This is a genomic window from Brevibacillus sp. FSL L8-0520 (assembly GCF_037963895.1).
GTDB lineage: Bacteria > Bacillota > Bacilli > Brevibacillales > Brevibacillaceae > Brevibacillus > Brevibacillus borstelensis.
This window is the reverse complement of record NZ_CP150171.1, coordinates 3779223-3894565: the sequence shown is the minus strand read 5'-3', so window position 1 is coordinate 3894565 and position 115343 is coordinate 3779223. Positions and strand designations below refer to the sequence as shown.

102 protein-coding genes and 1 riboswitch (2 of these 103 cut by a window edge) are annotated in these 115343 nt (G+C 53.4%); of the genes, 70 read left to right on the top strand and 32 right to left on the bottom strand.

Annotated features, from left to right (window positions below; all coding sequences use genetic code 11):
• The 11 genes from NSQ24_RS19440 to NSQ24_RS19390 all read left to right on the top strand — a co-directional run.
• Positions 1 to 684, top strand: partial view of a sensor histidine kinase gene (locus NSQ24_RS19440; protein WP_003389035.1) — the final stretch only. Its footprint begins 1041 nt before the window's first position; only the last 684 of its 1725 coding nucleotides appear in the window; its start codon lies off the left edge, out of view; the stop codon is at positions 682 to 684.
• Positions 659 to 1441, top strand: coding sequence for a LytTR family DNA-binding domain-containing protein (locus tag NSQ24_RS19435; protein WP_024983859.1), 783 nt, complete (start codon positions 659 to 661; stop codon positions 1439 to 1441). Before NSQ24_RS19440 ends, NSQ24_RS19435 begins: the two co-directional genes overlap by 26 nt.
• A gap of 482 nt (positions 1442 to 1923) precedes the next feature.
• Complete coding sequence (locus tag NSQ24_RS19430) at positions 1924 to 4017, top strand: carbon starvation CstA family protein (protein WP_003389037.1); 2094 nt, start codon at positions 1924 to 1926, stop codon at positions 4015 to 4017.
• The gene (locus NSQ24_RS19425) at positions 4014 to 4226 is read left to right on the top strand and encodes a YbdD/YjiX family protein (RefSeq protein ID WP_003389039.1); all 213 of its coding nucleotides are present in this window, start codon (positions 4014 to 4016) and stop codon (positions 4224 to 4226) included. Before NSQ24_RS19430 ends, NSQ24_RS19425 begins: the two co-directional genes overlap by 4 nt.
• 214 nt (positions 4227 to 4440) lie before the next feature.
• Positions 4441 to 5259: an inositol monophosphatase family protein gene (locus tag NSQ24_RS19420; RefSeq protein ID WP_339166412.1), complete on the top strand. Its 819-nt coding sequence runs from the start codon at positions 4441 to 4443 to the stop codon at positions 5257 to 5259.
• A 142-nt stretch (positions 5260 to 5401) separates the two neighbouring features.
• On the top strand, positions 5402 to 6847 hold the full coding sequence (locus tag NSQ24_RS19415) for an IS1182 family transposase (RefSeq protein WP_024985259.1): 1446 nt from the start codon (positions 5402 to 5404) through the stop codon (positions 6845 to 6847).
• Positions 6848 to 6951: 104 nt separating this feature from the next.
• Complete coding sequence (locus tag NSQ24_RS19410) at positions 6952 to 8505, top strand: spore germination protein (protein ID WP_339166410.1); 1554 nt, start codon at positions 6952 to 6954, stop codon at positions 8503 to 8505.
• Between the two features lie 48 nt (positions 8506 to 8553).
• Entirely contained in the window at positions 8554 to 9693 is a 1140-nt protein-coding gene (locus NSQ24_RS19405; RefSeq protein WP_024983863.1) for a Ger(x)C family spore germination protein, read from the top strand.
• 27 nt (positions 9694 to 9720) lie between these two features.
• On the top strand, positions 9721 to 9960 hold the full coding sequence (locus tag NSQ24_RS19400) for a hypothetical protein (protein ID WP_227278493.1): 240 nt from the start codon (positions 9721 to 9723) through the stop codon (positions 9958 to 9960).
• Positions 9961 to 9965: 5 nt separating this feature from the next.
• Positions 9966 to 11105 carry an endospore germination permease gene (locus NSQ24_RS19395; protein WP_157211826.1) on the top strand — a complete coding sequence of 380 codons (1140 nt, stop codon included), beginning with the start codon at positions 9966 to 9968 and terminating at the stop codon, positions 11103 to 11105.
• A 309-nt stretch (positions 11106 to 11414) separates the two neighbouring features.
• A complete protein-coding gene (locus NSQ24_RS19390; protein ID WP_339166409.1) occupies positions 11415 to 12788 on the top strand; it encodes a peptide MFS transporter in 1374 nt (457 codons plus the stop codon).
• Positions 12789 to 12850: 62 nt separating this feature from the next.
• Here the strand turns inward: NSQ24_RS19390 and NSQ24_RS19385 are convergent, their stop codons facing one another.
• From NSQ24_RS19385 to NSQ24_RS19365, 5 genes are all read right to left on the bottom strand, one after another.
• Entirely contained in the window at positions 12851 to 13564 is a 714-nt protein-coding gene (locus NSQ24_RS19385; RefSeq protein ID WP_003389047.1) for a GDSL-type esterase/lipase family protein, read from the bottom strand.
• 713 nt (positions 13565 to 14277) lie between these two features.
• Complete coding sequence (locus NSQ24_RS19380) at positions 14278 to 15015, bottom strand: amino acid ABC transporter ATP-binding protein (protein ID WP_039071254.1); 738 nt, start codon at positions 15013 to 15015, stop codon at positions 14278 to 14280.
• A gap of 14 nt (positions 15016 to 15029) precedes the next feature.
• Positions 15030 to 15728 (bottom strand): amino acid ABC transporter permease, encoded by a 699-nt coding sequence (locus NSQ24_RS19375; protein WP_003389050.1) that lies wholly within the window; start codon positions 15726 to 15728, stop codon positions 15030 to 15032.
• Positions 15715 to 16563, bottom strand: coding sequence for an amino acid ABC transporter substrate-binding protein (locus NSQ24_RS19370; protein ID WP_172920258.1), 849 nt, complete (start codon positions 16561 to 16563; stop codon positions 15715 to 15717). The genes NSQ24_RS19375 and NSQ24_RS19370 overlap by 14 nt, the downstream gene beginning before the upstream one ends.
• Positions 16564 to 16761: 198 nt before the next feature.
• Positions 16762 to 17595, bottom strand: coding sequence for a transporter substrate-binding domain-containing protein (locus NSQ24_RS19365; RefSeq protein ID WP_339166406.1), 834 nt, complete (start codon positions 17593 to 17595; stop codon positions 16762 to 16764).
• A 353-nt stretch (positions 17596 to 17948) separates the two neighbouring features.
• On the opposite strand from NSQ24_RS19365, the gene NSQ24_RS19360 reads away from it, so the two are divergent.
• The 6 genes from NSQ24_RS19360 to NSQ24_RS19335 all read left to right on the top strand — a co-directional run bounded on the left by NSQ24_RS19360 (position 17949) and on the right by NSQ24_RS19335 (position 24055).
• Positions 17949 to 18596, top strand: coding sequence for a queuosine precursor transporter (locus NSQ24_RS19360; RefSeq protein WP_024983868.1), 648 nt, complete (start codon positions 17949 to 17951; stop codon positions 18594 to 18596).
• A 79-nt stretch (positions 18597 to 18675) separates the two neighbouring features.
• Complete coding sequence (gene queF / locus NSQ24_RS19355) at positions 18676 to 19107, top strand: preQ(1) synthase (protein WP_003389056.1); 432 nt, start codon at positions 18676 to 18678, stop codon at positions 19105 to 19107.
• Between the two features lie 108 nt (positions 19108 to 19215).
• Positions 19216 to 19617: a hypothetical protein gene (locus NSQ24_RS19350; protein WP_003389057.1), complete on the top strand. Its 402-nt coding sequence runs from the start codon at positions 19216 to 19218 to the stop codon at positions 19615 to 19617.
• Between the two features lie 18 nt (positions 19618 to 19635).
• Positions 19636 to 20574: an AEC family transporter gene (locus NSQ24_RS19345; RefSeq protein ID WP_003389058.1), complete on the top strand. Its 939-nt coding sequence runs from the start codon at positions 19636 to 19638 to the stop codon at positions 20572 to 20574.
• A gap of 104 nt (positions 20575 to 20678) precedes the next feature.
• Positions 20679 to 21494, top strand: coding sequence for a stalk domain-containing protein (locus tag NSQ24_RS19340; RefSeq protein WP_172920257.1), 816 nt, complete (start codon positions 20679 to 20681; stop codon positions 21492 to 21494).
• A gap of 485 nt (positions 21495 to 21979) precedes the next feature.
• Complete coding sequence (locus NSQ24_RS19335; RefSeq protein ID WP_243014053.1) at positions 21980 to 24055, top strand: ABC-F family ATP-binding cassette domain-containing protein; 2076 nt, start codon at positions 21980 to 21982, stop codon at positions 24053 to 24055.
• A 244-nt stretch (positions 24056 to 24299) separates the two neighbouring features.
• Here the strand turns inward: NSQ24_RS19335 and NSQ24_RS19330 are convergent, their stop codons facing one another.
• Positions 24300 to 25466, bottom strand: coding sequence for a tetracycline resistance MFS efflux pump (locus NSQ24_RS19330; protein ID WP_003389061.1), 1167 nt, complete (start codon positions 25464 to 25466; stop codon positions 24300 to 24302).
• Positions 25467 to 25629: 163 nt separating this feature from the next.
• Here NSQ24_RS19330 and NSQ24_RS19325 point away from each other — a divergent pair, with 163 nt between their 5' ends.
• The 6 genes from NSQ24_RS19325 (at position 25630) to NSQ24_RS19300 (ending at position 29889) form a co-directional block, all read left to right on the top strand.
• The gene (locus NSQ24_RS19325) at positions 25630 to 26031 is read left to right on the top strand and encodes a hypothetical protein (RefSeq protein WP_311068141.1); all 402 of its coding nucleotides are present in this window, start codon (positions 25630 to 25632) and stop codon (positions 26029 to 26031) included.
• Positions 26022 to 26225 carry a YqgQ family protein gene (locus NSQ24_RS19320; RefSeq protein ID WP_024983872.1) on the top strand — a complete coding sequence of 68 codons (204 nt, stop codon included), beginning with the start codon at positions 26022 to 26024 and terminating at the stop codon, positions 26223 to 26225. Before NSQ24_RS19325 ends, NSQ24_RS19320 begins: the two co-directional genes overlap by 10 nt.
• 225 nt (positions 26226 to 26450) lie before the next feature.
• Positions 26451 to 27059 (top strand): phospholipid methyltransferase, encoded by a 609-nt coding sequence (locus NSQ24_RS19315; protein ID WP_081924435.1) that lies wholly within the window; start codon positions 26451 to 26453, stop codon positions 27057 to 27059.
• Between the two features lie 3 nt (positions 27060 to 27062).
• Positions 27063 to 27680 carry a DedA family protein gene (locus NSQ24_RS19310; RefSeq protein ID WP_243014054.1) on the top strand — a complete coding sequence of 206 codons (618 nt, stop codon included), beginning with the start codon at positions 27063 to 27065 and terminating at the stop codon, positions 27678 to 27680.
• 15 nt (positions 27681 to 27695) lie between these two features.
• Positions 27696 to 28397, top strand: coding sequence for a response regulator transcription factor (locus NSQ24_RS19305; protein WP_003389068.1), 702 nt, complete (start codon positions 27696 to 27698; stop codon positions 28395 to 28397).
• Positions 28381 to 29889, top strand: a complete 1509-nt coding sequence (locus NSQ24_RS19300) for a HAMP domain-containing sensor histidine kinase (protein ID WP_003389069.1) — start codon at positions 28381 to 28383, stop codon at positions 29887 to 29889. The genes NSQ24_RS19305 and NSQ24_RS19300 overlap by 17 nt, the downstream gene beginning before the upstream one ends.
• Positions 29890 to 29902: 13 nt before the next feature.
• On the opposite strand, the gene NSQ24_RS19295 is transcribed toward NSQ24_RS19300, so the two are convergent.
• Positions 29903 to 30340 (bottom strand): NUDIX domain-containing protein, encoded by a 438-nt coding sequence (locus NSQ24_RS19295; protein ID WP_003389070.1) that lies wholly within the window; start codon positions 30338 to 30340, stop codon positions 29903 to 29905.
• A 16-nt stretch (positions 30341 to 30356) separates the two neighbouring features.
• Complete coding sequence (locus NSQ24_RS19290) at positions 30357 to 30518, bottom strand: hypothetical protein (RefSeq protein WP_003389071.1); 162 nt, start codon at positions 30516 to 30518, stop codon at positions 30357 to 30359.
• 173 nt (positions 30519 to 30691) lie between these two features.
• Between NSQ24_RS19290 and tkt the strand changes: the two genes are divergently transcribed.
• The 4 genes from tkt to ltrA all read left to right on the top strand — a co-directional run bounded on the left by tkt (position 30692) and on the right by ltrA (position 38187).
• Entirely contained in the window at positions 30692 to 32698 is a 2007-nt protein-coding gene (gene tkt, locus NSQ24_RS19285; protein ID WP_003389072.1) for a transketolase, read from the top strand.
• Between the two features lie 613 nt (positions 32699 to 33311).
• Positions 33312 to 35837 (top strand): PBP1A family penicillin-binding protein, encoded by a 2526-nt coding sequence (locus NSQ24_RS19280; protein ID WP_171506728.1) that lies wholly within the window; start codon positions 33312 to 33314, stop codon positions 35835 to 35837.
• A gap of 100 nt (positions 35838 to 35937) precedes the next feature.
• Entirely contained in the window at positions 35938 to 36282 is a 345-nt protein-coding gene (locus tag NSQ24_RS19275) for a hypothetical protein (RefSeq protein ID WP_003389074.1), read from the top strand.
• Between the two features lie 606 nt (positions 36283 to 36888).
• Positions 36889 to 38187: a group II intron reverse transcriptase/maturase gene (gene ltrA / locus NSQ24_RS19270; RefSeq protein ID WP_024985477.1), complete on the top strand. Its 1299-nt coding sequence runs from the start codon at positions 36889 to 36891 to the stop codon at positions 38185 to 38187.
• Between the two features lie 273 nt (positions 38188 to 38460).
• Here ltrA and NSQ24_RS19265 read toward each other — a convergent pair whose 3' ends face one another.
• Positions 38461 to 39873 (bottom strand): L,D-transpeptidase family protein, encoded by a 1413-nt coding sequence (locus NSQ24_RS19265; protein ID WP_339166405.1) that lies wholly within the window; start codon positions 39871 to 39873, stop codon positions 38461 to 38463.
• Positions 39874 to 39936: 63 nt separating this feature from the next.
• On the opposite strand from NSQ24_RS19265, the gene NSQ24_RS19260 reads away from it, so the two are divergent.
• Entirely contained in the window at positions 39937 to 40665 is a 729-nt protein-coding gene (locus tag NSQ24_RS19260; RefSeq protein ID WP_003389078.1) for an AAA family ATPase, read from the top strand.
• A gap of 20 nt (positions 40666 to 40685) precedes the next feature.
• On the opposite strand, the gene NSQ24_RS19255 is transcribed toward NSQ24_RS19260, so the two are convergent.
• The 3 genes from NSQ24_RS19255 to trmB form a co-directional block, all read right to left on the bottom strand.
• Positions 40686 to 41561, bottom strand: coding sequence for a YwqG family protein (locus NSQ24_RS19255; RefSeq protein WP_031933143.1), 876 nt, complete (start codon positions 41559 to 41561; stop codon positions 40686 to 40688).
• Positions 41562 to 41638: 77 nt separating this feature from the next.
• Complete coding sequence (locus NSQ24_RS19250; RefSeq protein ID WP_003389080.1) at positions 41639 to 41833, bottom strand: hypothetical protein; 195 nt, start codon at positions 41831 to 41833, stop codon at positions 41639 to 41641.
• Between the two features lie 138 nt (positions 41834 to 41971).
• On the bottom strand, positions 41972 to 42613 hold the full coding sequence (gene trmB, locus NSQ24_RS19245) for a tRNA (guanosine(46)-N7)-methyltransferase TrmB (RefSeq protein WP_003389081.1): 642 nt from the start codon (positions 42611 to 42613) through the stop codon (positions 41972 to 41974).
• A gap of 411 nt (positions 42614 to 43024) precedes the next feature.
• On the opposite strand from trmB, the gene NSQ24_RS19240 reads away from it, so the two are divergent.
• The 10 genes from NSQ24_RS19240 to NSQ24_RS19195 all read left to right on the top strand — a co-directional run bounded on the left by NSQ24_RS19240 (position 43025) and on the right by NSQ24_RS19195 (position 53823).
• Positions 43025 to 43525 carry a C40 family peptidase gene (locus tag NSQ24_RS19240; protein WP_003389082.1) on the top strand — a complete coding sequence of 167 codons (501 nt, stop codon included), beginning with the start codon at positions 43025 to 43027 and terminating at the stop codon, positions 43523 to 43525.
• Positions 43526 to 43782: 257 nt separating this feature from the next.
• A complete protein-coding gene (locus tag NSQ24_RS19235) occupies positions 43783 to 44622 on the top strand; it encodes a MurR/RpiR family transcriptional regulator (RefSeq protein WP_003389084.1) in 840 nt (279 codons plus the stop codon).
• A gap of 90 nt (positions 44623 to 44712) precedes the next feature.
• Positions 44713 to 46236, top strand: a complete 1524-nt coding sequence (locus NSQ24_RS19230) for an ABC transporter substrate-binding protein (protein WP_052259732.1) — start codon at positions 44713 to 44715, stop codon at positions 46234 to 46236.
• Between the two features lie 48 nt (positions 46237 to 46284).
• Entirely contained in the window at positions 46285 to 47199 is a 915-nt protein-coding gene (locus tag NSQ24_RS19225; protein WP_003389088.1) for an ABC transporter permease, read from the top strand.
• Positions 47200 to 47213: 14 nt separating this feature from the next.
• On the top strand, positions 47214 to 48128 hold the full coding sequence (locus NSQ24_RS19220) for an ABC transporter permease (protein WP_171506725.1): 915 nt from the start codon (positions 47214 to 47216) through the stop codon (positions 48126 to 48128).
• A 37-nt stretch (positions 48129 to 48165) separates the two neighbouring features.
• The gene (gene menC / locus NSQ24_RS19215) at positions 48166 to 49281 is read left to right on the top strand and encodes an o-succinylbenzoate synthase (protein WP_339166403.1); all 1116 of its coding nucleotides are present in this window, start codon (positions 48166 to 48168) and stop codon (positions 49279 to 49281) included.
• Between the two features lie 5 nt (positions 49282 to 49286).
• Complete coding sequence (locus NSQ24_RS19210; RefSeq protein WP_003389091.1) at positions 49287 to 50435, top strand: M20 peptidase aminoacylase family protein; 1149 nt, start codon at positions 49287 to 49289, stop codon at positions 50433 to 50435.
• 2 nt (positions 50436 to 50437) lie between these two features.
• On the top strand, positions 50438 to 51442 hold the full coding sequence (locus NSQ24_RS19205) for an ABC transporter ATP-binding protein (protein WP_003389092.1): 1005 nt from the start codon (positions 50438 to 50440) through the stop codon (positions 51440 to 51442).
• Entirely contained in the window at positions 51414 to 52385 is a 972-nt protein-coding gene (locus NSQ24_RS19200) for a dipeptide ABC transporter ATP-binding protein (protein ID WP_024982894.1), read from the top strand. The genes NSQ24_RS19205 and NSQ24_RS19200 overlap by 29 nt, the downstream gene beginning before the upstream one ends.
• A 1060-nt stretch (positions 52386 to 53445) precedes the next feature.
• The gene (locus NSQ24_RS19195; protein ID WP_339166401.1) at positions 53446 to 53823 is read left to right on the top strand and encodes a MaoC family dehydratase N-terminal domain-containing protein; all 378 of its coding nucleotides are present in this window, start codon (positions 53446 to 53448) and stop codon (positions 53821 to 53823) included.
• A gap of 126 nt (positions 53824 to 53949) precedes the next feature.
• Here NSQ24_RS19195 and ilvD read toward each other — a convergent pair whose 3' ends face one another.
• On the bottom strand, positions 53950 to 55626 hold the full coding sequence (gene ilvD / locus NSQ24_RS19190) for a dihydroxy-acid dehydratase (protein WP_003389098.1): 1677 nt from the start codon (positions 55624 to 55626) through the stop codon (positions 53950 to 53952).
• A 228-nt stretch (positions 55627 to 55854) separates the two neighbouring features.
• Here ilvD and NSQ24_RS19185 point away from each other — a divergent pair, with 228 nt between their 5' ends.
• Positions 55855 to 56331, top strand: a complete 477-nt coding sequence (locus NSQ24_RS19185; RefSeq protein ID WP_003389099.1) for a PaaI family thioesterase — start codon at positions 55855 to 55857, stop codon at positions 56329 to 56331.
• A gap of 96 nt (positions 56332 to 56427) precedes the next feature.
• On the opposite strand, the gene NSQ24_RS19180 is transcribed toward NSQ24_RS19185, so the two are convergent.
• Entirely contained in the window at positions 56428 to 56805 is a 378-nt protein-coding gene (locus tag NSQ24_RS19180; protein ID WP_003389100.1) for a hypothetical protein, read from the bottom strand.
• A gap of 159 nt (positions 56806 to 56964) precedes the next feature.
• On the opposite strand from NSQ24_RS19180, the gene NSQ24_RS19175 reads away from it, so the two are divergent.
• Together NSQ24_RS19175 and NSQ24_RS19170 are read left to right on the top strand one after the other, a co-directional pair.
• Positions 56965 to 57741 (top strand): inositol monophosphatase, encoded by a 777-nt coding sequence (locus tag NSQ24_RS19175; RefSeq protein WP_311068144.1) that lies wholly within the window; start codon positions 56965 to 56967, stop codon positions 57739 to 57741.
• Positions 57742 to 57834: 93 nt separating this feature from the next.
• Positions 57835 to 58599 carry an ion transporter gene (locus NSQ24_RS19170; protein WP_339166400.1) on the top strand — a complete coding sequence of 255 codons (765 nt, stop codon included), beginning with the start codon at positions 57835 to 57837 and terminating at the stop codon, positions 58597 to 58599.
• A gap of 109 nt (positions 58600 to 58708) precedes the next feature.
• On the opposite strand, the gene NSQ24_RS19165 is transcribed toward NSQ24_RS19170, so the two are convergent.
• Positions 58709 to 59944 carry a hypothetical protein gene (locus NSQ24_RS19165; protein WP_339166398.1) on the bottom strand — a complete coding sequence of 412 codons (1236 nt, stop codon included), beginning with the start codon at positions 59942 to 59944 and terminating at the stop codon, positions 58709 to 58711.
• A 181-nt stretch (positions 59945 to 60125) separates the two neighbouring features.
• Between NSQ24_RS19165 and NSQ24_RS19160 the strand changes: the two genes are divergently transcribed.
• From NSQ24_RS19160 to NSQ24_RS19100, 13 genes are all read left to right on the top strand, one after another.
• Entirely contained in the window at positions 60126 to 63245 is a 3120-nt protein-coding gene (locus NSQ24_RS19160) for a DNA translocase FtsK (RefSeq protein ID WP_339166396.1), read from the top strand.
• A 133-nt stretch (positions 63246 to 63378) separates the two neighbouring features.
• Positions 63379 to 63774 (top strand): hypothetical protein, encoded by a 396-nt coding sequence (locus NSQ24_RS19155; RefSeq protein WP_003389106.1) that lies wholly within the window; start codon positions 63379 to 63381, stop codon positions 63772 to 63774.
• Between the two features lie 815 nt (positions 63775 to 64589).
• On the top strand, positions 64590 to 65987 hold the full coding sequence (locus NSQ24_RS19150; RefSeq protein WP_339166395.1) for an aspartate kinase: 1398 nt from the start codon (positions 64590 to 64592) through the stop codon (positions 65985 to 65987).
• A gap of 656 nt (positions 65988 to 66643) precedes the next feature.
• Positions 66644 to 67903, top strand: coding sequence for a diaminopropionate ammonia-lyase (gene dpaL / locus NSQ24_RS19145; RefSeq protein ID WP_172920713.1), 1260 nt, complete (start codon positions 66644 to 66646; stop codon positions 67901 to 67903).
• 33 nt (positions 67904 to 67936) lie between these two features.
• Positions 67937 to 69421, top strand: coding sequence for a sigma 54-interacting transcriptional regulator (locus NSQ24_RS19140; RefSeq protein WP_003389112.1), 1485 nt, complete (start codon positions 67937 to 67939; stop codon positions 69419 to 69421).
• A 77-nt stretch (positions 69422 to 69498) separates the two neighbouring features.
• Complete coding sequence (gene lepB / locus NSQ24_RS19135; RefSeq protein ID WP_085974956.1) at positions 69499 to 70065, top strand: signal peptidase I; 567 nt, start codon at positions 69499 to 69501, stop codon at positions 70063 to 70065.
• Between the two features lie 121 nt (positions 70066 to 70186).
• On the top strand, positions 70187 to 71686 hold the full coding sequence (locus tag NSQ24_RS19130) for a helix-turn-helix domain-containing protein (protein WP_024982885.1): 1500 nt from the start codon (positions 70187 to 70189) through the stop codon (positions 71684 to 71686).
• A gap of 153 nt (positions 71687 to 71839) precedes the next feature.
• On the top strand, positions 71840 to 73510 hold the full coding sequence (hutU, locus tag NSQ24_RS19125) for a urocanate hydratase (RefSeq protein WP_024982884.1): 1671 nt from the start codon (positions 71840 to 71842) through the stop codon (positions 73508 to 73510).
• 5 nt (positions 73511 to 73515) lie between these two features.
• Entirely contained in the window at positions 73516 to 74793 is a 1278-nt protein-coding gene (hutI, locus tag NSQ24_RS19120; protein WP_171506892.1) for an imidazolonepropionase, read from the top strand.
• A gap of 156 nt (positions 74794 to 74949) precedes the next feature.
• Complete coding sequence (locus NSQ24_RS19115) at positions 74950 to 76296, top strand: YjiH family protein (RefSeq protein ID WP_031933134.1); 1347 nt, start codon at positions 74950 to 74952, stop codon at positions 76294 to 76296.
• Between the two features lie 203 nt (positions 76297 to 76499).
• The gene (locus NSQ24_RS19110) at positions 76500 to 77477 is read left to right on the top strand and encodes a glycerophosphodiester phosphodiesterase family protein (protein ID WP_339166390.1); all 978 of its coding nucleotides are present in this window, start codon (positions 76500 to 76502) and stop codon (positions 77475 to 77477) included.
• 246 nt (positions 77478 to 77723) lie between these two features.
• Positions 77724 to 78287, top strand: coding sequence for a glycerol-3-phosphate responsive antiterminator (locus NSQ24_RS19105; protein WP_003389120.1), 564 nt, complete (start codon positions 77724 to 77726; stop codon positions 78285 to 78287).
• Between the two features lie 285 nt (positions 78288 to 78572).
• The gene (locus NSQ24_RS19100; RefSeq protein WP_243014250.1) at positions 78573 to 80237 is read left to right on the top strand and encodes a glycerol-3-phosphate dehydrogenase/oxidase; all 1665 of its coding nucleotides are present in this window, start codon (positions 78573 to 78575) and stop codon (positions 80235 to 80237) included.
• A 146-nt stretch (positions 80238 to 80383) separates the two neighbouring features.
• On the opposite strand, the gene NSQ24_RS19095 is transcribed toward NSQ24_RS19100, so the two are convergent.
• Positions 80384 to 81349: a DMT family transporter gene (locus tag NSQ24_RS19095; RefSeq protein ID WP_339166387.1), complete on the bottom strand. Its 966-nt coding sequence runs from the start codon at positions 81347 to 81349 to the stop codon at positions 80384 to 80386.
• 168 nt (positions 81350 to 81517) lie between these two features.
• Here NSQ24_RS19095 and NSQ24_RS19090 point away from each other — a divergent pair, with 168 nt between their 5' ends.
• Positions 81518 to 82381 carry a LysR family transcriptional regulator gene (locus NSQ24_RS19090; protein WP_251247271.1) on the top strand — a complete coding sequence of 288 codons (864 nt, stop codon included), beginning with the start codon at positions 81518 to 81520 and terminating at the stop codon, positions 82379 to 82381.
• Positions 82382 to 82737: 356 nt separating this feature from the next.
• Entirely contained in the window at positions 82738 to 83565 is an 828-nt protein-coding gene (locus tag NSQ24_RS19085; protein WP_003389125.1) for an aldo/keto reductase, read from the top strand.
• Between the two features lie 110 nt (positions 83566 to 83675).
• Here NSQ24_RS19085 and NSQ24_RS19080 read toward each other — a convergent pair whose 3' ends face one another.
• Positions 83676 to 84407 carry a YheC/YheD family protein gene (locus NSQ24_RS19080; RefSeq protein WP_031933130.1) on the bottom strand — a complete coding sequence of 244 codons (732 nt, stop codon included), beginning with the start codon at positions 84405 to 84407 and terminating at the stop codon, positions 83676 to 83678.
• 280 nt (positions 84408 to 84687) lie between these two features.
• Between NSQ24_RS19080 and NSQ24_RS19075 the strand changes: the two genes are divergently transcribed.
• Positions 84688 to 85431 carry an IclR family transcriptional regulator gene (locus tag NSQ24_RS19075; RefSeq protein ID WP_003389127.1) on the top strand — a complete coding sequence of 248 codons (744 nt, stop codon included), beginning with the start codon at positions 84688 to 84690 and terminating at the stop codon, positions 85429 to 85431.
• A gap of 34 nt (positions 85432 to 85465) precedes the next feature.
• Here NSQ24_RS19075 and NSQ24_RS19070 read toward each other — a convergent pair whose 3' ends face one another.
• Positions 85466 to 86614, bottom strand: a complete 1149-nt coding sequence (locus NSQ24_RS19070) for a glycosyltransferase family 1 protein (RefSeq protein WP_003389128.1) — start codon at positions 86612 to 86614, stop codon at positions 85466 to 85468.
• A 185-nt stretch (positions 86615 to 86799) separates the two neighbouring features.
• On the opposite strand from NSQ24_RS19070, the gene NSQ24_RS19065 reads away from it, so the two are divergent.
• Positions 86800 to 87432: a TetR/AcrR family transcriptional regulator gene (locus tag NSQ24_RS19065; protein ID WP_003389129.1), complete on the top strand. Its 633-nt coding sequence runs from the start codon at positions 86800 to 86802 to the stop codon at positions 87430 to 87432.
• A 9-nt stretch (positions 87433 to 87441) separates the two neighbouring features.
• The gene (locus NSQ24_RS19060; RefSeq protein ID WP_122957920.1) at positions 87442 to 87945 is read left to right on the top strand and encodes a DUF4188 domain-containing protein; all 504 of its coding nucleotides are present in this window, start codon (positions 87442 to 87444) and stop codon (positions 87943 to 87945) included.
• 146 nt (positions 87946 to 88091) lie between these two features.
• On the opposite strand, the gene NSQ24_RS19055 is transcribed toward NSQ24_RS19060, so the two are convergent.
• From NSQ24_RS19055 to acnA, 4 genes are all read right to left on the bottom strand, one after another.
• Complete coding sequence (locus NSQ24_RS19055; protein WP_228006791.1) at positions 88092 to 89003, bottom strand: methyl-accepting chemotaxis protein; 912 nt, start codon at positions 89001 to 89003, stop codon at positions 88092 to 88094.
• Positions 89004 to 89299: 296 nt separating this feature from the next.
• Positions 89300 to 92641 carry a DEAD/DEAH box helicase gene (locus NSQ24_RS19050; RefSeq protein ID WP_243014247.1) on the bottom strand — a complete coding sequence of 1114 codons (3342 nt, stop codon included), beginning with the start codon at positions 92639 to 92641 and terminating at the stop codon, positions 89300 to 89302.
• A 134-nt stretch (positions 92642 to 92775) separates the two neighbouring features.
• Positions 92776 to 93105 carry a DUF3892 domain-containing protein gene (locus tag NSQ24_RS19045; RefSeq protein WP_003389134.1) on the bottom strand — a complete coding sequence of 110 codons (330 nt, stop codon included), beginning with the start codon at positions 93103 to 93105 and terminating at the stop codon, positions 92776 to 92778.
• A gap of 495 nt (positions 93106 to 93600) precedes the next feature.
• Positions 93601 to 96330: an aconitate hydratase AcnA gene (gene acnA, locus NSQ24_RS19040; protein WP_003389136.1), complete on the bottom strand. Its 2730-nt coding sequence runs from the start codon at positions 96328 to 96330 to the stop codon at positions 93601 to 93603.
• A gap of 359 nt (positions 96331 to 96689) precedes the next feature.
• Between acnA and NSQ24_RS19035 the strand changes: the two genes are divergently transcribed.
• The 3 genes from NSQ24_RS19035 to NSQ24_RS19025 are packed head-to-tail and all read left to right on the top strand — an operon-like array spanning position 96690 to position 100202.
• Complete coding sequence (locus tag NSQ24_RS19035) at positions 96690 to 98453, top strand: ABC transporter ATP-binding protein (RefSeq protein WP_339166383.1); 1764 nt, start codon at positions 96690 to 96692, stop codon at positions 98451 to 98453.
• Positions 98454 to 98457: 4 nt separating this feature from the next.
• On the top strand, positions 98458 to 99132 hold the full coding sequence (locus NSQ24_RS19030) for a response regulator transcription factor (RefSeq protein WP_339166382.1): 675 nt from the start codon (positions 98458 to 98460) through the stop codon (positions 99130 to 99132).
• Positions 99129 to 100202, top strand: a complete 1074-nt coding sequence (locus NSQ24_RS19025; protein ID WP_339166380.1) for a HAMP domain-containing sensor histidine kinase — start codon at positions 99129 to 99131, stop codon at positions 100200 to 100202. The genes NSQ24_RS19030 and NSQ24_RS19025 overlap by 4 nt, the downstream gene beginning before the upstream one ends.
• 35 nt (positions 100203 to 100237) lie before the next feature.
• Here the strand turns inward: NSQ24_RS19025 and NSQ24_RS19020 are convergent, their stop codons facing one another.
• Positions 100238 to 101263 carry a ThiF family adenylyltransferase gene (locus NSQ24_RS19020; protein ID WP_172920708.1) on the bottom strand — a complete coding sequence of 342 codons (1026 nt, stop codon included), beginning with the start codon at positions 101261 to 101263 and terminating at the stop codon, positions 100238 to 100240.
• Positions 101264 to 101269: 6 nt separating this feature from the next.
• Positions 101270 to 101977 carry a molybdopterin converting factor subunit 1 gene (moaD, locus tag NSQ24_RS19015; protein WP_003389141.1) on the bottom strand — a complete coding sequence of 236 codons (708 nt, stop codon included), beginning with the start codon at positions 101975 to 101977 and terminating at the stop codon, positions 101270 to 101272.
• A 202-nt stretch (positions 101978 to 102179) separates the two neighbouring features.
• Here moaD and moaC point away from each other — a divergent pair, with 202 nt between their 5' ends.
• From moaC to NSQ24_RS19000, 3 genes are all read left to right on the top strand, one after another.
• Positions 102180 to 102662, top strand: coding sequence for a cyclic pyranopterin monophosphate synthase MoaC (moaC, locus tag NSQ24_RS19010; RefSeq protein ID WP_003389143.1), 483 nt, complete (start codon positions 102180 to 102182; stop codon positions 102660 to 102662).
• A gap of 7 nt (positions 102663 to 102669) precedes the next feature.
• Positions 102670 to 104010, top strand: a complete 1341-nt coding sequence (locus tag NSQ24_RS19005) for an MFS transporter (protein WP_003389145.1) — start codon at positions 102670 to 102672, stop codon at positions 104008 to 104010.
• Positions 104011 to 104303: 293 nt separating this feature from the next.
• A riboswitch (SAM riboswitch) is annotated at positions 104304 to 104416 on the top strand.
• 105 nt (positions 104417 to 104521) lie between these two features.
• Positions 104522 to 105697 carry a pyridoxal phosphate-dependent aminotransferase gene (locus NSQ24_RS19000; RefSeq protein WP_003389147.1) on the top strand — a complete coding sequence of 392 codons (1176 nt, stop codon included), beginning with the start codon at positions 104522 to 104524 and terminating at the stop codon, positions 105695 to 105697.
• Between the two features lie 444 nt (positions 105698 to 106141).
• Here NSQ24_RS19000 and NSQ24_RS18995 read toward each other — a convergent pair whose 3' ends face one another.
• Positions 106142 to 106411, bottom strand: coding sequence for a hypothetical protein (locus NSQ24_RS18995; protein WP_327970299.1), 270 nt, complete (start codon positions 106409 to 106411; stop codon positions 106142 to 106144).
• Positions 106412 to 106576: 165 nt separating this feature from the next.
• Here NSQ24_RS18995 and NSQ24_RS18990 point away from each other — a divergent pair, with 165 nt between their 5' ends.
• The gene (locus NSQ24_RS18990; RefSeq protein WP_003389151.1) at positions 106577 to 107776 is read left to right on the top strand and encodes a PLP-dependent aminotransferase family protein; all 1200 of its coding nucleotides are present in this window, start codon (positions 106577 to 106579) and stop codon (positions 107774 to 107776) included.
• 86 nt (positions 107777 to 107862) lie between these two features.
• On the opposite strand, the gene NSQ24_RS18985 is transcribed toward NSQ24_RS18990, so the two are convergent.
• Both NSQ24_RS18985 and NSQ24_RS18980 read right to left on the bottom strand, forming a co-directional pair.
• The gene (locus tag NSQ24_RS18985) at positions 107863 to 108711 is read right to left on the bottom strand and encodes a family 1 encapsulin nanocompartment shell protein (RefSeq protein WP_003389152.1); all 849 of its coding nucleotides are present in this window, start codon (positions 108709 to 108711) and stop codon (positions 107863 to 107865) included.
• Positions 108712 to 108764: 53 nt separating this feature from the next.
• The gene (locus NSQ24_RS18980) at positions 108765 to 109358 is read right to left on the bottom strand and encodes an IMEF encapsulin system ferritin-like cargo protein (RefSeq protein ID WP_194247035.1); all 594 of its coding nucleotides are present in this window, start codon (positions 109356 to 109358) and stop codon (positions 108765 to 108767) included.
• Between the two features lie 251 nt (positions 109359 to 109609).
• On the opposite strand from NSQ24_RS18980, the gene NSQ24_RS18975 reads away from it, so the two are divergent.
• Both NSQ24_RS18975 and NSQ24_RS18970 read left to right on the top strand, forming a co-directional pair.
• On the top strand, positions 109610 to 109891 hold the full coding sequence (locus NSQ24_RS18975) for a DUF2325 domain-containing protein (protein WP_339166376.1): 282 nt from the start codon (positions 109610 to 109612) through the stop codon (positions 109889 to 109891).
• Between the two features lie 63 nt (positions 109892 to 109954).
• Positions 109955 to 110101, top strand: coding sequence for a hypothetical protein (locus NSQ24_RS18970; protein WP_003389155.1), 147 nt, complete (start codon positions 109955 to 109957; stop codon positions 110099 to 110101).
• 80 nt (positions 110102 to 110181) lie between these two features.
• Here NSQ24_RS18970 and NSQ24_RS18965 read toward each other — a convergent pair whose 3' ends face one another.
• The 3 genes from NSQ24_RS18965 to NSQ24_RS18955 all read right to left on the bottom strand — a co-directional run bounded on the left by NSQ24_RS18965 (position 110182) and on the right by NSQ24_RS18955 (position 112399).
• Positions 110182 to 110541, bottom strand: coding sequence for a trypsin-like peptidase domain-containing protein (locus tag NSQ24_RS18965; RefSeq protein WP_269320786.1), 360 nt, complete (start codon positions 110539 to 110541; stop codon positions 110182 to 110184).
• Positions 110478 to 111926 (bottom strand): recombinase family protein, encoded by a 1449-nt coding sequence (locus NSQ24_RS18960; protein WP_171506898.1) that lies wholly within the window; start codon positions 111924 to 111926, stop codon positions 110478 to 110480. Before NSQ24_RS18960 ends, NSQ24_RS18965 begins: the two co-directional genes overlap by 64 nt.
• 152 nt (positions 111927 to 112078) lie before the next feature.
• Positions 112079 to 112399, bottom strand: coding sequence for a helix-turn-helix domain-containing protein (locus tag NSQ24_RS18955; protein ID WP_024982871.1), 321 nt, complete (start codon positions 112397 to 112399; stop codon positions 112079 to 112081).
• Between the two features lie 231 nt (positions 112400 to 112630).
• Here NSQ24_RS18955 and NSQ24_RS18950 point away from each other — a divergent pair, with 231 nt between their 5' ends.
• The gene (locus NSQ24_RS18950; RefSeq protein WP_339168063.1) at positions 112631 to 113776 is read left to right on the top strand and encodes a YheC/YheD family protein; all 1146 of its coding nucleotides are present in this window, start codon (positions 112631 to 112633) and stop codon (positions 113774 to 113776) included.
• On the opposite strand, the gene NSQ24_RS18945 is transcribed toward NSQ24_RS18950, so the two are convergent.
• On the bottom strand, positions 113686 to 114258 hold the full coding sequence (locus NSQ24_RS18945) for a trypsin-like peptidase domain-containing protein (protein ID WP_339166375.1): 573 nt from the start codon (positions 114256 to 114258) through the stop codon (positions 113686 to 113688). The two genes, NSQ24_RS18950 and NSQ24_RS18945, sit on opposite strands and share 91 nt — an antisense overlap.
• A gap of 276 nt (positions 114259 to 114534) precedes the next feature.
• Between NSQ24_RS18945 and NSQ24_RS18940 the strand changes: the two genes are divergently transcribed.
• A complete protein-coding gene (locus NSQ24_RS18940; RefSeq protein WP_003389161.1) occupies positions 114535 to 115071 on the top strand; it encodes a PadR family transcriptional regulator in 537 nt (178 codons plus the stop codon).
• A gap of 97 nt (positions 115072 to 115168) precedes the next feature.
• On the opposite strand, the gene NSQ24_RS18935 is transcribed toward NSQ24_RS18940, so the two are convergent.
• Positions 115169 to 115343: the 3' end of an aminopeptidase gene (locus tag NSQ24_RS18935; protein ID WP_003389162.1), read on the bottom strand. It continues 938 nt past the right edge of the window; 175 of the gene's 1113 nt are visible here — the last part of the coding sequence; its start codon lies beyond the right edge, outside the window; its stop codon occupies positions 115169 to 115171.

Below are 115343 nucleotides of genomic sequence, written 5' to 3'. Positions count from 1 at the left end.
GAGCTGGCCGATCTGGAAAAGCAGGCCCGTCTTTTGGCGGATGCCGAGATCAAGGCGCTGCATGCGCAAATCAATCCGCACTTTTTGTTCAACGCGCTCAATACGATTGTTTCCTTCATCCGCTTTCGCCCCGAGCAGGCGCGGGAGCTGCTCATTCATTTGGGAGAATATTTCCGCAAGAATTTGCACGACAGCGGTGGTTTTGTGACGCTGGCGGAGGAGCTGGAGCACATCGAGGCTTACCTCGCGATCGAGCGGGCCCGCTTCGGCGAAAAGCTGAAAGTGGAATATGAAATCGAGCCGGGCGTAGACCGCTATGTCGTTCCCGGGCTCGTCCTCCAGCCGCTCGTGGAAAACGCGATCAAGCACGGACTGTTGCCGAAGCGCGAGGGAGGCGTCGTCAAAATCAGCGCCCGCTTGAAGGACAAGCAGGTATTGGAGCTGAAGGTTGCGGACAATGGTGTGGGCATGGAAAAGGACCCGTTTGTCCCGCCCCCTCCGGCCCAGGACGGAAAACGCCGGCTGTCCGGCATCGGGCTGTCCAATGTAAGGAGCCGTCTGCAGGCCATCTACGGCCAGCCGTACGGGATCGTGATCGACAGCAAAAAGGGGCTGGGAACGACTTGTCTCATAGAATTGCCTTTAGGAGTGAAAGTTCATGCTGAAAGTGTTCATCGTGGATGATGAAGCCCCGGCAAGGGCAGAGCTTCGCTATCTCCTGGAACAATTTTCGGATGTAGCCGTCATTGGAGAAGCAGAGAGCGGGGAAGAGGCGCTCGAGCTTATTCCCGACGCGGAGCCGGATGCCGTCTTTCTCGATATTCACCTGCACGATCGCGACGGCGTCGATGTAGGGCAGGATTTGCTCGAATTGATGGTGCAGCCGCCCGTCATTATTTTTGCCAGCGCCTATGAGATCCACGCGGTCCGGGCTTTTGAGACGGAAGCGGTGGATTACATCGTCAAGCCGTTCAGCGAGCATCGATTGGAGAAAACGATCAACCGTGTCCGAAAGCTTCGTCCGCTGCCGGGAAGCGAAGCGGCCCAGCAGCCGTATCTGGAAATGCAACTGCAAAGCTTGCTCCAGACCGTACTTCAAGATCAGCAGCCGCGCCGGATACCGGTGGAGCGCAACGGGAAGATCATGCTGATCGATCCCAACGATATCGTCTACGCTACGGTGGACGGCCGATACGCGAGCATACATACGGAAGAGGAGCAGTACGCCACATCCTTTACCCTGCAAGAGCTGGAGAGCAGGCTGTCGCCCAAACAATTTTTCCGGACGCACCGGGCGTTCATCGCCAATCTGTACCGCACTGCAGAGCTGGTTCCCTGGTTCAAGGGAGCGCTCTATCTGGTCATGCAGGACGCTCAGCGGACGGAAGTCCCGGTAAGCCGCAATGTCGTGAAGGAGTTGAAAAAACGGCTGGGATTTTAGTTCCAACTTACTTTTTTTACTTTGACAAAAAAGCATGTATCCGGGAATATGGCTTTTGCTGCGGCAGCGGCCACTTGCCCGGATACATGCTTTTATCCTTTTATTGACATGGATTCCGTTATCTTTCTACATCATCTGGAAAGCCCAAAATAAGGCGGACAATGCCAATAATCCCGCCAGCCAGGTGAAGCTTTTCCGTGTCCACCAAAATAGCCAAATAGCCCCGATGCCTGCGATGATCAACAGAAAAGGCTCATTGCCCTTTTGCCACCAGGAAATCAGCAGAGTGGGAACAAGTCCAAACAGTGTAGAAAAGACGCTTTCATGAGCCGTTTCGTTTCAACCCTGCATTTTCTCCTTTCGTGCTCGATTTTTTACTGTTCAGACAATTTTTGTTTTTTTGATGTACAACCGTGTGATAGGGTAGGTTGAGGTCTTATTCCTCATGTTCCTATTCATCATTTTACAAGGGGGAGAAAGGAATGAAAAAATGGCTTCTCTCAGTCCTGATCTGGGGCGGGGTTGCTGCGCTGGGGGCAGTTGCCTTCGGCTTTCTGGCCCTGTCACGCGGTGAATCCGTCAACTCGTTCTGGCTGCTGACAGCTGCGATCTGTTCGTACGCTGTCGCGTATCGCTTCTACAGCAGGTTCATCGCCCGGAAGATCATGGGACTCGATGACAATCGGGCTACACCTGCAGAAGTGAATAATGACGGGAAGGACTTTGTTCCGACCAACAAATGGGTCTTGTTCGGGCATCACTTCGCGGCCATCGCCGGTGCCGGGCCGCTCGTCGGACCGACATTGGCCGCGCAAATGGGCTACCTGCCGGGGACGATCTGGATTATCGTCGGGGTCGTCATCGGCGGAGCGGTACAGGACTTTATCATCCTGTTCGGCTCGATGCGGCGCAATGGAAAGTCGCTTGGCCAGATTGCCAAGGAAGAGATCGGTCCTTTTGGCGGGGCGCTTGCCCTGATCGGGATCGTAGCAATCATGGTGATTTTGATTGCCGTATTGGCCATGGTCGTTGTCAATGCGCTGGCTGAATCGCCATGGGCGACATTTACCATCTTTATGACGCTGCCGATTGCCATTCTGATGGGGCTGTACATGCGGTACATTCGCCCCGGGCGAGTCATGGAAGGCTCGCTGATCGGACTTGTGCTTCTGTTCCTGTCTCTGTGGTGGGGACAGGCGGTCGCTGAATCTCCTACCTGGGGACCTGCGTTTACCTTTAGCAAGGTTCAGCTCGCCTGGATGATTATCGCTTACGGGTTCGTCGCGTCTGTCCTGCCTGTCTGGCTGCTGCTGGCGCCTCGCGATTACTTAAGCTCGTTTTTGAAGGTCGGAACGATTGCCGTTCTCGCTGTAGGGATCGTGCTGACGCTGCCGCCGCTGGAGATGCCGGCTCTGACGAAATTTATCGACGGAACCGGTCCTGTCTTTGCCGGAAACCTGTTCCCGTTCCTGTTTATTACCATCGCCTGCGGAGCCGTCTCCGGTTTCCATGCGCTCGTCTCTTCCGGTACAACTCCGAAGATGATTGCCAAGGAATCGCATGCGCCGATGATCGGCTACGGCGGGATGCTGATGGAATCTGCTGTCGCGATTATGGCGATGATTGCGGCTTGCGTACTGACACCTGGTGTCTACTTCGCCATTAACTCGCCGGCTGCGGTAATTGGGGTGGATGCGGTCGCCGCCGCACAGACGATTTCGAGCTGGGGCTTTACGATCACTCCCGATGTGATTACGACACTCGCACAGGACATCAACGAAAAAACGATTTTGTCCCGAACGGGCGGAGCTCCTTCGCTGGCCATCGGGATGGCGACCATTTTCTCTACGGTGTTGGGTGGAAAGGCTTTAATGGCGTTCTGGTATCACTTTGCGATCTTGTTTGAAGCCGTTTTCATTTTGACGACAATCGATGCTGGTACGCGTGTCGGACGCTTCATGGTTCAGGACATGCTGGGCAATATTTTCCCGAAAATGAAGCAGGTAGACTGGCTGCCGGGGAACCTGATCGGCTCCGCCGTCATCACGGCAGGCTGGGGATACTTCCTCTACCAAGGGGTTGTCGATCCGCTGGGCGGAATTTATACCCTGTGGCCGCTGTTCGGTATCGCCAACCAGATGCTGGCTGCAATCGCCTTCGTTGTCGGTACGACGCTCATTATCAAAATGGGCAAGGCGCGGTACGCCTGGGTCACCTTGCTGCCGATGGTTTGGCTGACGTCAGCTACACTGACCGCTGCATGGCAAAAGCTGTTCCACGCCGATCCGAAGATCAGCTTCCTGGCTCACGCAGATGCATTCCAAAAGGCGCTTGATGCCGGAACGCTTCCTGCGGGTGTCAAGACAGTGGAGGCAGCCCAGAAGATGATCCTGAATGACCAGATTGACGCTGCCGTCTGCGCGATTTTCATGGCGATCATCATCGGGATTATTGCCGACGGGATACGGCTGTGGATCAGCATTTTGCGCGGAAAGAAATTCGAGCTTCACGAATCCCCGTACATTCAATCCAAAGGGGACAATTACTACGACGGCAAAGGACATTCCATCGCATGAGAAAAAGGTGGAGAACGATCAAAAAGTCCCTTCGTCAGATCAGCTCGATCATCAAGACCATCTTCGGCATGCCGGACTACGATCGTTATCTGCAGCATTGGTACCAGACCCACGCCAAACCTGGGTACTTTCCGATGACGGAAAGAGAGTACTATATTTACGCGCTGCGTGAGCGCTATGAAAAAGGCGGAGTGACCCGCTGCTGTTAGCTGCTGTCGCTCATCACTGCCGGTAGCGGTTGCTTGCCAGCGCTGTTCCTTACTTACAGATGTTCCCTGCAGCATCCTGCAAGACCAGACGGGAGGCCAATCAACAGGCCTCCTATGACTTTTTGCCGGGCTTTCATCAGGTGGACAGCAGGGTGTATCAGCAGGGAAAGTATGGTACACTAGAGGCAAAGTCAAGATGTGGGTGGCGATACGTGTGCATGCAACAACCTTGGAGGCACTCAAGGACCTCGCTCTGGATTGTGCCAGAAGCGCGGGAGAACTCAGTCTCAGACGAATGAAGCAGCCTTTTACTGTCGAATATAAAACATCCGCTTCAGATCTTGTCACAGCTGTGGACAAGGAAGTGGAGAAGCATGTTATCGATGCGATTCTGCGCCAGTATCCCGAGCATGGCATACTGGGCGAGGAGCGAACGTTTACGGGAGATCCCGGCGAGTATGACACTTTATGGGTCATCGATCCGATTGATGGAACGACCAATTTTGTTCATCAGCAGATCAACTTTGCTGTTTCCATTGCCGTTTATCACAAAGGGGAGGGATTGATCGGCGTCGTCTATGATCCATCCCGGGATGAGATGTTTCACGCAGTAAAGGGGCAAGGCGCTTATTTGAATGGCCAAAGACTGCGTCTGGAAAAGACCGTTTCCTTGGAGGAAGCTTTGCTTTGTACCAGCGTTTTCTGGAACAAACAAGCGGAACAAATGGGGATTGACCTGATCGTGAAAAAATTGGCCGGCAAGGTGCGAGGCATGCGTCTGCTGGGCAGCGCTGCCCTGGAAATGGCGTACGTGGCGGCAGGACGACTCGACGGGTATGTCAGCCTCTCGCTGAACGCCTGGGATTTTGGAGCGGGGAGAATTCTGGTAGAAGAAGCAGGAGGCAAGGTGACCACAATGGACGGGAAGCCGTTGCCGTTTGATCGGAAAAGCAGCGTCATGGCTTGCAACACGACGTTTTACGAAGAACTACAGCACTACATCCAATCGGAGCAGGACGCCGATCCTTCCTGATTCCATCATACTGCTCATAAAAACTGCCTGTCGGGCAGCTTCAGCCTGTAGACAAAGTTCCGTAAGGAACAGGGTCTGCAGGCTTTTTTGTTGAATATAGAACATGTTACGTTTTCAAAAGTTATTTTTTAGAGGTGGCATTATGCTTAATAAGCAAGAGGCCGAAGGGCGTTATCAGATATCTGCATTCTCGCTAGATGAGTTGGTGCCAGAAGATCATCTCGTAAGAAAAATTGAAAATGCAATCGACTTTTCGTTCATCTATGACTTGGTGGAAAGCCTCTACTGTCATGACAATGGCAGACCCAGTGTTGACCCTGTAGTCTTAGTTAAAATTGCTTTCATCCAATATATTTTTGGAATTCGTTCCATGCGACAAACGATTAAAGAGATCGAAACCAATGTTGCCTATCGGTGGTTTATTGGCTATGATTTCAGTCAGCCCATTCCCCATTTCACGACCCTAGGCAAGAACTATGTTCGCCGTTTTCGGGATACTCAACTCTTCGAGTCGATCTTCCTTCGAATATTGGAGGAGGCGGTTCATCATGGATTCGTGAAGCCTGATGTGCTTTTCATTGATGCTACGCATGTAAAAGCCAGTGCGAATAAGCATAAATACGTGAAAGAAATCGTTGAAGAACAAGCGAAGAAATATCAAGAGCTGCTGGACGAAGAAATCAATCAGGATCGTATTGCACATGGAAAGAAGCCCCTTGAAAAAAAGACAGAAACTTCGAAGAAGGAGGTGAAAGTCAGCACAACTGACCCGGATTGCGGATTGTTTGTAAAAGGGGAAAAGGAACGTGTATTTGCTTATAGTTTTCATACAGCATGTGATCGAAATGGATTTGTGCTTGGTGCCAAGGTAACGCCAGGCAATGTGCATGACAGTCAGGTTTTTGAGGATGTTTTGAATCAAGTGCGAAAGACGTTTGCACAGCCTCAAGCTGTGGCAGTGGACTCGGGATACAAGACGCCTTACATCAGTAAAACACTCCTTGATGACCAGATTCGCCCCGTTATGCCCTACACAAGACCACGCACCAAAGAAGGTTTTTTTAAAAAGCACGAATATGTGTATGATGAATATTTCGACTGCTACATCTGCCCGAACGAGCAAATCTTAACATATGAGACAACAAACAAGGATGGGTACCGTATCTATCGATCAAATTCTCAAGTTTGCCGAAGTTGTCCGTTCTTGAAACAATGCACGGAAAGTAAAGACTACACAAAGAGAGTGAGTCGCCACATCTGGGCTGATTACCTCGAAGAGGTAGACCACCTCCGGCATACCGAGGAAAACAAACAAATCTATAGCAAACGGAAAGAAACGATTGAACGTGTATTCGCTGATATGAAGGAAAAGCATGGCATGCGTTGGACGACCTTACGAGGACTGGAGAAGGTCACGATGCAGGCGATGCTTGTTTTCGCTGCCATGAACTTGAAAAAAATGGCGACCTGGCTATGGAAATCAGGTCGCCAAAAGGTGAACGATCAAAACACCTTCGGTATTTTCATCAAATTATTAAACAAACTCCCTCTGCTGTTCGTTCAGCGAGGGAGTTTGTCTGCAACCTGAAACTGCCTGTCGGGCAGTTTTTTTATTTTGCCTCCGTACCATTGGAGAAGCGGTTATAAAAGGTAGGGGGAAAGTCAACAATGGAGGAAAAAAGGAGATGCCGCATGATTTTCTCGAGATCATGGAAAAAGCGGAAGCTCCGCTCAGGGGGGCACTTGTCTTCCCTGTCTTTTCAGCCCGGCTCAGACGAGAGGGGACTGACGCCGCTGTCTTTCGAGCTGGAAAGCAATTTGCACATTCTCCGAAACATTTTCGCCGATTGCACGGATGTTCTTTTTCATGATTTTTGGATAAGTGGAAGCCGGAGAGCCATCCTGATCTACATCAATGGCACCGCCAATCAGGAGGAACTCAATCAACAGGTGCTGACCCCCTTGCTGGAGGGGCGGAGGAGATCGGCCGGGTCCCCTTTGTTTCACGGGATCATCCCCGTAGCCTCCGGAAGCGAGATCGGGACTATCGAGGAGACCGTCAGACACGTCATGGACGGCAATCCTGTCATTTTGACGGATGGAGAAAACACTGCGACCTCGGTCGGATTAACCAAGTGGGAGACGCGCTCAGTCGAGGAGCCTATCGCCGAATCTGTCGTTCGCGGACCAAGAGAAGGCTTCGTGGAAACCGTAGAAATCAACACCTCGCTTTTGCGGAAAAGATTGCGCACTCCGCTTTTGAAGATGAAGTCCTACAAATTGGGGAGCATCTCCCATACCGAAGTGGTAATCGCCTACCTTCAGGGAGTCGCGGAGAAAGCGCTGGTCGATGAGGTGGAAAAACGTTTGCGCAGCATACGGATCGACGGGGTATTGGACAGCGGAGATTTGGAGGAGCTGCTGCAGGACAACCCGTATTCTCCTTTTCCGCAGCTTCTGTCGACCGAGAGGCCGGATATTGCCTGCTCTCAATTATTGGAGGGCAGAGTCGTCATCCTCGTCGAGGGCTCGCCGATCGCCGTGGTGGCTCCGACGACCTTTTACTCCTTTCTGCAATCTCCCGAGGATTATTACGAGCGCTATTTCTTTGGCACCGTGATCAGGTGGCTGCGCTATCTGTTCTTGTTTATTGCGCTGCTTGGCCCCTCCTTTTATGTGGCAATCGTTTCTTTTCATCAGGAAATGATTCCGACGGCGCTGCTTTTGACGATGGCCAACTCCCGGGAGCTTGTTCCATTCCCTGCGTTGTTGGAAGCGCTTTTGATGGAGATCACCTTTGAAGCGTTGCGGGAAGCGGGTGTCCGCCTGCCCAAGCAGGTCGGGGCGGCGGTCAGCATCGTAGGTGCCCTCGTTATCGGGCAAGCGGCGATTGAAGCAGGGCTCGTCTCTTCGCCGATGGTCATGGTTGTCGCAATCACTGGCATCGCGTCTTTTATCATTCCTCATTACACGCTTGGAGTGGCGATCAGAATTCTGCGTTTTCCGATCATGCTGCTCTCCGGCATTTTTGGCATTATGGGGCTGATGCTGGGACTGCTGATGCTGCTCACGCATCTGTTTACCCTGCGATCCTTTGGCGTCCCGTATTTAAGCCCGCTTGCGCCGTTAAACCTGCAGGAGCTGTCCGACGTGATGGCGAGAGTGCCTCTCTGGATGACGGATGCGTCGGTGGATGAGCACAGGGGCAAGAATACAGGCCGCGATCAAGAGCCCGATACTACCTAGCAGGTAGGCAGAAGGAGCGGCGAAGACGAGGATGAAAAAGGCTGTCGGATGAAGGAGGAGCGGCAAGGAGTGAAGGTGTACCGGTTGCTTGGAGTCGTTCTTCTGCTGCTTGGCTTGACCGGTTGTTGGGATCGCAAAGAAATTAATGACATCGCGATTATTACTGCAGCGGGTGTCGACCTGACCGAAGACAAAAAGGTAGAGCTATCGGTCCAGCTCTATGTCAATCACGCGGGCAGACAGCAGGAAGAGGCCGACCAAACCGTCGTGCAATCAGCGACAGGCATCACTCTGGCCGACGCGGTAGAAAGTCTGCAGGACACGCTTTCCGCACAAGTTTTTTGGGGCCATACGGAGGTGTTTATCTTTGGCAGGGACATCGCAAGAACGGGAATTGAAGGCCATGTCGATTATTTTTTTCGGCAGCCGGGTCCTCGCGGGCTTGCCTATTTGTTCGTGAGCAGAGGCAAGGCCAAAGATATTTTGAAGCAAAAGCCGCCGCTTGAGAGAAGCAGCTCCAAGTCGCTCGAAGAGATCGCCAAGGCCCAAAAAGGTGAAGGCGTGACCTTAAAAGAGCTGGCCCAGATGATGGAGAATCCGGCAAAAGTATCGATCATTCCCCTGGTGGCAACATTGCCGGAGCAAGATGGCGGGCCAGTTCCCTACATCTACGGAATGGGCGTGCTGAAAAAAGGGAAGTGGGCGGGGCAAATGGACGAGAGGGAAGCGCAAGGGGTGCTGTGGCTTCGAAACAGGATCAAATTTGTCATGATCACCATTCCGATCGAAAAGCATAAGGGATATGTTTCTCTGAAGATGGTCAGGGGCAGGGCAGTTCTCAGCCCGCAGGTCAAAAACAGCAAGTGGTCCATGCAGGTCAAACTGCACGCCGAATACGATGTCAGACAAAATACGACGAATCTGAATATGACCATACCGGCAGATGTCTCCATCGTAGAGTCCTACGCCGCCGCATATACTCGGTCGGTCATAAAAGCTTCCCTGAACAAAGCACAGAATGTCCTGCATGCGGACGTGTTCGATTTTTCCGGCGTCTTTCATCGAAAGTACCCGCAGGAATGGAAAAAAGCCGTAGCAGATTGGGAACGCACCTTCTCCGAGATCGAGGTGGACATTCAGTCGACAGCCGAAGTGCTGCGACCCGGGGTGTCCAATCCCCATCAATAAAAAAGGGGCTGGGGCATATTGAAGTGGGTGGGTGTAGCCGCGCTGACCGTTTTGGCACTCGTGCTTGCATGGTACGAGCTTCCGCGGTTGACGGCAGAAATGAAGCGGGAACGAACCGTATTTTTGGTCATCACAGTGACAGGATGGGGGCTGGGAAGCTTGCTGATTTTTTTTCCGGAAATGCCAGGACTGACCCAGCTCGTGGATTTCCTTTACAGACCGCTTTATCCCTTGATCGGGAAAGGGTCCGGTAACGCAGGGGAGTAATGGACATGCTGGATCGAGGCAAAATTTCTGTTCTGCAAATGTGCCTGTCGATGTATTTGATGGTCGGGGCTACGGCCATTCTTATCATTCCGGCGATTACAGCGAAGGAAGCAAAGCAAGACATGTGGATTTCTCCCTTTTGGGGGTCGCTGTCCGGTTTTTTGGCTGTATGGCTGGCTTGGTCGCTTTACAGGTTGACCCCCGGCAAATCGATCATTCAAACCGGAGAGGCGGTTCTGGGACCCCGTTTGGGAAAGGCAGCTGCTCTTCTGTACATTCTTTTTTTGGTGCACGGAGCAGGCCTGATTGTCCGTGAATACGGCGAATTTATCGTCGGTACGATCTTGCTGAAAACGCCGATTGTGGTCGTGATGGGCAGCATCGTGCTCACGGCAGCATTCGCAGTGCGCTCCGGGATCGAGGTGTTGGGGCGCTTTTCTCTCTTGCTCGGTCCGCTCTTTGGTCTCTTTTTGATCGGGATTGTTTTGCTGCTCATTCCGCGGTATGAGCCGACTCATATGCTTCCCGTTATGGAGAACGGGCTTAGACCTTCCCTGGCTGGTGCCGTAACGCCGTTAACCTGGTTTATGGAATTTCTCTTTATTTCCTTTCTCTTTCCGCATCTGCGTGCAGAGGAAACGCATAAAGCGTTGAGAGCGGGGATGTGGGCCGTTGCATTGATGCTGGTCACGATGGTCATCGCGAATCTGTCCGCTCTGTTTCTGTTTGGAGAAATAACCGGAAGGATGTTTTTTCCGGTCTTCAATGCATCCCACTATATCAGCATGGCAGAATTTTTGGAGCATCTCGATGCCATGGTAATGGCGCTGTGGGTCATGGGCGGTTTTTTTCAAATCTCGATGTGGTACTATGTGACCGTTATCAGTGTGGCTCAATGCTTTCACCTTTCGGATTACCGGCCGATCGTCTATTCCGTCGGCATTCTGATCATCGTGTTCAGCTTGTGGCTTGCTCCGGGATTCGCTGATCTGATCAATCTGTTTACCACCTCTGAGCCGTTTTACTCGGCGACCATGCAGATTTTGCTTCCTGCTCTGACCTTGATCATTGGGCTGATCAAGCGGCGGAGAAGGCCACTTTCAGCAGAAGCCGAAAAAGTGGTGAACCGAAAGGGAAATGGCTAAAGCGATGTGTCACGGGAATACAACGACGGGGGACTTTCCGATCCAGGAAAAGATCTGCGTCGTTTTCCTGATGTCAGGAAATCGGGCCACTCCCTTTCTGGCCTGTATAATCCTCCACTTTTTAACAAATAGTAAACAAAGAGATGGAGTACAGCATAAAAAATAACTAGGAATGACAAGGTTGACATATCATTATTCTATATAAATTTAACAATTATAAAAAGTAGTTAATATTTTTAATAAAAGTATATTCGAGAAAACTGTGATATGATTCATACGATAGTTGTCTGACATCTGGGAGGGACATCAATGGACGCAACTGTGAACTCACAGCAAGGGAAACAAAAACATCCTCCAGGATTGTATTTGTTGTTCTTTACGGAGCTTTGGGAACGCTTTAGCTATTACGGCATGCGCGCCCTGTTAACCCTGTATTTGACCACAGCGCTGATCAGCGGCGGACTAGGCTTTGAAAAGGGCTTGGCGTTGAGCATCTACGGCTTGTTTACCGGTGCCGTTTACTTTACGCCGATCATCGGCGGGTATTTGTCGGACCGGTATCTCGGCAGAAGACTGGCGATTACCATGGGCGGTATTACCATGGCAGTGGGGAACTTTCTTCTGTTCGCCGTACAGAGCACAACTGGATTGTATCTGGGCCTTGTTCTCCTGATTATTGGAAACGGTTTCTTCAAGCCGAATATCTCTACGCTGGTCGGTGAGCTTTACCCCGAAAATGACAAGCGCAGGGATGCCGCGTTTACGATTTTCTACATGGGGATCAACGTGGGAGCGCTCTTCGCACCGCTGATCTGCGGCTATTTGGCGGAGGAGCACTTCAAGACCGCGCTGGACGGTGTGGAAATGTACGGCTTCAAGTACGGGTTTTTGGCTGCCGCCATCGGGATGGTGATCGGTCAGATCGCTTTCAACCTGCTTGGCAACCGCTACCTGGGGGATATCGGCAAACAGCCGCTCGGAAAGAGTGAAGCTCCGGGGCAGCAGGAAGCCGCCAATCGGCCGCTCACCAAGAAGGAGAAGCAAAGAACCGCCGTCATCGTCATTTTGGCCTGTTTTGTCGTCTTTTTCTGGGCAGGATTTGAACAGGCGGGGAGCTCTTTGACACTGTACACAGACCTGTTTGTCGATCGTACCATTGGCGGCTGGGAGGTTCCGACCTCTTGGTTTCAATCCTTGAATCCGTTGTTTATTGTGCTTTTGGCACCCGTTATCTCCATGCTGTGGGTGAAGCTGGCCAACAGCAAGCGAGGCGACTTGAATATTCCTACGAAGATGGGACTGGGAATGATCCTGCTCGGTCTCGGGTACATGATTTTGCTGCTGGCTGTCATGCAGACCGGAAGCGACGAAAACAACATCCTGACAAAGTCAAATATTATGATTATTGTGTTGACCTACCTCATGCATACGCTCGGTGAGCTGTTCCTGTCTCCTGTCGGGCTGTCGATGGTCAGCAAGATCGCTCCGGTCAAACTCGCCTCGCTGTTGATGGGCGTATGGCTGGCAAGCTCCGGAGTGGCAAACATCCTGGCCGGCCAATTGGCCGCTTTTACACAGTCGCTCGGATACTTTGAAGTGTTTGATATCATCGGTTTGATGGCGATTGTACTGGGGCTGGTGCTCCTGCTCGTATCGCGCAAGCTGGTACGGATGATGGAATAACCTCATACAGAAGAAAGGACAGCTCGGGAGGCGGGCTGTCCTTTTTTGCTGTCTTCTTGTCCTTATCCGATTTCGATCCCGTGTGCGGCCAGCGTCTCCCGCAGGGCCCGGGCCATCAGGTCGTATCCGAGCACATGAGGATGGAGGCCGTCATCGGCGAGCTCCTCCCGCAAAGTGAGACCGTCTTCGTCAGTCATGTGCCGGTGGTAGTCCACAAAGATGATGTTTTCAGCGCGTGCGTATTCCTGCAAGGCTTTATTGATGCTGGCGACCAGCTCGTTTCGCAAGCTGTTTTTGGCGTAGCGCTCCATCCGGGTCGGAAGCAGGGAACAGAGAATCGGAGCAATCCCGTTTTCTCTGGCTTGCGTCAACATGGCAGCCAGATCGTCGACGATTTCTTGCTGTATGTGCTCCGGCTGCTTGCGGTCCTCTGGCAGCCACTCGTCCAGGGCCCACGTGTTATTGATGCCGAGAAGGATGATCGCGTAAGCAGGGCGGAGCTGCACCACATCAGCGGCAAACCTACGCAGGGCAAAAGCGGTCGTATCTCCGCCGATTCCCCGGTTGACTATGACACGGCCCGCACCGCCGAAATAGGTGTCGACGTCCCACCAGTGCGTAATCGAGTCCCCGAAAAAGACAAAATCAATTTTCCTTTGGTGATGCAGCAAGGCCTCATTGTGGAAATCAAATTCGTTGCGGCGTCTGTCGGCCGCAGCCTCGATGCCAAACAAGCCGGGCTTGAGCAAAGCTGGTCTGTTTTCTTTCACGTTCATTCTTTCCCTCCGATCCGAGACTAACGGGAGCTTCCGCAAGCTGTCCCCAGTTGCAACCGCACCTTCGCTATTTGAAAACGACAGATGGTGAGTAATGGCTTCAAGTCACGCACTTCCCTATCCTATCATGAGGTTCTGCCCTGTTTTGGCTTTTCCTGCTTGTGGTGCCCATAGGTCAGGGCAGCAAAAAAGCGGGCTTCCGGGGAAGCGCCGCATGTGGTCAGAAAAAGACCGCCCGTTGAAAGGGGGTCAACGGACGGCAATGGAGGACGATATGTCCATCGTAGGGTCTGACACCTCCCATCATAGGTTTTTCATGTTAAGAACAAATAGAGAAACGATAAAGGCTTTGTTAATTTTTTGGAAAGGGGAGGTCTGGAGCCTTTTTTGGCCTGATTTTTTGTCTTGTAGACGAGCATCCATACGAACAGGGAGACTCTCTCATATTCTGTGAAAAGGAGCGGCGTCGCCATTTCTGACGCCTGCTTCAGACAATCACAGAGGAGGCCATGCAAATGAGCGGAGGTTTTCACAATAACAATTTCATCTGGATCATCCTGATCATTGTTTTGATCTTCGCGTTCCTGGACGACTAATTTGTAAAAAAGAAAGAAGACCCTGCTTTCCAAGGAAGCGAGTCTTCTTTCTTTTACATAGACGATGCGGGAAAGCTATCACAAGATAACAGAAATCAATAGCTTGCACGCAGCGAATTATTTTTTCAAATGCTGGAGGAACTGGCGAGTCCGCTCTTCTTTCGGGCTCGCAAACAATTGCTCCGGCGCACCGCGCTCGACGATCACGCCCTGGTCCATAAAGATGACTTCATCTGCCACTTCGCGCGCAAATGCCATCTCATGCGTGACGACCACCATGGTCATCCCTTCGACAGCCAGCTCCTTCATGACCTTTAGCACTTCGCCGACCAGTTCGGGGTCGAGCGCGGAGGTAGGCTCGTCAAACAGCATTACTTTCGGGTCCATGGCGAGAGCGCGGGCGATCCCGACACGCTGCTGCTGGCCGCCGGATAGCTGAGCAGGGTAGTGGTCGAGCTTGTCAGCCAGTCCTACCTTGGACAGCAGCTGCGCCGCCTTGCCTCTTGCGGTCTCCGGTTTTTCTCCTTTTACGGTGACGGGGCCTTCCATGACATTTTGCAGCGCCGTCATGTGCGGGAACAAATTGTAGCTTTGGAAGACCATCCCGGTCTGCTTGCGCAGCTTCGGGATATCCGATTTTGCGACTTTGCGGGAAAAGTCAAGCTGGACATCGCCGATTTGCACGCTGCCCTCGGTCGGGATCTCCAGAGCGTTCAGGCAGCGGAGCAGCGTCGTTTTGCCGGAACCGGACGGCCCGATGATGACGACGACCTTTCCTTTCTCTACCGTCAGCGAGATGCCCTTGAGGACGTGCAGATCGTGAAATCGTTTATGAATGTTGCTGATAGTTATCATGCGTATGCTCCCCTCTAGGCGACGTAGCGGTCAAGCCTGTGCTCGATGCGATCCTGGATCGCCGAGAGTACCAGACAGATCAGCCAGTAGATCAGTGCCGCTTCTGAGTAGACCAGGAGCGGTTCATACGTAGCCGCTGCGATCTCCTGCGCTTTGCGAAACATCTCGGGAACGAGGATAGCCGCAGCGAGCGACGTATCCTTTACCAAGCTGATGTACGAGTTGGACAGAGGCGGGACAGACACGCGCGCCGCCTGCGGCAGGATAATGCGCACCAGCGCTTGCCGATACGTCATGCCGAGTGAATAGCCGGCTTCCCACTGTCCCTTTGGTATGGACAGGATCGCGGCCCGGACCACTTCCGAAGCGTAGGCGCCGACATTGAGAGAGAAGCCGATCACCGCTGATGGGAACGAATCGATCGTAACGCCGATGCTGGGCAGACCGAAAAAGATGATGAACAGTTGCACCAGCAACGGCGTTCCGCGAATGATCGAAACGTACGTGCGGGCGACGCCCACCAGCACTTTGTTGCCGGAAATTCGGGCCAGCGCCGTCAGGATGGCGATGACCAGCCCGATGGCGAACGAAATCAGGGAGAGGGACAGGGAGTACGTCAGAGCGCCTTTCAGAAGCGGCCAAAAGGAGCTCTGCGCAATCTCTACCCATCTGTCAAAGCGTTCCGGGTTGCCAAACAGGTTACTTAGAAACATCTGCACCAAACCATTTCTCGGAGATTTGTTGGAACGTACCGTCTTTCGTCATATCGTCAAGCGCTTTGTTGACCGCCTCTACGAGCTCGGTGCTGCCTTTGCGGAACAGAAAACCGTTTTTCGCCCCGTCCGGATGCTTGGCAATAATCTTGATCGGGGTATCCGGCTTTTGCTTCAGAAAATCGAGCAGGGACAAGCCGTCATTGATCGTGACGTCGACACGCTTGGAGACAAGTAGGTCGATCGCTTGGTTGAAGCCCTCCACAGCGACGATCTCTGCGCCGTTTTGCTTGGCGATGTCTGTCAGATTGCTGGTCAAGGTTTGCGCTGCTTTCAATCCTTTGATGCTGTCAAAGCCAGTGACGGTGTTGTTGTCCTTATGTGTCACCAGTACAGCAGTCGACACGGTGTAGGGGTTGGAAAAATCGTATTTCTCCTGACGATCCGGGCGGATGCCGACCTGGTTGGCGACGAGGTCAAACCGCTTGGAGTCGAGGCCGGCGAACATGGCATCCCACTGTGTTTCCTGGAAGACCGGTTCCACCCCGAGACGTTTGGCCACTTCGCTGATCACTTCTACGTCAAAACCGGTCAGCTTGCCGGATTGGTCGTGGAAAGTAAAGGGGGCATACGTCCCTTCCGTACCAATCACCAGTTTCCCTTCGGCTTTTACTTTATCCAACAGGTTTTGTTCTGCCTTTTGCTCGGAAGGGGCCTGTGCAGGAGCAGGGGCCGGAGCGGCGTTATTCGTTGTCGAAGCAGTGCCGGACGAGCCGCATCCCACGATGCCAAACATAAGAGAGGAGATGAGTGCGGAAAACAATAATTTTTTCATAAATAATCCCCCACTAAACCGATGTGATTTGTTTAGAACATACTAAAAGTCTTTGCCTGTTTTGTCAATAAAGAAATCAGCTCTAAAGGGCTGCGAAAAAGCGTCGGCTGTCAATCGGTTCCATCATGCAGAAGAAAAGTGGCAGATCTCTTCTCCGACGGGAAAAGAGACCGTGCCACCTGGTCAAGGGCAATGAGCTTACATGGAAATGTCCTCGCCAAACCATTTTTCCGAAATCTGCTTCAGCGTGCCATCCTTATGCATGGCATCCAGCGCTTTGTTGATCTCCTCGATCAGTTCGTTGCTGGTGCCTTTGCGGAACATGAAGCCGCAATTGAGGCCTTCTTCTTTGACTTTGACGATTTTGATCGGGGTATCCGGCTTTTGCTTCAGGAAGTCGAGAACAGACAGGTTGTCGTTCAGCACCACATCGACGCGTCTGCTTGCGATCAGCTCGATGGCGTTGTTGAAGTTGTCCACCGCGACGATTTCGGCGCCCAGCTCGCGAGCCATGTCGGCGTAGTTGCTTGTCATCGATTGCCCGGCTTTGAGGCCTTTGATGTCAGGAAAATCCTTTACCGTCTCGTTGTCTTTATGAGCGACGAGCACAGCGCGGGAAACGGAATACGGGGAAGAAAAGTCGTATTTCTCCTGACGGTCGGGACGAATGCCGACCTCATTGGCGATCAGGTCAAACCGCTTGGAATCGAGTCCCGCAAACATGGCATCCCATTGCGTCTCCTGGAAGACCGGTTCTACACCAAGGCGCTTCGCTACTTCCGTAGCCACGTCGATGTCATAGCCGGTCAGCTTGCCGGACTGGTCGTGGAAGGTAAAGGGAGCATAGGTGCCTTCTGTGCCGATCACCAGTTTGCCCTCGGCTTTTACTTTTTCCAACAGATTTTGAGGAGCAGCCGCCGATTGGTCAGGAGCTGCGGATTGATTTGGGTTTGCAGGCGCTGTAGAGTTGCCGCATCCAGCAATTCCGAGCAGTAAAGTCGAAATTAATGCTGTGAAAACAAGTTTTTTCATCGTGAATCCCCCACTAAGTTGATATGATTTTATGGATTCATACTAAAAGCCTTTCTTCTATTTGTCAATGAAAAGAGTGCGAGGGAGAAGAAAAGCACGGACAAGGTGAAAAGGAACAGAAACTCCCTCTTCTAAAAAGGATGTCCATTTGATATCCTGTTATAAGTCTACGAGACGCGAGAGTTCGGAATCCCCACCTCTCGTAAAACAAAACTAGGGGAGAGCAGTCGATTGCCTAAGGTCTGTTCTTATGGAAGCCGCTCTCCTGCATTTCGCGTGGAGGCGGCTTTTTTGCGTAGGTGAGCAGGATCGAGGCGGGCTGATTGCTCTTCGCTTTAGGAGGAACTGATCCGATGAATTTTCCACCGGAAGAGAAGCGTTTTCTCTACCTGACAGCGACGTTCATGACGTTGCTGGTTGTTGCCAACATCGTTTCGGCAAAGGTCATTGACCTGTGGGGCGTGATTTTGCCAGCCGCGGTTATTGGGTATCCGCTGACGTATCTGTTGACAGACGCGATCAGCGAGCTGTACGGGGAGGCACGGGCGCGCCAGGTCGTCTACGCAGGCTTTTGGGCCAACGCTCTGATGCTCCTCTTTGTCCAGGCGACGATTCTTCTGCCTCCTGCCGGCTTTTGGCCGCTCCAGGAGTCGTACGAATCCGTCATGGCTTCCTCCGCGCGCGTAGTCATTGCCAGCATGCTGTCCTATTTTGCCGCGCAAATGGCTGACGTCAAGGTCTTTCATTTCATTAAGCGGCGAACGGGGGAGAAGCATTTCTGGCTGCGCAAAAACGTATCGACTGCAATCAGTCAGTTGCTCGACACATCGATCTTTATTGTCATCGCTTTTTACGGGACGATGCCGACAGATGCCTTGCTGCAGATGATCATGTTTCAGTATTTGGTGAAAACGATGATTGCCGTCGTGGATACGCCGTTGTCCTATCTGGTCGTCAAAGGAGCGAGAAGGCAGCGAGCTGTCTCTGGCTTGGCCGGTTGAAGCGGGGAAAAGGCACAAGGAGCTTCCCGATCACGCAACAAAGCTTCCCGATCACACACAATAAAAATGGAAAGGACCGATGAAGGAAATGGCAACAGTGGAGCACAATCACAGCAAGTACAACAGCATTCGTTTTGATACACAGGATGAATCGGCGATTCTGGTCGACATTCTCGAGACGATTCCGTACGAATATGTGGGAAAGCGTACCGAAATCATGATGCCTACGAATGAATTTACATCTGTTTGTCCGTGGTCGGGTCTGCCAGACTTCGCAGACCTGAAAATTTATCTCGTGCCAAATGAAAAGCTGATTGAGATGAAGTCGCTGAAGTACTATTTGACCTCGTACCGCAATGTCGGAATATATCAGGAGCATGCGACGAACCGGATATTAAACGATCTGGTGGCGTGCTGCGATCCGCTGTACATGCGCATCGTCGCCGTCTGGAATGCGCGCGGCGGCCTTGGAACCGAAGTGGTAGTTGAGTATGTGAAGGAAGAAGCGTAAAATAAGGACGAGTATCATTGCCCCCGTTCGTTTTGCACGGGGGTACTGTTATATATGAACATCACTTTGTCGTCATTATTTTTGTCGCAAATAAAGGAGAAGAACAGCATGCTAAACGATTGGCGGATGTATACGGATGCGAGCGGCCAGGACCAGAATCACATGGGCTGGCATGAAGTATTGAAGGAAATCGCCCAGTTGAACGGTACGTCGAGGACGCTGGTCCATGCCGCATACGGCGATCATGTCGACCTGGTGGTAGCCGGCGGTAATCAGGGCCAAATTCTGGTCCAGTGGAAAGAGCATGAGCCTGAGGCGCGCCATTACGTTTTGACCGCCGACAAGCCGGCCGGAACGATGAGCACCTTGACGATCGAAGGGGCGGATGTTTCTTTTCCGGCTTCCTGGTGTATCGAATTGGAACAGGCCATACCTGTATTGGGCGATCTTTTGCGTACCTGCGAAAAAGGAGAGCCGTCGGGACTGACCTGGATATCGGTGGAGATGTAGCAAGGGAGGCACTCATATATGGAAATATCGCTGCTGCTCCAATCGATTCTGCTGATGGCGGTGATCATTGCGATTGGAAGTGTGATCGGATATCGTCAACCGCTGACGGGGGAATCCCGTCAGCTCATCATCACGATTATCGTCAACGTGGCTATGCCGTGCATCATTTTGGACGGGGTGTTCCAGACGCCGATCGACAGCCAGACGATGACGCAAATTGTTATCATTTTTGGTATTTCCGTACTATTGAATTGTCTCGGCATCCTGCTCGGTTGGCTGGGGGCGCGGACCTTGCCTTTGCCGGAAAAGAAACGGCGCGAGATGGCGATTCTCTCCGGATTGGGGAATACGGGCTTTATCGGACTCCCGCTCTGCGCGGCGCTGTTCGGGCCAAAAGGCGCGCTTTTGGCAGCCGTATTTGATGCGGGGGTGGACGTCGTGATGTGGACCGTAGCGGTAATGATGCTCCAGGAAAAAGGGGCCTTTAGTCTGAAAGGCTTGAAGGCGATGGTCAATATTCCGATGATCGCCATCGTTCTCGGACTGGGAGCGGCCATGGCGGGATTCATGCCTCCGGAGCCGGTCAAGCATCTGGTCGGCACGCTGGCAAAGCTGGCTTCTCCGCTTGCGATGATGTACATAGGGATGCTGCTGCCGCTGCTGCTCAGGAAAAAGCCCCATTTCTCACTCCCGGTTCTGGGCATGCCGCTGACCTTCAAGCTGATCGTCTTTCCGCTGTCCGCTGCTTTGCTGCTGTCCGTTCTCCATTTGGATGGGGAGATTACCCGTGTCGCGATCATCCAGGTAGCGATGCCGACGCTGACGATGGCATCGATCCTGTTCGCGCGATACGCGGCAGATGAAGAGATGGGGGCGATGACGACGGTTTTTTCGACCCTGCTGGCCCTCGTTTCCATCCCTGCTGTCATCATGGTGGGTAATTTTTTCTTGCGATAACGGGCACTCTCCTTCATGAAGATTGTTTTGATTGATTGTGAAACGTTTCATGGCGATACACAGTCAAACAAGGTAAACCGGCTGTATTAATGGAGGAATTGAACATGAGAGGAAAACGTGCAATCGCTTGTTTGATCGGGCTTCAACTTTTGATGGCAGTACCTGTGGGCGCTGCGGGGAATGCATCCGGCAACGCAGCCGCCAGTCCGGCAAGCAACACACAAATTTCCGTAAACGGGCAGGCTTTGCAGTTGAAGCAGCCAGCCATCATCATCGACGGCCGTACGTATTTGGCGATTGAAGACATGGCGGGCATCCTGCAAGCAAAGTGGCAAGCCAGCAACAATCAAAAAGAGGTCGCTGTCACTCTGCCTGACGGAAAGACTATCTCCTTTCAGATAAACACGAAGCGGGTCGCTGTCGACAACAAGTGGTCGGAGATCGACCAGGGCGCGATTCTCCACAACAAGCAAATGTATGTGCCGCTCAGATGGATGACGGAGAAAAGCGGGTACGAGTTGAAATGGAATCCCCAAACGAGGACGGTGGAAATCGTGGCGCCAGTGGGAAATGAAGAGTTCAAGCAAGTGGACCTCGCTTCGCTGAGCGAGGACGAAAAAGCGTTTGTCCAGCAGGTAAAAGGGACGCAGGGCGTGCATCAAAAGGGTGATTTGTACGTGATCGCCCGCGGTCAGGCGCCCAACCCCGGTTACGGCATCGAAATCGTGAATACGGAAATGAGCTGGGAGCAGCTGAAGGTGTACGTGAAGCTGACCAAGCCGGAGCCGGGCCGGATGTATGCGCAAGTGATTTCGTATCCGTTTATCGTGGCCAAGGTTAAGCTGCCGCCGTATACAACGCTGCTCGTGCTGGATGCCAATACGAAAAAGCCGTTGTTTGAAGGGGCGCAAGGGATGTAATCCGGAATTCGGTCAAGCAATGGGTGTCAGAGCAGGCGATTGCCCCACACGGGATCAGCCGGCCTGGCCCTCTTTTTTGAAGCGAAAGCCGACAGGTTTGCCGTATTCAATTTAAGCGGCTGCCCAGTTGTCTTTCCAAAAAGAGTCGTGTATAGTGAAAATATTGGAAAATGCTCATCCTCAGGAAGGAGGTGCAGGTACGTGTTTGGAACCGTTCAAGCTTGGTTTGTTGTGGAAACCAGCAGTATGACACATGATTTTTTGCTCCAAGGGGGAAGTCTGCCCTTTTTTGGTCATACAACCGAACGGAACAAAACAGGCGTACCCTGCATCGATACTTGCAACCGCAGGTGACAAGGCGAACTGAATCATAGTTCGTCAACCACCTTATCTTCTACACGCAACCGATGCCGCAGGTTTATGCCTGCGGCTTTTTGCTGTTTTCATTTACATTTCAAGTGAGCCGACCTGAGGAGGAAAAAATCATGATCGTCGTTTCTGCACAGAACATTCATAAAGGCTATGGAGCAAACCCCGTACTGGAAGGGGTAACGCTGGAGATCAAAGCAGGAGAGCGGGTCGGCTTCGTCGGCCCCAATGGAGCGGGAAAAACTACGCTGTTCAAGCTGTTGGCCGGATTGGAGCAGCAGGATCAAGGAGAGCTGTTTAGGGCAAAGGGAAGTGTCTGGGCCTATTTGCCGCAAAACCCGCAGTACCCGGAAAATTGGACGGCACAGGACGTGATCGCCAGCGCTTTTGCGGATGGTCTCCGCTTGCAGCAGGAGATCCGGGAGCTGGAGCGGCAGATGAGCCTCGTGACCGCAGAGGACCGCGATCTGGAGCGGCTGATCCATCGCTATCAGCAGAAGCAGGAAGCTTTTGAGCAGTTGGGCGGATATACGTGGGAGGTCCGCATGGCGCAGGTGATCGAAGGCTTGGGCATCGAAGAGTGGCTGCTGTCAACGCCGTTCGTACAGTTGAGCGGCGGAGAGAAAACGAAGGTCGGCCTTGCCAAGCTGTTGTGCGAGAGAAGCGATGTGCTGCTTCTCGATGAGCCGACCAACCATTTGGACGTAGACGCCATGGAGTGGCTGGAGGGCTTTCTCAAAGACTACGCAGGGACAGTCCTGTTGATCTCCCATGACCGTTTTTTCCTCGACGCCGTCGTCACGTCGATTTACCATGTGGACGGGGGCGAGGTGGAGCATTATCTGGGCAATTACAGCTATTTTGTCACGGAAAGGGAAGAGCGGCTGCTCCGCCAGTTCGAGGCTTACCAGGAGCAGCAGAAAAAGATCAAGAAAATGCAGGAGACGATCAAGCGCTTGAAGGAGTGGGGAAATCGTTCTAATCCGCCGAATGAAGCGTTTCACCGCCGCGCCAAAAGCATGGAAAAAGCGCTGGCAAGGCTGGAGCGGATCGAACGTCCGCGGATGGAAGCAGAGCGGATGGGACTGTCCTTTCAAAAGACGGACCGCAGCGGCCAGGATGTCCTAATCGCTTCCGGACTGTGCAAGTCATACGGGGAGAAATGCTTGATGAATGGGGCCGATCTGCTGCTCCGATACGGTGAAAGAAAAGCTCTGCTTGGCCCTAATGGCTGCGGGAAATCGACGTTTATCAAAATGCTGCTCGGGGAGGTAGCCCCCGACAGCGGCACAGTCAAAGTGGGAGCCAGCGTCAAGGTCGGATACCTTTCACAGCAAGCGCTGGAAGGCGATCAAAAGCAGAGAGTGATCGACGTTTTCCGGGAAACAGCAGCCGTCTCCGAAGCGGAGGCGCGCCACCGTCTTGCCCGCTTTCTCTTTTACGGCGAGCATGTGTTTAAACGAATCGGCCAATTGAGCGGCGGAGAGCGCATGAGACTGCGCCTTGCCCAGCTTGTGCACCAGGAGATCAACCTGCTCATTCTCGATGAACCGACCAACCATCTGGACATCGAGGCGCGCGAAACGCTGGAGGAAGCGCTGGCTGACTTCCGCGGGTCCTTGTTCATCGTCTCGCATGACCGCTACTTTTTGCAGAAAATGGTAAACGGTGTTTTCTGGATCGAGGAAGGCAGGCTCATGCACTATGAAGGCACGTTCCAGGAGGCGGTCGAAAAGAGAAAGCTGGAGAAAGAAAAAGAAAAAGAGCGAGAAAGAGGCTCTTCGAGACAGGGCCGTCCAGGAGCGTCGGCGATAAAGGCGAATGAAGAAGCGAAGCCTGGCTTGGGCCAAACACCAGGAGCAGGAGCCAAAACCGAGAAGCAAGACACGTCCGCGATCGCTACCGAAACACGTCCGCTTCCAAATGAAAATACGATGCCCGAAACACCACCCTCTATGGCAATTCAGCAGCCATCGCCGCAGTCTTCTCCCAAGCGAATCAATACGTATAAGCTGGCGGAGCTGGAGCGGCGGATCGAGACTCTGGAAGCAAGACGGGATGAATTCTTGCAGCTTTTGTCGCAAGGCTCCGATGACTATACGCAATTGATGGAGTGGCAGTCCGAGCTGGAAGCAGTGGAGGCAGAAAGAGAACGGCTGTATCTGGAATGGCTGGAGATGCAGGAAGGCTGACTCCCTGATTCGGAAGAGAAGGGGCTTGTGAGTTCCCAGGTACGGAATCCATTTGGTTCCGTACCTTTTGCAACCTTTTGCCATACGTGCTGTAAGAGAGATTTGGAGAGGGGGAATGCATGTGTGGTATTCGCTTGACTTACATCCTCTTCAATTATGCTCACAAACAATAAAAAGCAAAGCACATTCCCGAAAAGGACGGCTTTGCTTTTTATTGTTTTGTAACTAATGAAATTCAGCCTGATCACGCTTCTGCCCGCTCCGGCAACCGGTGGTACCTTGTCCGGAACAACACCAGCATGATGACCATCAGCACCCCTCCGATGATGAACGGCCCGCTGGCAAACCATCCGTAGACGGCGCCGCCGGCGAGCGGACCGAGGATGCGGCCGAGACTGTCCATCGAGCTGATCGCGCCGCTCGTTACGCCCTGGCCCTGTGAGGTGCGCTGTGTAATCATGGCAGTTCCGGTCGCCCGAATCATGCCTTGTCCGGCTCCGAACAGCGACAGTGTCAAAGCCAGTGTCCAGAAGCTGGCGGCGAGCGGAATCGTGAAGAAACCGATGCCGTACAAGGCAAGCCCGATCGTCAGGACGAGCGGCTCGCCCAGCCGCTTCACCAGTCTCCCGATCAGTCCGCCCTGGACAAACGCGGAGATGATCCCCATGACGAGAAACATGTACCCGAGGTCCTTCGAGGTAAATCCGTACAGGTGATTGATGTAGAGGGCAAAGGTGGTCTCCAGGCCGGAAAAGGCAAAGGAGACGACAAACATGATGCCGTACATCAGCGACAGGGGACCGAACAGGACGGAGAAGACATTTCCCTTTTTTTCGCGTGTTTGCCCTGTCCGCTTTTCCTTTGGCAAGCTTTCCGGGAGCGCGAATAAGATGATAAGGAACGTCAAAAAAGCCACACCGCCCGAAGCAAAAAACGGAACGGAGAAACCATACGGACTGAGGAATCCGCCGATCGCCGGACCGAATACAAAGCTCAGTCCGATTCCGGCGCCAATCACCCCCATGCCTTTGGCGCGTTCATCGGAGGGAAAGACATCGGCCACCATCGCGGTTACGGTCGGCAATGCGGCAGCCGAGACGATGCCTCCAAGAATCCGGTATGCAAGCATTTCTGTATAGGTATCCGCTATCCCGAACAGGATAAACGTGATGGAAAAGCCAAACAGGCCAAACGAGATCAGAGGCTTTCGTCCGATGCGGTCCGAAAGCGCCCCCCAGATGGGAGCAAACAGCAACTGCATGACGTTGTAGCTGGCGAACAAGATTCCGATTTGCAGGGAAGAAGCGCCAATGTTTTCGGCAAAGTACGGCAAAATGGGTATGATGATGCCGAACCCCAGCATGGTGAGGAAGGCGATCAGAAACAGTAAGGGGAGGTACTTCTTTTTCACAAACACTTACCTCTTTCCGGCAAAAAATGTGATGCTGTTTCCACCTTACGTGAACGGTCGGATGAAGTCAAGCAAGCCCAAGGGACGAGTGGGCCAAGACATGGTATACTGTTGAAATGACATGAAATCGTCATAGGAAGAGCAATCGACGTAGGAGTGTTGAATGATGTCTACCGCCATGATGGTATACCTGGCCTGGCAAGAGGATGACTGGCTGGATGAAATTCTCGACCGCTTCAGCGAGGTTCGGGCAATGGTCCCCAACGCCAAGACGTTTCGCTTGCTGAAGGAGGAGAAGGATTCGCAGCAGATCGACCGATATGTCATCGTCCTGAATGCCGCCTACGAGCAAGAGGAGTGCCGCCAGTTTTTGCAGCAGTGGGAAGCGGACGGCCGATCCGCCCACGACTCGCTCTACATCGTAGGGTTGAAGCCGGATGAACAGGAAAGCTGGCAACGTGCTTATCCGCAAGCGAACATTATCGTGATTACGGGATTTGCTGTCGAATTCGACTACGATTCCGTATTGTCGCAGATGGAATCCGATCTGGAGGGATCGCGTTGAACGGACGTGAAGGATTTGACCTGCAGTCTTTTTTGCGGCGGTTTAGCCTCTTCATCTATACCGGAGATCCGGAAGGTGATCTGATCTTGCTCGAAGATGAGATTCGCGAGCTGTACCAGCTTGGCATGATCGAGAAGGAAGAAATGTTCGAGGCTCTTGGAGCGCTAAAGCAGCACTACAAAAAACGGATATAGCCCTTGCTGCCTGCAACCGCCGCTTTTTTTGCCCTGCCTGCAGGAAAACGGCCATTCACTTTCGGATCATAGGAGCGTTTGTTGCGAGAAAGAGGATTCGGTATGGAAGAGCCGAGTCCTCTTTTTTGCTTGCTGAACATATCTTCAGAAAATCTTAAGTTTTTTCCTCTCTTTTTGCTAAGGAATTCCGGGTAGGATTAGGGCAGTGAGAGGAGTGACGGAAAGATGAAAAACACGTATGAAAGAGTAGGGTGTCTGGAGCCGATGCTTGCGCCGATTACCGACAAGCTGGTCTTTGCCGCCCGCTTCCTTTCTTCTCCGCAGACTGTGGGCAGCATTGTCCCAAGCTCTCGCCAGCTAACGGAACGGATTTTGTCACCTGTGGACTGGGAACGTGCTGCCGCTGTAGCGGAGCTGGGAGCAGGAACAGGTGTTTTTACAGACGCGATTCGAAAGGCAAAGAGAAAGGATTGCCAGGCGCTCATTCTGGAGCAAGATGATACCATGCGGGAGAGGCTTGTCCGCCGCTACCCCGATCTGCTTTTCAGCGATGACGCCAGGAAGCTGACACAAGCGATGGAGGAGCACGGCATGGGGCAGTTGGACGCGGTGATCAGCGGCCTACCCTTTGCCAACTTTCCTCAAGGGCTTCGCGATGAGATACTGGATCAGGTGGAGGCTGCGCTGAAGCCGGGAGGCGTCTTTGTGCAGTTTCAATACTCCTTGCAAATGAAAAAGCAGCTGGAGAAACGCTTCGGAAGAGTGGCAATCCGGTTTGTGCCGTTTAACTTTCCATGTGCCTTCGTTTATGTATGCCAAAAGAGGGGGGGATAAGTCATGGAAACGGATATGATTACCAGCATGGTTGCCCAGTACGGGTATCCCGCGCTGTTTCTCTCCCTGTGGCTGGGGATCGTGGGAATGCCGATTCCCGACGAAGTGATCGTGATGACAGCCGGAGCGATTACGGCTCAGGGCTGGCTCCAGCCGGTTCCGGCGTTCATCGCGGTCTATCTCGGAGTCGTCTCGGGACTGTCGCTCGGATATTTTCTCGGGTACCGGGTGGGAGCGCCGATTCTGCGGTGGCTCGCGCGAAAGCTGAACGGAGAAAAGTACCTGAAAAAGGCGGAGGGGCTGCTTGAGCGCTACGGGAATGGCGCGATATGCCTCAGCTATTTTTTCCCCGTCATTCGCCACGTCGTCCCTTATCTGGTCGGGATTCAACGGATGTCGCTGCGCCGCTATGCACTGTACTCGCTGCCTACGGGCTTTGTCTGGACGCTCAATTACTTCATGGCCGGCCGCCTGTTCGGCACTCATCTGGAATCGATCACAGAAGGTGTCCAAACCTACGGGTGGATTACTTTATGTGTGCTTGCGCTGTTCGCGGGGCTGTACGTGGTAATCCGCCAGCGCAAAGGGACACGCGTGTTTTGGGGGCAAAAGGAACAGTAACAGGAGGAAGAGATTGTGGAAGAGATAACGATTCTGGTCGTGGATGATGAGGAAGAGATCCGCAATCTGATCGCGATTTACTTGCAAAACGAAGGCTACCGCGTGCTGAAGGCGGCGGATGGTGTGGAAGCGCTGGAGATGCTGAGGCGGGAAGAGGTTCAGCTTCTCATCCTCGACGTGATGATGCCCCGCATGGACGGAATCCAGGCGTGCCTCAAAATCCGCGAACAGCAGCATCTGCCGATTATCATGCTTTCGGCCAAGTCCCAGGATATGGACAAGATATACGGGCTCAGCACCGGCGCCGACGACTACATGACAAAGCCTTTCAATCCGCTGGAGCTGATCGCTCGGGTCAAGTCCCAGCTGCGCCGTTACCTGAAGCTGAATCAAGTGAGCGCACTGCGGGAGGACGAGCTGGAGATCGGCGATCTGCTGATCAATACGGCTACCCGCGGGGTCAAGGTCAGCGGCCGGGATGTCAAGCTGACGCCGACCGAATTTGCCATCCTGGAGCTCCTCGCCCGTCACCCGGGAGTCGTCTTCAGCACGGAGCATATTTACGAACGGGTATGGAAAGAGTCCTTTGGCCAGTCAGACAACACGGTGATGGTGCACATCAGGAAGCTCCGCGAGAAGATCGAGGAGGATACGCGCAAGCCGAGGTACATCAAGACCGTTTGGGGAGTTGGATACAAAATTGAGAACGCTTTTTAGGTGGCTGTCGCCGATTCGCTGGATCAAGACGGCGTACAGGTGGACGAAAACGGGGTTCTTTTTCCTGGTGGAATACTGCGAGCGGAGTCTTCGCTTCCAGTTGATCCTGACCTTTTCCTTTTGCATATTGGCAGCTGTTCTGGCGTCCTCTGTTGTCAATTTGCTGACAGAGGATATGTACCGCAGGCCTTACGTTGATTACAGCTACAGCATGGAGTCCATGGACTGGGAGACACGGGATCTGGCGAGACGAATCCAGGAAGGGGAGGTTGAAGACAACCAGTACCTCCAGGAGCTGATGAATCGCGCGCAGGAGCTTCGCGGCGTGCAAATGCTGCTGGTCGATCTTGACGGCAAAGTGCTGATGAAATCGTCGAGAGCGACAGAAAGCCAGGTTGATCTCTACTCGGTGATCAGCAAAGCGATGGAGCTTCGCAGCGGCCAAAATTGGCAGGGGGAGCGCCAGGAGTTTACGGCATTTTACCCGGTTGAGCTGAACGGACAGAAAGGGTATGTGATCGCCCGGGGAATTCCGGAGGCCACGATTCAATATCAGGTCGAATTTAACGGCTTTGTGCCGTTCTCATTCGTTTTGGTCTTTTTTTATCTGTTTTACCGCTTTACAAAGCGAAAGACCGGATACATCGAAGAGCTGGCCGCGAGCTTGCTGGTCATCTCGCAAGGCAAGCTCGATCATCGGGTAAACGTACGGGGTGAGGACGAATTGGGTTCGCTTGCGCGGAACATCAATCGCATGACAGAAGAATTGCAGGAGAATATCGAGCGGGAGCGGCGGGCTGAGCGGACAAAAGCCGAGCTGATCACGAATGTCTCCCACGATTTGCGGACTCCGCTCACATCGGTCATCGGGTATTTGCGGCTGCTTCGGGACAACGCCGGAAGCGAGCAGGAGCGCAGCGAATACACCCGGATCGCGTATGAAAAAGCAGAGCATTTGAAGCGGCTCGTGGAGGACTTGTTTGAATACGCCACACTGAGCGGGCAGGGTGTCCAGCTACATCGGCAGCATGTCAGCCTGACGGGGATGCTGGAGCAGCTAGTCGAAGAGTACGTGCCTTTAGCGGAGGAGCAGCAGCTGACGTTTTGCAAGAAGCTGCCGGCGGATCGCATCTACGTGAGCGTCGATCCGGAAAAATTTGTCCGCGTGCTGGAAAATCTGTTCAGCAACGCGATCAAATACGGGCACAAGCCTGGCAATATCGACATCTCTCTTATGAGAGAGGGAGAAGGAGTAAGACTGACGGTCGCCAACAAGGCAGACGATCTGTCCAATGAGGATCTCAGACGCATGTTCGAGCGTTTTTATCGGGTCGAAAAATCCCGTTCGCGGAAAACGGGAGGAACGGGATTGGGGCTGGCGATTGTCAAAAGCATCGTGGAATTGCACGGAGGAAGCATCCGGGCAGAGCTTCAGGAAGGGATTCTTTCCTTTCACATCTGGCTGCCAGCGGATGCTCAAGAGGCGCGGTAATCCGCGTCTTTTTTCAATTCCAGCCAAAGCTGTCAAACCACTGATTGTTCTGAAAGTTGGCGATAGCCTGTCGAACATACGGGATGACGTTGTCCGGCAGCTCGCCTGTATGGGCCCAGCGCAGCTCGTCGCATTTGTCCGGCTCAGCATTGACGATGGAGCCTGTCCATTTTTCTGCAGCGAGAAAAAAGTCGATCCTCTCGTCCAGCGACTTGCGGTGCATGACGCCGACGACGCGCAAATCCTCCGGGGCAATCTCGATGCCTGTCTCCTCCCTCGCTTCGCGAATGGCGGCAGACTTCACTTCTTCGCCGCCGTCGAGATGACCGGCAGGGACGCTGTAGTTGCCATCCTCGTAGCCCGTGTTGTAGCGGCGCAGCAGCAGGATTTCGTCACCACGGAGCAGAAACAGATGAACCGCTGCAGGCAGTGTGTAGCGTTCTTTTTTCATGCCAGTCTTCCTTTCTTTATTCCCTGGAATCATGGGTAGGTTGATGCGTTTCCGCCGCTTTTTGCTTCAGGTACTTGTCCCTACGGCGCAGAGCAGGCGAGGTGACCATGGCGTACAGCAGCATGCCTACTCCGGCAAGGCCGAGAATGATCCCGATAGTCAAGTATCCCATATGCATGAAAATGCCCTCCTTTTTTCAGCCCCAGGCATGATTGTCTCCTTGAACTGTGATATAATTTGATGAGTTGTTTTTGGCAAGGGAAGAAGGTATTTCAGGCGATCTGCCGGCTTGTGCCGGACGCTTGGATCACCCCGAAAATCTCACATAAAAACGCAGGGAGGCTCCACTTGATGACTCAGCACACGTCTGTTGATCAACTGGCAATCAACACCATCCGAACGTTGGCGATCGACGCGATCGAAAAGGCCAATTCCGGTCACCCGGGCATGCCAATGGGTTCAGCGCCGATGGCTCATGTTTTGTATAGCCGTTTTATGAAGGTGAATCCGCGCAACCCGCAGTGGGTTGACCGCGATCGCTTCGTGCTTTCGGCCGGACATGGCTCTATGCTATTATACGCGATGTTGCACCTGATGAAATACGATGTTTCTCTGGAAGACCTGCACAACTTCCGCCAATGGGGAAGCAAAACGCCTGGGCACCCTGAATTCGGGCATACGCCTGGGGTGGATGCGACCACGGGTCCACTGGGACAAGGGATCGCGATGGCTGTCGGCATGGCGATGGCCGAAAAGCATATGGCGGCTGTCTACAACCGCGAAGGCTTCGACATCGTCAACCACTACACGTACGCGATCTGCGGCGACGGCGACCTGATGGAAGGCGTGTCCAGCGAGGCATCTTCTTTGGCAGCCCACCTTAAATTGGGCAAAATGATCGTTCTGTACGATTCCAATGATATTTCTCTGGACGGAGAGCTCTCCCTGTCTTTCTCGGAAAGCGTGGCGCAGCGCTATCAGGCGTACGGCTGGCAATACCTGCGCGTCGAGGACGGAAACGATCTGGCCGCGATCGAAGCGGCAATCGCAGAGGCGAAGCAGGATTTGGATCGTCCGACGCTGATCGAGGTAAAAACCGTCATCGGGTACGGAAGCCCGAACAAGAGCGGCTCCAGCAAATCGCACGGCGCTCCGCTCGGCAAGGAAGAGGCGGCATTGACCAAGCAGCAGTACGATTGGAAATATGAAAATGAATTCCACGTACCGGAACAGGTAGCCGATTTCTACAGCAAGCTGGCAGAGGCGGGAGAGCAGGCAGAAGCGGCTTGGCGCGACCGTTTTGCCGAGTATGCCAAAGCATATCCTGAACTGGCCGAGCAATTCCGGACGGCTGTGGAGGGCAAACTGCCGGCTGGCTGGGACAGCCAAATGCCTGTTTACGAGGCTGGTGCGAAGCTTGCTACCCGCGCGGCATCCGGTAGCGCGATCAACGCCCTGGCGAAAACCGTTCCATTCCTGTTCGGCGGATCGGCTGACCTGGCGTCTTCCAACAATACACTGATCAAAGAAGCAGGCAACTTCCTGCCGGGTACCTACGAAGGCCGGAATATCTGGTTTGGAGTCCGCGAGTTTGCGATGGGTGCTGCTTTGAACGGGATGGCCCTGCACGGCGGCCTGAAGGTATACGGTGCGACGTTCTTCGTCTTCTCCGACTACCTGCGACCTGCTATCCGCCTGTCCGCACTGATGAAACAACCAGTCATCTACGTCTTTACGCATGATTCCATCGCGGTTGGCGAAGACGGCCCGACTCACGAGCCAATCGAGCAATTGGCGTCTCTGCGCGCGATTCCTGACCTGACTGTACTGCGTCCGGCTGATGCTGTCGAGACGAACGAGGCATGGAAATACGCCGTATCCCGCACTGACGAGCCGGTCGTACTGGTCCTGACCCGTCAAAATCTGCCGGTCATGGCTGAAACGCTCGAAAAAGCGGCAGAAGGCGTAAGCAAGGGAGCCTACGTGTTGGCCGATGCGCCAAACGGCCAGCCGCAGCTGGTCTTGATCGCGACCGGTTCCGAGGTGTCTCTGGTCATGCAAGCCCGCGAAGCACTGGCAGAGCGCGGCATTCAGGCTCGCGTCGTTTCCATGCCGAGCTGGGAGCTGTTCGAGCGCCAGCCGCAGGAGTATCGCGACGCAGTCATCCCGCCTGCTGTCAAAGCGCGCTTGGCTGTCGAGATGGGCTCTCCGCTCGGCTGGGAGCGCTATGTCGGCGACGGCGGCAAAGTGCTCGGCATCAATATGTTCGGGGCGTCCGCTCCGGGCGAGCGCATCATGAAAGAGTACGGCTTTACTGTCGAGAACGTGGTGGCAGAGGCGGAAAAGCTGCTCAAATAACGAGAATCATACGAGGCTGATTAAACTCTTTTTGTACATTGCAAAAAAGGAGGCAGTCCCTTGTGTCTAAACAGACATAGGGCTGCCTCTTTGATATTGAAACGAACCGAATCATATAGGATTGCAGTGCTTTTTGTACAACTTTCAACTATTCAATAAAGTAGTACATGATCTATAGTTTTCTTCTCCACCAATTCATTTAACAGTCGTTCCCGAACCTGAAACATTCAAGAAGCTTTATTTTGCATGTGCCAGACCCGCCTTTTCTTCCTGGGTGATCACAAGCCCAACCTTCCATTCACATTCATGCTTCTTAGCCAAATCTAGTCATTAGAGTTTATTTCTATATGTTGAAAACGGAATTACTATACAATAAGCTATTTTAATATGATTGAACTATGATTAAACTATTCGAGTCTTGCTATCTGATTTGAGAAAATCAAGTTGCAAGGTAAAACTTTTCTTCCCCTTGGCTAAACAAGGAATTTATTACCTAAAAAATTTTTTTGTTGCATAGTCATGAAGTAAAAAAATACTGACTAATGTAGACAGGAAACTTTTTTTGTTCCTATCCGTCTAAAAAGGTGGGAGAGAAAGAACTAGGAGGTCAATTATGGCAGCAAAGGCTAGACAACGGGTTAAAAAGAAAAATAAGATGCTATTGTTTGCCGTTTCCTTTGTCATTTTTTTGTTTCTGAGCGTTATTGGAGGCTACTTCTCCCTGCTGTATGCAGGGGAAAAAATGATCGATACAACGAAACTCGAAGATCTGAAAGCTGAACCGTCCATTATTTATGACAAAAACGGTAAAGAAATGATGAGCCTGGTAAGACAAAAAAATAGTGACTACGTTCCTTTTAGCCAAATTTCACCAATGCTGATAGATGCTTTGTTATCCGTGGAAGACAAACGGTTTTATGAACACAAAGGGATCGACATGATTAGGATTGGCGGGGCCATTATCAATGATATTCAAAAAGGATCATTGGCTGAGGGAGGAAGTACGATTACTCAGCAATTGGCTCGAAGAGTGTTCCTTTCTCTTGAAAAAACATTTTGGAGAAAAACGAAAGAAGTAAGCATAGCTATTGCACTGGAACGCAACTACTCCAAAGACCAGATTCTGGAGATGTATTTGAATCAGATTTACTTTGGAGAGGGCGTGTACGGTGTAGGAGATGCAGCTAAATTATACTTTGATAAAAAGCCTTCTGATCTAACAATTTCAGAAGCAGCAATGCTCGCAGCCATACCGAAAGCTCCGTCTACGTATTCTCCATTTGCCAATCCGGAAAAGGCAAAGGAAAGACGGGATACCATTCTGCGATTAATGTACGAAGATGGGCACATCACGAATGAGCAAAAAGAAAAAGCGCAAGCGGAACCACTCCCAAAAGAGCATAAAAATACAACGGAAAATAGCTCAAAAAACGTAAATCGGGCATTTATCGACTACGTCTTCCGGGAAGCAGAAGCCCGCTATAATGTCACAGAAGAAGAGCTTTACCGCGGCGGCTGGTCCGTCTATACGACATTGGAGCCCAATATACAGGACGCGATGGTCAAGGCGTACGCAAACGAGAAGAACTTCCCCAAACCGGGACCGAAGCGTGCTGTGGAGTCTGCAATGGTCGTCGTCGACGCCAAGAACGGAGGCATCGCCGCATTGATGGGCGGCCGCAATTACACGGCCAAGGGCTTTAACTACGCGACAGACATGGCCCGTCAGCCAGGTTCGTCGTTCAAGCCGCTTGCCGTCTATGCGCCTGCAATCGATACGGACATCCACAAATGGAACGCGCACTCTATGCTGTCCAACAAGCGCCAGAGCTTCAACGGCTATGAGCCGCGCAACTACAACGGAAAGTACAGCGAATCCATCAGCATGATGAGGGCGCTGATCAATTCCGACAACGTCCCGGCCGTCTGGCTGCTCAACGAGATCAGCGTGAAGACGGGGATGAACTACATCGAGAAGTTTGGCATTGAGCTGTCGCCGGATGACCGCAACCTGGCCATCGCCCTCGGAGGATTGAGCAAAGGTACCTCCCCGCTGAAAATGGCCCAGGCGTACACCACCTTCGCCAACGGCGGGGTGATGGCCGAAGCGCATATCATCGAGAAGCTGGAAAACAAGCGGTCAGGTGTGGAACACGTCTTTGAAGCGAAAGAAAACCGGGTACTGAAGCCGGAAGCGGCATGGGAGGTTCACACGATGCTGGAGCGTGCCGTCCAGGAAGGTACAGGACGCGCGGCAAAAATCTCCGGTCGCCCTGTAGCCGGGAAGACAGGTACGACGCAGTCCATCGCTGGAGACAGCGGCGTAAACAAAGATGCATGGTTCGTCGGCTATACGCCAGAGTACGTAGGGGCCGTCTGGATGGGCTTCGATCCTGAAGACAAACAGCACTTGATGCGGCAAGGAAGCAGTTTGACCGCGAAAATGTTCTCCATGGTGCTGGGAGAAGGCCTGAAAGGCGTCAAGTCCCGCGGCTTTGAGCCTCCGGCCGGTATCCAGAGGCAGCAGGAGGAAGAAAAAGAAGAAGTCCTGCCTGTGCAGCTCGCTGCCGACATGACGCTGGATGAAGATAAGCTGAAGGTCGTGCTCAGTTGGATCGGCGGAAGCCCGGATTACACGTATGATGTTTACCGGTTCACAGACAACCCGGAAAACCGGGAGAAGGTCGCATCGGGATTGCGTGAAATGTCCTATGTAGATACGCTGAACGGTCCGACGATGTACAAATATATCGTAGTTCCGCGCGATGCGGACGGCGAAGAGAAAACGCCGTCCAACGTCGCCGAAATAAACATGAGCCAACTGGAAAACCTTTTGCGGGAAGGCGAGCATCATGATGATGGCCAGATGCAGGACGGTGACATTCCGATTGACGGAGGCATGGATAACGGCGAGTGGCCTGGACAGGGCAATGGCAACGGAGGTAACGGCCAAGGCAACGGTAATGGCGGAAACAACGGCAACGGAAACAACGGACAGCCGGATGGCCAGCCGCCTGTGGCGCCGCCAGACATTGTACCGCCTGGGGAGGGGGACTCGCAGTCTCCGCCCCAGGGAATCGAGCTGCCGCCTCCTCCCGACCAGGGCCAGCAGCCGGGTTCTGACGGTTTCAACGGCTAGAATGCAGACACTTCCAAACAATTGACGCTCGTACAACTATTTTCACGTCATGGCACACGTGGTACAATACATGTAAATCGGGAGACAGGAGGGACTGTCCATGAAAGACTTCACACAGGAGAATTTACAAGTATTTTTCCGGGAAAAGCTACGTGGTGCCAAAGTGAACTTTGAACGTGCTCTCGACTGTAAACACACCGATTTTGACGACCTGTACCCATATATGAATGAGCAACCGCAGTTCTTCTGGTACAAACGCTATGTCGCTTGGTCGGAGCTATTGACAGTCGTTCGGTTGGCGGAAGAGCTGGGGATCGAGTGGAAGGATGAATTCAACGAGCAGCAGGTAGAATTCATCACCGGCAAGGTTCTGCAGGGCAAAGTGCTGGATCAATGGCATCCAGAGACCGAGCCGGAGGAAACCCTTAGCAACGTGGAAGAATAAGTACTGGTTGCAGCTTTATAAACAACAAAAGCAATATCCTTATAAATGAAGTACGCGCTCTCACAACGGGAGCGCGTCTTTTTGTGTGGAGCGTGCCCAGCAAGCCGTTAATTGCTAGTTGGTGAAAGTCCAACCGAGGCAGGAGCCAAGTCACCTCGTAGCTGACAGGCAACTGGTGGAGAAATCCTAAGGTTGAAGCCCTGTGACAAAGTAACTCGAAAGAGTGCGAGCAAATCAGCAGGCCGTAACATAAAGTGAATCCTGCAGCCTCGTTAAGAAAGACCACCGAGAGGTGGACAAAGGGAAGCCGAGCTTGTTTCATATGGGCGAAGGCCAAGGACGGTGTGGAGAACTTGGAATACAGCACCTATGAATCCCTCGGGGTATGGGGAGCGGTATGTTGAGAAAGTAGTTAACGGAACTGGGGAGACCCTACTCTGCACGCCCCGTCAGGAGCGTAAAACGGAAACCTATAACCGTAAGGGAAGTGGTGGATGGCAGAGAGGGAGTCGGAGGGGTTCATAGTACCGATGAACATAAGGACAACACAACCTTATGGAGGGAAGGAGCCCTGCTTTGTTCACGGGTCGAAGGAGGTAAGAGTGAGTGAATGCAAGTAAACTTGCTAACTACACCGATGTAAAAGCTCGACAACTTTGGACAACCCTATATCTTTGTGCCAAGGCAAACTCAAAACGGCGATTTCATGCCTTGTATGACAAAATCTACCGCCCGGATATTCTAGCGACAGCTTGGAGGAGAGTAAAAGCAAATAAAGGGAGCGGAGGAATCGACGGACAATCCATCGCACAGATTGTGGAGGAGTATGGGGAGAGCCGTTTTCTTAACGAGATCTATCTAGATTTAAAAGAAAAGCGGTATCGTCCACATCCGGTTCGTCGAACTTACATCCCTAAACCGGATGGCAAGAAACGTCCACTCGGCATCCCGACGATCAAGGATCGGGTGGTCCAAATGGCTACTAAGCTAGTCATTGAACCGATCTTTGAAGCTGATTTTCGGGACTGTTCTTATGGCTTTCGGCCAGGAAGAAATGCTCACCAGGCAATTGCACAGATACGCAAAGCAAGCAAGAGGTGTTATTGGGTCGTAGATGTTGACATTAAAGGGTATTTCGACAACATCAACCATGAGAAGTTGATGAAACTGGTCGAAATGAGAATCAGCGACAGACGTGTTCTGAAACTTATCCGACAATGGCTGCAGGCTGGGGTCATGGAAAATGATCAATTCCATGAAACAGAACTGGGAACTCCGCAAGGAGGGGTAATCTCGCCTCTTCTTTCAAACATCTATCTAAACTACATGGACACCATTTGGGAAAATCAATTCTCCCATCTTGGCACACTTATCCGCTATGCGGATGACTTCGTTATCATGTGCAGAACCAAACAAGAAGCATTGGAAAGCATTCAAGTGCTGATGGCTATTCTAAACAAGCTGGAGCTTAGTCTCAGTAAAGAGAAATCTAGACTCGTTAATATTTGGGACAATTCCACTGGGTTTGACTTTCTTGGGCTGCACCATCGCAAATTCCCCGTGTTCAACAAAGGGGGGAGCAAGGTATTTGCTATGTCTCATGTACCAGCTAAGAAAGCAATGAAGGAAATGAGACGTAAAATTAAGGAATACACTGCACCAAGGAACAAACTGTTTCTGTCTCTAGAAGAGCTAGTGAAAGGGCTAAATCGCAAGCTAAGGGGGTTCAAGAACTACTACTTCATCTCGCCCATCGCCAAACGATGGGCAAGACGGATAGACTGGTATGTGATTGAACGCCTTACAATCTTCTGCAACAAGAAAAGAAGCAAGCGGAATAAACATGCCGGAAAGCTGAAGGTCATACAAAACACGCAGGGTAGTTTATTGAAATTAGCCGGATAAAGTAAGCCGAATGCCAAAGAAAGAAGAACATCGGAAAGCCGTATGAGGGAAAACCTCACGTACGGTTTGATGAGGGGGAGCTGAAATGAGCAAGGCGACCATACGGTCGCCCGAAAGTTTCAGTTCTCTACTCTACAAGGAATCGGTTGGCTCTTATACTTTTCTCAGCGTCCAACCTCTGAAACACTTCTTGAAATCGCTGCTTTGGGAAACGGCTTTCGCTTTTCCTCCCAATATTTGCAGCGTAACATTCCCATGCAAGCCCCGTCCTACTCAATGAAGCCAATGATAGGTGACCCCGCGTGTCTCTTCCTCCGGCCCTGCCGCCAGGACGTAAGGGCCCGGATTAGCCCATTGCGATACGGGCGGTGTTCGGTCGGAGATGATGACCTCAGTTCCTGTCGCGGCGAATGTGTACAGCTCCTCGACATCCGGATTGTGCAGGCGGATACAGCCCAGCGACATAGATTTTCCGATGCTGTCAGGCTGATTGGTGCCGTGAATCGCATAGCCGTCCGACTGAAATACGAGGCCGCGTGAACCGTATATATGGTCATGACCCTCGGGGCGGTTTATCTTTTTTTGAATCGTAAAATACCCCTCCGGCGTGCTGCCGTTTTTTCCGATGCCGATCGGATATCGTCTGACGACGTGCGGGCCGCTGGCAAGCGTCATCGTGTGCCCAGCCTGATGAACCTGAATCTGCAAGGGCTGAAGCGGGATGAAAGGCTCGGGGTAGCCCTGCAAGGGAAGGACGTTCTGCATGCTTTCCCAGGCCGATTCCGGGCGAAAAAGAGCAGGATAGTACGGCCAGGCCGTCAGACCGCTCGCGGGAGTCGGGACAGGCACCTCCGGCAGCGAGTTGGCCGGGTACGAACCGGCGAGACGGTCCAGTGATTCAGGCAGGTAGCCTTTTTGCTGATACGTACGGTACAGCGCATTCCGCAATATCAGCACCTGCTCCAGTGCCCGCTGTTCCTCTGCCAAGGCCGACCGGGCATTTTGCACGGCAGGCTTGTCCAGACAATCGCAAGCCTGATCGAACCAGACGTCCTGCAGTACCGTCCGGCTGACAGGGTCGTAACGCAACAGGCCGCGCACCTCAGCAGGCCGATAAAACAGAAGCGGAGTAAACAGCGGTGCTCCAGCCACCTCAGGAACAGCCAGCACGATGTACGGCTGCTTCAAGGAGGGACGTCTTGCGGCCGCATAGGCTTCGACTTGACTCCGCAATTGCGAGCGGCTCACATTTCCCGGGACCGCAATCACTTCGACATGGGGCCGCTGCAGGTGAGCAGGCACAACACTCTCCGGGGAGGCGCTCTCCTTCGGCTCGGTGAGCGGACTTGGCGAATAGACAAACTGTCCGAATAAAAAAAGCAGGGAGGCGAGCAAAAGGCGCGTTGTTCGCTTCCACATGGTCCTTCGACGTTTCCGCAGCAAATCATGATACGCATCCCGGAGCTGCTCCGAGAAATCATCGGCAGGCAGGTGCAGCCCGTGCCGATACGCCTCCAGAGCCTGGTCCTCGTTTCCCAGGCGCTCCCGTTCCATTCCCAGGTGGTACCACCCTACAGCCAGGTCTGGATGGTTTTCAGTGAACCAGCGATAGAAGGAAAGGTCGGTCCGATCTGGATATGTAATATGGTATGAACTTTTTTCCTGGAGAAATTGAACCTTGTTCACGAAAAACCCTCCCTATTGGAAATATCGGCCAGTTCAGGGAAAATGGTGAGAGGGGGCGAGAAAATGATCTATCTGCGAACCATCTACTTGCTGAGAGAACGCTTTTTGACAAAGACAGGCTATCCGTTTTCACTGCCTGCCTACCGGGAGCTGGAGCGCATCGATCTGACAAGCAGTGTCACGTTTTTGGCAGGGGAGAACGGCTCAGGAAAGTCCACTTTGCTGGAAGCAATTGCGTATCAATGCGGGTTTCATACGGCCGGAGGCTCACGCGCGAACTCCTACCACGTCGATCGGGCGGAAGCGGCATTGGGTGATTATATCCGCCTTTCCTGGATGCCGAAAATGACGGACGGATTTTTCCTCAGGGCGGAGAGCTTTTATCAGTTTGCCAGCCATATCGACGAGGCAGAGCGCATCGAGCCAAACGGTTACCGTGCGTACGGCGGCCGTTCCCTGCACGAGCAGTCGCACGGGGAGTCGTTTCTTTCGCTGTTTGCAAACCGTTTCAACGGAAAGGGCATTTACCTTTTGGACGAGCCGGAGGCGGCATTGTCCCCGATGCGGCAGCTAGCCTTTCTGTACCTCATGATGGATTTGGTGAAAGAGGGGGCGCAATTTCTCATCGCGACACATTCGCCGATCCTGATGGGCTTTCCCGGAGCGACGATTCTAAGCTTTGACGAATCGCCGCTGGCGGAAGTTCGCTACGAAGAGACGGAACATTACCAGTTGACGAGAAGGTTTTTGGAGAATCGCAAAGCGTTCTTGGAGGAAACAAAACCGGATTAAAACATAAACATGCTGCAAATTCAACCGCCCTGCACGTCGCAAACCACGCGAGAAAAATCAAGCCGCTCCAGTGCGTCCTGCTCAATCCAGAAGTAGAGTCGGCCCACGTCTTCCCACATCATGCCGGTTTTGTCGTCTTCCGAATCCACCTGGAACAAAAGACGCCACTGCGAAGCGCGGGCCAGCAAATCCTCCTCGCTTTTCCGGTCTGCACCCTCAAGCAGGCGAACGCAGTGGACCTGCATGTCTCCCTGCATCGCGTCGGGGCAGCCCAGCAGACGGTTTTTCATATCATCGGGATGCTGAAATTTCTCGTCGAAGCGTCTGCCGAAAACATCCCAATACAGATCATAATCCTCCCGGTTAGTGCTCCAGCTCATGCCAAGCCCGGCGATGTCTGCCGACTCTCCGGGAGGAATCGTCCATTCTGTTAAAAACGATACGGAGGCGGGGGAGAAGACGGCTTCGGGATCGCAATCCTCCAGCTCTTCGGGCGGCGCTGTACGAATCAATTCGATACCGGCAGTATCAGGTACGTAAAGAACCTTTGCCGTTTGATGGGTATCGTAAAAACCTTTGACTCCATACATGGCGGATGCGGCGTAGAAAAACAGCAGCAGGCCCTGCTTGGGCAAGATCGGGTCAGCCAGCGGCGGCAGCTCGGCGAGATTGATTTGGGCGATAAAGGAGAGCGGATAGGACCTCCAGTACGGCCAACTCTCCCCGGCCGGTAGATCCGGCATGCCGCCGATTTTGGAAGCGCCAGAGGGGAGTGCATGCTCGTCCGGGACTTTCTGTGTGAATATTCGGTAAGATGGGCGGATCAACGGCTCGAATTTGTCGGCGTAAGCGTCAAGTCCGGATTCACGAAAGAGCGTGAGAATCTCGTGTTTCATCTTCATACATCCTTTCGGGGATAGGTAGATGCTCCCTTATGAGCAGATCCTCGCCTATGGGGAAGCGGCACTAACGGCTACTCTTTGCTGGACCGTTCCTTGAGCAAGTGGATGAGCATGTCCAGTTTCTCGTTTCGCGCCTGATCGTTTTTCGTCTTGTCCTTCATAAACCGGATGATACAAATCAGAAAGTATAGAATAAATCCGAACGATGCCAGCGTGATCAGCACGGGAATGAACGTAACAAGCGTAGGGACTCCAATAGTATGCATGTCTTCTCTCCTTTTCTCTGCATAAAATGGAAAATTGCTTCCATTATAGCATTTTAAGAGTTATGCTCCAAACGCCATATCGCTCTGCCATATAAAGAGGGGCAGCCTGGTTATCATCCAGACTGCCCCTTTTCACTATTAGCTGCGAAAAATCGCTTCGGTCCGATAGATTCGTTGACCGCGGGAAGAGAATCGCTCTTCGTATTCCGTCATCACGTTTTCCTCGGCCAGCGCCGATTGGTGCAGATCAAAAGTGATGTTGCGCAATTGAAAACGTTCGTTTGAAAACTGATTCAGCGAGAATTCAAACAGCTTCTCGTTGTCCGTTTTCAGGTGAATCTCCCCGTTTTTCTTCAATACCTGCTTGTACGTATTCAGGAAGCTGGCATAGGTCAGGCGGCGTTTCGCATGACGGGTTTTCGGCCAGGGATCGCTGAAGTTCAGATAGATGCGGGAGACTTCTTCAGCACCGAACAGGTCGGGAAGCAGCGCAGCGTTGTACTGGACGAAAGCCAGATTGGGAATCTCGCGCTTCTCGGTACGCTGTGCGGCACGGAGAACAACCTCCGCCTTCAATTCAATTGCAATGAAGTTGATGTCAGGGTGCCTCTCGGCCAAGGTGTTGATAAAACGGCCTTTGCCGCAGCCAATCTCGATATGGATCGGATGATCGTTTCCGAACCGTTCCTTCCAGCGTCCTTTCATGCCGGCAGGGTTGTCCACAAAGGTGGGATATTCGCGCAGGGCTTCTTCGGCACCTGGAATGTTACGCAGTCGCATAGGAACCTCCTTCAAACATAGCTCCTATTACTTTACGCCGTGTCGGGACAGGTTGCAAGCATGCAAATCATCCAAATAGACCAGTTCCATTTTTGACCTGCGAGCCTGCGTATCAAATGGGAAAATCTATGAGGTGAAATAGGCCATAAGTCGCAAAATACATATAAAATCCCGATTTTCCGCAGGCAAAAATTGGACCGGAATATTGGTAGATGATGGGGAGATAATTGACTGAAAATTTGACGAGATTCCCGCCGCTATGGGAACGAATGTGTCAACTGGAAATACGGGCCATTTGCGTTTGGCTGAGGTGGAAAGATTTTGGGAATTTAACAAGCTGTGGGGCGATGATAGAGTAAATGGCAAGCGAATAGTCAGCCAATTTGTTGACAAATAGGGAGGATGAACAGCATGAAACTTCGCAAATTACTCGTAGGAATTCTACTAGGGTCCGCTCTGGGCTTTACCGGAATCGTAGCACCAATGCCAGGAAACCACGAAGTAGCGGAAGCAGCATGGAGTCAGTCCCGTGCCGACAAAGTTATCAATACAGGGAAGCAATACCTTGGTACCCCGTATAAATTCGGCTCCAAAAGCAGCACGACTCGCACGTTTGACTGCTCGTCATTTGTGCAGCGAGTTTACAAGAAAGCCGTAGGGAAATCTCTTCCGCGTACTTCTCGTGCCCAAGCGAAGGTAGGAAAGAAGATTGCGAAAAGCAACCTGAAAAAGGGAGACCTGATCTTCTTCAAAGCGAGCCAGTATACAAAATCCACGCGCATCACACATGTAGCCATCTACGCCGGCAATAACAAGCTGTTACATACCTACGGAAAACCCGGGGTAACGTTCTCTACGTTCAAGGGGACTTCGTGGGAAAGAAGATTCGTTACTGCTAAACGCGTCTTGTAATCTCTACTATATCAATACGTGTCATTTGTCAAAAGGTTGCGCTAAGTCCAATTACACAAAATTTGTAAAAAGAAAGCTCTTGCCGGGGCTTTCTTTTTTTGCATGCAAAAATATTTTTCTGAAAATTTTATCTTTAGCTCTTTGACGCATAACTAGTTCGTGGTATAAATAGGATAATCTCTTTTGAAGGAATTTCTGCACCAAGAATAGTTCTATGAAGTAATTCATTCTGCAAATCCTGGGATGGGAGTGGATCCATGTCTTTTGAACAGCTCGTCAAGGAATCGTTTACCCAGTTGTCTTCCGGACAGAAAAAAGTAGCCGAGTACCTGCTGGAGAACATCGAGAAGGTAGCCTTCTATACAGCTGTACAGATCGGCAGGGAAGCAGATGTCAGCGAAACGACCGTGATCCGTTTTGCTTATGCGCTCGGATTCAGAGGTTTTTCCGACATGCAGGCGGCGATCCAGCAGTACGTTCTGGAAAGCAGCTCTTCCCGGTATGCAGAGCCCGCGCCGCAAGCGGGAGAGGAACCGAACATTTTTACACGGGTTATCGAACGGGACATTGTCATCCTGAGGCAAACGCTGCACCAGCTTAACCAGCAAGACGTCTGGAGAGCAGTGGACTGGCTGCTGGAGGCGGATCAGGTGCTGGTCGTCGGGTATCGTGCGTCCTATGCGGCGGCCCACTGGTTTACTTTCATGCTCGGGATGATCCGCAAGAATGTGCTCCTTATTCCCTTCAGCGGCGAGACGGAGGAGAGAATCGTCAGTCTCACGGAAAAATCAGTCGTCATGGTCATCTCCTTTCCGCGCTACACGAAGGACAGCATCCGGGTGGCGGAAGCAAGCAAGCGGATGGGAGCGAAGATTATCGCCGCTACGGATCGGCTCTTGTCTCCGGTCAGCCGCATCTCCGACATCGCGTTCACGACTGACATCAATATCGAATCCGGCCATTACTCCAATGCATCTGTCATCAATCTGTTAAATCTGCTGCTTGCCGGAATTGAAGAGAAATGCGGCGCGAACAACCAGACGAGAATGAAACAGTTGGAGCAGCTTTATTCCAACTGGGGCACTTTCGAGGAATAGTTTCCGATCTCAAAAAGGAGGAGAGCGCTTCTTCTTTTTTGCGATAAATAGACTGCCAATTCAAAATATTAAAAAGAGAGAGGGGTTTGCATGAAGAAGAAATGGTTGTCTGGTTTGTGGGCGGTCTTGTTGGTCCTTGCGCTTGGACTGAGCGGCTGTTCCCAGTCCTCATCCGGTACAGGGGGACAAAAAGAATTGGTTGTAGCGTTTGACTCCGACGTTCCGACGATGGACCCGCACATGCACAATGAGCCGAATGCGATCACGACCAACTGGCATATTTTCGACTCGCTGCTCTTTCTGTCCCGCGATTTGAAAATCGAGCCGGGGCTTGCGGAGAGCTATGAACAAAAGGATGACACGACGTGGATTTTCAAGCTGCGTCAAGGCGTTACCTTTCACAATGGAGAGGAATTCAATGCAGACGCGGTCAAGTTTTCTCTGGAGCGGGTGCTGAATGAAAAGCAAAAAAGCCCGCAGCGCGGCAACATCAGCGCCATTTCTGCCGTGAATGTACTCGATCCGTACACGGTGGAAATCAAGACAAAGGAGCCGTACAACTTGCTGCCGCATCGCTTGTTCTACCTCAGCATCGTCCCGCCGAAATACGTACAGGAGGTGGGGGACCAGGAATTCGCGCAAAAGCCGGTGGGGACGGGACCGTACAAATTTGCAGAGTGGGTCAAGGGAGACAAGATCGTTCTGGAAGCGAACGAAAATTACTTCAAAGGCGCACCGAAGATCAAGAAGGTCAGCTTCCGCGTCATTCCCGAGGTAGCGACGCAGATCGCGGAGCTGCAGAGCGGAGGCGTGGACATCATTCGCATGGTGCCGCCGGACATGCTCGCCCAGCTCGAGGGCAACCCGCAGCTCGCTGTCACTTCGACACCTCTCTTGCGGGTCTACTATATGGCCTTTGACACGAAGAAAAAGCCGTTTGACGACGCCCGCGTAAGACAAGCGATGAACTACGCAGTGGACATTGACACGATTGTGAAAAAAGTGCTGGCCGACAAGGCTGTGCGTACACCAGCGGGAGTGAACCCCAATCACTTTGGATTTGACGAGAGCATCAAGCCGTATCCGTACGATCCGGAAAAGGCAAAGAGCTTGCTGAAGGAGGCGGGGTACGAAAACGGTTTTGAGACGGAAATCCATTACTTTACGCCGGGGATCGGCCAGCAGATCACAGATGCCGTCATTTCTGATCTAAGCAAGGTCGGCATCAAGGCGAAAGCAAAATTTTACCCTGAATCCAGCTCGTTTGTGGAAAAACAGCGGGCGGGCGATCTGCCGTTCCGCCTGGGCCATTGGGGCAGCTACTCCGTTTACGATGCGGATGCGATTCTTCAGCCGATGTTTGACAGCAAGGGAGTATACGGCAAGTACTTCAACACGCCACAACTGGATGCATTGATAAACGAAGCGCGCTCGTCTGTCGACCAGGACAAGCGCAAAGCGCTTTACAGTCAGGCACAGCAATTGATTTACAAGGAAGCGCCGTGGATTTTCCTGTTCTCGCCGATGGACAACCAGGCGTACAATGCGAAGCTGCAGTTCCAGGCGAGGGCGGATGAACGCATTTACGCCTATGAAATTGACTTCAAGGAATAGCCGGGGGGAGATTCTCCCCCTTCATCTACCGGAAAGGAGGGAAGTGCAATGGGAGGATTATGGAAGCAATGCTTGCGGATTGTCCTCGTCTTGTTTGGCATCTCGACAATCGCATTTTTTCTCATCCATTTATCGGGGGACCCTGTGCTCCTGATGCTGCCGCCGGAGGCAACCCAGGAGGAGATCGATGCATTTCGCCATCAGATGGGCTTTGACAGACCGCTTTCCGAGCAATACGTCAACTTCCTGGTGCAAGCTGTCCAGGGGGATTTCGGCAAGTCGCTCAAATTCCACCAGCCCTCGCTCGATGTCGTTTTGGAGAGAATTCCGGCCACGCTGGAGCTGACGCTGTTTGCGACTCTGCTCAGCATTGTCATCGCCATTCCACTGGGCATCTACTCGGCGGTCAACCGCAACTCTCTGTCGGAAAACCTCGTGACCGTCGCCGTTTTTCTCGGACAGTCGATGCCGATCTTCTGGACCGGGATCATGCTGATGCTCCTGTTTGGGGTGAAGCTCCACTGGCTGCCCGTTTCAGGGAGAGGGACGTTTGCCCATTTGATCATGCCGGCCTTTACGCTCGCGGTGTGGGTCGCTCCGACAACGCTCCGGATCGTCCGCTCCAGCATGCTTGAGGTGCTGCAGCAGGATTACATCCGGACCGCCCGTTCCAAGGGGCTTGCAGAGAAGGTGGTCATTTATAAGCATGCCTTGAAAAATGCGGCGATCCCGATCATTACGGTCATCGGGTTTCAGATCGGGAAGCTGCTGGGCGGAGCCGTCGTGACGGAGACCGTCTTTGCCTGGCCGGGAGTCGGACAACTGGTCGTCAAGGCGATCTACACGGCTGACTATCCGCTGGTGCAGGCATGTGTCGTTATCCTGGCGCTGATCGTGGCTACGATGAATTTCAGCGTCGACTCGATGTACCGCTATCTGAATCCGAAAATCAAATCTGGCTAAGCGAGGTGATTGCGATGAGCAGCGCAGGGTTGCAAACTGCTGCTGAGCCGGTATTGGAATCCCCAAAACCGGCCGTGCCCGAATGGAAGCGGAAGTACCGGAAGTTTGTGAAAAATCCCATCGGCATCATAGGGCTGGTCATGGTTTTGCTGATCACCTTCATTTCGATCGCGGCACCGCTGTTGACCAGCCACGATCCGATCGAAGTCAATCTGGAGGAAAAATTGCAGCCGCCGGTCTGGCAGGAGGGCGGCACGTGGGAGCACTGGCTGGGAACGGATGAGGTCGGGCGCGATGTATGGGCTCGCCTCGTGTACGGTTCGCGCGTATCGTTGTCGGTCGGATTTTTTGCCGTCGTGATTTCCTTGGCACTGGGAACGGCGCTGGGGATTCTGGCCGGGTATTTTCGCGGCAAAACGGATTTTGCCATTTCCACCGTAATCGACATCATGATGGCGTTTCCCTTTATTCTCCTGGCGCTGGCGACGATAGCCGTTATGGGTCCGAGTCTTTTGAACATGATTCTCGTCCTCGGCCTGACAGACTGGACGCAGTACGCGCGTCTGGTCAGAGGTGATGTGATCAGTCTGCGGGAGCAGGAGTTCATTCAGGCGGGGTACGCGCTGGGAAGCCGGCACTGGCGGATTATTTGGCGGCATCTTTTGCCCAACTGTCTGCCGTCTGTCATCGTGCTGGCCACACTGGCCATGGCCCGGGCCATCCTGATGGAATCGTCGCTCAGCTTTCTCGGACTCGGTGTCAGCTCCCCTACACCTAGCTGGGGGTTTATGATGAGTACAGGCAGGCCTTATATCGCGACGGCATGGTGGCTGGCGACGCTGCCGGGCATCGCAATCCTGATCACAGTCCTCGGCATCAATTTGGCAGGTGACCGCATTCGCGATATGCTGGATCCGAAGGTCGATTAAACACCAGCAGCATAAAAAGGAAGGGAAGGAATTCCACATGAAAGCTGAAAAGGTTGTTCTCCGCAAAATGAGCATGACGCTGAAATCTCCGTTTCAAACGAGCTTCGGCACGCAGATCGTCCGTGATTTTATTTTGGTTGAGGTGCATACCAAGGATTTCGTCGGGTACGGTGAATGCGTCGTGTCCGGCGAGCCGCTCTACAGTGAAGAGACGGTCGGCACGGCATGGCATATGCTGGAAGACTTTCTCCTCCCGATGCTCTTTGAAAAGGGCGAGATCACCCACCCGGATGAGGTCGGGGCACTGTTTGCTCCGATTCGTCGCAATAATATGGCAAAATCGGCTCTGGATGCCGCCTATTGGGATTTGTACGCAAAAGAACAGGGCATTTCGCTGGCAAAAGCGCTCGGGGGGACAAAAGACAAGATCGACGTCGGCATCAGCCTGGGAATCGAAGCGGACATCAACGATCTTTTCCGCAATGTGGAAAAGTATCTGGAGCTCGGCTATCGCCGGATGAAGATCAAGATCGCTCCGGGCAAGGACGTCCAGGTCATTCGGGCACTGCGCGAGCGCTTCGGCAATATCCCGATGATGGCAGACGCCAACTCCGCGTATACGCTGGAGGACGTGGACATTTTGAAGCAGCTTGACGAATTCGACCTGATGATGATCGAGCAGCCGCTGGCTCACGACGACATCATCGACCACGCCACTCTGCAAAAAGCGCTAAAAACGCCGATCTGTCTGGATGAGAGCATTCACTCCTACGACGATGCACGCAAGGCAATCGAGCTGGGCAGCACCCGGATTATCAATATGAAGGTAGGGCGAGTCGGCGGGCTCTCGGAAGCAAAGCGCATCCACGATCTGTGCCAGGAAAAAGGCATCCCTCTGTGGTGCGGGGGCATGCTCGAGTCCGGGATCGGCCGGGCGCACAACATCGCCGTGACGACCTTGCCGAACTTCACGCTTCCCGGAGATACCGCAGGCTCTTCCCGTTACTGGAAGGAGGATATCATTTCTCCAGAGGTGGAGGTGGACGCTGACGGAACGATTGCCGTCCCGGACCGGCCTGGGATCGGCTATACACCGGTGCCGGAATTGATTGAAAAATACACAACAGCCAGCAAGGTTGTGACGAGAGGGTAGGACAAATGAGTGTAAAAGCGGTTTGCGACTATCTGAGAGAGTGTCAGGCTGACATCGTCCGGACATATGAAGAGCTTCACGAGCTGGCCGAGCCGAGCTGGCAGGAAGAGAAAACCTCGCAGTACCTGGCACAGCGGCTGCAGGCGGCCGGGCTGACTGTACGGACGTACCCTGGCCATTTTGGACTGACCGTGGATATTCCGGGCGAGGAAGAGGGAGTCGTCGCGCTGCGGGCTGACATGGATGCGCTTGTGCAGGAAGTGGACGGAGTGGTGCGTCCGAATCACTCCTGCGGACACGACGGACACAGCACAATGGTCCTCTACGCCGCCCTGGCCTTCGCCGCAGCGGGTATACGTCCGAAAAAGACAGTCCGCTTCCTCTTTCAGCCGGCGGAGGAAAAGGTGGGCGGAGCGCTGCAGATGATGAAGGATGGGGCGCTGGAAGGCGTCGAAATGCTGTTTGGCGTCCATGTCCGGCCAGTCATGGAATTGGCCAACGGTACGGCTGCTCCCGCCATTTTGCATGGTGCCAGCGCGTCGATCCACGGCACCATTTCCGGGCTGCAAGCGCACGCTTCACGGCCGGAACGCGGGAAGAACGTCATCGAAACGGCATCTATGCTCGTTCAATCGCTGCAAAACATCCGCCTGGAGGCAGGCTGTCCATTCTCCGTGAAAATGACACAGTTAGCTGCCGGCGGGGATACCTCCAATGTCATTCCGGACAGGGCCACCTTCAAGCTGGATGTGCGGGCGCAGACCAACGAGGGCATGGAGGAGCTGCAGGAAAAGCTGAAGCACACTATGCAGCACGTAGGGAGTCTGATGGGAACCCCGATCGAATGGAGCATTCCCGGTGCGGTTCCAGCCGCAACCTTTAACGAACGTGCAGCAGGAATGATGCGTGAAGCGATCTCGCTCGTATTGGGGGAAGAGAACATTGCCGGACCTTGCGTTTCCCCGGGGGGAGAGGACTTCCACTTTTACACCTACCACAATCCGGGGCTGGCCGGAACGATGCTCGGCCTGGGATGCGGCCTGGCCCCCGGCTTGCACCATCCTGACATGTCCTTTGACACAAAGGCGCTTGTCGCCGGAGCGCAAATATTGGCGACATCGGTGCTGATGGCCGCCAGCGGAAAGGAAGTGTGAACATGCAACCGATCCTTCAGGTAGAAGACTTGCACATCTCCTTTCGGGGAGAAGATGGCGACCTGAACCCGGTGAGCGGCATCGATTTTCGCGTCCATGCGGGAGAGACGCTGGGAATTGTCGGGGAGTCAGGCTGCGGAAAGAGCGTTACTTCTCTGGCGATCATGGGGCTTTTGCCAAAGGGGATCGGCCGGGTCAGCGGAGGGCGCATTTTGTTTCAGGACAAAAGCATTGCGGACATGAGCCAAACCGACCTGCAGAAGCTTCGCGGAAATGAAATTGCGATGATCTTCCAGGAACCGATGACCTCGCTCAATCCGGTGTATACGATCGGCGAACAGCTCGGTGAACAGATCCGTCTGCACCTCGGCCTGGGCAAGCGGGAGGCCCGGGAGAGAGCGATTGAGATGCTCAGAATGGTCGGGATTCCCCGTGCGGAGGAGATCGTGAAGGAATACCCCCATCAGCTGTCCGGGGGGATGAGGCAGCGCGTCATGATCGCCATGGCGATGTCCTGCGATCCGAAGCTGTTGATTGCCGACGAGCCGACGACAGCCCTCGATGTGACGATCCAGGCGCAGATTCTGGACCTGATGCGAGAATTGAAGGAAAAGAGGGGTACCTCGATCATCTTTATTACCCATGACCTCGGGGTAGTCGCGGAGATGTGCGACCGGGTGGTGGTCATGTATGCGGGACAGGTGATCGAGGAGGCTGCTGTCCGGGAGCTGTTTCAAAATCCGCAGCATCCCTACACCAAAGGCTTGATCGCTTCGATCCCGTCGCTCCACCAGCAGCAGCGCCGGCTGAACTCTATCCGCGGGACAGTGCCTCACCCATCGGCCATGCCGGGCGGCTGCCGGTTTGCCCCGCGCTGTGACTATGTTCGCGACGAATGCAGCCGGATTCCTCCGCTTCTTGGCGTGGGGGAAGGACACAAGTGCCGTTGCTGGCTGGTGAAGGAAGGAGGGGAGGAGCATCGTGGAAGCTTTGCTGCAGGTACGTGATTTGAAGAAGTATTTTCCGGTGAAAGGGAAATGGTTTCAGCCGACGACCCATGTCAAGGCAGTAGACGGCGTCACCTTTTCCATACAGAAAGGAGAGACGGTCGGCCTTGTCGGCGAGAGCGGATGCGGCAAGTCGACCACAGGGCGAGCGCTCCTGCACCTGCTGCCTCCGACCGGGGGAGAAGTCATCTATAATGGAAGGAATCTGACCAAGCTGTCCACAAGCGAGCTTCGTGTCCTGCGCAGGGAGCTGCAGATCGTTTTCCAGGACCCGTACGCTTCGCTCGATCCGCGGATGAAGATACGGGACGTCCTGCTCGAGCCGTTGGAGATTCACGGCATCGGAACCAAGCAGGAGCGATTGAAAAAGGTGGAGGAAATCCTGGAGATCGTCGGCCTTGGCGGTCACTATGCCAACCGGTATCCGCACGAATTTTCCGGCGGACAGCGTCAGCGGATCGGAATCGCCCGTTCCCTGATTCTGCGGCCTTCCCTGATCGTCGCCGATGAGCCCGTATCAGCGCTGGACGTCTCCATTCAGTCGCAGATTCTCAATCTGCTGCAGGATTTGCAGGAGCAGTTTGACCTGACGTATCTGTTCATTTCGCATGATCTGAGTGTGGTCAAGCACATTAGCGACCGGGTCGGCGTCATGTACTTGGGCAGGCTGGTGGAGTTCGCTCCAAAGGAATCACTCTATTCGGCTCCTGCTCATCCGTACACGCAGGCATTGCTGTCGGCGGCGCCGGTAGCCAATCCGGATGCCAGGCCCCAGCGGATCATCCTCAAGGGAGATGTGCCCAATCCGGCGAATCCTCCGAGCGGCTGCGCTTTTCATACGCGCTGCCCGCATGTGATGGAGGCGTGCAAAAGTGTCAGGCCTGAGCTGGCGCCGGTCGATGGGCAAGGGCACTGGGTTGCTTGTCATTTGCATCAGCAATAGGCTTGGAACAGTACGCTTTCATGGATAGACACGGGAGAGGGTGCCTCCGTTTTTTAGAGGTGCCCTTTTGTGTTGTGTTCTCTGTTTCCCTTCTTGAGGTTGGTTCTTGGGACTGCTTCTTGGAGGACATCGCTTTTGGGCTTTTCACGCTTTATTGGAAATGCACTTAGGACAGGCTTTGGTGGGGGAGATGAAAAAGGGAGAAAACGCTGCAGGTTCGGTGGGACACTTCTTCGGAGCCAGGTCTGGCCGGCTCCATTCCAAAAGCGGAACCGCGTCCAAAAGCCGCCCATTCATGAAGTACCTCAGAGTTGGACGCTGAAAGCGTGTTCCGCTTTTTCCATTCCGCCTGGGTAGTGTCCCAAAGACCTTCGCATTTTCTCCCTTTTTCATCTCTACAGCTTCAATGGTTGTTCGGGTGTTTCTTTGAGCGAATCAATGAAGTGGAGTAAAATCGTCCTCGCAGCTTTAGACTGTCTTCTGATCCGAAAGCTCTGGAGGGCTCAACCTAAAGAAGGGAGTGCCAAGATGCGGTGCTCTATGCCGCTTCAGTACAATTAATATGCTTCTGGACAATAATGACTTGGCGTTATTTACATCCCTGGCCTTCCTCAGCTTCTTGTCATTCCTTCCCTCTCTTGCCTTGTAACCCTCCATGACCTTCATGAACATGCCTTCAATCAGTCTTCTTTCAAAAAGCCAGACAAAAGGCAAACAGCAGTAGAGATGAAAAAGCAGAAAAAACACGAAGGTCTTTGGGGCACCAGCCTAGGCGGAACGGAAAAAGCGGAACCGTTTTTAGCGTCCAACTCTGAGACGCCCCTTTGAATCGGCTGCTTTTGGACGCGGTTTCGCTTTTGGAATGCAGCCGGACAGTCATGTCCCGCAGCAGGTGACCCACCGAACCTGTAGCGTTTTTTCTGCTTTTTCATCTCCACCACCAAAGCCCCGGACAACGCTCTTTCCTAACGAGCCAAAAATGAATGAATGTACATTCACCAAAGCTGTGATATATTCAAGGAGAAAATTTCCTGAAATGTGAAACAGGAGGTTATGAAAAGTGGACGTGAAAGCAGGCGACGTGTTCAGGTGGGAAAGGACGTTTCGTGAAGAGGAGGTTTTGCAGTTCGCGGAGCTGACCGGCGACAAGGGAAGACATCATGTGGAACGTGATGAAAAAGGGCGGCTGATGATTCACGGTTTTCTTACGGCCAGTATCGGAACAAAGCTCGGCGGCGATATGAACTACATCGCCCGAGAATTGGTCAGCGAGTTTCTGAGGCCTGTCTTTTCAGGAGATACCGTCTCATGTGAAATGACCGTGACCGAGGTAACGCAGCAGGAAGGCTACAAGCAGGTTTCAGTGAAGCTGATCTATCGCAATCAGGACGGAAAGGAAGTATTGACGGGAGCAAGCCGCGGAATTATACGGGACTGACATGCAGCCCCCAAAATCGAATGATCGGGACGGAATAGGCATAGGCATAGGCAAAGATTGCCCCCCACATACAGCAAAAACAGGCTGAGCGTTGGAAAAGCCCCCAGCCTGTTTTTGGATGATAGGTTAGATCTTCAAAATAGCGCCGTTGCTGGCGTTGGTAACCATCTTGGAGTAGCGAGCCAGATAGCCGGTCTTCACCTTTGGCTCAAATTCGGTCCAGTTGGCCTGACGGCGAGCCAGCTCGTCAGGGGCTACATGCAGTTGGATGGAGCGATCCTCCAGATCGATGCTGATGATGTCGCCGTCCTGGACGAAAGCGATCGGACCGCCCTCCGCTGCTTCCGGAGAGATGTGGCCGATGCTGATTCCGCGGGAGGCGCCGGAGAAACGGCCGTCGGTGACGAGCGCCACTTCCTTGCCCAGTCCCATGCCCACGATCTGGGAGGTAGGGGCGAGCATTTCAGGCATGCCCGGACCGCCTTTTGGCCCTTCGTAACGGATGACAACGACGTGGCCTGGCTTGATCTTGCCTGCAGCGATACCGGCAAGCGCCTCTTCCTGCGAATCAAAGCAGATGGCAGGTCCTTCGTGCCGCTTGATGGACGGATCGACGCCGCCGGTTTTGATGATGGAACCCTGCGGAGCCAGATTACCGAACAGAACAGACAGTCCGCCTGTTTCGCTGTACGGGTTGTCGAGTGTGCGAATGACCTGCGTATCCGTGATTTCCGCGTCAGCGATATTTTCCGCCAGCGTTTTGCCGGTCACGGTGATGCGTTCAGGATGCAGGGCGCCCGCCTTTTTGGACAATTCCTTCAAAATGGCGGAGACACCGCCCGCATTGTGGCAGTCCTCGATGTGGTAGTCGGATGCCGGAGCCAGCTTGCACAGGTACGGGATGCGCTTGGCTACCTCGTTGATCCGCTCCAGCGGATATTCAAAGCCTGCTTCCTGGGCAATCGCCAGCGTATGGAGAACGGTGTTGGTGGAACCGCCCATTGCCATGTCGAGGGCGAATGCGTCATCGATGGCTTCCAGCGTAACGATATCGCGAGGCTTGATGTCGCGAGCGATCAAATCCATCAGTTTTTGGGCCGATGCTTTGACCAGCTCCTTGCGTTCCGGAGAAACGGCGAGAATGGTTCCGTTGCCAGGCAGAGCCAGTCCGAGAGCCTCCGCCAGGCAGTTCATCGAGTTGGCGGTGAACATGCCGGAACAGGAGCCGCAGGATGGACAGCCGAATTGCTCGAGCTCGTCCAGCTGTTTATCGTCGATCAGACCGGCCTGGTACGCTCCGACTCCCTCGAACACGGAGGAAAGCGAAATGGACCGGCCGTCGCTTGTTTTTCCGGCTTTCATTGGGCCGCCTGTCACGAAAACAGTAGGAATGTTAACGCGCAGTGCTCCCATGATCATGCCGGGGGTGATTTTGTCACAGTTGGGGATACAGATCATGCCGTCAAACCAGTGAGCGGCCACGACTGTCTCCAGACTGTCGGCGATCAGCTCGCGGCTTGGCAGGGAATAGCGCATCCCGATATGGCCCATGGCGATGCCGTCGTCTACGCCGATTGTATTGAATTCAAACGGCACTCCGCCCGCTGCGCGGACTGCCTCTTTTACGATCTTTCCAAATTCCTGCAGGTGGACGTGACCGGGAATGATGTCGATGTATGAGTTGCAGATCGCGATAAACGGTTTGTCGAAATCCTCGTCTTTTACGCCGGCTGCACGCAGAAGGCTGCGGTGCGGCGCACGGTCAAAGCCTTTTTTGATCATGTCGCTTCGTTGTCTGGCCACTTGAAAAACTCCCTTCCGATTGAAACGATGCCTGTTTATTTTGAACTATCTTATCACTTTTTCATAAATAGAAACAACCGTAAAAGTCTGAACATTCGTTCAGGAAATAGCTTTTTGGGGCTTCAAAAGTAGCGCCGGTTACCTGTTTATAACAACGGAACTGGTGAAAAAGAAAGTACTTTGTTCTACAATAAGGTACATGAAATAAATAGAGCTGGAGTGAACAGGATGTGGGAAGAACTAAAAACGATCTGGGAACAGGGAACTGAGGAAGAACGACAAATCCTGGAGCTTGCCGTTCAGGCGATCCGGCAGCGCAGGGAGCGGGGAAGCGCGTTTTTGTCCGGCTTTCTCGGATTGAAGGGCGATTTCGTCGACGAGAACACCTATCGCTTTGAACTGCCGTTGACTGTGTTTACGCACAACTCGCTCGGTGTCGTCCACGGCGGGATTTTGGCTACGCTCATCGATTCGGCGATGGGGTCGCTCATTAACCGCTCCCTTCCGCCTGATCAATACGCCGTGACGACTGAACTGAAGACCAATTACCTGCGTCCGGGAAAGGGAGAAAAGCTGCGTGCGGAAGCCAGCTTCATCCATCGCGGACAAACATTGGTGGTCATGGATGGCAGGGTGTACGACGAACGCGATCGGCTGCTGGCTCACGGGACCGGGACGTTCATCGTCCTCAAGCGAAAGAGATAGGCAGTCTGTACACAAAAAAACCTCTATACGCAAATAGCGGATAGAGGCTTTCGGCCGTGCAGCGCAGCCACGTGCACCAGGCGAGGCGCATGTTTTTTACCCAATGGCTATGAGGCCGCTGTATTGGGCAATGTAGTCCAGCATCTTGCGGGAAAGTGGAACGATAAACTCCATGTTCTCCCGTTCGGTAATTCCGGAACGCGTCACAATCCGGGCCCATTTTACGGTGAGCTTGTAGTAGTCCGAGCCAAATTCCGAGCGGATCAGCTCGCTTTTGTGGCGGAAAGTAATCGGCGCGTTGTCAAGCTTTATCGGAACCATGCTGACGATGTCATGCAGGAACAGGTGATACGTCATATGAGGCTTGAAAAACACCAGCTCCTTGCTGGTTACGGAACAACCCAGACTTTTGTTCAACTGGGTCAGCATCAGTTCGCCTTCCAGATTTTTCAGGCGAATAAAATCGCTGTTCATGTCTTTTCCCCTCCTTTGGCGGAAGCACTTGCCCGGATGCGCTTTTGCAAAGACCGGGCAGCCCCTTCAAAACACGGGTGTCTCCCTATCATAGGGATGAACCGGGTCCGGATGCAAGGGTAATCAATGGATTTACAGAAAAGAAAAGGAGAGACTCCCATGATCGAAATAGCCAAAGAAGCAGCAAAATACGCTGGAACCTATCTGCAGGAACGTTTTTTGCAACAGCTCATCCCCGATGAGGAGCTTCACAACGACGTAAAGCTTCCCGAAGACAAGGAGAGCGAACGACGGATCATTGAGGTTTTGCATAAGCATTTTCCGGACCATACCATTTACTCCGAGGAGATCGGAATGGTCGAACGCAAGGAAGACTATCTCTGGATCGTGGACCCGCTGGACGGTACAAACAATTATTTTATCGGCTATCCGTATTTCTCTATCTCTCTTGCCCTGCAGTACAAAGGTGATGTGATCTTGGGCGTCGTCTACAACCCGGTGGCCGGCCAAATGTTCTGGGCGGAAAAAGGCAAGGGAGCGTTCCTCAACGGGAAACGGCTGGAAGTGAACAAACGCGACGATTTGACCCGGGCAGTCGGGACGTACATCCGGGGACGCAACTCGGTCACCAAGGAGCAGGAGCTCGAATTCACACGTCCGTTCGTGCTCGGCACGAAGCGGCTTTTGCGCAACATCGCGCCTGCTCTGGACTGGTGCCTGCTCGCCAACGGGTGGCTGGACTACATCGTGATGCAGCGATCCAGCATCATGGATGTGGCTGCTGGCATTCTGATCGCGCAGGAGGCTGGTGCCCTCGTCACAGATTGGAACGGAGAGACATATCAGCATGAAGACTTCGACAAAGAGCGTCTGCCGTCGCTAGTAGCGAGCAATGGCGTGCTGCATGAAAAGGTGCGGGAACTGATCTTGGAGTAGCGGAAGCGCAACCTTGAAAAGGGAAGCAACGTTGCTTGGCAGCCGGGAGACAGAAAGCGAACGGGCAGGTTAACTGGGTTTGGAGGAGTCCTCTTGTTTTTTCGGGTCATGTATGAAATTTTTGTCATCCTGCTGGTCATCACGTATGCGATTGTCGTCTTCGCCGATCCGGCCAGTCATCCCCGGTTGACCGAGGAGTTTATGAATCAGGCAGACGTCATCCTGATCAGCTTTTTGGCAGCGGAATACGTCATCCGCCTATGGCTGGCCAAAGATAAAAAGAAATTTGTCATCAGCAACTGGTTCGATCTCGTCGCCATGATCCCGCTTGATCATTATTTTTATCTGGCGCGCTTCATGCGTATCCTGCGCCTTGTCAGGATATTGAGAGCTTCTCCTTTTCTCTGGAGCATGCTGAAATCCAAGCCGATGCAGCGGGTGATTGGCGTGGTCACCTTGATTATGCTGTGGAGCTCGGGTGCCATTTACCTGCTGGAGGCCGGCATCAACGAAAATATCGTTCATTTCGGCGATGCTCTATGGTGGTCCATCGTCACGACGACGACAGTCGGATACGGAGACATCTCGCCCGTTACGACGGGGGGCAGAATCATGGCTACGATATTGATGGTCACCGGTATCGGCACTCTCGGCGCTCTGACCGCAAACTTCGCCCATCATTGGACCGAGTTTCAGGAGGGGAAAGGGCAGACGCCGGAGGAACACGCTCATGCGGAAAAGAAGATGCGCGCGCTTCATCAATTGCAGCAAGTCGAGCAGTTGACGCAAACAGAGTATGAATCGATGATGAAAACGATTGAGGAGTTGTATCGGGAAAAGAACGGGGAGGAACGTTAGTCGGGAAGCAGGCAACGTAATAGCCAGCCAGCGGACTTGGTCCAACAGGCAAATGGTGGACAAGAAAAAGGCATGGCGCACAGGGCGTCATGCCTTTTCTTCATGTAACTTATTCTACAACTGCTTCGACAGTATCCATATCCCAGTTTGGCTCAGTGGTGAGCGTTTCAACAAAGGAGCGGAAGAAGCCTTTTTTGTCAAAAGCTTCGATTGCTTTCGGATCTTTCTTCAGAGCTTCTACAGTCAAAGAAGCGTCTTTTCCGGGGATGTCATACTTGGTCGCTTTGCCGAAGTTGTACGATACGGTTTCTGCTTCCAGACCGACAGTCAACGGCTTTTGGGTTTTGTCAACCGCGAACGTTACGTTCAAAGCGCTCTTTTGGCGAATAGGCAGTTTTGCCTTGTCGATGTTGAAGTCCAGGGTCCAGTTCACACCGTGGAAGCCTTCTTCCTTCAGCAGCTCGACGACTTTATCAGGCGTATAGACTTTGCCCTCTGTTTCCAGCCATTGTTTTGCAGAAGCAATGCCAGCTGTTACCGCTGCTTCGGCAGTAGCGCGCTTCTCGGCTTCTGTCGTTTTCTTCGCGTCAGGAGTCATTTCTTCTTCCAGTTGTTGAGTCAAAACCATCAGGTCGACAGCGAACGCTTTTACGTCTTGGTTGGCAACAGCGTCATTTGCTGTGTAGTAGAACATTTGAATCAATTCTTTTGTGTCCAGAGTGATGGCGATGTGTGCCGTTTCCACTTTCTCGCCGTTAGGCAGTGTGACGGTTTCTTTGCCCAGGTCTTTCACATTGGACAGCTTGTAGCCGTATTTGGAGATGTACTTCTTCGTGAAGTCCATCGTCAGTTTGTTCATTTTGTCCTGGTAGTCTTTCAATTTCGCCGGATCGATGGCTGTTTCGCCAGCAGCGCCGAGTCCGGTCGAGTTGTCGATTTTCAAGTATTTTTTATCCAACGAAGATTTTGCATACAGATCGCTTCCGCTTACGATCAGCTCCACGCCAGCTTTTTTATCGCCAGCCCAAACGCCTTTGTCCCGCAGCAGCTTGTCGTCGTTTACTACGACGTCCATCTTCGCGTTCTGAAGATCGAGCTGGGAACCTTTTACGGTTACTCCTGCTTTCAATGCATTCAGTACGGCGATGCTTTCAGCGTCCGCTGGTTCGCCCAGGGCTGCTGGCAGCTTGTCTGCGTCACCAACCAGTTTGAGTGAACCCTGGTAGTCATAGTTGGGTTTATCGAGCGATGTAACGACGGCGTCCCGCACCAATGACGCTTGACCTGAACAGCCTGTGAGAACAAGCCCCAAAGCAAGCAGCAGGGCACTCCCCTTTTTCCACATGAAGTGTTCCTCCTCTATCATTCATTTCAATTTCCACATCTTGTATTACGCATGAGCTGGCAAAAGGTTTCTCATTATCTAAAAAAAACTCAACAGAGCAAAAACAACGGGGTGTTTCGTGGTAAGATTGTAGAAAGCGAAAGGTTATGCTAAGAGGTTATGCAAGAAAGGACGTTGCAACATGTGGTCGTGGCTTCACAAGCTGATGAGTTTTATTCGCGGAGACGAAAGTGAACAACAGGAACAAGGGCATACAGAGCAATACGTTCGTCCTTCAACAGGAGTGTCTGGCGGCAAAGTGCAGGCAAGAACGCGGAGCATTTACCCCAGAGAGCGGGAAATCCAAGAGACGGACGAGCCGTTCCGCAGAAGGAAACAGCGACAATTTAAATTTCCGGTCATACCGGATGAAAAACAGACCGAAAAACGGACAGAGCAGGCTCCGCCGACAGAAAATCCGGCAGATGCCGTGGCGAAAAGAAGGGCTGAGAGAGCGCGCGCGACTGCGGGAAAAGGTGAACCGGAGCGGCGGCGTGCAACAACATCTGACAGCAATGAACAGACCAGACAGGCGGAAGAGGCCGTTGATACGGTAAGCCGGACCGCCCAGCCTTTGGAGACCAAGCGCCCCTATAAACCTTCAGAGGTCATTTCACCTGTGTTTGGAAAGGTGACTGCTGAGACAGAGGACGCTGATCATCGGATACATACGACAGCCGGAGTCCATTCTTCCCGGGAGCTGATCAATGAACAACAGGCGAGGATGCGGGAGCTGACTGCCTCAAGCCACGCGGAAAGAGCAGAAGCGGATGACCGGTCGGAAGCATCTTCCGACCTTGTACTGGAGATGAACAGCGAGCCGGTGGTACAGCTTCCTGAAAATGAAAAGACCGAAACGGTAGTGAGCGAAGCCGCAGATATTCGGGTGGAAGACGGCATGCAAGAGGAAGAATCGTTTGCTCACAGCGTCCATAACCGGGCGCAAGCGCCGCACTTTTTGGACGTTGACAACGCTGGAGGTCAACCTGCCGATCCAGCAGCCTCCGGCCACATGCAGCCGGCAAGCACTGGTCAGCCGGGAGAAGAGTATAGCGTGACTGTTGGCGAGATGCTTGAAGCAGCAGCTGCACTGGACGAGGCGGAATTTGATTCAGGCGAAGCCGAGGATAATGGCGTGCGGGCTGCAGTTGATTCAGATGCGGAAGGATTTGCTGAAAAGCTGACCGCAGAAGAGCCAGTGGCGGAGGAGCCGGTTGGAAAGTTGACTGTGGAGGAGCCAGTGGCGGAAGAACCGGCTGAAAAGCAGACCTCAGAGGAGCCAGCGGCAGAAGGATCGATTGAACCAGCCGCAGTAGAACCAGCCTCGAAGCAATCGGGAGAAGAACAGCCGATTGTCTCTGTATCGAATGCCGGCATGCCGTTTATCGGGAAAGAGACCAACGCGGAACAGAAGGAAGCGGAACAGCCTGTAGAGGAACAGACTGCGCAGGAGATGAGCGCTTCTCCCCGGGCAACGATTCAGCCGGGTCTGGAAGGCAGCCGTTCCCAGGAGAAGCGGGAAGAGATCGGCTCCGCAAAAGACGAGTCTGTGAACAGTTCTTCGCAAAGCGTTCCGCCGCATTCCTTTGCGAATCCAGCCAACAATTTGCAAGGGGTCGCGCCAATTGCTTCAGCAGCCGAGTTGGCGGCCAGTCTGGCTGCATACGCTGCGGAAAAAAGCGAGCCGTCATCCGCACCGCAGAAAGAGACAAACGAAGCAAATCCACAGCAGCGGCAAGCTGCCGATGTCACCCCACAGCAGGGGCAAGTTGCCGTCGTCAACCCACTACAGCGGCAAGCTGAAGTCGTCAACCAACAACCGGCTCCGCAACCGGACGAGCAACCGTTATTGCCGTATGCGAGTCCGTCCCTTGAGCTGCTTGCCCCATCGCCAGAGCAGGATGACGATGACGACGAGCATACGCAAATACAGAAGCTGCTGCTGGAAGAGACGCTGAGCAATTTCAACGTAAACGCACAGGTCGTCGGCATTGTGAAAGGTCCTTCGGTGACCCGTTTTGAAATACAGCCTGCGCCAGGGGTGAAGGTGAACAAGATCACCAGTTTGATCGATGACATCAAGCTCAATCTCGCTGCCAAAGACATTCGGATCGAAGCTCCGATCCCGGGACGGAACGCTGTCGGCATCGAGGTCCCCAACTTGAAAAGCCAGCCGGTGCTGATCAGCCGCATTATCGGGTCCGAGAAATTTTTGCAGCATTCGTCGCCGCTGGCTGTTGCCCTGGGTATGGACATCGGCGGAGAGCCGATCGTCGCGGACATCAAAAAAATGCCGCACGGCTTGATTGCCGGTTCGACCGGTTCAGGAAAGAGCGTCTGCATCAACTCGATCATTGTCAGCCTGCTGTATAAGGCGACACCGGAGCAGGTGCGTCTGCTGCTGATCGACCCGAAAATGGTTGAGCTGGCTCCGTACAATCATCTGCCCCATCTGGTTACGCCGGTGGTGACTGACGCGAAGCAGGCGACGGCTGCGCTCAAATGGGCGGTGGAGGAAATGGAAAAACGGTATGCGCTGTTTGTGGATGCGGGAGTGCGCGATATTGACCGCTACAACCAAACGACGGATCAGCCGCTGCCGTACATTGTCATTGTCATCGACGAATTGGCCGACTTGATGATGGTTTCCCCTCAGGATGTGGAAGACTGCATCATCCGTATCGCACAAAAAGCGCGTGCATGCGGTATTCATCTGCTTTTGGCGACGCAGCGCCCATCCGTTGATGTCATCACCGGGAACATCAAGGCAAACGTCCCTACGCGTCTGGCCTTTGCCGTCTTTTCTCAGGTGGACTCGCGGACGATTCTCGACCAATCGGGAGCGGAGCGCTTGCTCGGGCGGGGCGATATGCTCTTTTTGGAAAGCGGAACGACACCGATTCGCCTGCAAGGAAACTATGTGACGGACGAAGAGATCGAGGCCGTCACCCAAGCGATCAAAAGGCAGCGAAAACCGGCGTACCTGTTCAGCAAAGAGGATTTGGAGCAGCAGGTGCAATCATTCGATATGGGGGACGACCCGTTGTACCACGAGGCACTGCTGTATGTTGCCGATCAGGGACAGGCTTCTGCTTCGGCGCTGCAGCGCCGTTTCCGCGTAGGCTACAACCGGGCGGCTCGCCTGATTGAGATGATGGAAGCCGACGGCTATGTAGCCGGACAGAGCGGCGGAAAGCCTCGCGCTGTGTTGATCACGCGTGAAGACGCTGAAGCGTTGACGGAAGGGACATCGCTGTTTTAGCAAGTTCATCAGGGGGCCTGGTGGCCGGGATGTTATTCTCGGTAACAGGCCGTCTTTTTTTATTGCATGGTTGCTCAAAGCGATTGTTCGTTGTATTCTGAAAAGTATGAGAAAAGGAGAGGCGGGGATTGCGATGGATTTGGTCCAGAAAAAATATCAACGCATGGATGAGCATACCGTCCTGTTTAACGAGGAGTATTACCTCCGCGTCATGAAGCTGTCCATAGACGGCCTGGATGCTGCTGCGAGAGAGGAGCTGTTTACGCATCTCTACTCCTTCGAAAGTGCTGACATCGAGCTGGAAATCGATATTTCGGAGGAGGAGCAGGGCAAGTGGTACTTGCAGCTTCTCGTCCCGCATGTCCTCACCTTGCCAGAGGCGGCAAACAAGCGCTTGACGCGGGGAGAGGAACAACTTGGCGAGCATCTGTCTGGACAATCTCAGGCGGCTTTCACTTTTCGTCTGGCAGAGGAGGAGCTGTATCATTACGTGAAGAGGTACAATCCGAATCTGAATGTGACCGCATGACCTGCATGATCTGATGTGGCACAGCTTTTTAACTTGTTTGGGGCTAAATCCTTGGGGGCTTGCCCCTTTTTTGTTTTGAGAACGGGGCCGGGGCGGGAAAAGCGTGTTTTTCTGCTTGGCTCCGGGATCCGTTTGCATAAGAAGTGTGAACTGTCCGCTCCGGAGCGTTTCGCGGGGGAGCTGCCGGCTTGTATGTACAAAGTGGAAAAGGAGCTGCTAGTCTTGCGCAGCTCCTTCGTTGTTTATGAAACACTTCTTTTTCCTGGGAAGCAAAAGTGATCATTTAACTACAATAAATTCTTCATGATTGAAAATCATTGTAGTTGCTGTACGTCCTTCCGCTGTAGTGCCTGACAGGGCTATTACAACGCCTTTCTCATTTTTACTCGTATCCCCCTCCATAACAACACGGAGCATGTTATTGCCGCGGAAGGTATTCGGTCCGGAACGCACTCTTAGAAATGCACAGTTTCCTGCGGGTATGGTAACCGTTCTGCGGAAAATTCTAATCTCTGGGGGTAGATGGGTATGATTGTCTCTCTCGACAAACATGAACCGATATATTTACAGCTGAACTAATGTTCGAAATGTTTTTTAGCCCGATTTGTAGAAACTTTATTACCCCCCTGCTATTCCGACGGCCGCGGCCCATATCGCGGATCATACAGGCTCTTCACCCCTTTCGCGAAGACTGTTCTTTGTGAAAGGGGTTTCTTTTATGTCCTTCTGAAATGGACACTTGTCTTTATGGGGTAAATAATTTAACCTATACTCATGCAGTTTGTGATCGTTATACACAGATGGAGGAGTCGGAGATGAAAGTTGCCAAATTTGGCGGGACCTCACTGGCGAGCGCCGCACAGATAAAAAAAGTATGCGAGATTGTCAAGTCGGATGAAGCGAGAAAGCTCGTCGTCGTTTCAGCACCCGGAAAACGGTACAAGGAAGATACGAAGGTTACCGATCTTCTCATCCGGTACGCGGAAGCGCGTCTGCAAGGCCAGCCCGCCGAAGAAGTTCAAAGCCGGATCATCGGCAGATATCAAGACATTATCCGGGAACTGGGCTTGCCAATCGAGGCGGCGGAAGAGATCGCCGCACAGCTGAAAGAGGCGCTGCACTTCATACCTGCCGAAGATCCCGGCCGGTTCATGGACAGGGTAAAAGCGGCGGGAGAGGATACGTGCGCCAAGCTGGTAGCCCGTTACCTGCAAAGCCAGGGCAGGGAGGCTGTCTATGTAAACCCCAAGGATGCCGGTCTGGTCGTGACTGGAGAGCCGGGGAACGCTCATGTATTGCCTGAAGCGTATGAAAAGCTGCGCAGTTTGAAAAGCCAGTCCGGGATCGTGATTTTTCCGGGGTTTTTCGGATTTACGCCGGCGGGCGAGCTGGTCACCTTCTCCAGGGGAGGCTCCGATATTACTGGCTCCATTCTGGCTGCAGCCGTGCAAGCGGAGCTGTATGAGAACTTTACCGATGTCGACTCGGTGTATGTCGTGAACCCGAGTCTTGTTGAAAAACCGAAGGAAATCCAGATCATCACCTATCGGGAGATGCGAGAGCTCTCCTATTCGGGCTTTTCCGTCTTTCACGAGGAAGCTTTGTATCCGGCGTATCAGGCGGGTATCCCCGTCTGCATCAAAAATACGAATAATCCGCAGGCACCAGGCACCATGATCGTCTCAGAGAGACCGTTCCACGAAAATCGGGTATCCGGAATCGCGGCTGACAAAGGCTTTTGCAGTATTTATGTGAGCAAGTATTTGCTCAACAAAGAGATCGGCTTTGGCCGCAGGCTGCTGCAAATCTTTGAGGAAGAGGGTCTCTCGTACGAGCATACGCCGTCGGGGATTGACAATATCTCCGTCATTTTGCGGGAAAAGGATTTTACCCCGCAAATCGAACAGCGGGTAGTGAACAGATTGAAACAGGAGCTTCAGGCCGAAGACATCATCGTCGAGAGAGGCCTTTCACTCGTCATGATCGTCGGCGAAGGCATGCGCCGTTCCGTGGGTACTTCGGCGCGAGCAACATCCGCTCTCGCCAGAGCCAAGGTCAATCTGGAGATGATCAACCAGGGCTCCTCCGAGGTCAGCATGATGTTCGGCGTAAAAGAGGTAGATGCGGACAGGGCCGTGATCGCGCTGTATGAGGAGTTTTTTGCCCAGTCCGAAGAGGCATTGGCAGACATGGCCGTGACGCTGAAAGCTTGAGCAAGGACGTTTGCAGAAACGAGCCAGGCCATACAGTCGATTTGTTCAAGGTCGTCCGAAAATAAATAACAAGCCCCCTTCAGAAACTGATGAGAATCGAATCGGAGGGGGGATTTTCTGTCCAGGACAAAAGAAACGGGATGGGAAAAAAGTATCGGTCAAGTTTTCCTCCTTCCCGCCATACGATTGTACTAACTATATAAATGGTCTTGTGTCGATAGGTGTAAGTACGAAGGCGGAGCGGCGATAGAGCTCACCAGTTCCCTGCTAAACGATCGGGACAAGACGGAGGTAGATCCATTTGCATACAAGGCGACAACCGCCAGATTTGGCCCGCAGTCTCTCAGTTACGTGATCATCGCCGAGCAGGAGCAAAAGCGGATCGCGGAGCTTTTGCGGCAGGCTGTGACCACCAAAAGCGAAAAGTCTCAAAAAGAGACGAAAGAATCAAAATGAGTCAAATATAGTATCGTTTTGATTCTTGTACGAAAAATGAAACCGTTCACTGCCTCCCCTCCTCCATGGCATGAGAGTTGCACAGAAATAAGCTCTGAATAGTCGATTCAGAGTATCGAATCAGAGCATCGATTCCAACCAATCGACTCAGCAGCAATGGAGCATTCCTTTATTGCGGGTAAACAAGGAGGAGAGAAATCATGTCAATGGAAACGGGTATTCGCTATTTTCTTCAAGAAACAGGGAACCAAACGATAGGCCGACCGCGAGAAGCGGCGACATTTTTGGATGAGGCCAAAACGCAGGAGGTCATCCGGTTCCACCGCTCCATTCACGGCTACAAGCCTGCTCCGCTTCATTTCCTGAAACACCTGGCTGAGCGTCTCGGCGTGAGAGCCATTTTTATCAAAGACGAATCCTACCGCTTTGGCCTGAACGCCTTTAAGGTGCTCGGAGCCACTTATGCGATCGGCAGACATTTGAGCGCCCGGTTGGGGATTCCGGTCGAAGAGGCGAGCTTCGAGCTGCTTCGTTCGGCTGAGGCAAAGCAAAAGCTCGGAGCCGTAACGTTCGTCACTGCGACCGATGGGAATCACGGCAGAGCGGTCGCCTGGGCAGCGCAGCAGTTGGGACAAAAAGCAGTCGTCTTTCTGCCAAAGGGATCGGCAGAGCAGCGGGTGGAAGCGATTCGGCAGACAGGAGCCGAGGCGCATGTGACAGATGGCAATTACGACGAAGCTGTCCGCTTGTCGAGAAAAATGGCCGAGGAAAACGGCTGGCAGGTCGTCCAGGATACCGCATGGGAAGGCTATACGGACATCCCGCGATGGATTATGCAGGGCTATACGACGATGGCCAGGGAAGCGCTGGAACAACTCGAGGAGTCCGGAGAGCCTGTGCCGACACATGTTTTTCTGCAGGCGGGGGTTGGCTCGATGGCTGCAGCCGTGCATGGCTATCTGCAAAGCTGTTTGGGAGATCGGAGGCCGGCCACCATCATTGTCGAGCCTCATACGGCAAATTGCTTGTACCAGTCGGCACAGATAGGCGACGGTGCTCCGCATACGGTAGACGGTGATCTGGAGACGATTATGGCCGGGCTTGCTTGCGGAGAACCGAACCCGATCGCCTGGGAGATTTTGCGCGATCATGCCGCAGCTTTCGTGAGCTGTCCCGATTGGGTAGCGGCGACCGGGATGCGAATGCTGGCAGCTCCCCCGGGAGATGACCCCCGCATCATTAGCGGTGAGAGTGGAGCGGTAGGACTCGGCTTGCTTGCGGAAATCATGCGGTCAGGTGAGCTCTCTGCGCTGCGGGAACATCTCGGGCTGGGCAAAGACTCGGTGATCCTGCTCTTCAGTACCGAGGGAAATACGGATGCGAAACAGTACGAAGACGTCGTATGGGGCGGAAAGTATCCACTTGTTCCAGATCCTTCTTGTGCCTCCCGCCAGCTATAATGGAGGGAGACGGAAAACGAGAGGGGATGCGCTGTGTCATTGCGGGAAATAGCCGACTCGGTTCAACAGATTGCGGAGGCAGTCGCGTCCGTATTGCACGTGGAGGTAGAGATAGCTGACCATCAGTTGCTGCGAATCGCCGGTACAGGCAAGACTGAGCCGGGCAGATTGCAAGCGATGGCCGGAGAAGATTTTGTCTACCAGGCAGCGCTCAGGACGGGTCAGCCTGTCGTGATCGACAGCCCGGGTACCGATCCGCTCTGTCGTCCTTGCATGCATTACGGGAATTGCGCGGAAACCGGGGAGATTTGCTGTCCGATTCGGGTGAACGGGATTGGCGTGGGAGTGATCGGGCTGCTCGCCTTTGATCAGAAACAGCGGGATCGGCTTTTTTCCGATGTGGACTCCATTTTGCTTTTCTTGCAAAAAATGGCAGAGCTGATCGCGATGCAAATAAAAGAACATCAGATGTATCGGGAGCAGCAGCTTGCCCTGGAGAGACTGCAGGCGGCTATGCAGCAGGATGATGCGTTTGCCGAGATAACCGGAACCAGCGCCGTAATCACACGGGCGAAAGAGATGGCAAGACGTGCGGCAGAGAGTGATTCCACCGTCCTGCTTCTGGGGGAAAGCGGCACGGGAAAGGAATTGTTCGCACGAGCGATTCACAAGGCCAGTCCCCGCAGAAACGAACCGTTTGTTTCTCTCAACTGCGCCGCCATTCCCGATACTTTGATGGAGAGCGAGTTTTTTGGATACGAAGAGGGGGCGTTCACCGGAGCCCGCAGAGGAGGAAAAAAGGGACTGTTTGAAACGGCTGACAAAGGGACGATTTTCCTCGACGAGATCGGGGATATGCCGATGCATTTGCAGGGCAAGCTGCTGCGTGTCCTGCAGGAAAAGCAGGTCGTCCGCGTGGGAGGAGAGGGCCAGCCCGTCGGTGTCGACGTAAGAGTGGTGGCGGCGACCCATCGCGATCTCGCCCAACTGGTCAGAGAGGGCGCCTTCCGGCAGGATCTGTATTATCGTCTGCATGTCATCCCGATCCATCTGCCTCCGCTAAGGGAGCGCAGGGAAGATATATTGCCTCTGGCCCACCTTCTTTTGCAGAAAAACGCTGCACGTTTGGGAAAACAGCTAAACGGCTTTACGCCGGAGGTACAAGCCAGGTTCGTCCAGCATGACTGGCCCGGTAACGTACGGGAGCTGTCCAACGTCGTCGAGTATGCGTCCACGATGGAGCATCGCTTGTTCATTTCTCCGGAAAATCTCCCCGCCACGTTGTGGACAAGCCCATCTGCTGAAGGCAAGGCCCAGCCTGTCGTCGGGCCGGGAGAAGGCTCAAGCTGGAATCTAAAGCAGATCGAGCAGCGCACAATCAGGCGGGTCATGACTCACCTGGAGAGAGCAAACAGGCCGAAAGAGGAAGCGGCGCAGCTTTTAGGGGTCAGTCGGGCGACTTTGTTCAGGAAACTGAAAGAAATGAGAATATGTGAACGGTCTCACAGAGATCCATAATTTGGTATATTTTTGGCTCCGCCGCCATTTTATGCTATGATAGCTTTCGAGGAAATTTTGAAAATCGAAAGGCGGGGTTGCCGGTGAAGCTAAGAGAGATCTGGGAATGGGTCCGTTCATTGGCATTTGCGCTAGGACTTGCGCTTGTGCTCGGCATTTTTGTGTTTCAGCCGTTCAAGGTAGAAGGGCATTCGATGGACCCAACCTTGCAAGATCAGCAGCGAATCTATGTATCGAAGCTGTCCCATACGTTTTCGTATTTGCCGGACTACGGCGATATCGTGGTAATTGACAGTCGCGTGGATCGAGAGCGCAGCTTTCAGGATGACCTGGTCGGCCATCCGCTCATCCATCTGTTTTTGGGAAAAGAGAACGAAAATTTCATGTATGTAAAGCGTTTGATCGGCAAGCCGGGTGACGTCATCGAGATTAAGGACCATCAGCTCTATCGAAATGGCGAGAAGCTGAGTGAGCCCTACATCAAGGAAAAGATGGAGGGAGAAGACGGGAAATGGGCCGTGCCGGAGGGCCACATCTTCGTCATGGGAGACAACCGCAACAACAGCCTGGACTCCCGCGAGATCGGCTTTGTCCCGTTCGATCATGTCATCGGCAGCAAAATAGAATGGAAGGTTGGAAAGTAAAAGGGTTGCCATTTTGGCAGCCCTTCCCTTGTCTGACAGAATTTCTGCCGGCAAAGCCGGATTGCGAGGAATCCCATGCAGGGCATAACCCAGCTAGTCTCACGGAACAGGAGGAGATCGCATGACGACGCTTTTGATCGCGGACCGGGACGCCAATGAACGGACGGGCATCAGTTGGCTTGTTTCCACATGTGCCATCCCCTTTGACGAGGTTGTCACCGCCGGGACGGCTTCCGAGCTGTTCCGCGTCCTCGAAGGAACAAGGCCGGATGTCGTCTGCGTCGAGCTGGACATGGTGTCCAAGGAACAGTGGGAGCGACTGAAAATGCTGACCTCCCAATACCGGCCGACAGTCATTGTAACAACAGCGGAGGCCACCTTTGAGCGCGCCGTACAGGGCATCGAGCTTCACGCCATCGACCTGTGGGTCAAGCCGCAAACTCCCGAGCATATCCGGCGTGTCCTGACCCGCTGCTGCCAGGACAGGACGGTGGCCCGAAAAGCAAGCGAAGTGCAGACTGACCATTACGGATCGGCGGTATCGTACCGCAGTCTGTTTTTGCCTCTGGAAACGCCGGGAAGGGGACTTCAGCTGATGCTGCTGCAGCTCGAGGAGACAGCGCGGCACGGGGATTTGCTGACATTTTTGGAGACATATCCGTTTCGGGACAAGCCTGCTCTTTTGCCGCTGAGCGACGTGATCGTCTGTCTTTTCGATCTGAAAAACGAGGCGCCTCTCGCTTCGCTGCTGGAAGTAGGAAAACGGCTGCTGATGGACTGGGAAGCGCAGCATTCGGAGTCGCTTTCGCTCGTTTTGTACGACGCCGAGGATCAAATGCTCAGTCTGCACCAGAAGTACAGGTATGCCGTCGAAGCGCTGGACATCCGCTTTTTCAAAGGATACCGGCAAATATCGGTGGTGGAGAACAAGGTGAACTGGGCGGTCATCGATCCTTTTCTGACTCCGGCGGAGCAAAGGGCGTGGATTGACATGCTCCACGACGGCGACCGCGAACAGGTGAAGCAGTGGATGTACCGGCAGTTCCTTCATAAAGAAGAGCCGTATCCCGAGCCGGGGCTGCTTCGTATCCGCCTGACCAGCATTTTGGCCCAGGTGAGAAGATTTATGAAGTCTCACTGTCTGGACGAAGGAGCGCTGGAGGATTGGTATCACCGCGTATTCGATACGATCTTATACACGCCGGTGCTCTATCGGATCGTCCAGGAGCTGCTTTTGTTCATCTACGAGCTGCTCGATTCCGCGACGACGAATCGCGAGGGAGCCCGCCTCGATATTATCGAGCAGGCCATCCGCTACCTGGAGGAAAACTACGCCCGCGCCGATTTGCGGCTGGAGGAGGCAGCGCGGCATGTGGACCGCAGTCCCGCCTATTTCAGCTCGCTTTTGTCAAAGCGTCAGGGAGTGTCCTTTCGCCAGATGCTGACGACGATACGCTTGCGCGAAGCAGAGCGGCTGTTATTGGAGACGCGCCTTTCCATCCAGGAGGTTGCCGAGCGGACAGGCTTTGTAAACGCCAATTATTTTAGCAAGATTTTTAAGGAAAAGCGGGGGACAACCCCTCGTTCGTTTCGAAATCAAAAGAAAAGCAATAAATCGTAAATTTTTTTCTTTTTCTGGTTGGAAGCGCTTCCGGTTATCCGAAATCTCCGAAAAAACCGAAAGGAAATCGAAATAAGGATGCCTGTTTTTCCCCGATTGGTCTCTTCTATACTACATATACAAAGACCTATTGGGGAAAGGGCAGGTGCAATGATGACGAAGACACAATCGATTCAAGAGTTGATCCAGCAATATTCAGGTACAAAGCTTCATGCCAAGGGATGGGTACAGGAAGCGGCGCTTCGGATGCTGCTCAACAATCTGAACGAGGAAGTGGCGGAGCGCCCTGAGGATTTGGTCGTGTACGGCGGCATTGGCAAGGCAGCCCGGAACTGGGAATGCTTCGATGCAATTGTCGAAACATTGAAAAACCTGGAGAGCGACGAAACGCTCCTGATCCAGTCCGGCAAGCCGGTTGCCGTATTCAAATCGCATGCGGATGCGCCGCGCGTGCTGTTGGCCAACTCCAATCTGGTGCCGCGCTGGGCGACCTGGGACCACTTCAACGAGCTCGACAAAAAGGGCTTGATGATGTACGGACAGATGACCGCCGGCAGCTGGATCTACATCGGCAGCCAGGGAATTGTGCAGGGGACGTACGAGACATTTGCCGAGTGCGCCCGTCAGCATTTCGGCGGTACGCTGGCAGGCACGATCACAGTAACTGCCGGTTTGGGCGGTATGGGAGGCGCTCAACCGCTCGCGGTATCGCTCAATGGCGGGGTGAGCATCAACATCGAAATCGACCGCACACGCATCCAGCGCCGTCTGGAAACGCGCTATCTCGATGTGATGACAGAAAGTCTGGATGAAGCGATCGAGATGGCGAAGGAAGCCAAAGCGGCCAAGAAGGACCTGTCCATCGGTCTTCTGGGCAACGCCGTAGACGTCCTGAACGAAATGCTGCGGCGCGGCTTCATCCCCGATGTACTGACTGATCAGACGTCCGCCCACGACCCGTTGAACGGGTATATTCCGGTCGGCATGACGCTGGAGGAAGCGGCAGCACTCCGCAAGGCTGATCCGAAAGCGTACGAGGCGAAAGCGGTGGCGAGCATCGCCGAGCATGTCCGCGCAATGCTGAAGCTGCAGGAGCAGGGTGCCGTTACCTTCGACTACGGCAACAATATCCGTCAGGTGGCGAAAAACGAAGGCGTGGAGGATGCGTTCCGCTTCCCGGGGTTTGTACCCGCGTACATCCGTCCGCAGTTCTGCGAAGGCAAAGGTCCGTTCCGCTGGGCGGCGCTCTCGGGTGATCCGGAGGACATCTACAAGACAGACGAAGTGATTCTCCGCGAGTTTTCCTATAACACGCACTTGTGCAACTGGATTCGCATGGCCCGCGAAAGGGTGTCCTTCCAGGGACTTCCGGCGCGCATCTGCTGGCTGGGCTACGGCGAGCGGGCACGCTTCGGCAAAATCATCAACGACATGGTGGCCCGCGGCGAACTGAGCGCTCCGATCGTGATCGGCCGCGACCACCTGGATTCCGGCTCTGTCGCTTCTCCGAACCGGGAAACGGAAGCGATGAAGGACGGCAGCGATGCAGTTGCGGACTGGCCGATCCTGAACGCCCTGATCAACGCGGTAGGCGGAGCAAGCTGGGTATCCGTCCACCACGGCGGCGGCGTAGGCATGGGGTATTCGCTGCATGCCGGCATGGTCATCGTGGCTGACGGAACGCCGGAAGCAGAGAAGCGCCTGGAGCGCGTCCTCACGACCGACCCGGGCATGGGGGTAGTCCGCCATGTGGATGCAGGCTATGATCTCGCGGTGAAGACAGCCAAGGAAAAAGGCGTCAAAATCCCGATGCTAAAGGAGTAAGCGCCATGAACAACAAACCTGTATGGATTCGCCGGGCCAGCCAATTGGTGACGCTGGCCGGCGGTTCTGCCGCACCGGTGACAGGCAAGCGAATGAATGAGCTGGGAATCATCGAGAACGGCAGCCTCTGGATCGAAAAAGGCCGGATTGAAATGGTCGGGACGGATGAAGAGCTGCAAGCGGCGTATAAGGGGCGAGCCCATGAGGCAGAAGTCATCGACGCGTCCGGCAAGCTGGTAACGCCGGGTCTGGTTGATCCTCATACCCATCTCGTCCATGCCGGAAGCCGTCAAAATGAATTCAACATGCGCTTAAACGGCGCTACTTATATGGAAATCATGAACAACGGCGGGGGCATTCACGCGACGACAGCCGCGACCCGCGCTGCTGATCACGCGACCCTGTTTGCCGAGAGCAAGAAGCGGCTCGATCAATTTCTCCTCCACGGGGTCACGACCGTAGAAGCGAAAAGCGGCTACGGCCTCACTCTCGAGGATGAGATCAAGCAGCTCGAAGTGGCACAGCAGCTGGACCAAGCGCATCCGATTGACATCGTCAGCACTTTTATGGGAGCGCATGCCGTCCCTCGCGAATACAAGCACGATCCCGATGCTTTCGTCGAGCTGGTGATTCGCGAAATGCTTCCCGAAGTCGCCCGCCGCAAGCTGGCAGAATTCAACGACGTATTCTGCGAGCGCGGAGTGTTTACCCCCGAGCAGTCCCGCCGCATTTTGGAAGCAGGCGTGGAGTATGGACTCAAAGCAAAAATTCACGCCGATGAAATCGAGCCGTATGAAGGAGCCGAGCTGGCTGCCTCCATCGGCGCCGTATCGGCTGACCACCTCCTGCGCGCTTCTGACAAAGGCATTCAAATGATGGCAGAAGCGGGCGTCATCGGTGTCCTCCTGCCGGGGACCGCCTTCTTCCTCATGGCGGAGTCGGCCAATGGCCGGAAGATGATCGACGCGGGAATGGCCGTAGCGATCTCGACGGACTGCAATCCAGGCTCTTCGCCGACTGTTTCCACGCCGCTGATCATGAATCTGGGCTGCCTGAAAATGGGCATGACCCCTGCGGAGGTATTGACAGCCGCGACGATCAATGCGGCCCACGCGATCAGCCGCGGCGGGCAGATCGGCAGTCTTGAGCAGGGCAAGCAGGGGGATGTAACGATATTTGATGTGCCTGATTACATGACCCTGCAATATCGATACGGCATCAACCACGTTCACACAGTTGTGAAAAAAGGCATCACGGTAGTAAAAGAAGGACGGTTGGCGTAAAGCGTCATAACCCGGTCCAGAATAGAGAGTGCGAGGGGGCACTCTCTCCTCGATTGGGTGATGGCAGGCAGCCTGTGCCGTTTGAAAAAGAGAGATAGCAGTTATCTGGATAGGAAAAGGGAGAGGGACCGACAACTCAGCCAGAGGAGGACCCTTATGGACTATCATCCGCAAAACGGGCTTGCTGCAGAAACGAATCCGGCCACTGCTCCAGCTACGCCGGCCAATGTATGGAAGTTTCTCATTTTCAGCTTGATCGGCATTTTTATGTTCTTTATCCCGATAACGGTAAACGGAAATTCCTCCATCCCGCTGGACCATATCGTCACCTGGCTGCGGGGCACTGTCCCGGGCGTCATCCCTCTGTATGCTTTTGTGGTGATCCTGCTCGGAGCGATCTATCCGTTCGCTACAGGCACGTGGAAGAAAAACAAGGTGAACATTGTCTTTTCCTTTCTCAAGGTGCTGGGTGTGATCGTAGTGGCTCTGATCTTCTTTCAGATCGGACCAGCCTGGCTGATGGACAAAGACATGGGGCCGTACCTGTTTGAAAAGCTCGTGATACCGGTTGGGCTGGTCGTTCCGATCGGTTCCATTTTCCTGGCTTTGCTGGTCGGCTACGGCCTGTTGGAGTTTATAGGCGTACTGGTTCAGCCGATTATGCGTCCCGTATGGAAAACACCAGGCCGCTCCGCTGTCGATGCGGTGGCCTCGTTTGTCGGCAGCTACTCGATCGGCCTGCTTATTACAAACCGCGTCTTTAAGGAAGGCAAGTATACGGTCAAGGAAGCGGCGATCATTGCCACCGGCTTTTCCACGGTTTCTGCCACATTCATGATTGTGGTGGCGAAGACGCTTGATCTGATGGCCTACTGGAACCTTTATTTCTGGGTCACGCTTGTGGTTACGTTTTTGGTGACGGCTGTGACCGTCCGCATCTGGCCGCTCAGCAAGATGAGCGACGAGTATTACGATGGCAAAGGGGACCCGGAAAAGGCGGTGACCGGACGCAGGCTCCAGCATGCCTGGAGCGACGCGATGCACGCCGCCCAATCGTCGATGTCGCTTGGCCAAAACATCTGGGTGAATCTGCGCGACGGCTTTATCATGACGATGGGCATCTTGCCTTCGATCATGTCAGTGGGCTTGATCGGCATGGTGCTGGCCCAGTTCACGCCTGTTTTTGACTGGCTGGCCTATTTGTTTTATCCGGTCACGTGGCTGCTGCAGCTTCCTGAGCCGTTCCTCGCGGCCAAGGCATCCGCGATCGAAATCGCCGAAATGTTTTTGCCCGCGCTGATTGTGACCGGAGCGCCCCTGATCACCAAGTTTGTGATCGCGGTAGTCTCTGTCTCGTCTATCCTGTTCTTCTCCGCCACGATTCCGTGCATCTTGTCTACGGAGATTCCGATCAGCATCCCGCAGCTGATCGCGATCTGGCTGGAGAGGACGATTCTCACGCTTGTGTTTACGACCCCGCTCGCTTATTTGTTCTTGTCGTAGGACCGTAAGAAAACAGAATGACCGCAAAGAAATGAGCACAGGCTGGTTGCACTTGTAAAAGAGGCAGCCAGCCTTATTTTTTCAAGGCACGTGTACATGCGATTGGTTTTCAACCGCTGGGAGAGCTGTAGCCGGATTAGCCATATGGAGAAGGTTCATGATATTCTTGCTTTACATCATGCAATCTACAACAGGAGGACTCGATGAAGAAGCTGAAAAAAATACTGAAGAACAAATTCGTTTTGTGTCTGCTTGTGCTGGCTGCATTTGTCTACATAAACAACAGCTCTCTGTTTACAAAAGCGAGCAATGAAGCTCCGCTGCTGCTGGCCCATCGGGGTATGGCCCAAACCTTTCATATGGAAGGAATTACAGGCGAGACGTGCACAGCGGAGAGGATTTACGAACCGGAGCACCCGTTTCTGGAGAACACGATCCCGTCTATGGAAGCGGCTTTTCAGGCTGGAGCCGACATTGTCGAATTTGACGTTCAGCCCACCAGAGACGGCAAGTTCGCCGTTTTCCACGATTGGACGCTAGGCTGCCGGACCAACGGACAAGGGGTTACGCGCGAGCATACCCTGGAAGAGCTGAAGCGATTGGATATCGGGTACGGCTACACAGCCGACCAAGGAAAAACATATCCGTTTCGCGGAAAGGGAATCGGCTTGATGCCGTCGCTGGAAGAAGTGCTGAACCATTTTCCCGAGCAATCGTTTTTAATCCACGTGAAGAGCAACGATCCGACCGAAGGAGAGCAGCTCGCCGCCTTTCTCTCTGGATTGCCCGCCAGCCAATTGGAGCGGTTGACTGTGTATGGCGGAGATGAACCGATAGCGGCCCTGAAGGAAGGCTTGCCCAGCGTCAGAGTGATGTCGAAAGCAACGATGAAAAGCTGTCTGATCCCTTACATGGCTGCAGGCTGGACAGGCTACGTTCCAGCCGCATGCGAGCATACGCAGCTGCATATTCCCGAAAAAATCGGCCCTTGGCTGTGGGGATGGCCGACTCGTTTTCTGGAGCGCATGGATAACGCCCACACACGCGTTATCGTGGTGGGAGGAGACGGAAGCGACTTTTCAACCGGATTTGATACCCCCGAGGATGTAAAGCGGCTGCCTTCCGGCTATACCGGCGGCATCTGGACAAACCGGATTGACCGAATCGGTCCTCTCTATTAACAGAAATAATTTGCGGGGAGTGCGGCTCCATTCAGAGCAATTGACAACGGTTACACGATCTGCTTAAATCAAACTAAGTTAATACGAAGTGACGGAGAGATGGAGACCCACTGTTGAATTCCCCGATGAAGGGGAGTTTGCAAAAGGTGGGTTTTTTTCTGTCTGCAAGCTGTTTTGCAGTAAGATGGAAATGATCGATGCATCCTAGTTGGAGGAAGGACGTTATCGGAAGAAAGGTGGATCTTGATGAATTTTAACGGCCAAAAAATACTTCCTGCTGCCCGCCATATGAAGGATTTTGATCATATTTTGGAATCCCCCTACGAATACGGGGTGTTTCTGGATACGCATATCGCGCAATTGAAAGGCTTGTATGACATGGCAGAGAAACATAAGAAGAAAATGTTTTTGCATGCCGACCTCGTGCAAGGCTTGAAAAACGATGAGTACGCCGCGGAATTTCTCTGTCAGCAAATCAAGCCGGCGGGATTGATTTCAACCAGGTCGAGCGTCATTTTAAAAGCGAAGCAAAAAGGGGTATTGGCGATTCAACGTATTTTTTTGCTGGATACCAATGCATTGGAAAAAAGCTATTTGCTTTTGGAAAAGACGCAGCCCGACTTTATTGAAGTCCTCCCGGGCGCCATGCCTGCGATCATAACAGAAGTGTTTGAACGAACGAAGATCCCGATCTTGGCAGGGGGACTGATTCGAACGATTGATGACGTGAACATGGCCTTGCAAGGGGGAGCTTCGGCTATTACCACCTCCAATCGGAAGCTTTGGGAGCATTTTGCTCCGAAAGGCTGAGGTGCGTTTCGGAGCTTTACAAGGCGGACGTTGTCCAAAAATGGTCGCCTCGTCCTTTGGTACAGAGGCATTCGCGGCCCTGGAAAAAGCTGCAGAAATGCAGCCGGGATGGAAACGAGCGGTAATTGCAGCTATGGCTTTTATCGGAAGGCATATTATGTTATATTATTGTATAAGTTAATATTTCGTCTGGAGAATCGGAGAGACCTCAATGCATTATAGTTTAGCTATAGTGTTCGTTGGGGTCTCTTTTTGTTTTTCTGTACAACCTCGGGAGGGAATGAAATGGCAGAGACATTTTCAAGTGCGCAGAGAACAAAGAGATTGGAAGAAATGAACAATCAGCTCTTTGACCTCGTGGTGATCGGAGGAGGAATTACCGGAGCGGGCATTGCCCTTGACGCGACAACGAGGGGCATGAAGGTTGCCCTGGTCGAAATGCAGGATTTTGCTGCGGGAACGTCCAGCCGTTCGACCAAGCTGGTCCACGGCGGCCTGCGCTATCTGAAACAGTTTGAAGTGAAGATGGTTGCGGAAGTCGGACGGGAGCGGGCAATCGTGTACGAAAATGGCCCTCACGTGACGACACCGGAATGGATGCTGCTGCCGATCCACAAAGGCGGGACCTTCGGCAAATTCTCGACATCCATCGGCCTGCGAGTCTATGATTATTTGGCCCAGGTGAAAGGCTCAGAGCGCCGGAAAATGCTGAATGCCCAGCAGACTTTGGCCAAAGAGCCGCTGATCAAGCAAAAAGATTTGTTGGGCGGAGGGTATTATGTAGAATACCGTACAGATGATGCCCGTTTGACCATAGAGGTGATGAAAGAAGCCGCCGAGCGCGGGGCGCTGCCGGTGAACTACGCCAAGGTTGAGGAATTTTTGTACGAAAACGGCAAGGTGAACGGCGTCAAGGTCGTCGATCAGCTGGACGGCACCGAATACAAGCTGTACGGAAAGAAAATCGTAAACGCGACAGGACCTTGGGTAGATACGCTGCGGGATCGGGACAACTCCAAGAAAGGAAAATTCCTGCAGCTGTCAAAAGGGGTGCATCTCGTCATCGACCAAAGCCGCTTCCCGTTGAAACAAGCTGTCTATTTTGACACGCCCGACGGACGCATGGTGTTCGCCATCCCTCGCGACGGAAAAACATATGTAGGGACAACCGATACGTTCTACAAAGAGGAGATTTCCCATCCGCGGATGACGAGTGCCGACAAGCAGTACTTGCTTGATGCGATCCGCTATATGTTCCCTGCGCTCGATATCAAAGACGAAGACGTCGAATCAAGCTGGGCAGGCGTTCGCCCGCTGATTTACGAAGAAGGAAAATCCGCTTCGGAAATCTCGCGCAAAGACGAAATTTGGCAATCCGATTCGGGATTGATCACCATCGCCGGAGGGAAGCTGACGGGGTACCGGAAAATGGCCGAGATGGTCGTCGACATGGTCGCTGATTTGCTGCAAAAAGAAGGAAAAGGGACATTTGGACCTTGTGCAACGAAGCATATGCCTATTTCCGGCGGAAAAGTGGGAGGCAGTGCGAGCTTGCCCGCCTTTATCGAACGGAAAACCGAAGAGGGAACGAGATACGGCTTTACCCGTCAGCAAGCAGAGCGGCTGGCCCGTTTCTACGGCTCCAATGTAGATGAACTGTTCCGCTTAGCCGAAGGGCACGCCCGGGAGGCCGCGGAGTCCGGTCTGCCGCTTGACTGGTTCGTTTCGCTGCGCTATGCGATGGAAGCGGAAATGGCAGTGAAGCCGGTCGATTTCCTCATCAGACGGACGGGTGCTCTGTTCTTCCGGATCAACGAAGCGAAACAGTGGAAGGATGCCGTGGTCGCGTACATGGCCAGCCATCTGGGGTGGAGCGAATCGCAAAAAGATGCGTATCTGCAAGAGATGGACATGCATATGCACGATGCGGTCACGCCGCTGGAGGCGTAAAAACTTCAGGACACCATAAAAGACAACGGAACGAAAACACAAGAAAAAACCACGCGCTTGGCAGGTTCCTATGCGGAACGGTTGCCATGGCGCGTGGCTTTTTTTTTATCTGTTGAAGCAATAGGGAGCTGAGCGCCACGGGGCGGTCAAAAAGAGGCTTCCTTGGAAGCGGCTCTGCCCGACACCGCAAGCTTGATCTTTTTTCGCTGAAACAGGTTGTTGCTGATCAAAGCCAAAATGATCAAGAGCGTTCCTCCGGCATCGTACATCGTGATCTGATAGCCTTGCCAGACGGAGATCAGAAAAGTGGTGACCGGAACAAAGTTGATAAACAGGATGCCGTTGATCGGTGTGAGCAGCTTGACACCCGCGTTCCAGCTGAGCAGAGCCAGGATTCCCGCGACTCCGATCATGAAGCCAAGCTCGTAGCCGACGGAAAATACCGACTGGAGCGATGGGGCGTGCAGGACATCCAAGGCTGTCAGCAGCAGGACGATCACCAGGGAGGTCCCGGTTCCCAGCACGCAGCTCAAAGTCGAATACCGCAGCACTGACCACGACGCGAAGTGGTTGCCCCCGATCGTATAGATCACCCAGCCCAGTACGCCGAGCAATATCAGCAGGACAGGCAGCAGGCTGTCTCCCCCCAGGAGGAAGGAGCGGAAGTCGCCCTTCGTAATCACCAAAAAGCAGCCGACCAGGGCGAGGGCGATGCAGCCGATGGTAAACGGTTGAGGCTTCTGGCCTTTATACATCCACAGCACGAGTACGGACAGCATCGGCATGAGCGCTTCCATGACGGATGCGAGGATCACTCCCGAGGTGCCCAACTGGTTTTGGCCCCAGAAGACCAGCAAGTTGTATATGGTAAATGCCATGGTCCCGAAAAACCAGAGAGAGACTCCGCGGCCTTCGAGACGCAGTGCTTGTCTGCCTTCCTTGATCCAGAGAAAAACAAGCAGCAGCAGGGAAACAACCGAATAACGGATAACGGAAAAGTAAAACGGGTCCAGATGGGCAAACGCGCTTTCTGCGACCGGAAACATGGCGCCCCACGCCATGCTGGCGATCAGGCAGAGCAAGGCCCCTTTCATGATGTGCTCTTTGTTCATAGGTGACTTCCTTTCGCAATTCACTTTCGCTAACAAATTTTTCACGATGAATATCATATTCCGAAATTACCATCATGTAAAATGATTGAAAATGATGAAATGTATCATTGTCAGTGATACAATGGGGGTGGAAGATAAGCGGCGGAAACATAGAAAGAGGGAGCGAAAATGGAGATCAGCGATCTGCGGATTTTTCAGGCTGTGGCTGAGCTGGGCAGTGTCAGCAAGGCGGCGAAAGAATTAAATTACGTACAGTCCAATGTGACAGCCCGGATTCAACATCTGGAGCTGAAGCTGGGGACCGAATTGTTTTATCGGCATCGCAGGGGAATGAGCCTCAATCCCGAGGGGAAAAAGCTGCTGGGGTACACGCAGAAGATCCTGGCGATGATGGAAGAAATGAAGCTCGCCTTTCAGGACGAGGAAGACCCGTCCGGTCCGCTCCTGGTCGGCTCGGTGGAAACTGTCAGTTGTTTGCCTGACATCTTGTCCGCCTATCACAAAAAGTATCCGCGCGTAGATTTGTCGCTGATGACCGGCGTCACGGAGCATTTGATCAGGGACGTCCTCCAGTACGAGCTGGACGGGGCGTTTGTCAGCGGTCCGGTCCAGCACCCGGAGCTTGTCCAGGAGCCCTTGATCGAAGAGGAGCTGGTCTTGATCGCCAGGGCCGAGGATGGGCCTGCGTCGCTGGAGGAATGCAGCACAAAGCCGCTCCTTGTGTTTCGCTCCGGCTGCGGCTACCGCTCTCGTCTGGTTCATTGGCTCGGCAGCCAGGGCATTGCGCCGACGAAGATCATGGAGTTCGGGACGCTTGAGACGATACTGGCCGTCGTCGCATCGGGGCTGGGCGTTTCGCTGGTTCCGCGGCCGACCGTGTCACGGTTGGAGAGAGAGGGGAAGATTCGCTGCTTCTCCATACCCGAGGAATATTCCACGGTCTCGACCGTGTTCATCCATAGACGGGACTCGCACATGACGGGAACGATGAAAAAATTTCTGGAGACGATTCGGGCGCTTCACGCAGGATGAGCCGTTCGTACAAGAAGCGATGATAAGCATGAAAACGGATGACAAGCATCAAAAGCGGCGTTCCATACGCGGCATTCAGGGCCGATGCGATTGCGCGCAGCACCGCAAGGAACGTATCGGCCCGCTTTTTGTCTCCTGGGGCAGCCGCCTCGTTCAGCAACGGTTTCATGCAGGAACCGTCTTGTATAGCAACCGTCCCGTGGAGCAGCCGTCACTTGTGTCCCAGGGTGTACAGCCCTGTTCAAGGAGAGCACACGGAAAGCATATTCGAAGGGCGCAGCGCCTTTTTTTGGAATCGCCATTGTGCTACACTATCAAGCGAGATACATAAAACCGATAGAACGGGAGGAAATCGAATGGCAACGCATCTTGCTGATACCACCGTCTTAAACAACGGAATCAAAATGCCCTGGCTCGGCCTCGGCGTGTGGAAAGTGAAAGAAGGGGATGAGGTGCAGCGCGCGATCCTGTCGGCTATCGAGACCGGCTACCGCGCCATCGACACCGCTGCTGTTTACGGCAATGAGGCTGGCGTGGGCGATGCGATTCGCGACAGCGGAATTGCCCGCGACCAACTGTTCATCACGACCAAGGTATGGAATTCCGATCAAGGCTACGAGACGACGCTGAAGGCGTTTGACGAAAGCATGAAAAAGCTGCGCCTGGATTACCTCGACCTGTACCTGGTGCACTGGCCGGTACAAGGCAAGTATCTGGATACGTGGAAAGCGTTGGAAAAGCTGTACCGCGACGGATACGTGCGAGCGATCGGAGTCAGCAACTTCCACGTGCATCACTTGGAGGATTTGAAACAGAACAGTGAAATCGTCCCGGCCGTGGATCAGGTAGAGTACCACCCGCTCCTGACACAAAAAGAGCTGCTCGCTTATTGCAAGGAAAACGGCATCCAGATGGAGGCGTGGAGCCCGCTGATGCAAGGCAACCTCGACCAGCCGGTGCTGGTGGAAATCGGACAAAAATACGGCAAGTCTCCTGCCCAGGTAATCCTGCGCTGGGATCTGCAAAACGGTGTCGTGACGATTCCAAAATCGGTCACGCCGGAGCGCATCCGCCAAAATGCCGACGTGTTCGACTTCACGTTGACAGCTGAAGAGATGGAGCAAATCAGCCGCCTTAATCAAAACAAGCGTTTTGGTCCGGACCCGGATAACTTTGATTTCTAGCATAAACGACGAACGCCCCGACCTCTGCGAGAGCTGTCGGGGCTTTTTGCTTTCTGTACGGCAGAAGGCTCGTCTAGCCTTCCTTGGCTTCGCTCGTCCGATTTTGGATACTACCGTTTATAGGAGCGGATGCGGCGGTACTGGCTTTTGTCCTTCAGCTTCAGGAACAGGGAAATATCGGGCCGCAGGTTGGCTTCGATGATCCAGACCCGTCCCGAAGAATCCAAAGCCATATCCAAACCGTACACCCTCTGATTGGCATAGTAGGTGCTTAGCTGCTTGGCGGCTGCGACCGCCACCGCTTTCAAACGCTGAATCAGTTGATCGGCAGAAGCGGATCGAAGCGATGAGAGCTGTATCGCGGAACGCAGCGGCAATACTCTTCCTCCGCTCCGCTTGATGTTGGTGATAATATAGCCGGCTCCAGCCACCTTGGCGAGCATTCCGGTCACGACCCACGAGGAGCCCGAACGGCGCTGGACCATGACACGAATGTCAAACGGACGGCCGTTGACGCGGGCGAGCGAGATTCCTTTCTGCACCAAGTACTGCGACTTGATCCGGCTGCGGATGTAGCGGTAGGTGGCTGATTTGCCGCGAATCGTACGTTTGCGGCAGCCGCGATGGACCTTGTAGTGGTTATCTCCCAGGCCGGTGATCAGGATGACACCGGCACCGCCGCTGCCTGCGATCGGCTTGGCAATAACTTTTCGATACTGTTTTAAAAAATGGCGGAGCGCATGCTTGGAGAAGAGTCGGGTGCGCGGAAGAGTAGAGGCCAAGCGGGAATTTCGACGCAAGACACGGTATTTTTTCAGCTTTGACTCATTGTATTTACCCACGAGCGGTCATCCCTCCATGAGCTGAAGTTATGGTTTCATTCCTTTTCAATCTATGTTTCTATCAGCGAATAGCGATGGGGAGATGTCCACTCAGGGGAAAATTAGGTGGATGGCGCACTTCAAGGCGCACTTCAAAAGGAATGGCCGCGTTGACAGCCTGACAGGACGCGTCACATTCTGCTCTTTACTCTTCGCCGCTTTTTTTCGTATACTTAAAAATAGAACCTCATTTCATCAGGTGAAACGTACGGAACCGATTTTAATGAAGCAGGTGGAACGAATGGAAGAACAGAAAGCTAACGTGCGAGCCGTAGAGCGGGCGCTTGACATCCTGCTTTGCTTTACGGATTCAACCGACTTGGGGCTAAGCGAGATCGCCGGGCGGTTGTCGCTGCATAAAAGTACGGTACACCGCTTGCTGGCCACTCTGGAAAACAAGGGATTTTTAATACGCGACGCTCAGACGGAGAAATACCGCCTTGGATTTCGCTTGTGGGAGCTGTCCGTGAATCTGGCGCATTCCGATGACCCGGCCACCCTTTGGCTGCCGGAGATGGAGCGTTTGCGGGATGTCGTCGGGGAAACGATCAGCTTGTATGTCCGCGACGGCAATGAGCGGATTCGCATACAGGCAGTGCAGAGCAACCAGGCTATCCGGAGGGTCGCGCCTATCGGGGCACGCATGCCGCTGTCAGTAGGCGCATCGAGCAAGGTTCTGGTGGCATACGCGGAACCGGCTGTCAGGGAAGAAGTGCTAAGTGACCCGCTTTGGCCCGAATCGATCGACCGCGACGCATACCTGGAACAGCTGGAGCAGATCCGACGCCAAGGCTTTGCCACCAGTGTCGAGGAACGGGAGCTGGGAGCAGCAGCAGTAGCCGCGCCGATTTTTAACCGGAACGAAAAATTGGTTGCCGCGCTGGCGGTATCAGGTCCCTCCAACCGCCTCACGCTGGAAAGAATGATGGAGATTGCGGAGCCGATCATGGAATCCGCTTATCGCATGGGAAAAATGTTAAAATGAACAGGGAAAAGGGCGGCCCCTCAAGCAGGTTTTTCTACTTGGGGGATCGCCCTTTTTTCATTGCTTTCCACTCGTCCATGAGCAGATTCCAGAACGGTTTGACCGCGTTTTCCGCAAGGTAGTGCTTGCCCCGGCTTTTCACGTACTGGCACATCTGCTGGTAATAGTCCGGATCTGATAGCTTCCTGTAGCACTTGAGAATGTCGTGTTCGTCTTTGACAAAGAGCGGATACTTTTCTCCAAGCAGATGGATGTTGCCGACGGTTTTGGTGGTAAGCACAGGCACACCGAGCGCCATGTACTCCAGGACGCGGGAAAGATACGAATGAGACGGATTTTTGTCTGATGTGTTGTCGTAAATCAGGGCAAGGCCAATTCCGCTTTGCAGAATCATCCGCTTTGTTTCCCACATCGATTTTTGTCCGTGATTCCGCACACCTCGGGAACGGAGCAGCTCGTGAGCCTGTTTCCGGTAACGGATCACGATAGACGGGTAGAGCACATTGAGCTTTGCCCCCGGAAATTCCTTGCGAATCAGCCTGATGGCGTTCACGGCCGTTTCTAGTCCGTAACGGGGGCGAAGCACCCCGGCCATAATCAGGTCGAGCGGGGGATTCGGCTGCGGCTGGGGGTCCTGATCACCGGAATATCCCTCCACGAATTGAGGGAGGACCTGAATTTTGCGATCCAGCTCCCGAGCGGAATACCTCGTTTTCCGTTCCAGATATTCGCGGTAGCGCCTGGCATTGGGCACGGTTTGAAAAAAGACCATGCGGGAGTTGTCGAACAAGTGATTGACCTTGTTCATGATGATCGGGTCGTTCAGATTGTAGTGAATAGAGAGGAACAACAGCTTTTTGCCCAGGGAAGGCTTCTTTTTGATAAACTCGCGAGCCTGTGTCCGGTTGCGAATAAAAATAAAGTCGTAGCTGTGCTTCTGATCGAGACTGATAATTTTGCTGTTCAGCTCCGCGGCTTGATAAAAGCGAACATGGCGAAAGCGAAAGCCCCCCATCCCGTTTACATATCGAAACGGCAGGACGCAGTGCAGGACAAATCCCTCGCGCTCTTGGGCAGGGAGCCGTTCCACTTCCCGGTCAATCGCCTGGAGCATGATGAAAAACTGCAGGACATTCCCTTTTGGCTTGAATTTTTCTAGGTGGCAGGAAAAACAGATTTTCACGAAATTCTCTCCTTAGGTTCTCTCTCTTACAAGGTATGCAAATGCCTGGAGAGCGGGGAAGAGAAATTTTTGAGCCGGGTGGATGATGAGAGGGAGAGGGGGAAGTGAGGAATGGTTGACTTTAAAATTAACTCAAGTTAATTTATTAATATGAGTTTGTATTTATTTGCGAAGGAGCTGCTCCCATGGAACGAAGCATTCCGCTCAGGGAATGGAAAAAAGCGAAAACGAAGCAAGCACTGCTGCATGCGTGTCTGGAATTGATCGGAGAGAAATCCTTCCGCGAGGTGTACGTCGAGGAGATCTGCAAAAAAGCGGAGATTTCCAAGGTGACCTTTTTCAAGTTTTTTCCCCAGAAGGAGGACCTGCTGATTTACTACATGCGGCTGTGGGTGACCGATCGGCTGCTGGAGCTGGCCGATTCGCCCAAAAGGGGGCTGTCGGCGCTTCGTCACGTATTTCAAAAGGTGGATGAAAACGCGAAGCAGCATCCGGGTATTATGCTGAGCCTTATCGGTTTTTTAACTGAGGTGAAAATGCATCCATGCATGCCGGAGCTGACGGAGGCGGAACTCCATTTGTACTATCCCGGAAAGGAAGAACAGGCGGGTTCGCTTGTTCCTCGTCTCGACGATTTGTTCCGCCGTTGCATAGAGCAGGCCATGGCTGATGGCGAAATTGCGGCTGATGCGGATGTAAATGACCTGGTTATGGGACTGCACACGATCTTTTACGGTGCGTATTTGACCGCCCACATCTATCAATCGCAGGATTTTCTCGGATGTTACGAGCTTCATGCCAAACTTTTATTCAGGTAGGTGATCCAGATGGGGAAAATTTTAGCGGGGCGGTATACGGCAGAGATGGAAGGGCCGTTTGTCGTGTTTGTCATCGGATTGCATGTGAACAACTGGCTTGCCGTGAATCAATGGCTTCCTGTCGTAAAGGCGATGAATGGCATGCTGCAAGAATTGTATCGAAACAAGGAGCTGGGCTTTCTTGACGCCGCCTTTTTCATGAGCGCACGGGGCCCTGTCCAGATTCAGTATTGGCGCTCGTTTGACCAGCTGGAGCAGTATGCCAGAAGCGGGGAGCTGCACCTGTCTGCGTGGAGAGATTTCAATCAAAAGGCGGCAAAGTCGGGAGGGGTCGGATTTTTTCACGAAACGTATTTGGTGGAGGCGGGAATGTACGAGTGCATGTACGTAAACATGCCTGTGTATGGATTGGCCAAAGCCGGTCAGCACGTCCCGGCCGTAGGCAAAAGAGAAACCGCCCGGCGCAGGCTGGGAGGCGAAAATGCTCCTGCCGTTCCGACGCCGGATGCGTAATCGTTGCCAGTGTCCGTCTTTTTTTGGTCCAAATCGAAAGCGGACGTCTCGAAAGGGCTTATCGCATATGGGAAAACAGCGGCGGACTGGGGAGAGGAACGCAGTCCGCCGCTGTTGCGCCTGTCGTTTTCAACTATTGTTCCACGTTACATCGAGGATGTTAATCTTTTGGTTGCCGTGGCGACTTGATGATAAGCCGTCTTTAATTCTTCTATCGCTCTCGAATTGTTTGAGATTTGAGCGGTGATTGCTTCGATGCTCTGCATCATCAAAGATACCGATTTTGCGATATCCGTCAACTGAACCGAAATGGTTTCCGCCGACTGTTTGCTGGATGCCGCCATGTTCCGGACTTCATTCGCAACGACCTCAAAACCGCGTCCGTGTTCACCGGCTCGGGCAGCTTCTATAGCGGCATTTAGACCTAGCATATGGGACTGAGAGGCAATTTCTTTGACAATTTTCGTTACGGATTGGATACTTTTTACCTGATCGGTAACTGCTTCAGATTCAATATTCAACTTGGTCATCTGGTTCAAGATGAGCTTTGAGGCATCCAATACTTGATCCGTGCTGGCAGTCATCTCCTCGACCATAGCCATCAATTCTGCGGTACTTTGCTGAAGAACTGATTCACGTTTTGTGATATCAGTAGCCACCTTGACGACTGCTTCCACTTTGCCATTCTCAATAACAGGCATATAAGTTGCTTCCAGCGTCAGCTTTCGTCCATCCTTCGAAATCCGTACGATCTTTTCTTGGGATGCTCTCCCCTGACGCAAACCATCCCACAAATTTACATACGCTTTGCTTGATGCATATTCAGGCAAGCAAAACTGGCTGTGATGGAGGCCGACAATTTCATCGACCGCATATCCCATTGTGGAAGCGAAAAGTTGATTCGCCCAAATAACCCTTCCTTGCGTGTCAAACCTGATCATGGCTAAATGATTTTGAATCGACGATAAAATAGCGAATTTTTGATCGGTCACGGTTTGCATGTATGGAATTTCCTCTCCCTGTATATCAGTAGTTGGTTCGCTCGCAACTGCTTTCATTGCTGGATTCCAAGAGCTATTATCGCCTGATGCTCTGAATAAATTCTAAACAACTTGTAAACGGAAAAAACCGGAGCTCTCAATCGCTCCGGTTTTTTTCTACTGCCGTGCATGGTCGCTAATACAATTCGAATCCATGCTGCTTCCGTTTACTCGATCTTGCTCCATGGACAGAAGCGACACGGCTCCGCAGGTTTTCCGTGTACATTGGCTTCGCCAGCTCGCTTTTGGGCCTCTACTCGTTTTACTTGCTTTGCCAAAAGTCCTGCGGTTCCCGATGCTGACCGTCAGGCCACTTATCCGATCATCAAAATCTCGCGAATGTCCTGTTCCGTCAGGGACGACAACGCGGCCTCACCAGGCTTGACCACTTCCTCGATCAGATGCTTCTTTTTCTGTTGAAGCGCGTACATCATCTCTTCCACGGTCCCTTGGGCGACGAGGCGAATGACTTGGACGACATTCTTTTGGCCGATGCGGTGGGCACGGTCGGCTGCCTGTTCTTCCACAGCGGGATTCCACCACAGATCATAGAGAATGACGGTGTCCGCTCCCGTCAGGTTCAATCCGGTGCCCCCTGCCTTTAGCGAGATGAGGAACAGGTCTCGTTCACCCTCGTTGAACCTGTTGCACAGCTCAATCCGCTCTGCCGCTGGCGTTTTCCCGTCCAGATAAAAAAACGGCACTCCCTGACAGCCAAGCTCCCTTGCGATCATTCCAAGCATTTCGGTAAACTGCGAGAATACCAGAAGCCGCTTTCCCGCGCTGCGGCATTCCGCGACAATTTCCAGCAGCTGCTCGAATTTGGCCGAGCTTCCTGCGTAGTCCTCGATGAAAAGGGCAGGGTGGCAGCATAGCTGACGAAGACGGGTCAAGCCAGCCAGAATTTTGATCCGGTTTTTATCAAAGGTCTCCTCGTTCAGATGCTTGAGTGTCTCCTGCTGCAGCTTGGACAAATAGGCGACGTACAGCTTTTTCTGCTCCGGAAGCAGCTCGGAGGCTTGCAGCGACTCGATCTTGTCAGGCAGCTCCTTCAGCACGTCCGCTTTCACCCGGCGCAGCAAAAAGGGACGAACTCGCTTCGCCACCGCTTCCCTCGACATGTCGTTGAATGCCCGTCGTCCCGGAAACAATCCGGGGAACACCGCATCGAAGATTGACCACAGCTCCTCCAGCGAGTTTTCCATGGGTGTTCCGGTGAGGGCAAAACGGTACTTGGCCTGGAGCTCTTTGACCGACTGCGCCGTCTGTGTGGCGTGGTTTTTGAAGGCCTGCGCCTCGTCCAGGATAAGCGTATGAAACGACTTTGACGCATACAGCTCGACATCTCTCCGCAGGAGCGGATACGAGGTAATGATCACATCTGCCTGGGCGGCATCCCGAATCTTCCTGCTGCGCTCTGTCTTGCTCCCGTCCGCGATGACGGCCTTTATTTCCGGAGCGAATTTCTTCAGCTCGTTTTTCCAATTGTACATAAGCGAAGCGGGTGAGATGATCAGCGCTGGGAGCTGCCGGCTTCTGATCTCCGGCAGTACGGAGACGAGAAAAGCAATGCTTTGCAGCGTCTTTCCAAGCCCCATATCATCCGCGAGAATACCTCCGAAGCGGTAGTGGGCCAGCGTCTTCAGCCATTGGAAGCCGTACTTTTGATAGTCCCGAAGCACAGATGCCAGACTGTCCGGCACAGGGAAATCGAGATTGTCCGGATTGCGCATGTTTTCCAGGAGATGGCGGAACGATTTGCCCAGCTTGACGGCATTCCCTTGTCTGTGGGAATCGATCAGATGAAGCCCCCGGGCTACCGGAACGCGGAAGTCCGAGCCTTTCAGCTCTGCAATGCGGATGCCCATGTCGTCGATGAAGCGGCCGATTTCCCGAAACGCCTCATTCTCCAGCGGTACAAACGCTCCGTCCGGCATCCGGTAGTATTTGCGCTTTTCCTCGATGGATTGGAGCAGTTGGCGAATGTGCGACTCCGGGATCCCGTCTATATCAAATTTGAATTCCAGCCAGTCGGTTCGTTCATCCAGATTCACCGTTACCTTTGGCGGAGTGTACCCGGTATGCAGTCTTGTTTTCACGGCAGAGGTGGCGTATACCGTCAGCAGCTTCTCCAGCTCGGGAACGACGTGGTACAGAAATTCGTACTGAGCGTCCTCATCCTCCATGAAATAGCCGCTCTCCGTCCTGATAAAAGGGGATTGCTCCATCAGCTCCAGGATTCGCCGCTCCTGCTCTCCGTCCCGCATGAGGATGCGTTCGGCGCCGCGATGCTGCCCGTCTCCCTCCAACGGATTGATCACAATGTCGCCGTATTGAAACTCCAGACCGGCGAGCAGTCGATCCTTTACCCGGTCCAAATACAGCTTGGCTTTCAGTTGTGTTTGGATGATGCGCTCAGAGACGGAGCGGGCGATGCTGACGCTGCCGAGCTTCATCAATCCGGGTGCGACCGTAACCATGAATGGCTCCATCTGTCCTGCCGGAATCAGGATTTGCCGCTTGCGGGAAGCCTCAAGCATTTGTTTCAGCTCCGCCAGTCGCTTGCACTGGTCGGCTGGCAGCTTGATCAGCTTCCCTTCGGAAAGAACGACTCCGTACGATTCCATCACGGTGATTAAATCCAAGCCCTGGACGTCCAGTTGAAAGCTTTCCGAGTCGGCCTGGTCGAACGCAAAGCAAAGCGGGATCAGCTCATCGGAGATGTGGACTCCTGCGAATGCTTGCTCTTTGTCCATCACCTGCACGTTCGGGGCGGACGTGAGCAGGGGAAGAAGCGACTCCCACATGAAAGGGGGAATGAACAGCATTCGTTCGCCGCTTTTGTTCCTCGTTTGCAGGAGGTACGCGCTCACGGTTTCGCGGTACAGCTTTTCGTTGTGAAAAATGTGAATCAGCTGTCTGATGACGGCATCGTCTTCTTTTTGAAAACGGTGAAGCTCAGGGTCGTAGGTGAAGTGCTTGGAAAAGACGAACGGTTCTCTGCGCTCGATACACTCGAGGAACTCCTTTATTTTCTGGACGACGTACAGCCGTTTTGGCCCGACCTTGAGCTCGATGCCGAACATCTGCTTGCGGTAGCCGTACAGGACAGGCTTCAGAGTGAAAGACACATCGAGGGCTGTCCGGGTATCAAAGAGCGGCCGCACATGATTCGGGCGGGTCGGTTTTTCGCCGAACAGTCCCAGAACGCGGTTGGTCAGCTGTACATCTCCCGCAGAAATCCCGGAGGAGGGCTGGGTGGCAGAGAAGCGGGGTTCCCGCTCTCCGGAAGTCCCCGAATACGGATTTTCCAAGGCTTCTGATCGCCGTCCGGCCCCTTGCGAGTAGCGATTCATGAGCTCGTTTTTCTCCATATCCTCGATGCCGTGCAGGACGGCGGCAATGTGCTGGCAGAACTGATCATAGGAACCGAGCGAGGGACAGGTGCATTCCGCCTCTACGTTCCCGTCCGGATGAAACTCGACAGCGACCTTGTAGCTGCTGCCTGTTCCTTTGACCGTGGCTTCATAGACGGAAGCTTCGGGATCGTATTGCGTAAAAGTTACTTTTCTGGCCCGGTAATACGCTTTTCCTCTGTCGGAAGAGATCCGGCCGCACAAAGACGTGATGATCCCTTTAGTCAAATGAAAGCCCATGGATTTAATCCTTCCTCGATAAAATAGTCCTGTCTCTTATGATAACACACAAGAGAGCCCCTCTGGACTGAGTACCGGTATCGATACTGAGCCAGAGGGGCGAGTGGGGGATCAGGCGTATGTTTGTCCAGGGTTTAAAACGTAGGCAGGTTGTCCAGATTGTTCTCCTTGATTCCGTCCGGCTCGCTCCGCAAAATGTCACGGCCGTATTTGTGGAAGACGTCGACATGGGCAAGCTGACCTGCCTTTGCCTCCTGCAGGGCTGTCACATAGTCCAGCTCCCGTCCCGTATTTGTCTTGAAAGCGATCAGATCGCCGTCGTCATTTTTGCGGACGGCAACGATGCTCTCCTTTCCATCGGCGGATAGCGGCGCTCCTGTCCCACCGCCATTCTCCTGCCGGGCCTGCCGCTCGCCCTCTGCCTTGTAAGCGGCGTAAATCTGTTCAAAATCTCGTTGGTCCATTGCGCAGTCCCTCCTTTTTTATAGGGTGCCTTGCCAGGGAAGGAAGATACATTCGTTTTGCGCTAGAAAAAGAGATCGTGTATGAAGCTGATCAAAAAAATGAAAAAAACAATGCTCGAAATGATGCGAGTCATGTCGACCCGAAATTGTGAAGGCTCATAATCGCGCTTAGACAAAGCAGTGCGAGGATACAGAGCGGTAAGCCCTGTGATCGCTAAAAAGAAGAGGTAAAACAAGAAATCGAAAATAGACCCCATGGATAAAATCACCACCCGTTACTGGTCATTTACGGATTGGCTCGGGAGACGGTTTCACAGTCCATGAGTGACATTCTATCAAAGGGTGCGGTTTGTAAAAAAGGCAAATATTGCAGCAGCAGCCGTTAGCTCGCGCAGGATGGGGAAGCCGGTTGCACAAAAAAAACAGGCAGAACACCGTCTAAGACGATGTCTGCCTGCTATGGGTGGGTGCTGTAATGGAAATATTGGGTAAAGCTTATGCGTTTACCGGTTTGCCTTCGTCGAGAAGCTGACGCAGAACGGTTTGCAGAATACCGCCGTTGCGATAGTAGTCTACGTCAACCATGCTGTCGAGGCGTACGATTACGTCGAATTCGAAGCTGCTGCCGTCTTGGCGAGTCGCTTTCACTTTGACGCGTTGGCCAGGCTGAACATTGTCAGAGAGGCCGAGGATGTCAAAGGTTTCGCTGCCATCGATGCCGAGAGACTTCCAGCTTTGACCGTCTGCGAATTGCAGCGGCAGTACGCCCATGCCTACCAGGTTGGCGCGGTGGATGCGCTCGAAGCTTTCTGCGATAACAGCCTTGATGCCGAGCAGGAAGGTACCTTTTGCCGCCCAGTCGCGGGAAGACCCTGTACCGTACTCTTTACCGGCCAGAACAACCAGTGGAGTACCGTCTGCTTGATATTTCATGCACGCATCGTAGATGGACATGACTTCGCCCGTCGGCAGGTATTTGGTTACCCCGCCCTCGGTGCCAGGTGCCACTTGGTTGCGGATACGGATGTTGGCAAACGTACCGCGCATCATGACATCGTGGCTTCCGCGACGAGCGCCGTAGGAGTTGAAGTCTTTGCGTTCTACGCCGTTTTCTTGCAGATAGCGGCCAGCCGGGCTGGTCGGCGAGATGTTTCCGGCAGGGGAGATGTGGTCAGTTGTGACAGAATCACCGAACAGCGCGATGGTGCGTGCTTTCAGTACTTCGTCGATGTGACCTGCGTCTCCAGCCAGGTTTTTGAAGAATGGAGGCTCCTGGATGTAGGTGGATTTTTCATCCCACTCGTACAGATCGCCTGTCGGAGCGTCGATTTTGTTCCACTCTTCGTTCTGTGTGAATACTTTTGCGTATTGTGCACGGAACAGCTCCGGATTCATCGCTTTGCCCATTGCTTCGTTGAGCTCTTGCGGAGTTGGCCAGATGTCTTTCAGGTAAACGGGTTGACCGTCGTTGCCGATGCCGATCGGATCTTTGGTCAGGTCGATGTTCACGTTGCCAGCCAGCGCGTATGCGATAACGAGCGGAGGAGAAGCGAGGTAGTTCGCTTTCACCTGAGCGTGAATACGGCCTTCAAAGTTGCGGTTACCGGACAGGACAGCCGCTACAGTCAGATCGTTGTCAGCGATTGCCTTGCTGGTTTCTTCCGGCAGCGGACCGGAGTTACCGATACAAGTGGTGCAGCCGTAGCCGACGACGTTGAAGCCGATGGCGTTCAGAGAGTCGATCAGACCAGCGTCGATCAGGTATTGGGTAACGACACGGGAACCTGGAGCCAGGGAGCTCTTCACGAACGGAGGCTTTTTCAGGCCTTTTTCAACCGCTTTCTTCGCCAGAATACCTGCGCCCAGCATAACGCTCGGGTTGGAGGTGTTGGTACAAGAAGTGATTGCCGCGATAACGACGGAGCCTGTTTTCAGGGTCGCAGTTTCACCGGTCGGATAGGTTACTTGCGCTTCAGCAGCGATTTTCTCTTCGGACAGACCGAAGCCGCCTTTTTCGATTGGCGTACGCAGGCTTTCGTTGAAGGATTCCTTCATGGAAGTCAGCTCTACGCGGTCTTGCGGGCGCTTCGGACCAGCCAGGCTCGGTACGACGGTGGACAGATCCAGTTCCAGTGTTTCGGAGAAGACAGGATCTGGCGTGTCGTCTGTACGGAACAGGCCTTGTGCTTTGGTGTAGGTTTCCACCAGATTGATCAAGGACTCTTCACGGCCGGTTTGACGCAGGTAGTTGAGCGTTTCCGCGTCTACCGGGAAGAAGCCCATGGTCGCGCCGTATTCAGGAGCCATGTTCGCTACAGTAGCGCGGTCAGCCAGCGAGATGTTGGACAGGCCAGGACCGTAGAACTCTACGAATTTGCCGACAACGCCTTTTTTGCGCAGCATTTGCGTTACAGTCAGTGCCAGGTCGGTAGCGGTAGAGCCTTCTTTGAGGGTACCGGTCAGCTTGAAGCCGACGACCTCTGGCGTTACGAAATAAAGCGGTTGGCCGAGCATTCCTGCTTCTGCCTCGATACCGCCAACGCCCCAGCCGAGTACGCCCAGACCGTTGATCATCGTGGTGTGGGAGTCGGTACCTACGAGGGAGTCAGGGAAAGCGACGAGCTCGCCGTTTACTTCGCGGGTAGCGATTACCGATGCGAGGTACTCCAGGTTTACCTGGTGAACGATACCGGTCGCAGGAGGAACCGCACGGAAATTGTCAAAAGCGGTTTGAGCCCAGCGCAGGAAGCGGTAGCGCTCCTGGTTGCGTTCAAATTCCAGCTTCATGTTGTTATCGAGAGCTTTGTCGTTTCCGAAATCGTCAACCATGACGGAGTGGTCGATAACGAGATCAACCGGTACGAGCGGGTTGATGCGCTTCGGATCTCCACCGGCGCGCTTCATGGCGATGCGCATAGCGGCGAGGTCTACGACAGCAGGAACACCAGTAAAGTCTTGCAGGACAATACGGGCAGGCATGAGCGGCACTTCTTGATTGCCGTCGCGTCCTTTTGTCCAGTTTGCCAGTTGTTGTACGTGTTCTTTGGTAATGGCGCGGCCGTCAAACTGACGAACTGCCGCCTCCAACAGGACTTTGATCGAGAATGGCAGCTTGGAGATCTCGCCGATTCCTTGTTCTTCCAGGCCTTGCAGGCGGTAGTATGCGTACGCTTTATCGCCCACTTGCAGGGAAGACTTCACGTTGTAAGCATCGTGTGTAGCCAATGTGCATAACCTCCCTAATTATTTCGGGGTTTCATCTGGTGAAACATAGTTTCGTTTCTTCATTACGAACCTATTATACTCGATTTGTTTCCCCGCTTCTACCCCAAATTTCATCCTTTATACACAAAATCACTCGGAAAAAACACGATGCCGCTTTGACGGTAGAGCTAGGAAAAATAACCAGACTCCATGTATTATCCCGTTTACATTCCGTTTACATTCATGCGGTATCGTTTCTCCATGCATAAAACCGGATGGGAAGTGAAACGAACGGGAAAATCGCCGCATTGCCAAAGAAATGGTGCAAGGGTGTTGGGGGACTCAAGCCGAAAGCTTTAGGAGAGGAGAAATCATTATTTATGGAACAGACACATACGCAAACGAAGACAAAAACAGGAAACTGGCGCGCTTTTTACGAGCTGATCAAACAGACCAACCCGTCCAAGCTGAAGTTGGGCGTGGCCTTGTTCATGAGCATCGCCACGACGCTTGTCAGTCTGGTGATCCCGCTGTTTACGCGAAATCTTGTGGACAGCTTTACGCTCGCTTCGATCACCACCGGACAGATTGTGCTGCTGGCCGTGGCCTTCATCGCCCAGGCCATCGCAGGAGGGCTGTCCATCTATCTTTTGAATCACGTGGGGCAAAGCATCGTCGCCGCTCTCCGGGACAGGCTGTGGAAAAAGCTGCTCGTCCTGCCCGTAAGCTATTATGACAACCACCGGACCGGGGAAACGATCAGCCGGATGACGAATGATACCGGAGTCGTAAAAGGGCTGATCACGGATCACCTGTCCAGCTTTTTCACCGGGATCATCTCCATCATCGGTTCGGTAGCGACGCTTCTCTACCTCGACTGGCAGATGACGCTGACGATGCTGATTGCCGTTCCGCTGTCACTGCTCATTTTGGTCCCGCTGGGGCGGCAGATGTACAAAATATCGAAGGGACTGCAAGACGAGACCGCCAGCTTCACCACCATCATGAATCAGGTGCTGTCGGAAATCCGTCTCGTCAAGGCATCCAATGCCGAGCCGCACGAGTACCAAAGCGGCAAGCGGGGAATAGAGAACCTGTTCCGTTTCGGATTAAAGGAAGGCAGAGTACAGGCGCTGATCGGTCCGCTCATTTCGTTTGTCCTGATGGTGCTTTTGGTCGTCATCATGGGATATGGAGGAATGCGCGTTTCCACGGGCGCTTTGACGGCAGGAGAGCTTGTCGCGTTTATTCTTTATCTGGTTCAAATCATCATGCCGCTCGGGCAGTTCACCCAGTTCTTTACCCAGCTGCAAAAAGCGATGGGTGCGACAGAGCGGATCATCTCCACGCTGGAAGCCGATGAAGAAGACCACGCTTCGGGACGGCCGCTGGAGGATGCGGGGCTGCCGATCCATATCGACCGGGTGACGTTTGCCTACGAAAACGGGGAGACCATTCTCGACGATGTAAGCTTTCGGGTCGAGCCGGGGAAAGTGACGGCGATCGTCGGACCGAGCGGCAGCGGGAAGACGACTTTGTTCTCCCTGATCGAAAGGTATTATCAGCCGACTGGCGGAACGATCCGGCTCGGCGACAGCCCGATCAGCGACTATACGCTGTCGTCGTGGCGGAGCAAAATCGGTTACGTGTCCCAGGAAAGCCCGTTGATAGCAGGGACCATCCGGGATAACATCTGCTACGGAATCTCGCGTCCTGTCAGCGAGCAGGAGTTGAGGCAAGCTGCTTCGATGGCATACGCCGATCAATTCATCGACGAGCTGCCGGAAGGATATGACACACAGGTCGGCGAAAGAGGCATGAAGCTGTCGGGCGGACAGCGTCAGCGCATCGGCATCGCCCGGGCGCTGCTGCGAGACCCGCAAATCCTGATGCTGGACGAAGCGACCTCCAGTCTGGACAGCAAGTCCGAGATCATCGTACAGCAAGCGCTCAACAATTTAATGAAGGGACGCACGACGCTCGTCATCGCCCATCGCCTGTCTACGGTTGTAGATGCCGATCAGATTGTCTTTCTGGAAAAAGGAAGGATCACCGGAAAAGGAACGCATGAAGAGCTGCTTGAAACACATGCGATGTATCGCGAGTTTGCCACGCAGCAGCTGCGAATGAAACAGGAGGTGTAGGCAAATGGCCAAATTGCTGGTTGTCGATGACGATCCGCATATTCGCGAGCTGGTCAGGGTCTTTTTGCAAAACGAAGGCTTCGATATTCTGGAAGCACCCGACGGTCAGGAAGCCTTGGCTGTCATGGAGTCGGACCAGGCGGATCTGGTTATCCTCGACATCATGATGCCTCGTATGGACGGATGGGAGCTATGCCGCGAGCTCAGGAAGCATTACGACATCCCGCTGCTCATGCTGACAGCCAAGGGAGAGACTGCGCAAAAAATCAAAGGCTTCGAGCTTGGAACAGACGACTACCTCGTCAAGCCGTTCGAACCGGCCGAGCTCGTGGTTCGGGTCAAGGCGCTATTAAAGCGGTACCGGATCGCCGCCTCTCACACGGTACAGGCCGGTACGCTGCAATTGAACCGGAAGACATTTGAAATCGGGATGGGCGGCCAAAAGCTGACGATTCCTCCCAAAGAGTTCGAGCTGTTGTTCAAGCTGGCCAGCTATCCGGGCCAGACCATCTCCCGCGAGCAGCTGATCGAGCAGATTTGGGGCTTTGACTTCGAGGGCAATGAGCGAACCGTCGATGTTCACATCAACCGCCTGCGGGAACGCTTTCCCGAGCCGGAGTGCGGCTTTCAGATTCGCACCGTTCGGGGGCTCGGGTACCGACTGGAGATCAGGCCATGAGAGTTCACCCGCACAGGAAGGCGATATGGCTCAGAGTCCTTGGCGTCATCGGCTTCGTCATCTACATCAATCTTTGCTGGTCTGCTGCGTATTGGATTACGCAAGGCCTGTACCCGAAAATCGGGATCGAGCCTTCCGAGTTTGTCAGGGGACTGGTCAACTCCTTTTTGGGCTTTCTCATCTTTTTTTGCTCTATGTTTCTTCTTTCACGGCTTGTCAGGCCGCGGCATGTGGAGCTTTTCCAACTGCTGATCGACGCATTGAAACGGATCGCCAAAGGGGATTTCAGCGTCAAGCTCGATATCAAAATGGAGCACCAGTGGGGGCAACTCGTCGAGAACATCAACCATATGGCGGAGCAGCTGAACGAAATGGAGCAGATGCGCCAGGAGTTCATCTCCAACGTCTCTCACGAAATCCAATCTCCGCTGACCTCGATCAGCGGCTTCGCCCGCGCCTTGCGAAGCGAGCATCTCACCCGCGAGGAACAGCTCCATTATCTGGATATTATTGAAACGGAAAGCAAGCGCCTGTCAAAGCTGAGCGACAATCTGCTGAAGCTCACATCGCTGGAAGCGAGGCAGCATCCGATGGAGCGGAAGCGCTACCGTCTCGACGACCAGCTTCGGAGCATCATCCTGGCATGTGAGCCGCAGTGGCTGGAGAAAGGCATCGAGCTGGACGCAGAGCTGGAAAAAGTGGAGCTCGTCGCGGACGAGGACATGATGAGCCAGGTTTGGACCAACCTGCTCGGCAACAGCATCAAATTTACTCCCCCGGGCGGTACGATCAGCGTCCGTGCCCAGAGAATAGGGGGAGAGGTGGTCGTGCAGATTTCCGATACCGGCATCGGCATTTCAAGGGAGGATCAGGAGCGGATATTCGAGCGGTTTTTCAAGGCGGACAGATCGCGGAATCGGGCCGTTGGGGGCAGCGGACTTGGCCTTTCCATCGTAAAAAAGATTGTCGATTTGCATCAGGGAAAGATTGCCGTACAGAGCCGGCCAGGCGAAGGAACAACCTTTATCATCACATTCGCGGAGGACAAGAAAGTCCCCTCTCTTCCTTAAAAAGAAGGGGACTTTTTGCAATGCTCGCCGTGCGCTCAAGCTCCGATATACCTGGCATGGAGAGTGCGGGCCAGACTGACGTCATCCGTTCCTTGCACGAGCACCCGCCCGTCTGGAAAGACGACCAGCGTGTGCGGGTCTACGTGGAAGCGCAGGAGAAACTTGTTGCGTTCCACCTGGCCCAGCGGGGAAAGCCGTTCAGCGACCACATCCAGATCAAGCGACATATTGCCGGCAGGGGAGATTTGCACCGTATCCCGGCCGCACAGGGAGACGGCTTGGCCCTCTTGCGAATCCGGCTGCAAAAAGGAGAACTGCCGCTGGCCGCATGTCGGACAGTCATCGCGACGCCCGTTCGCCACCTTGATCTGGTGGTGGCGATTGTTCCACAAGTCGAAATGCTCCAGATTGGGGTTTAGCGCATCGGTGTCCCCGACCAGGATTTTGAGCGCTTCTGTCGCCTGATAAGAGGCCACGATGTGAATGATCGGGCCAATTACCCCGGCCGTATCGCAGGTCGCCATTTCACCCGGATTGGGCGGCTCCGGAAAGAGACACCGCAGGCAAGGCGTCACGCCCGGGCGAATGGAGGCAAACGTGCCGGTCGCGCTGACCGCTCCGCCGTACACCCAGGGAATGCCGTGTTTGACACAGACGTCGTTTACGAGATAGCGCACCTGGAAGTTGTCGGTGGCATCCAGCACGAGATCGACATCGGCGAGCAGAGACTCCGCATTGTAGGCGGTCAGGTCAGCCACGACAGGCTCGATCGCGACTTCGGAATTGATCCGCGTCAGCTTGGCGTGGGCTGAGATGGCCTTGGGCAAATGCTGCCGGGCATCGTCCTCGTCGTAGAGCATTTGCCGCTGGAGGTTGCTCGGTTCCACAAAATCGCGGTCGATGAGCCGGACAAAACCGACGCCTGCGCGAACCATGTGATTGGCGGACACCGTACCCAGCGCTCCCATGCCGACAATCGCTACACGGCTTTGCGACAGCCGCTCTTGTCCCGCGCGGCCGATAGGAGGAAACAGGATTTGACGGGAATAACGCGTATTCACGGTAGGTTAGCTCCTTTCCACGTCATCCGGAAGCGCTGTCGGGTTCCAAGGTCCTTGCTGATGGCCCTTCCACTCGCTGCCGTCCTCCCAGATTTCCTTCTTCCAGATCGGTACGATCTGCTTCAACCGCTCGATCGCGTATTCGCCAGCCTCGAAAGCCGCTTTTCGATGCGGCGTCGCTACGGCAGCGACCACCGCGATCTCCTCGATGGCAAGCTCGCCGATCCGGTGATGCATCGCCAGCTTCGTACCCGGCCACCGCTCTTCAACCTCGGACGCGATCTGCTTCATTTTTTCCACTGCCATTGGCTCGTAGGCTTCATAGGCAAGCAATACGGTACGCTGGCCGTGCGTGAACTCCCGGACGGTTCCGACAAAAGCGAGGACAGCGCCGGCATGCGGATTGGACACGAGCTTGACCAGTTTGTCAGCGCTCAGCGGTTCGGTCGTGATGGCAAAACGAGGGTCCTGACCGCCGCTCACAGGTGGCAATATGGCGATTTCGTCTCCGGCCCGGATGGCCGTATCCGGCTTGGCATACTCTTGATTGACGGAGATAAAGCAGCTGCCGAGCAGGGAGGACAGCGCAGGGTATTGGCTGGATGCGGCTTGCAGCAGGTCCTGTACGGTTGCTCCCTCCGGCAGTGTCAGTTGTATCGTTCGCTCGCCGGCCAGCTCGGCCAAACCGGCAAATAAAAGGACAGATATTTGCATGTAGCACTCCTCGTTTCCCAAGGGTTATTTATAGGAAGGAAAAGCTTCTCTCTACTTGTGACGATAACATAATTGCGCCTAACTGCCAAATCAGAGAGCGACTTCTTGCAGATTCCCGATTGATTTTCTACAGTGCTGAATGTAAGGTTAGATTATCGAAAAAGAAGGGCATTCCCAGGCGGAAAGCAAATGGGAGGAAGAAATGAACGACGAATTAACGCATTTTAACGATCAACAACGGGCCAAAATGGTGGACGTCTCCGAAAAAGAGGTAACCAAGCGGGTAGCGGTGGCTGTCAGCAAAATCACGATGAAGCCGGAAACGCTGCTGCGCATTCGCGAGGGGCAGATTGCCAAGGGGGATGTATTGGCTGTCGCACAGGTAGCCGGAGTAATGGCTGCGAAAAAGACGTGGGAGATCATCCCGATGTGTCATCCGCTGCCGCTGACGGGCATTGACATCCGCTTTTCGTATGCGGACAAAGCGACATTGGATATCGAGGCAACCGTCAAAACGACCGGCAAGACCGGCGTGGAGATGGAGGCACTGACAGCCGCAAGCGCAGCCGCGCTCACCGTTTATGACATGTGCAAGGCCATGGACAAGGAAATGGTAATCGGGCCGACGTATCTCCAGAGCAAAACCGGCGGGAAAAGCGGAGATTTTTATCGGAGCGAGGCGTAAACATCAGATGAGTCGACTATGGAATTCCTATCCGCGCAGCATCCGGCTTCTGGCCGTTGCTGCCGTTATTCATTCTACGGGCATGGCCTGTATCTGGCCGCTGGTGACGATCTACATCCACGATTTTCTCGGGAAGCCGCTCACCGTAGCGGGTGTTCTTTTGATGCTGAATCAGGGAGCGTACCTGATCGGCAGTCTGACAGGCGGGGTTCTCTTTGACCGCTGGGGGAAAATGCGCACAGTATACGCCGCGACAGCGGGAGCGGTAGCCGTAGCTGTGGCACTGGGCTTCACAACCAGCTTTCATACGTATACGGTCTTGCTGCTTTTGAACGGATTTTTCTCCGGCATCATGTTTCCTGTGCTCAATGCCCTGATCGGCCTCTTGTGGCCTGACGGCGGCCGCAAGGGCTTGAATACGGTTTATGTGGCACTCAATATCGGGGTAGCGATCGGTTCCGCCTCGGCGGGAATGCTGGCGAGCATTTCCTTTGCCTGGACTTTCTTTGGAAATGCGGCGCTGCAGCTGGCAGTTCTGTTTCTCTTTATCTTTTTGAGCCGCACGGTCGATCTTGAGCGCGGTCAGGAAAAAGAAGGCCGGCTCGTGGCAGCGTCGGCGAAGCACACAGAGGAAGGTGAGGGGGCACAGCTGCCTGCCGCGGGATTGGCGGAGAAGGCCGGCGGATCAAAAGGGGCCGCGGCGGCAATGGCGACGGATGCCGCTCAAGCTGCCGGTCGCCCGATGGCATGGCTAGCGCTCGGTCTGTTGTCGGCAGGGTTGTTGGTCTGCTGGATTATTTACTCGCAGTGGACGACTGTGCTGTCGGCGTATATGCAGTCGCTGGGCATCACGCTCAGGGAGTACAGCCTGCTGTGGACGCTGAATGGTGCTTTGATCCTGTTCGGGCAGCCGTTTATCTCCTGGGTGATCAGGCACTTCGCCCGTACGCTGAAAGCGCAGTTGCTGTTAGGCGCCTACGTCTTTTCGCTCTCCATGCTGATCTTGTCTCAGACGACGGTGTACGCCGGTTTTTTCGTGGCCATGTTTGTCATTACACTGGGTGAAATGCTGGTGTGGCCTGCCGTCCCGACCATCGCTGCCGAGTTGTCTCCACCGGGACGTGAAGGGTTCATTCAAGGCCTCATCGGGGGCGTAGGCTCAGGAGGACGCATGGTCGGCCCGCTGATGGGCGCCGTGATCTTTGAAGCGCTCGGAGCAAATGGGATGGTCTACTTCATGGCTGCTTTGGCTTTGGTCGCTGTCGCTTGCTTTACCGTGTACACGTCCTTTGTAAAGCGTCCTGAGATGAAGGCAGCTCTGCCTGCTCCGGAGAAGCTCGGGTCATGACAAGCAATGCTTGGACGGATACTCGTAGCTGTCAGGCGAAGACCAGCAGGCTTTCAGCCGAGGCCGCTCAGGCTGTCAGTCGAGGCCCCTCAGCCTGTCAGTGAGGCTCCTCAGTTTGTCAGTTGAGGACCGCCAGGCTGACAGTTGAGGACTGCCAGGCTGTCTAACGAGGCCCTGCAGGCTGCCGGGCCAGCAACAGCAAAGCAGCCCGGGCCATGGTTCGGGATATTGTATTGACACTCCCAACCTGCTCAAGTAGTATAGTAGACATTCAAAGTAAATAGGTTGCTGTTAACTTATCCAGAGAGGTGGAGGGACTGGCCCGATGAAGCCCGGCAGCGGATCTTGCAGGATATTCTGCAGATGCTGTGCCAATTCCAGCAGGAGCGATCCTGACAGATAAGAACGTGGAGACGCACGATCCGCCCCTTTTTCTGTTCAGGAAAAGGGGCTTTTTGCATGCCTGCTTCGATGTCTGGATTATTTTTGCGAAAGAAAGGATAGAAAGCCAATGCGCATCCAACCATCTGCCATGGTGGACCGACTGCCGACGCAGTTTTTTGCCACGCTGGTAGCGAAAACAAACAAGGCCATCGCGGCCGGACATGACATTATCAATCTTGGACAGGGCAATCCCGATCTCCCGACACCGCAGCATATCGTGGAAGAGCTGAGCGAGCAGGCCAAGCGCCCTGTCCATCACAAATACCCGCCGTTCAGCGGCAGGCTGGAGCTGAAGCAGGCCGTCGCCCACTGGTACAAGGAAGAGTTCGGCGTGGAGCTGGACGCGGAGGAAGAGGTAGCCATCCTGTTTGGCAGCAAGACAGGTCTGGTTGAGATTTGTCAGGTGCTGCTGAACCCCGGGGACGTCGCTTTGGTGCCCGATCCAGGTTATCCGGATTACTGGTCCGGCGTGGCTGTAGCTGACGGCCGCATGGTCATGATGCCGCTCAAGGCTGAAAACGCGTTTCTTCCGGATTACGGCCAGTTGAAGCCGGAAGATTTGGAAAAAGCCAAGCTGATGTTCCTCAATTACCCGAACAATCCGACGGCGGTCAACGCTCCGGTGGAATTTTTTGAAGAGACCATCCGCTTTGCCCGCAAGCACGAGATCGTCGTCTGCCATGATTTCGCCTATGGTGCGATCAGCTTTGACGGCAAAAAGCCGGTCAGCTTCATGCAGGTGCCGGGGGCAAAAGAAGTAGGAGTGGAGTTTTACACCCTGTCGAAAACGTACAACATGGCCGGCTGGCGCGTCGGGGCTATGGTCGGAAACAAGGAGCTCGTACGGCTGGTCAATTTGATTCAGGACCATTACTTTGTCAGTCTCTTCGGCGCTGTGCAGATGGCGGCGGCAAAAGCGATGACCGGCTCGCAGCAATGCGTACATGATCTCGTCTCCGTCTACCAAAGCAGGCGGGATGTGCTGTTCGCCGAGCTCCACCGGATCGGTTGGCAGGCCAAGCCTTCAGAGGGCTCGTTTTTCAGCTGGCTGCCTGTTCCCGAAGGGTTTACATCGGTCGAGTTTTCCGATTTGCTGCTGGAAAAGGCTCATGTGGTGGTTGCGCCTGGCGTCGGTTTTGGACCGACGGGCGAGGGGTATGTGCGCGCGGCGCTTCTTTCCAGCGAAGAAAGGCTGGCGGAGGCAGTGCGAAGGATTGAGAAGCTGGGGCTGTTTGCTCGGTAAGCTTGTTGGCGGGCTTCGGGTTATCTTGCTCCTTGTCCAGGGGCCGCGGTGGGGAGAAGCCTGGAAACAGGCTTCTCCTGCGATTCGGGGTGGCACAACAGGCTGAATCAAGCAGGATACTCACGGATAAAGCAGGCTTGATTCGAAATGATACTCACGGATGCCAAAACATAATGACGGCAACCTTTTCAAGAAAGACAGCCTTATTTTTCGTGTATAGCGGAAGCCATACTTGCAACATAAAGCATGGCTTCCCAAGCAAAAGGCCCGGAGCTATGATCGCTCAGGGCCTTTATGATGGCTTGATGGAATCAGGTGATACCCCAGGCCAGCTTTATGGACTAGGCGGGATCGGCGGTTGCCAGTTCAAGTCTATGTACCGTGTTTCGATGGTTTGCAAAGCGAGCTTCAGCTTTTGCGGAGGCTGCTCCATTCCTTTGACAATCAGGGTTTGGACCAATACGACCCCTTGTCTGAATCTTCCATGTACGTCTTGGCAAAATCGGTCCGAACGTCGAAACGCTTGCCGTTTTCGTCATACAGATTCCAGTAAGGGAAGCTCTCCAGTTTTCCCAAGCCCTTCAACTCGATTATCCAGACGGGCTCGAATTTGCCTACAAAAACCCGTCCCACCGTACTTTTGCTTTTTCTCCTGTTTCTTACCTCTACAGCCCGGTTTACCACCCAAAAGAAAAGCAGGAAACATCTGCACAAGCATCGATACCCCCAACCAAAGTAGTCGCGAGTAAAATCCGACGATTTCGACCGAGCCATCGCTCGACATAGCTAAAACCTATTCCGCCGATAGATTTGTGAGATTGGACTTATGACGGCCGCAGTGATAAAACAGGTATAAGCGAAATCTAGGGGGAACCGAACATGGAATATTCATTTTCCAAATCAACCAGCGCACTCAGCTCCTCGGCCGTGCGCGAAATCCTGAAGCTGACACAGGGCAATCAAGTATTGTCTTTGGCAGGCGGCCTGCCGGCAGAGGATTCTTTTCCAATCGAAGAAATGAGAGAAGCCTTCAATCGCGCTCTGGATCACGGAGCAAAATCGCTGCAATACGGCTTGACTGACGGGTACATTCCGCTTCGGGAATGGGTTTCGTCCCGCATGAAACAAAAGCATATGAATGTTGGCGTAGAAAACATGCTGATCACTACCGGCTCCCAGCAGGCCGTCGACTTGCTCTGCCGTGTCTATCTGGACGAAGGCGACGTCGTGCTGGTAGAAAATCCAACGTATCTCGCGGCCGTGCAACTGTTCCAATTTCGCGGCATTCGAGCTATTCCGGTGGATGGAGATGCGGAAGGCATGGATATGGAGGACCTTGCCAGAAAAATCGCACAATATCGCCCGAAGATGGCCTATGTCATTCCGACGTTTGCAAACCCGACAGGAAAGGTTTGGAGTCTGGAAAAACGCTTGGGACTGCTGAAACAATGCCGGGAAAACAACATTTTGATTCTGGAAGACGATCCGTACGGGGAAATCCAGTTCGACGGCGAGGCGCCTTATCGCAGCATTTTTTCTCTCGATGAGCATCCGGACGGATCGGCTGTCGTCTACACCAGCACCTTCTCCAAAATCGTCGCTCCGGGTCTTCGAACGGGGTGGGCGATTGGAGACAGCCAGGTGATTCAGATGATGGTAAAAGCCAAGCAGGCAATCGACTTGCAGTCCAGCACAATCGACCAATTTGCTCTGTATGAGCTGCTGTCCCGGTTTGATTTGGAAAGCCATATTCAAAAAATCCGCGACTCGTACAAAGAGCGGATGGAGTGGATGCACGAGCTGCTCTGTCGTCAAACCAGCGGCATGAAGTGGAATAAACCGAGAGGCGGAATGTTCCTCTGGGTAGAGCTGCCGGAGCATGTACACTCCGAGAAGCTGCTGGCGCAGGCTGTCAAGGAAGGCGTCGCGTTTGTTCCCGGTATCCCGTTCTACGCGGACCAGCCTCAAACGAATACGATGCGCCTCAACTATACGCTGCTGGATCGGGAACATACCGAACTGGCGATCAACCGCTTGGGCAAAGCGTTTGCGGAGTACAGCCAGCTAGTCGCTCACTAGCGATAAATGAATACGTGGATCGAATAAAACAGGGTGTCCCGAAGTCTTTGACGACGGGGGCACCCTGTTTTTTGCAGCCTCGGTTATTATTCTTCTGTTTCCTCCAACGTGCAGATCGCACTCGGCCGCTTGATGCGGAGCACGACACACTCATAGACGCGGAACAGGCTGTTCATTTGCTCGTCTCCGAGGAAGGACGTATCGAAGTCTTCCGCAATAGCCAGGTCAAGGTTGTGACGGCCGGTTGCGACCAGGACGCCGGATCGGCCCTTGATGGTCGGGGATTGGAAGACGCCGTCGGTGACCAGATTGCGGACGTGCTCGATTTCCAGTACATTCGTTCCCTTGTGTACGCGGTGCAGAAGCGAGTACAGCTCAGGGGAGACGACCAATGCATATGGACCGCTGTGTCCCATCTTCAACAGCTTGTTGCGCGCTTCCACGATGTCGGCAAAGGCATTGCCCGACTCCATCCAGTCGCTCTTCAAGTGGGTGAGACGCCCCTTCACATTCATCAAGCCCGGCAGGTCCAGACCCGGGGAGCCGTTGAAGATCAGGTCATCCTCCATGAGAGCGCAGCCGGCTGCCGCATTCGCAGCGGCACTCATATCCAGCGGCATACCCAATGTCCGGGCTTGGGCCACATCCCGCCAGTACAGCATGAAGTCTTTGTACAGGATGGGAATGGTCAGGCTGACCCGTTTGCTGGGCTGGGTCATTTCCAGCGATTCGCCGCGCAGGTTCAATCCGCCAAAGCGGGACTCGTCGTAAATATCGTTGGTAATCGTCTGAATGCCCTCACCGAGCGGGCCGTAAATATCGAGAAAGCGGCGGCCAACCAGCTGGCGTCGCGCCATATCAACAACGGTTTCATCCAGTTGCTTCCATTCATCGTGAGTCAAAGGGGAATCGGGATATTTGCGGAGCTTGTCCATTCCACATACCTCCAAATCGTTTCTGTTTACCTGCCGGAATCTGCAAGCAAAGTTTAAAACATGCCTTTTAAGCTGCCTACAGTCAGGCCCTTTCTGCCTGTTTTGGCTGCTGGGGCGGCAGCAGTCTTGCCGGTATTGGCAACTGCCGGAGAAGAGGAGGCTTTCAGATGATCCACCTGGTGGATATCGTATCCCTCGTCATGATCGGTCAGGTCAGGCCGGTGCACATCCGAGAAACGCTCGCTTAGCGCTGCCATGATTTCCTTTACGCGGAGGTAGTCCTCCTGGGTGGATTCGCGCATGCTGTTTAGGAGCTGGCGGGTTTCCTCGTCTTTGAACTCATACAAAGATAGCTCCAGATGCTCGCGAAAATTGTGCAAGCCGAACCGTTCGAGATTGATGTCGGATAAAAGGCGGGACAGTTCGCGGTCGCTGAGCTGTTCCGCTTTTTTTGCCTCGTCGAGCGAGCCTATGTAGGGAATCAGCTCCTGCAAACGGCCGAGGCGCTGTTCTTCTTCCTCCAGGATGTGGTGGTAGTAGAGTCGCGTATGCTCGTCCTGTGCAGCATCGATAATGGGCTGGATAATCTCCGCAAAGCGGTCGATATAGCCCCTGGTTCGAGAAAATATGGCGTGCAGTTGTGACATTTCTTGCACCCGACGCCACCTCCTTGCAGGTGATTTGTTTCATTATAACGTTGGAAAAATAAACCGGGCAACCTTTATCTGCATGTATCTCCTAGTTTGTGTCAGTCTGAAAAACTTATCATGGAGAGTATTGTCAAAGCTAAATGGGAATGATAATATTTATCAATAAGAGTGATATTCATTATCAATTAGAAATGAAAGCCATAGATATACACAACAAAAGTCGATAAACCAGGTTAGGAGGAAAAAACATGTCATCTATTCTCGTCATTGGCGGAGACCGCCTCGGAAATATTGTAGACTTTTTGGAGGAGCAGGGTTTTACCAATATTCATCATGTGACGGGGCGGAAAAACTCCCAGACCGGCGTAAAAATCCCTACTGGCATTCACATGATTTTGGTGCTGACGGATTTCGTCAACCACAATCTGGCCAAGACCGTAAAAAGTCAGGCAAAGGAGAGGGAGCTGCCGATTCTCTTTTGCAAACGTTCCTGCTCGGCGATCGCGAAGGCTTTGGTTCAGGGAGCATAAATACATACCCCCCGCTGTGGAAAGACTACAGACTGATATGTACACCAAACGGGGGAATGAAAGGTGAAGCAAAACAAGCTTGACGAATTGCCGATTGCCAAACTGTCCGAGCAGCAGCTTCAGCATCTGCGAGCAGCGGAAGAAGAGATCACCAAAGAAGGCACAGATGTCTACCTGATCGCTTTTGAAAAACAGGCCCCGTCCCAGTGACGGGGTTTTGCTTTGAAATTGGCTCCGCCAGGCCGAGGGCTCCGACGGAACGGAGCCGGGGACTTGGCGGGACCTTTCCTCTAAAACACAAATTGATCCAACTGCTGTTTCAATGCATCGATTCCGATGGCAAATCCAAGGCATTGGCTGGACTGGATGATAAACGCGTTTAGCCCTACGACTTCTCCATTCAGATTGATCAAGGGACCTCCACTGTTGCCGGGATTGATGGCGGCATCGGTCTGGAAAATTTCGTCATACATTCGTTTGGCGACATGGAGACGGCGATTTTTTGCACTGATGATGCCCGCTGTGACGGAGTTTTCCAAACCGAGCGGTGAACCGTCTGTTCCTGTAGGAGCAAACATCTTTGCCGTTACCGGTAAAAAATGGCCCGCACTTTCACCGTACGCTGCTTCTTTTTTCCTTGGGTCGTCCAAGCCTCTGCCTCCACTCGCTCCAACAACAGCAGGGCCAAATGCCGGCGTTCTTCACGCGCAGCCTGCTGCCATATCCATTTCCAATCTGTCCATTGCCGCCAGTCGATTGCTCCGGGAGCAAAGAAAGCCTCATTTCCACCCGAAGACATCTCCTGCTCCAACCGCCTCAAGTCCTGCTGCCTTGCTGCGAGCTCCTCCAGCGTAATCACGCCTGCCTCATACGCTTTCATCCAGCGCTGCCGTTTTTTGGTAAGCTGCTTGCGATCATCGGCAGCCGCTGTAGAGGACCTGCACCTCTCCTGAACGATGCGGCGAAAGACCGAGCCCATTTCCTCTTGTGCAGAAGAAAGCTGCCCAAGCACCTCGTCCTCCAGCCGGTCTTCCCGGAGTGCAGGCGCCTGACAAATGCCGTTGGCTCTGTTTTTGCACAGGTAATAGATGTGACGATACCGCTTTCCGCCGCCTTTGCGGATATCTGCTGTTTTCCCGCGCATCTCGGCTTTGCAGCGGGCACAGTATAACAAGCCGGAAAAAACAAACGGAGAGGAAAGGACTCTCGGATGCGTTCTCTGCCGCAGCCCCATCCGTTCCTGTACCTTGAGGAACGTTTCCCGATCGACAATCGCCGGATGGGCGTCTTCAACCAGAATCCATTCGTCCCGCTTGTTCTGCTGTCCGCCAGCTTCCGCGTAGTTCCAGCGAAGCGCTCCGTAGTACACCGGATTGCGCAGCAGGCGAGTCACCGTGCTGCCGCTCCATTTTCCGCCATGCTTGCCCAAATGTCCGTCCCGATTGGCTTTCTCTGCAATCTGGCCAGGCGTATAACCGGAAAGGTATTGCTGATACATGCGGCTGACCACTTTGGCTTCCTCGGGATGGGGTATGAGCTGATGGTGATGCAGCATGTAGCCGTAGGGAGGAGGACCGCCCGGGCGTTTTCGTTCCCGCGCCATTTGCTCCATGCCCAATTTGACCCGCTCTCCGAGGTTTTCCCGCTCCCACTGGGCCAGGGCGGCTACCAGTGTGATAAACAGTCTGCCGATGGCTGTTGTCGTATCGTACACCTCTGTACAGCTTTTAAAGCGGACACCGTATTTCTCAAAATCCTGAAGCAACCGGTACAAGTCGAGAACAGACCGGGTGAGCCGATCCAGCCGGTAGACCAGGACGACATCGATGCTTCCGGAACGAATGTCGCCGAGCATTCGCTGCAGGGCCGGCCTTTTCGTATCCTTGGCGCTGAAGCCCTCGTCAGCATAGATGTTGGAAAGCGTCCAGCCCTGCGAGCTGATGTAGGCAGTCAGCCGTTCTTTCTGAGCAGCCATGGAAAACCCGTCGGAAGCCTGTTCTTCCGTACTGACGCGAATGTACACAGCTGTCCTCATGGCATCAACCTCCCGGATAACGGATTGCTAGAGTTTACAAGCAGGCCGGGTTTCCTATGCCTGGACAGCTGAAAGTTTTTGCCGGGGAAAATAAAAAGCCCGCTGCGATTCGTGACGAAAACGCAGCAGGCGAGAGGGATCTGTTGGGGAGGCTACATCCACTTTTGCCCCCATTCGTGAATGGAGTCGATCACTGGCCGAAGATCCTTCCCCTTGTCGGTCAGCTCGTACTCGATACGGACGGGTATTTCCGGATACACTTTGCGTTCCAGAATGCCCTGCTCCTCCAATTCCTTCAATCGCTCGGAAAGCATTTTATCGCTCATGTGCGGAACCATTTCCCGGATATCCTTGAATCGGACAGCCCCGCGCAACAGCACGTTGATAATCAAACCGGTCCATCTCTTACCGAGAATATTGATAGCTCCTTCGTATTTGGGGCACGTCTGTTCATTCCCAAATTCTTGACCCACGATGGTGTCACCTCTGTGGTACATCTTGTTTTCCTCTTTATTGTAGCATATCAACTTGAATAAAGTAAGTAACACAATGAGACCTGGTGCCTATATTGTTTTGTCCAGAGTGTCCGGACTTATGCAAGCGCTGGCGATAAAAAGGGCGATGGCCCGTTTCCAGCCCATGGGTCTCCACTTTTTTCATTTCAACATAGACTATTCGAGAACATAGACGGAGGGTGGGTCTTGATGTCAAAAAAACCGGTAATCGGTATTCTTACGTGGAGAGAAGGGAAACGGTTTGGCGAGCCGGGATACTTGCGAAGGCTGGTGACGGCAGGAAAGCGAATGGGGGCAGAGACGTTCCTGTTTTCCCATCAGGATGTGAATACGGCTGAGAAAAAGATCAGGGGATTCGTTCCGGCAAAGGGAGGCGGGTGGGAAAGCCGCCTGTTTCCGTGGCCAGAGGTCGTCATTGACCGGTACCGAAAAAGGGAAGACGCGTACATGCGGCTGCGTCATGGCGGGGTGTTTCAGTTTGCCAACAGTCCGTTTGGAAAGAAATGGAGGGTGACTGAGCTTTTGGCCAAAGACGATCGGGTCAAAAGATGGATTCCCGAGACGTACGTGTACGCGAAAGGAAAAGTAAAGGCGATGCTGGACCGCTATCCGATCGTCTATGTAAAACCGGGCAATGGGACAGGGGGACGCAGCATCGTCAAGATCTCGCAGGCAGGGAAACACTTCCTCATTCAGGGGAGAGATCGCCGGCTGCAAAGACGGAAGGCTAGCTTTGCGACCAGGGATGGCGTGGAGAGCTGGATTCAAAAGTGGGTGCGGGAGCAGCGGATTCGAGACGGGAACTTTCTCGTGCAGCAGGGGCTCGATCTTTCGCTGGTGCCGGGCCGCGTCGCTGATGTACGCCTTTTGATCCAAAAAAACAGCGCTGGAGAGTGGGAGGTGACTGGCTCTGGAGTACGCCTCGGGGAGACGGGCAGCTCCATTTCCAATCTGCACGGAGGGGGGAAGGCCATTTCATTCCAGTCGTTCGTGGGCAAGCGGTTCGGTCCGGAGCGGACAAAGCTTATCCAGCAGGAGTGCCACCGGATGGCCCACGAGATAGCGTCTGTCCTGGAGGAAAAATTTGGGCGGATGATGGAGTTTGGTCTGGACGTAGGGGTGGATGTAGCCGGAAGAGTCTGGCTGATCGAAGTAAACCCCAAGCCGGGCCGGGAAATCTTCAGGCAGATGGGGGATACGCGCACGTATGAAGAAGCGATCGCCCGCCCCGTCTCCTTTGCGCTTCATCTGATCAACTCCGGACAGGTGCAGACGAAAGGCGGTCGAAAAAGGCGGGAGCCAAACCCGGAACGAAGCGGTGGAGACCCCCCATGACGGTTTGCCGCTATAGCAACAGGCGGTGAACCAATGCTGATGACCCATTCACCTACTTTTGTCTCCGAAGAGTCACCGAGCCGCAATGGATGCAGCTTGCAATCCGCATCAATCTTGATAACAGCATAATCGCGGACGCGATCAGCCAGTACCCGCTTCGCCTCAAAGACACGCCCATTGTATAGTTTGACAAGGATGGTACGCGATTTTCCGATGACGTGTTCGCTGGTCAGGATATACCCTTTGGGATGAAAGAGAAAGCCGGAACCGTAACTCCGCTCGGAAGCAAAGGGCGGATCATCGGAGACCAGACTGCGAATCAGGTCTTCTACGTTGTTGGTCTGATGATTATCTTCTGTGACGATGGAAACAACGCCGTCCCTTACCCGTTCGATAATGGGAACGAAGAAGTTGAAGGGGTGCAAACTGTTGCTCGCGGGGTATTTGGCTCTGGCATAGTTGTTCCACTTTTTACTTTTCACGTCTCTCTCCCCCTAAAGCAGATAGGTATGTATCATCTTATGGCGAGTGCGGAGGTATGGGACGCCCAAATATAATCAGTGGGATATATCAATATTTTTAATTGATATAATAAAGAATTAGCATTGGTATATTTATAAAGGAACACTTATAATTGGGTAAAGAATATTTCGAACAATACAAGCGATTTCGCAATATACGGAAACCTTCCGTTTCCAGAATTGACGATTTCGCGGCGGAAACATGGAGATGCTTAGGGTATTGGAGGATGTAGAGAGATGGACGTAAAAACAATCATACTCGGTTTTCTGAATTATGGTGAAATGAGCGGCTATGACATAAAGCAGGCTTTTTCAAGCAGCATCGGCTTTTTCTACGATGCCAGCTTCGGCGCGATCTATCCGGCTCTGCGCAAGCTGGAGGAAGAGGGCTATGTGACCAAGCAGGAAATCATTCAATCGGGCAAGCCGAACAAGATTTTGTACCGGATTACAGAAGCGGGCAAGGCGACATTCAACCAGGAGATTCAGTCTGCAATTTTGCCGCCCGTTCTTCGTTCCGATATGCTGGTAAAAATTTTCTTCGGAAACAGCCGCACCGAGGCAGAGCAGAAAGAGCTGATGGAGAGCTGTCTGGAGCTTCAGCATAACATGCTGAAGCAAAGCCGGGACTCGTACGCGAAATTGCAGGACACTTTTGACGATTATCAAAAGTTTTGTTGGGAATATACGATTCATCACCTGGAAATGACGATTTCTTTCCTGGAAGAAAAAATGCCGGCTCTATTGAAAAAGGAGCATGCGTACATGGCTTAAAAGCCAGGAACCCAAGTGAAGGACCCCCAATGATGCGTGCTCAGAACAAATAAAAAAAGCGAAAGGGCCGTATAGACGCCTTTCGCTTTTTCGTGTTTTATTTCAGGTTTTCCGGATTGAGGCACTCCAGCTCAGGTACGACAAAACGGCCGTCCTTGCGAATCAGGCGGTCATCAAACCAGATTTCACCGCCACCCCACTCAGGGCGTTGGATGCAGACCAGATCCCAGTGAATGGAGGACTTGTTGCCGTTAAACGCTTCGTCATAGGCT

Bases quoted from the DNA above. Each gene is read 5' to 3' on its own strand.
- NSQ24_RS19435 (WP_024983859.1), top strand. From the start codon at position 659: ATGCTGAAAGTGTTCATCGTGGATGATGAAGCCCCGGCAAGGGCAGAG.
- NSQ24_RS19430 (WP_003389037.1), top strand. From the start codon at position 1,924: ATGAAAAAATGGCTTCTCTCAGTCCTGATCTGGGGCGGGGTTGCTGCG.
- NSQ24_RS19425 (WP_003389039.1), top strand. From the start codon at position 4,014: ATGAGAAAAAGGTGGAGAACGATCAAAAAGTCCCTTCGTCAGATCAGC.
- NSQ24_RS19415 (WP_024985259.1), top strand. From the start codon at position 5,402: ATGCTTAATAAGCAAGAGGCCGAAGGGCGTTATCAGATATCTGCATTC.
- NSQ24_RS19410 (WP_339166410.1), top strand. From the start codon at position 6,952: ATGATTTTCTCGAGATCATGGAAAAAGCGGAAGCTCCGCTCAGGGGGG.
- NSQ24_RS19405 (WP_024983863.1), top strand. From the start codon at position 8,554: ATGAAGGAGGAGCGGCAAGGAGTGAAGGTGTACCGGTTGCTTGGAGTC.
- NSQ24_RS19395 (WP_157211826.1), top strand. From the start codon at position 9,966: ATGCTGGATCGAGGCAAAATTTCTGTTCTGCAAATGTGCCTGTCGATG.
- NSQ24_RS19390 (WP_339166409.1), top strand. From the start codon at position 11,415: ATGGACGCAACTGTGAACTCACAGCAAGGGAAACAAAAACATCCTCCA.
- NSQ24_RS19385 (WP_003389047.1), bottom strand. From the start codon at position 13,564: ATGAACGTGAAAGAAAACAGACCAGCTTTGCTCAAGCCCGGCTTGTTT.
- NSQ24_RS19380 (WP_039071254.1), bottom strand. From the start codon at position 15,015: ATGATAACTATCAGCAACATTCATAAACGATTTCACGATCTGCACGTC.
- NSQ24_RS19375 (WP_003389050.1), bottom strand. From the start codon at position 15,728: ATGTTTCTAAGTAACCTGTTTGGCAACCCGGAACGCTTTGACAGATGG.
- NSQ24_RS19370 (WP_172920258.1), bottom strand. From the start codon at position 16,563: ATGAAAAAATTATTGTTTTCCGCACTCATCTCCTCTCTTATGTTTGGC.
- NSQ24_RS19365 (WP_339166406.1), bottom strand. From the start codon at position 17,595: ATGAAAAAACTTGTTTTCACAGCATTAATTTCGACTTTACTGCTCGGA.
- NSQ24_RS19360 (WP_024983868.1), top strand. From the start codon at position 17,949: ATGAATTTTCCACCGGAAGAGAAGCGTTTTCTCTACCTGACAGCGACG.
- queF (WP_003389056.1), top strand. From the start codon at position 18,676: ATGAAGGAAATGGCAACAGTGGAGCACAATCACAGCAAGTACAACAGC.
- NSQ24_RS19350 (WP_003389057.1), top strand. From the start codon at position 19,216: ATGCTAAACGATTGGCGGATGTATACGGATGCGAGCGGCCAGGACCAG.
- NSQ24_RS19345 (WP_003389058.1), top strand. From the start codon at position 19,636: ATGGAAATATCGCTGCTGCTCCAATCGATTCTGCTGATGGCGGTGATC.
- NSQ24_RS19340 (WP_172920257.1), top strand. From the start codon at position 20,679: ATGAGAGGAAAACGTGCAATCGCTTGTTTGATCGGGCTTCAACTTTTG.
- NSQ24_RS19335 (WP_243014053.1), top strand. From the start codon at position 21,980: ATGATCGTCGTTTCTGCACAGAACATTCATAAAGGCTATGGAGCAAAC.
- NSQ24_RS19325 (WP_311068141.1), top strand. From the start codon at position 25,630: ATGATGTCTACCGCCATGATGGTATACCTGGCCTGGCAAGAGGATGAC.
- NSQ24_RS19315 (WP_081924435.1), top strand. From the start codon at position 26,451: ATGAAAAACACGTATGAAAGAGTAGGGTGTCTGGAGCCGATGCTTGCG.
- NSQ24_RS19310 (WP_243014054.1), top strand. From the start codon at position 27,063: ATGGAAACGGATATGATTACCAGCATGGTTGCCCAGTACGGGTATCCC.
- NSQ24_RS19295 (WP_003389070.1), bottom strand. From the start codon at position 30,340: ATGAAAAAAGAACGCTACACACTGCCTGCAGCGGTTCATCTGTTTCTG.
- NSQ24_RS19290 (WP_003389071.1), bottom strand. From the start codon at position 30,518: ATGCATATGGGATACTTGACTATCGGGATCATTCTCGGCCTTGCCGGA.
- tkt (WP_003389072.1), top strand. From the start codon at position 30,692: ATGACTCAGCACACGTCTGTTGATCAACTGGCAATCAACACCATCCGA.
- NSQ24_RS19280 (WP_171506728.1), top strand. From the start codon at position 33,312: ATGGCAGCAAAGGCTAGACAACGGGTTAAAAAGAAAAATAAGATGCTA.
- NSQ24_RS19275 (WP_003389074.1), top strand. From the start codon at position 35,938: ATGAAAGACTTCACACAGGAGAATTTACAAGTATTTTTCCGGGAAAAG.
- NSQ24_RS19260 (WP_003389078.1), top strand. From the start codon at position 39,937: ATGATCTATCTGCGAACCATCTACTTGCTGAGAGAACGCTTTTTGACA.
- NSQ24_RS19255 (WP_031933143.1), bottom strand. From the start codon at position 41,561: ATGAAACACGAGATTCTCACGCTCTTTCGTGAATCCGGACTTGACGCT.
- NSQ24_RS19250 (WP_003389080.1), bottom strand. From the start codon at position 41,833: ATGCATACTATTGGAGTCCCTACGCTTGTTACGTTCATTCCCGTGCTG.
- trmB (WP_003389081.1), bottom strand. From the start codon at position 42,613: ATGCGACTGCGTAACATTCCAGGTGCCGAAGAAGCCCTGCGCGAATAT.
- NSQ24_RS19240 (WP_003389082.1), top strand. From the start codon at position 43,025: ATGAAACTTCGCAAATTACTCGTAGGAATTCTACTAGGGTCCGCTCTG.
- NSQ24_RS19235 (WP_003389084.1), top strand. From the start codon at position 43,783: ATGTCTTTTGAACAGCTCGTCAAGGAATCGTTTACCCAGTTGTCTTCC.
- NSQ24_RS19230 (WP_052259732.1), top strand. From the start codon at position 44,713: ATGAAGAAGAAATGGTTGTCTGGTTTGTGGGCGGTCTTGTTGGTCCTT.
- NSQ24_RS19225 (WP_003389088.1), top strand. From the start codon at position 46,285: ATGGGAGGATTATGGAAGCAATGCTTGCGGATTGTCCTCGTCTTGTTT.
- NSQ24_RS19220 (WP_171506725.1), top strand. From the start codon at position 47,214: ATGAGCAGCGCAGGGTTGCAAACTGCTGCTGAGCCGGTATTGGAATCC.
- menC (WP_339166403.1), top strand. From the start codon at position 48,166: ATGAAAGCTGAAAAGGTTGTTCTCCGCAAAATGAGCATGACGCTGAAA.
- NSQ24_RS19210 (WP_003389091.1), top strand. From the start codon at position 49,287: ATGAGTGTAAAAGCGGTTTGCGACTATCTGAGAGAGTGTCAGGCTGAC.
- NSQ24_RS19205 (WP_003389092.1), top strand. From the start codon at position 50,438: ATGCAACCGATCCTTCAGGTAGAAGACTTGCACATCTCCTTTCGGGGA.
- NSQ24_RS19185 (WP_003389099.1), top strand. From the start codon at position 55,855: ATGTGGGAAGAACTAAAAACGATCTGGGAACAGGGAACTGAGGAAGAA.
- NSQ24_RS19180 (WP_003389100.1), bottom strand. From the start codon at position 56,805: ATGAACAGCGATTTTATTCGCCTGAAAAATCTGGAAGGCGAACTGATG.
- NSQ24_RS19175 (WP_311068144.1), top strand. From the start codon at position 56,965: ATGATCGAAATAGCCAAAGAAGCAGCAAAATACGCTGGAACCTATCTG.
- NSQ24_RS19165 (WP_339166398.1), bottom strand. From the start codon at position 59,944: ATGTGGAAAAAGGGGAGTGCCCTGCTGCTTGCTTTGGGGCTTGTTCTC.
- NSQ24_RS19160 (WP_339166396.1), top strand. From the start codon at position 60,126: ATGTGGTCGTGGCTTCACAAGCTGATGAGTTTTATTCGCGGAGACGAA.
- NSQ24_RS19155 (WP_003389106.1), top strand. From the start codon at position 63,379: ATGGATTTGGTCCAGAAAAAATATCAACGCATGGATGAGCATACCGTC.
- NSQ24_RS19150 (WP_339166395.1), top strand. From the start codon at position 64,590: ATGAAAGTTGCCAAATTTGGCGGGACCTCACTGGCGAGCGCCGCACAG.
- dpaL (WP_172920713.1), top strand. From the start codon at position 66,644: ATGTCAATGGAAACGGGTATTCGCTATTTTCTTCAAGAAACAGGGAAC.
- NSQ24_RS19130 (WP_024982885.1), top strand. From the start codon at position 70,187: ATGACGACGCTTTTGATCGCGGACCGGGACGCCAATGAACGGACGGGC.
- hutU (WP_024982884.1), top strand. From the start codon at position 71,840: ATGACGAAGACACAATCGATTCAAGAGTTGATCCAGCAATATTCAGGT.
- hutI (WP_171506892.1), top strand. From the start codon at position 73,516: ATGAACAACAAACCTGTATGGATTCGCCGGGCCAGCCAATTGGTGACG.
- NSQ24_RS19115 (WP_031933134.1), top strand. From the start codon at position 74,950: ATGGACTATCATCCGCAAAACGGGCTTGCTGCAGAAACGAATCCGGCC.
- NSQ24_RS19110 (WP_339166390.1), top strand. From the start codon at position 76,500: ATGAAGAAGCTGAAAAAAATACTGAAGAACAAATTCGTTTTGTGTCTG.
- NSQ24_RS19105 (WP_003389120.1), top strand. From the start codon at position 77,724: ATGAATTTTAACGGCCAAAAAATACTTCCTGCTGCCCGCCATATGAAG.
- NSQ24_RS19100 (WP_243014250.1), top strand. From the start codon at position 78,573: ATGGCAGAGACATTTTCAAGTGCGCAGAGAACAAAGAGATTGGAAGAA.
- NSQ24_RS19095 (WP_339166387.1), bottom strand. From the start codon at position 81,349: ATGAACAAAGAGCACATCATGAAAGGGGCCTTGCTCTGCCTGATCGCC.
- NSQ24_RS19090 (WP_251247271.1), top strand. From the start codon at position 81,518: ATGGAGATCAGCGATCTGCGGATTTTTCAGGCTGTGGCTGAGCTGGGC.
- NSQ24_RS19085 (WP_003389125.1), top strand. From the start codon at position 82,738: ATGGCAACGCATCTTGCTGATACCACCGTCTTAAACAACGGAATCAAA.
- NSQ24_RS19075 (WP_003389127.1), top strand. From the start codon at position 84,688: ATGGAAGAACAGAAAGCTAACGTGCGAGCCGTAGAGCGGGCGCTTGAC.
- NSQ24_RS19065 (WP_003389129.1), top strand. From the start codon at position 86,800: ATGGAACGAAGCATTCCGCTCAGGGAATGGAAAAAAGCGAAAACGAAG.
- NSQ24_RS19060 (WP_122957920.1), top strand. From the start codon at position 87,442: ATGGGGAAAATTTTAGCGGGGCGGTATACGGCAGAGATGGAAGGGCCG.
- NSQ24_RS19055 (WP_228006791.1), bottom strand. From the start codon at position 89,003: ATGAAAGCAGTTGCGAGCGAACCAACTACTGATATACAGGGAGAGGAA.
- NSQ24_RS19050 (WP_243014247.1), bottom strand. From the start codon at position 92,641: ATGGGCTTTCATTTGACTAAAGGGATCATCACGTCTTTGTGCGGCCGG.
- NSQ24_RS19045 (WP_003389134.1), bottom strand. From the start codon at position 93,105: ATGGACCAACGAGATTTTGAACAGATTTACGCCGCTTACAAGGCAGAG.
- NSQ24_RS19035 (WP_339166383.1), top strand. From the start codon at position 96,690: ATGGAACAGACACATACGCAAACGAAGACAAAAACAGGAAACTGGCGC.
- NSQ24_RS19030 (WP_339166382.1), top strand. From the start codon at position 98,458: ATGGCCAAATTGCTGGTTGTCGATGACGATCCGCATATTCGCGAGCTG.
- NSQ24_RS19025 (WP_339166380.1), top strand. From the start codon at position 99,129: ATGAGAGTTCACCCGCACAGGAAGGCGATATGGCTCAGAGTCCTTGGC.
- moaD (WP_003389141.1), bottom strand. From the start codon at position 101,977: ATGCAAATATCTGTCCTTTTATTTGCCGGTTTGGCCGAGCTGGCCGGC.
- moaC (WP_003389143.1), top strand. From the start codon at position 102,180: ATGAACGACGAATTAACGCATTTTAACGATCAACAACGGGCCAAAATG.
- NSQ24_RS19005 (WP_003389145.1), top strand. From the start codon at position 102,670: ATGAGTCGACTATGGAATTCCTATCCGCGCAGCATCCGGCTTCTGGCC.
- NSQ24_RS19000 (WP_003389147.1), top strand. From the start codon at position 104,522: ATGCGCATCCAACCATCTGCCATGGTGGACCGACTGCCGACGCAGTTT.
- NSQ24_RS18990 (WP_003389151.1), top strand. From the start codon at position 106,577: ATGGAATATTCATTTTCCAAATCAACCAGCGCACTCAGCTCCTCGGCC.
- NSQ24_RS18985 (WP_003389152.1), bottom strand. From the start codon at position 108,711: ATGGACAAGCTCCGCAAATATCCCGATTCCCCTTTGACTCACGATGAA.
- NSQ24_RS18980 (WP_194247035.1), bottom strand. From the start codon at position 109,358: ATGTCACAACTGCACGCCATATTTTCTCGAACCAGGGGCTATATCGAC.
- NSQ24_RS18975 (WP_339166376.1), top strand. From the start codon at position 109,610: ATGTCATCTATTCTCGTCATTGGCGGAGACCGCCTCGGAAATATTGTA.
- NSQ24_RS18960 (WP_171506898.1), bottom strand. From the start codon at position 111,926: ATGAGGACAGCTGTGTACATTCGCGTCAGTACGGAAGAACAGGCTTCC.
- NSQ24_RS18950 (WP_339168063.1), top strand. From the start codon at position 112,631: ATGTCAAAAAAACCGGTAATCGGTATTCTTACGTGGAGAGAAGGGAAA.
- NSQ24_RS18940 (WP_003389161.1), top strand. From the start codon at position 114,535: ATGGACGTAAAAACAATCATACTCGGTTTTCTGAATTATGGTGAAATG.